The organism is Sphaerisporangium sp. NPDC049457 (assembly GCF_055586705.1).
Map to the genome: position 1 here is coordinate 1 of NZ_JBVJHR010000022.1, position 110528 is coordinate 110528.

Consider the following 110528-nt stretch of genomic DNA (forward strand, 5'->3'; position numbering starts at 1 on the left):
CGCCCAGTCCTCCACCTTGATCACCCTCCAGAGTTACTGAAGGGGGTCCATTTTCGGCTGTCGCCAGGGGGTCCACATTCGCGCGCCGTCGACAAGACCCTGGCCGTCTTCGTCCAGTCGATCACCGCAGGGCTGTTGTTGTCCTCGCACGGTATGGCATCGCACAGTGCCGGGGCCTACACGGTGTTCGTCGTGGCGCTGGTGCAACTGGTCGCCGCGGTCCTGGTGTGGCGGCCCGGCGGCGGCTCGCCCAGGCCCATCCTGTACGCGGCCGGGCTCCTGGTGCTCGTATCGGCGCAGGTGGCGCTGGGCATAGCGCACGTGAAGACCCTGCATGTCCCACTGGGCGTCCTGCTTTTCGGTCTCAGCGTCCTTCAACTGATCCATATCTGGGCCGGCCGCCGCGGCAGGGCGGCCGGCACGTCGCCGCACACTCTCGGGGTTGTGTCGTCGAACCGCTGAAACACCAGGTCGCCGGCCTCGCATCGCCAGAATCGAGAGTCGAGAAGGGAAGATTTCGCGCATGTCCACACCCACGACGACCGAGCAGGACGAACCTCGCTCCCGGTTGCCCGATCCTGTCCAGTTCTTCCCCGAGCTCGGACCGATCTCCGCAGGCATGACCAAGGCCACCAGGAACGGTTCGATCCCGCAGACCACCGTCGGCCTGGTGCAGCTTCGCGCCGGACAGATCGTCGGAAGTACCTACCACACCGTCCGGCAGACCGGCCTGCTGCGCAAGGCCGGGGCGTCGGAGGAGCTCATCGCCGCCGTGGTCTCATGGCGGGATGCCCCGTACTTCACCGACGCCGAACGGGTCGCGCTGGAGCTCGTGGAGGCCGTGCTCACCCCGAACCCGTCCGGCGAGCGTGTCCCCGACGAGCTGTACGCCAGGGCATCCGCCCACTATGACGACAAGGCGCTGTGGACGCTGACCATGGCCATCGGCCAGATCTGCTTCTTCATCGCCGTCGCTCTCATCGGCAGGCCGATCCCCGGGAAGCCGATCGGGAAGAATTACAGCAGGTAACGCCCGGCAGACCGCAGGAGGTCCAGCAGTGCACCACGGTCAATGACGGGCCCGCATGGTTCCGCGGTGATCGGCGCCGCCGGCGGATGGGGAGGGAGAGCGCGGCGCGTACTCTTCTGCCATGGCGCTGCGGTTCGAGACACGCGCGTCCGACTCGCCGTGGGTGGACATCGTGTGGACCTGCACGAGTGAGCAGGTCACCGAGATGACCTCCGTCGCGGGGGTGCGCTGGGGTCTGGTGTTCTGGCAGCGCGAGGGCAGAGCGCACGCGAGTATCTCGGGCCCGGAGACCAGGACCGGCACCGCACCGGTGCCGGAGGGCGCGACCTTCGTCGGCATCGAGTTCGCCGTGGGCACGTCACTCCGGGCCGTGCCCACGCCGGCCCTGGTCGACAAGGGCGTCGAACTCCTCGACGTCACACGCAGGACCTTCCGGCTGGACGGCGTGCGTTGGGAGACCCCGGGCCCCGACGACGCTGAGGCTCTGGTCGACCGTCTCGTCCGCTCCGGGGTCGTCACCCGTGACCCTCTGGTCACAGGTCTTCGCCCGGACGACCAGCCCGTGGTGGCGAGACGCACCCTCGAACGCCGGTTCCGCGCGGCGACCGGGCTCACCCAGGGCGCCGTACGGCAGATCGAACGCGCACGCAAGGCGGCGCTGCTCCTGGCCGCCGGCACCCCGGTCGTCGATGTCGTCTCCAGGCTCGAGTACTTCGACGAGCCGCACCTGGCTCGTGCGCTGCGCCGGTACGTCGGGCGCACGGCGCGACAACTCCGCGAGGGCACCGGCGGTGCGCTCGCCCTCGCTCTGGATCAGCTGACGGTGCCGTAGATCAGCTTCACGATGCCGTTCGAATAGGCCGCGGAGTCCCGGAGGACCAGTTTCTGCTTGGCCTTGTCCGCCCTGCTGAACAGGCCTTTCCCGGCTCCGAGCAGCACTGGGAAGACGAGAAGGTTGTACTGGTCGATCAAATCCGCATCCGACAGGCGCTGGGCGAGTTCCGCACTTCCATGGATGAAGATCGCACCACCCTCGCCTTTCTTGAGTTCGAGGATGTCGTCGGTCGAGCGCAGGATCGTCGTCGGCCCCCATCCCTCGACGAGGGCGTCGTCGGACAGCGTGGACGAGACCACGTATTTGGGCATCTCCCTGTAGGAGGCGTGGTCCTCCGAGTCACGCCAGACCGGCGCGAACAACTCGTAGCTCCGGCGGCCGAACATCAGCGCCGTCGTATCCTCAAGCTCCTCGGCCTTGAGCGAGAAGGCCTCAGGCACGAATTCGATGTCGTTGACCGCCCATCCACCACTGCGGTGATTCTCGCCCGGCCCGCCGCCCGGAGAGTCCAGAACGCCGTCGAGCGAAATGAACCCGGTATAAACCAGATCGCGCATGTGCTGTTCTCCCATGGTCAGGCGACAAGGTCGCCAGGTACATCGATAAGCGGGCCGCCGCACCGTGCAGCGCACTTGTGGCGGAGCGCCCACGCCCATGCATGCTAGGAAGCGGCCACTGCGGCCGTCTTGTACAGAAACGACTACAGTACGGCCTACCGCCGCTGTTCCGGCGGAACTTGCGGAATCTCGGAAACCGTCGGTGCCTGCTCAGACCGCGCGAGACGCATGCCCGTCCGTTGGTCCGCCGACCGGAGGCACTCTCATCGATGATGAGAACGCGATCAGTCCGCTGAGCTGTGTTCGCGCGGGCCTGCCGAGGTCGATAGGCCTTTCCGTCTATACGCGGTCCGCGGTTTCGTCGCCATGGGTGAGGACGCGGAGGTAAGGCTCAAGCCCGGCCTTCGCCTCGTCTGTCCCGTCTGAGACGGTCCACAGCTGGAACCATTCGTTGTTCTCGGGGGACAGCGCCCGCCGTATGGTCTGCTCGGCGAGCAGCCTGAGCTCTTCCGTGACCGCGAGATGGATCGCGTCAAGGTCTTCATCGGCCTCGAACGGCTCCCCGCGCTGAGCGGCGAGATGATAAGCGACCAAGGCGGCGCCGGCCAATGCCTGTTCGGTCTCCCAGTTGTCTATCGAGCCGTCGACGGATATCACCCGCCGGAACTTCGACCGCAGCAGCTTCGGGAGATTTTCCGGCCGGGCTTGTGCCAGCTCATCCAGTAGATCGCCCGCCGCATCGTTGTCCAGCGGCCCAGCACCCCATGCCCCCATGTCACCTCCGGTTCTCATCGGCCCGGCCGGCGACCATCGCGGATCTCCGGGGCGCCGGACGCTGCTTTCGCCGCCTGACGGGGATTGTCCTGAGGCCGGCTGGTTCACGTGCCGGCCGCCCGTCCTTGTCCGCGACCATATTCCCGCCGGCTCTTCTCGGATGCCGATATGACAAGAGCGGGCGCTCCCGGAGGAGCGCCCGCTCTGTTGTCCCATTCCGGTCCTCGTCACCGAGACCGTGAGCCGCTGTGGATATGTGCGTTCCCGTCAGGCGGTGGCCTGGGGTGGTTTAGAAGAAGTCGCGGGAGTGGCCCCAGTCGTAGTGGCCGCGGGTGCCTTCGCCGACGCGGATGCGGAAGTCGTCGAAGGTGTCCTTGCGGAATTTGCCGGAGAAGTGGGAGGCGCCGTAGCGGTTGCCGCGGTAGATCTTGTGGTGCCAGCCGTTGTCGTCGTGCCACTGGAAGTCGATGTAGGAGTACTGGTTGTCGCGGTCGCGGTCGTACAGGTCGCCCTTGATGTAGTAGTAGCCGTTGTGGGAGTACCAGTAGCCGGTGAGGTAGGAGCGGTCGTGGCGGGACTCGCCGCGGCTGTAGCCGGACCAGATGGTGCCGAAGCCGTGCCGGTCGTAGGAGGCGGTCCCGGCGGTCCCGGCGGTGCTGGTCAGGCCGGCGGTGCCGGCGGCGCTTGCCGTCGTGGCGGCGGCGCCGGCGGTGCCGGTGGTGGTGGCGGCTTGGGCGGGGGTGGCGGCGATGGCGGCGGCCAGGGCGCCGGTGAGGGCGGCGGTGGTGAGGATGGTGCGGATGGTGCTCATGGTGGTCGCTCCTGTGTGAGGGTTCCGGCTCGGGCCGGGATGTTCTGTCGCCGGGCGGGTGGTTCGGTGTGCTGTTCGCCTGGCGACGGGGTTCACGTTAGGAGCGGGGCAAGGGGGTGTTCCGCGTAGGAATGCACACTCACCTCCGAGCGTGCACAACGCCACACAACGCCACACAACACGGCCGACCCGCGTCGGTGGCGTTGGTCACCCACACGTGAGGGCGGCCTCGCGAGGTGGTGTCTCGCGAGGCCGCCGTCGTCCGTCGGGGCCGGTCGCCGATTCGGCTAACCGTCAGAGCCGCCGTCGCAATACTGCTGGTCCCAGCGTGCGGTCCTGTAGCTGTAGCAGTAGTAACAGCCGTCGTCTCTCCACTGGCACATGCTGTCGTCCGCCGGCTGTGCCGGGGAGGCATGCCGGGCCGAGGCGCAGACGCTCGGCGCGGCGGCCTGCGCGCTGCCGGTGACGGTTCCCGTGACGAGGAGCGTGGACGCCGCCAGCGTGACGGCGAAGAGCGAACGCTTGAGCATCAGAGATCACTCCCTGAGGTGATGACCGAACCCCGATCTGCGGGGATGGCGAGCTCGGTTCCGGGTCCCGGGATACGCCGATGCGGCGCTGAACATCACTCAGACTAATCGCTGTATCCGGCCGAGGTCTCCCAGCCGGCGGCAAACATTATTTTTGGCGCTTCGCTACATTAACGTTATTATCCGCAATCGTCGAGAAAGCACGGCATTGCAGCCCAGGGTGGCCCTTATGCGCCTTGGAGCCGTGCGTTCGTATCGCCTGCCAAAGCGTGGACGGCATTCCCCGAGGGGTGCAACGCGGCGCCGCATCGGTGAAAAATCAGCGGCAAGGAGGTCGGTGACATCGCCGGCGGCTCGCCGCGGGCGTGTTTCGGCTGGATGGGGCCGAGGTGCCTGGTTGTGAGGACCTGGATGAGGCCTTTGGTCCTTGTGGGAGGACGGCCGGGTCCCGGAGGCTGATTTCATTGGGGTCAAGCCGTCGTGTGTGTGGGGGGTCTGGATGCGGAGCATCTACGTCGCGGGTGTGGGGCCGCGCGACGGACGTCAGGTGGTCGAGCTGGGGCTGATGGAGCTGCTTGCCCGGCGGGCCGACCGGGTCGGGGTGTTCCGTCCGGTCATGCGCGGCGAAGGCGCCGATCCGACGGTGGAGCTGCTGCGGGCCCGTTACCAGCCGAAGGTCGCCGAGTGCGGCATCACCAGCGCCGAGGCCGCGGAGATCTACAGCAGTGAGCAGGGCTACGAGAAGCTCGTGGCGCGGCTGGTCGACCGGTTCCACGCCGTGGAACGCGAATGCGATGCCCTGCTGGTGCTGGGGAGCACGTTCGACACCGGTGACCTGCCGAGCGAGCTGGCCTTCAACGCGCGGCTGGCGGCCGAGTTCGGCGCGCCGGTGCTCGTGGTCGTCGGTATCCCGGACGGCGAGCCGGCCGAGATCGACATCGAGATGCGCAGCGGCTACCAGGCCTTCTCCGAGCTCGGCTGCACCGTCGTCGCGGTGGTCGCCAACAGGGTGCCCGCCGACGCGCACGCCGACCCGGGGCTGCCCGTCCCGTGCTACCTCATCCCGGAGAACCCGCTGCTGTCCGCGCCGACGGTGGGGCAGGTCGCGCGAGCGGTGGAGGCGGTCCCCCTGCAGGTGAGCGAGGACGCCGCGCTCCGCGACGTCCTGGGGTTCGTCTTCGGCGGTGCCGGCCTGCCGATCCTGCTCGACCATCTGACGGACGGCAGCCTCGTGATCACTCCCGGCGATCGTTCGGATCTGCTCGTCGGCACGCTCGCCGCGGAGGCCGCCGGCACGGTGCGCCCCGCGGGCGTGATGCTCACGCTCGGAGAGGCCCCGCCCGCGAACGTGCTGCGACTGGCCGCCAAGCTCGCCCCCGGAACGCCGGTCCTGCTCGCCCAGCAGGACAGCTTCACGGTCGCCACCACGCTGAACGAGCTGGAGGGCCGCCTCACGCCGGACAATCCACGCAAGATCGAGCTGGCCCTCGGGCATTTCGAGTCCCACGTCAACGCCGCCGACCTGGCCGACCGGGTGGACCTGGCCCGTTCAGAACGGGTCACCCCCATGATGTTCGAGCACCTCCTGGTGGAGCAGGCTCGGGCGGACCGACGGCACATCGTGCTCCCCGAAGGCGAGGAGGACCGGATCCTCCAGGCCGCGGAGATCCTGGTGAACCGCGGCATCGTCGACCTGACGCTGCTCGGCAGGAGCGACGTGGTCGAGCGCAGGGCGCGGGAACTCGGGCTCGGCCTTCCCGGGGTGGAGATCATCGACCCGAACGCCTCTCCGCACCGGGAGGCGTTCGCCGAGCAGTACGCCAGGCTGCGCGCGCACAAGGGCATCACCCTCGACCGGGCCAGGGACGTGATGAGCGACCCCGGGTACTTCGGCACCATGATGGTGTACACCGGCATGGTCGACGGCATGGTCTCCGGGGCCACCCACACGACGGCGGCCACGCTGCTGCCGCCTTTCCAGATCATCAAGACGGTGCCCGGCATCTCCATCGTGTCGTCGGTGTTCTTCATGTGCCTGGCCGACCGCGTGCTGGTGTACGGCGACTGCGCCGTGAACCCCGACCCGGACGCCGAGCAGCTCGCGGACATCGCGATCTCCTCGGCCCGCACCGCCGAGCTGTTCGGCGTCGAACCGCGGGTCGCCATGCTGTCCTACTCCACCGGCACCTCGGGGACCGGCGCGGACGTGGACAAGGTCCGCGCGGCCACCGCGCTGGTCCGCGAGCGGGCTCCCGGGCTGCTCGTCGAGGGCCCCATCCAGTACGACGCCGCCGTCGACCCGCAGGTCGCGGCGCTCAAACTCCCCGGCTCGCAGGTCGCTGGCCGGGCCACCGTGTTGATCTTCCCGGACCTGAACACGGGGAACAACACCTACAAGGCGGTGCAGCGATCGGCCGACGCGGTCGCCGTGGGGCCCGTACTGCAAGGGCTGAGGAAGCCGGTCAACGACCTGTCCCGCGGGGCGACGGTCCCCGACATCGTCAGCACGGTGGCGATCACCGCGATCCAGGCGCAACGACAGTGACCGTCGCGACGCGCCGCTGACCGGCCCGCCGGCGCGCACCCGTTCGCGGGCAGATGGCAGGAGCCGGACATCTCCTGGGCCTCATCAGCGAAGGAGAACCCAGGTCAGGGTGTGTCCCCGACCTGGGTTTCGCGTTTTGGCCGGCTGGTCTCCGACTCCCGTGCGGCTGTTATCCCCGGACGTCACCGGGTGCGGCGCGCCGCGCACTGTGCGATCCGGCCGTCCGCATCGTGCTCTGGGTCATGGGCAGGCAGGGCGGCGATCGGAACACCACGCCGTCCAGGAAGTTGCCGGCCGTCGGAGTGCCTCCCGCGGCCGACACCGAGGCGAAGGCGAATCGGGTGGTCGTCTGTCCCGGAGGGACGATGTAGACCCCGGTGTAGTACCGCCAGGCGGTGTTGTCGTCGGAGAGGTCCGGCGAGGACGCCCCGGACGGGACCTGGGCGACGGTCGCGCCCGGGGCGCCGATGAGCACTCGCATCACGTCGGTACCGAGGCGGCCCCGGTGGTACAGCCCCCAGGTCATCGGCGTTCCGGGAACGGTGCGCACGTCCTGGTAGAGCGTGGAGACCTGGTTGGCGTTGAGTTCGGCGAACTGCGCCCCGTCGGCCGCGGGGATGCCGGTCGCGCTGCCTCGCCAGAATTCCAGCTTGTTGTCGGTGGCGGTGGTGTGCCAGCCGACGCCCGGGTTGGTGGAGGCGTCGGGGATGTTCCAGTCGGCAGTGGCCACGGCCGGCGCCTCGAAGCTGCCGTTGACCAGGTCGACCGGCTCGTAGGCGCAGGTCACGGTGACGGTCACCCTGGCGGTGCTCGTCCCGCAGGCGGTGGTGATGGTGTAGGTGAAGGAGTCCGTGCCGCTGCGGCCCGGGGCGGGTGTGTAGACCACCCTGCCGCCGGAGATCGTCGCCGTGCCGTTGGCGGGCGTGGTGACGCTGCTGATCGCCGGTGCGGTGGCGGTGTCGTTGGCCAGGACGGGCACGCTGACGGCCGTGTCCTGCCTGGTGGCGGCGGTGTCGTCGGTGGCCTTGGTGGGCGAGATGGACTGCCCGCCGACGATTTGGATCGGAGGGGCGGGGGCGTTGCCTCCGAGCTGGCCGGGAGCGGCGATGACGCTGCTGATGCCGGTCGGCCGGATGGTCATGGTGCGCCCGATGGTGCCCTGCCTGACCCGGAAGGTGATGACCTTCCGCGGCGGGTCGGTCTTGGTGCCCGGCGAGGTGATCGTCAGGGTGTTGCCGTTGATGGCGCCGGTCCCCGACTGGCCGACGACATCGGCGCTGGCCAGCAGCGACGACAGGTCCCACATGGTGCTGTAGGTCCTCACGAGCAGCGGCCACTGAGCGGTGCGGTGCGTCAGGGTGACGGTGAAGGTGCCCCCCGGCGCGATCTGCCCGCCCCACAGGGATGGGGAGGTGTCGACCGAGACCGACCCGCCGCCCAGTCTCATGCCGAACGCGTTCTTCCAGTAGTAGGAGACGGGGTAGGTCGCCTGCCCCTGCCGGACACACGGCGTCACCGCGGCTCCGGCAGCTGGCTGCCGCACGGTGGCGGCGCGCGCGCCGCCACCGAGTGCCGCCTGCGTCCCCGACGTGGCGAGTAGCGCCAAGAGTGCGCAGGTCAGCGCGGTGCGTGCGGCTCTGGGATGGTGTGACGTCAACACTGAACTCCACTCCGTCGTGCGGGATGTCCCCGTAGATCGACTTCATGGCGGACGTTACTCTACGTGATCGGAGTGTCGTGTCAGGAGTTCGGGCTGTGTGATCTTCGTGTCGTACTCCGGCGAGCGGAGGCCGCGGGCGCGGAGATGGGGACGGGCCGGCGGCGTCCAGGCCGCGCGCTCACGAACCGCGGGGCGTGGCGGGCCGGCCGTGACCCGCCGACGCCGACGAGTCCGGCCGGCCGTCCGGACTCAGCGCTCCTAGGCGAACGGCCAGCCGTAGCGGTGGTGCAGCACCGCGGCGACGCGGGCGAATCTCGCCTCGTCCAGGATGGCGCCCTCCCGGCGGATGTCGTCCTCTTCCAGCTCGAATACCCGGTCGAGCCGCAGATAGGACACCCGGCGCTCGCGATCCCAGGGGCCGGGCCCGACCTCCAGCCAGTCGTCCTGGTAGTCCTCGTCCGGGGTGCGGCTCGACAGCAGCATGCCCAGCAGTCCGCGTCCGTGACGGCCGACGAGCAGCAGAGGCCTGTCCTTGCCCTGTGCAGGGTTCTCCTCGTACGGCACCCAGGCCCACACGACCTCCCCCGGGTCGGCGAGCCCGTCCAAACTCGGGGAGTACGCCAGAGCCGTCGCCTTCTCCACGTCGTACACCTGCCGTACCGCACCGCGAAGGGGGCGCGGATCATTCTCGAGATCACGCATTACGGCAGACTAACGCCACGCCGCCGATCCGCGACCTTCGCATTCGGCCGGTCCGAGACTCCATCCCGGCGGAGGCGCCGTCCGTGTGGCCGTCAGATGGGGGCGAGCCCCCGCTCACGGAGACCTCCGCCGAGCGTTGAGGGGGACCCGCCTCCAGCGGCCGCGCCACCCGGACGGACGGCGCCTCGATCATGCCGGTGACCTGTTACGCCGGTGACTTCATCCGGCGTCGTGGCCGCCGCCGGGGCCGTTCTGGCCCGCGAGCTTGTCCAGGCTCATCATGCGGGTGTTCTGGAAGGACGCGAAGCGCCATCCGTCGGCTCGCCGCACCGTCGTGAGCGTGACGATCGAGTCGCGGTCGGGGCTCTGCTCGCCGTCGACGGACGAACCTCCGGTGTTGATGACGACGGCGACGTCAGGCCGGAGGAAGCGGACCGCCGGGACCGACGCCCCGGTCGTGCTGTCGGTGAGGCGCGACCCCTTCAGAGGGCCTTCGAACAGCGCGCGATGTGTTTCCTCGATCGCCCGCCGTCCTGTCAGGTGCATCCCGAAGAACGTGATGTAGTCGGCGTCCTCGGTGAACTGCTCGGCGTACGCGGCGGCGTCGCCGGCGTTCCATGCCTCCGTCATGCGGCGCAGCAGGTCGATGACCTCCTGCTCGCGGGCCGCCTCGGACGTCTCGCCGGTCTGTGCACTCATGATCTCTCCTTGGATCGGGCCCGTACGGGCTTCGGCCCGGTCCGCGAGGCGACCTATCCTTGGAGGTGCTCAGTCCTGGACGGACGCTTCGCGGTTCCGGTTCGGGGCAGGTCCCGCGGCCGGGTGTTGGCGCACCCGGCCGCGGGTTTTCACGCCTGTGGCGGCTCCTGCGCCAGCAGGTCGGCCAACAGGTCGGTCTTGACGGAGTTCGACCAGGTCAGCTCGCCGGACCGGAGGCGCGTGATCACCTCGCGCACCCAGTCGAGCTCGGCGGAGCGAAGAGCCCGGTCGTACTCGATCTCCAGCATGAGGATCGGCGGAAGGCCGGTCGCCGTGAGCCCGCTGATGTGGGCGTCGTGCGCGGTGACCGCGCCTTCCAGGGTGGCGGCTCTGGTGCGCAACGACCGCTCGGCCTCCTCCGGTGACAGGCAGCCGATGAGCGAGATCGCCGCCATGAGGGCGCGGGTGTCGGGGATGGGCGTCTCCAGCAGGTGCCGCAGACGGCTGCCGAGCTCCGCCGCCCCCTCGCCGGTGATCTTGTAGACGGTGCGCTCGGGCCGCCGTCCCTCCCGTGTCGTCTCGGCCGGACTGATCAGTTCGTCCCTCGCCAGGCGGTCGACCGCGTGGTAGAGGCTGCGTGGCAGGCCGGTGATGTAGTCCTTGTGGGTGTCGACGATGAACCGGTGCAACTCGTAGGGGTGGCTCGGGCGTACGGACAGCAGCGCGAGCACGGTGAGCTCCACCAGATCGTGGTCCATCCGCCGCCGCGCCATCGCACCGCCCTGATTGCTGCAACTTCCTCTATTGCATTTTGCACTATAGCGGCGACGGGCGCGCGCCGGCGTGCTCGGCGGAGAGGGGACTGGGCGCTCGCGACCGGATGGGTCGAGCTCGCGGCCCGGTCCGCCTCCATGGACACCGGCCGGCCGCCGGAACCGGGCCGGGGACGGACCTATCCGATCGTCTTCTCGATGGCCTCGACGATGGACGGGTCCTCAGGATCGGTTCTCGGCCGGAACCGGGCGACGACGTTGCCCGTGCGGTCGAGGAGGAACTTCTCGAAGTTCCACTGGATGTCGCCCGCGTCGCCGGCGGCGTCCGGGGTCTCCACCAGGGACGCGTAGAGGGGGTGGCGGTCGTCGCCGTTGACGTCGGCCTTCTCCAACAGGGGGAAGTCGACGCCGTAGGTGGTGACGCAGAACTCCTGGATCTGCTCCGCCGTTCCCGGCTCCTGTCCCGCGAACTGGTTGCAGGGCACCCCGACGACCGTGAAACCGCGGTCGCCGAACCGCTGCCCGAGCCGGACGAGCCCGGCGTACTGCGGCGTGAGCCCGCACCTCGACGCGACGTTGACCACCAGAGTCACCGTGTCGCCGGCGAGGTCCGCCAATGTGGTCGGCGCGCCGGCCAGCGTGCGCACCGGAATTTCCCGAGGATTCATGGAGCCACTTTAATCAGCCCGGCTCCGCCGTCCGCCGTGCGCCCCGACGGGCATGCGGTGTCATTCGCCGTCGCGGATGTTGACCGGTCGGTAGGCGCGGAACTGGGTGGGCGTGGTGAGTCCGTGCTTGACGATTCGGTGGTCGGTGCCGTAGCCGGCGCGTTGCTGGTAGGCCCAGTAGGAGGTGTGCGCGGCGTCGGCCCACTTGTCGAAGATGACCACCGCGCGGGCGGTGTTGCCGCCCACCGGATCGATCACCAGGTCCCCCTGGAGCAACTCGCTCATCTTGATCGGACGGGTGTAGGCGTCCGAGGCGAGATTGATCGTGTTCGGGCCCGGTCGCGGGAGCCCGAGTGCCATCGAGGCGTAGCCCGAGCCGTCGGTGCGGTAGCCGCCGTAGGTCTTGAACTGGCTGTAGGGGACGCGCTGCGCGGTGGCCGGTCGCCAGCCGACGGCACGGGCGATCACCGCGGCCCGGCCGACGACCGGCGCGGCCGACGGCGTGCCACGGCCCGCCGGACTCGCGGTGACCGGAGGACGCGCGTCACCGCCCGCGCGTCCTCCGGCGGCGGACGCTGTGAGCACCGCGCCGGCGACCGCGCCGATGACCAGGCCCACCGCCGCCCCGACCAGGAACCGCCGCCGCAGCCGATCCGCCGGACCGCGCGACGCTGGCGGCGTCGTCCCGGGCGGATGATCAGGCGCGCCGGCGCCGGCGGACGTTTCCGCCAGGGGTCCTTCCCGGAACGGGCCGTCGCCGCCCGCGGCCCCCGCCGATCGCCGGGCCTGTTCCGCCGCCAGCCACAACTCGCGGAACCGGTTCTCGTCCGCGCGGCACAGCCGCGCCAGCCCTTCCACGGCGTCCAGGGGGATCCACGTGTCCCCGGCGAGCCATCGCCCCCAGGACGACCGGCTCGCGTGGGTCGCCTGCTCCAGCGCTCGCAGGTCGAACCCGGCCCGTTCCTTCAGGGCCCGCAACTCCCGCAGGAGGACGCGGGTCGGCTCGGGCAGGTCGTCGGACAGCGGTCGCAGCCGTCGGCTCCGGCTCGCGTCTTCGATTCCATTCGCCACGGTGGTTCGTCCCAACTTTGTCTCAGCGGTCTGAGTCATCGCAGGTCATGTCGGCACCTTGGCCGCTATTGTCCCAACTTCACCAATTTCACGATGAGTTTCAGGATTTTCCTGTCAGCGTGTGTGCCCGGCCGGCCGACCGAACGACCAACGGCAGGGACAAGGAGAGCACATGCCCTCGAACCGAAGCTTCTGGATCACGGCGGGAAACCTGGCGGTCATCACCGTGGTCGCCTGCGGAGGCGCCCTGGCGCCCGCGGCGTCCGCGCAGGTCGAGCAGTCCGCGCAGTCCGCGTGGGTTCCGCGAACGGCTTACCGCACCCCCGGTGACCCGGTCACGGCGACCGCCACCGGCACGTCCGGGACGGCGCAGGCCGCGGCGGCCGCCGCCGCGGCGCCCGTCACCCGCTCACAGATGATCGCCCGGGCCAAGACGTGGCACCCGGGGACCTCCAAGCGCGTGCCCTACAGCCAGAACAAGACGCACGGCGGCTACCGGACCGACTGCTCGGGCTACGTCTCCATGGCGCTCGGCCTGGCCAAACCCGGGCCGATCACCGTCGGGCTGGCCAAGAGCGCCTACACCCGGCGCATCCAGCTCTCTGAGCTGCGCAGAGGCGACCTGATCATCGACGCGATCGGCTCGAACACCACCCGGCACGTCGTCATCTTCGACCGGTGGGCCAACTCGGGGCACAGCTCGTACTGGGCCTACGAGCAGCGCGGCGGCTACGGGACCGACTACCGGACGCGCAGTTACGGTCTGTCGTCGGGAAGCCAGTACAAGCCCTACCGGGCGCTGAACATCCGCGAGGACGCGCCGGCGCCGCCCCCCACGGTGACCCGCGCCCAGGTGATCGCCCGGGCCAAGACCTGGAACCCGGGGACCGCGAAGCGGGTGCCCTACAGCCAGACCGCCAAGCACGGCGGCTACCGCGCCGACGGCTCCGGCTACGTCTCCATGACGCTGGGGCTGGCCAAGCCAGGACCGGTCACGACCGCCCTGGTCACGAGCGCCTACACCCGTCCGATCAAGATGAGCGAGTTGCTCCAGGGGGACCTGGTGATCGATCCGGTGGGCGGCAACACCGCCCGCGCGGTGGTCATCTTCGACAAGTGGGCCGACGCCGCGCACACCTCCTACTGGGCCTACCAGCAACGCGCCGGCTACGGCACCGACCACCGCGTCGTCAAGCACGGACTGACCCCGGGCACCCAGTTCCACGCCTACCGGCCGACGAGGATCCGCTAGTGCGCATCCCACGACCGCGCACCGGTCCCGCCCGAGCGGCCGGGACCGCGGCGACGTCCCTCCTCGCGGCGGCGCTGGCGGTGACCGTCACCGGCGCGCCCGCGCGGGCCGCCGTCTCGACCGCCCCCTGCGGAACGTCGGCGGTGACGGCGGGCGACGCCGATCTGGCCGCCCTGCTCAACACCCGGCTGGCGACGAAGATGCGCGGCTACATGGACGGCTACCGCGTGACCTGCGCCCGGGCGGTGGTCGCGGCGGTCCGCGCCCGGGGACTGCCCCGGGAGGCCGCCGCGATCGCCCTCACCACGGCCATCGTGGAGACGGGCGTGCGGAACATCGACCGGGAGGTCGACCACGACAGCCTGGGTGTGTTCCAGCAGCGGGCCACGTGGGGCAGCGCCGCCCAGCGGCTGGACGTGGCATGGGCGACCGGGGCGTTCCTCGACAAGATGCTGCGCAAGTACCCCGACGGGTCCTGGCGGTCGGCGAAGGTCGGAGACGTCTGCCAGCGCGTGCAGGTGTCGAAGTATCCCGAGCGGTACCAGCCGCAGGCGGCGGACGGGCAGGCGATCGCCGCGGCTCTGTGGCCGGTGCCCGGCGTGACCCGCGCCCAGGTCATCGCCCGGGCGAAGACCTGGATGCCGGGCACCGCGCGGCGGGTTCCGTACAGCCAGAACAAGACGCACGGCGGCTACCGGGCCGACGGCTCGGGCTACGCCTCGATGGCGCTGCTGCTCGGCGCTCCGGGGCCGGACTCGCGGGGACTGGTCTCGTCCCGTTACAGCAAGCCCATCCCGGTCGCCGCGCTGCAGCCCGGTGACCTGGTCATCAGGGCCACCGGACCGGCACCAGGACGGCAGGTGATCGTGTTCGACCGGTGGGCCGACGCCGCGCACCGCTCCTACTGGGCCTACCAGCAGCGCCGGGGCTACGGCACCGACCACCGGCGGGTGACCGACGGCCTGTCGCCGAAGACCGGTTTCCTGGCCTACCGTCCGCTCGCCATCCGCTGACCCCGGCGGCGGCCGAGCGGCGGCCGGGCCGTGCACGGTAAAGCCCGGCCGACCCAGGAAACCCGGGTGGCCGCAGCGGGACGGCGACCCCGAGAGCCCGGTCAGGCGCGTGACCGGGCTCTTCGGTCAGCCGCGCTCGTGGAGGAGCAGCAGGGAGTAGGCGGCGATGGAGGACGAGTCGGTGATCGAGCCGGTGAGGATCATCCGCTCGAGCTCCGGCCGGGTGACCCAGCGCTGGCGCATGTCCTGTTCGCTGTGCTCGCGGTCGGCGTGGCCGTGGGTGAGCCCGGTGGCCAGGTAGACGTGCAGGCCCTGGTCGGTGATGCCGTGAGCGTTGTCCAGACGGCCGAGGTGCCGCCACCGGGCGGCCGACAGGCCGGTCTCCTCCGCCAGTTCCCGCCTGGCCTCCTCCTCGCGGGTGTCGGCCTCCGCACTGCCCTGCGGGAAGCTCCACGAGCGGCGGCCGATCGGGTAGCGGTACTCCTCCACCAGGTGGAAGCCGTCGCCCTCCTGCGGGACGATCAGCACGAAGTCGGGCTTGACGACGTACCCGTACAGGCCAGGCGAGCCGTCAGGGTGCTCGATCGCGTCCTCACGTACCGTCATCCAGGCGTTGCTGTAGACGACGTCGGAGGAAACCTGTCGCACGACGGGCTGCGTCTCGGTCATGACGTCGCATCCTACTGGCGCCGCCCGCTCGCGCTCGGCGGGCTTCGACGCGCGGCGGGCTTGGGTAGCGTCGGAGCATGCGGCTTCATGTGGGATGCGCGATGTGGACGCACGCGCCATGGCAGGGGCGGCTCCTGCCGCATCCGCTTCCGCCCGGTGAGCGCCTGCGGGCCTACGCGACCTGGTGCGACGCGGTGGAGGGCAACACGACGTTCTACGCGACGCCGGCCAGGAGCACCGTGGAGTCGTGGGCCGGCCAGACCGGCCCCGACTTCCGTTTCGTGGTCAAGCTGCCCAAGACGATCACGCACGAGCGCCGTCTCGGCGACGTGGCGGAGGAACTCCGGGCCTTCCTCCACGCGATCGAGCCGCTCGGTCCGCGGGCCCACGCCCTGTGGATCCAGTTGCCGGCGTCGTTCGCCCCGGCCGACGTCGGCGTCTTGGCCGGCTTCCTGCGCCGGTTGCCGGGTTCGTACAGATACGCCGTCGAGGTGCGCCACCGCGCGTTCTTCGAGGACGCGCGCTCGGCGGGGCTGCTCGAACGGGCCCTCGCCGGCGCCGCCGAGTGGATCCCGTTCGACACCACCGTCCTGTTCCAGAGCCCGCCCACCAGCGACGCCGAGCGGGACGCGTGGACCAAGAAGCCGCGGGTGCCGCGCCGGTCGTCCGCGCTCACCGACCGCCCGATCGTCCGCTACCTCGGCCGGGACGACCCGGCGCGTACGGTCGAGGGCTGGCGGCCGTGGGTCGCCACGGTCGCCGAATGGCTGCGGGAGGGCCGGTCCCCGACCGTGTTCATTCATACGCCCGACAACGCCGACGCGCTCACGCTCGCCCGCCGTTTCCACGACGACGTGCGGGCACGGGTGCCCGGGGTCGAGCCGCTGCCCGACCCCATGCCGGCCGAGCCGCTGACCCTCTTCTGACCGCCCCCGCCGCCTCTTACCGGCCGGCGGTCAGCGGCGCGGCGGCTCCCTGGCGCCGCAGCGGGCCCCACAGGGGGTGGAGCGCCACCAGGTAGCCGGCGGCACTGAGCGGGATGAGGTCCAGCGTCACGACCGGCAGCAGGCTGCTCACCAGCACCAGGCCGACGCTCCACCAGGGAAGCCGGCCCGCGCGGGCCAGCAGCGCGGTGAGCACGATCATGCCCAGATACAGCAGCTGGGGTCCCACCTGGTAGAAGGCGAGGTCGACGCCCGGGAGGGAGCGGAAATCGTGGCTGAGCCCGCTCATTCCCGCCTTGTCCGCCGCGAGCAGCCCCACCACGATGTCGGCCGTGAACTGCACGATCGACGCGGCGGCGCCGACGAGGGTGACCGCGACGACCGCGTCCCTGACTCGGCCGGGCGCGAGGAGGCGGCGCAGACCGAGCACCAGGAACACGAACAGCGCCAAGCCGGCGAGGTTGGTCAGGTGGGCGGCCTGCCAGTCAGGGCCGGGCCCGTACACGCCGTCCATCCGGCCGATCAGCCTGATGATTCCGTAGGCCATCATGAACAGCGGCGCGGCCAGCGCCGGGAACATCCCGTTTCTCATGTGTCGATGGTGATCGCCGGAGGACCGTGCGGGCATCAGGGATCATCCCCTGCTCCACCCGTATGCCCGACCCTTGCGCGACCCCGAGGCCGGACCGGGCGAACCGGTCGAGGCAGGTGAGGGACGCTCCCGCGGTCGCGGCCGTCCGAGGCGGGGGCCCGGGCATGGCGAAGGGGCGGCACGCGCGTGCCGCCCCTCTCGAAGCTCCTGTCCGTCAGCCCGCGTAGAAGGCCGCCAGTTCGGCGCTGAGCACATCGGTGTCGAGCTGGCCGTGCGCCATGCCCTCCAGCGTCTTGAGCCGGGAGTCGGGCAGAACGGCGTCGACCGCGCGCGCCGCGTCCTGCATGCGCGGAGCGCTCTCGGCGCCGGCCAGCACCAGGGTGGGCACGGCGACGGAGGCGAACCGCTCGGCGGGGACCGGGCCGGGGCCGACGATGGCGGCCTCGTAGGCCAGGGTGTGGGCCACGGCCTCCATGCCGGCCCAGAACGGCTGGTCACGCAGCTGGCCGATCATCTCGGCGGGGACGTCGGCGCCCTTGACCATGAACAGCTCGACCGCGTCGCCGCGGCGGCCCTCGCGGACCAGGGCGGTGATCTGCTGCTCGCTGGGCAGCGCGGGACGGCTGCCGTCGGTGACGTAGGGCGGTTCGAAGACCACGAGCCTGGTGATCGCGGACCCCGCGTACGCGGCCTCCAGGGCCAGGGCGCCGCCGGAGGAGCCGCCGAACACCAGGGCCGACCCGCCGGCCTCCTCGATGAGGGCGTCGAGGTCCTCGATCTCGCGCTGCACGGCGTAGGGCTCGGTGTCACCACTGTCGCCGCGGCCGCGCCGGTCGTAGTTGTACACGGTGAACCGGGAGGACAGCGCCTCGGCGACCGCCACGAAGAGCGGGTTGGTCCGCTCGGCGAAGCCGCCGCCGACCAGGATGACCGCAGGCCCGGAGCCCGAGCGGTCGTAGGCGATGGTGGTGCCGTCGGCCGACGTGACCTTGTGCATGCTGATCACTCTTTCCATGGACGTCATCCGGTCGGATGGGTGGGTGCGGTTCCGTGGGAGGAGGTGTGGCCGCTCAGCCGTGACCTCCTGCCGCACGACCAACGGTGTCACCGAACAATTAAATTGTCAAGGGCGGAGTTGTTGTCGGTGGGCGATGGTCGCGGACCAGCCCGCCGCCCCACCTGCGCCCCGGCCGTGCTCAATAGCCCGCGGCGCCGTCGATGCGTTCGCGCAGGAGATCGGCGTGGCCGTTGTGCCGTGCGTACTCGGCGATCATGCTGACGAGGATGCGGCGCAGCGAGACCGGCTCGCCGGTCGCCAGACGCGTGCCGGTCGCCTCCAGGGGAGCGCCCTCCACGATGCGGCGGGAGTGGTCGCACTCGGCCCGCCAGACCGCGAACGCCTCGGTGACGTCGCCGTCGAGAGAGTCGAAATCTTGATCTGGGTCGTCGTCGGAGTAGTAGAGGAGCGGGACGTCCTCGCCGGCGAACTGCACGCGGAACCACCATCGCTCGACGGCGGCCAGATGGCGGACCAGGCCGTGCAGGCTCAGGCTGGACGGCGCGACGGACCGGTCGGACAGCCGTTCGAGCGGGAGCCCGGAGCATTTCAGCTCGAAGGTGCGGCGGTGCCAGTCGAGGTAGGAGGTGAGGATCTCGCGCTCGTCGCCCACCAACGGCGGGTCGGCGCGGGAGCCGTCGGCCCAGGGCTGCGAAAGGTTCTCGGCGGGGATCTGCGTCATGCCGCGCAGCATGTCAGGCGGCACCGACAAGGGGGTGCCGCCGTCGCACGCCCTGCCGTCGCACGGCTCGGCAGCGCACGATCCCGCGGCGCGGCCCGCGGTGCGCGGCCCGCCGTCGCGCGGCCGGCCGTCGGTCACCTGGCAGGACGGGCGGCGTCGCTCACGACTCGTCCGCCGGTCGGCCCTCCTCCGGCCTGACGCTCGGGTGGACGGCGATGATGAGGCGATGATCGCGCCCGCCCTCGGCGCCCTCGTCGTGGTACTTGCCGGCCAGTCGGGTGACGGTCTCGGCCAGCTCGCGGGCGAAGGCGGCCCGGTCGGCGGCCGAGGCGAAGCGGATCTCGCCGTCGATGGCGAAGGTGGCGACCTTCTGGCGCGTCTCGCCCGCACCCGTGATCAGCCGGCCGACGTCGCGCACCAGGCGCGCGGCGACCGAAAGCAGCCAGCGCGCCGACAGCTGGTCGGGCGCGCGGGAGGGGTCGGGGGCGACCGCGGCCAGCGCCATCGGCGAGATGACGTACGAGGCCGCGGTGGCGCGCATGACGCGCTCGGTCACGTTGCCCTTGCGCCGCTCTTCGACCAGCTCGACCAGGCCGTGCCGCTCCAGCGTCTTGAGGTGGTAGTTCACCTTCTGACGCGGCAGGCCGACCTTGGCCGCCAGCGTGGTGGCCGAGCCGGGCTCGGACAGCTCGGACAGAAGCCGGGCCCGCACCGGGTCCAGCGAGACCTCGGCCGCCGCGAAGTCCTCGATCACCGCTACGTCCAACATGCTCCAACGGTCTCACCGACAGTATTAATTGTCAAGACGTTCGAAGTTGTCGGGCCGATACCGGGGAAACGGCCCGGTCGTCCTCCGCGGACCGTGGTCTGACGGCAGGACCACGATCCGCGAGACGACGGGGACGCTCGGTGCGTCAGGGAACGTGGGGCACCAGCGAGGTCGGTACCGACGAGGTGGTGGAGGGCGTGGAGGTGGCCGTGGCGCTCACCGGCGTGCCGACCTGGCTCGGGAAGATCAGGCGGATGTTGATCGCCTGTGCCTGGCGGTTGACGTTGGCGCTGCGGCTGTGGCTGCGGTTCAGGTGGCGGGCCCAGTTGCGCGCCCAGCTGCGGGCGAACGTCCTGTTCCAGTTGCGCGCCCAGTTGCGGTTCCAGTTGCGGTTGCGGTGACGGGACCAGTCGCGGTGGTCGCCCCCGCCCCCCTTGGTGATGGTGGTGGCGGCGTTCGCGCTGCTGGTCGTCGCCGCGGCCCCCAGGCCCAGCATGCCCCCGGTGAGCGCCGCGCAGACCGTCAGCGTGCTCACGAACTTCTTGACGTTGGGCATTACACATCCCCCTTGGATGACTTCGGGTGCTTGAAAGCTGCATTCATCCGTATTGCCAGTGAATGCTGTGGTGACTCAGCCAGTCTGACTACTTGTCTTGTTTTCCGGGTTCGGTGGCAGACAAACGAATAACTGCTGCTTTTGCTATGTGCTTAAGCTCTTGTTGTGGTCTTCGATTCGATATTTCCCGACTTCGCCGGACACGCTCGTCTTGATCTTGTTATAGCGCGGCGGACCTGGGCGGCCGACCCTCGTGTCAGTCGAGGCGCCATTTCGGGGAACCCTCGGCCTTAATCCTCATTAAGAGGATTTCCCGGCTTGTGTCCGTTGCGTACGGATGAAGAGGGTTTTCTGCAGCGAAGGCGCGACGCGCAACCCGGCGCAGAAATATCTGGATATCGTGACAAGGACGGCCGTGTCCGTCACGGCGGACCGCTGCGTCCGACCCCGGTGCAGCGCCGCGCGCCCGTACCACATATGGTCCGGTGCATGACTGCTCATTATGACGTCGTGGTTGTCGGAGCCGGCCCCGGTGGGTATGTCGCGGCCATCCGGGCCGCCCAGCTCGGCCTGAGTGTGGCCGTCGTCGAAGAACGCTACTGGGGCGGTGTCTGCCTCAACGTCGGGTGCATCCCGTCCAAGGCGCTGCTGCGCAACGCCGAGCTCGCCCACCTGTTCACCCAGGAGGCCAAGACCTTCGGCATTCACGTGGAAGGCAAGGTCACTCTCGACTACGGCGAGGCGTTCAAGCGCAGCCGCAAGGTCGCCGACGGACGCGTCAAGGGCGTCCACTTCCTGATGAAGAAGAACGGCATCACCGAGTACGACGGCCGGGGCACCTTCACCGACCCGCACACCTTGCAGGTCGCCCGTTCCGGCGGCGGCGCCGAGACGGTGACGTTCGACCACTGCATCATCGCGACCGGCGCGACGACGCGGCTGCTCCCCGGCACGTCCGTCAGCGACCGCGTCGTGACCTACGAGGAGCAGATCCTCAGCGACGCCCTTCCCGAGAGCATCATCATCGCGGGCGCCGGCGCCATCGGCGTCGAGTTCGCGTACGTCCTGCACAACTACGGGGTCAAGGTGACGATCGTCGAGTTCCTCGACCGCATCGTGCCCCTGGAGGACGTGGAGGTCTCCACCGAGCTGGCGCGCCGCTACAAGCGGCTCGGCATCGAGGTGCTCACCTCGACCCGGGTGGAGACCATAGACGAGTCCGGCGAGAAGGTGCGGGTCACGGTCTCCACCGGCGACGAGCGGCGGACCCTGGAGGCCGACAAGGTGCTGCAGGCCATCGGCTTCCAGCCGCGCGTCGAGGGCTACGGGCTGGAGAACACCGGGGTGCGCCTGACCGAGCGCGGCGCCATCGACGTCGACGGCCACTGCCGCACGAGCGTGCCGCACATCTTCGCCATCGGCGACGTCACCGCCAAGCTCATGCTGGCGCACGCCGCCGAGGCCATGGGCATCGTCGCCGCCGAGTCGATCGCCGAGGCCGAGACGATGGAGCTCGACTACGTCATGATCCCGCGCGCCACCTACTGCCAGCCGCAGATCGCGAGCTTCGGGTACACCGAGGCGCAGGCGCGCGAGAAGGGCTTCGAGGTCAAGGTGGCGAAGTTCCCCTTCACCGCCAACGCCAAGGCCCACGGCCTCGGTGACCCGGGCGGCTTCGTCAAGATCCTCAGCGACGCGCGCTACGGGGAGCTGCTCGGCGCCCATCTGGTGGGGCCCGAGGTCACCGAGCTACTGCCCGAGCTGACGCTCGCCCAGCAGTGGGACCTGACCGTCCACGAGATGGCGCGGAACGTGCACGCGCACCCGACGCTCGGCGAGGCGGTGAAGGAGGCCCTCCACGGACTGGCCGGCCACATGATCAACATGTGATCCCCGGGCGCGCCGTCGTGTCAACCCGGCCCGTTCCATCACTTGGCGTGTAACTTCAACTACCGAGAGTAGTGGAGTTGCGTGAAGAGGGGATCGGACACGATGCGAGGGAAGTTCACCAGGGCGGCTCGGACGCTCGCGGTCGTCTCCGGCTGCGCGGCGGTGCTCGCCGCCACGGCGGGCGCCTCGGCCGCCCAGAGCACGGCCGCGGCGATCGGCCCGGTGCGCAGCCACGCCAACTGGCGCTGCCTGGACGCCGACCTGAACACCATCGGGCCGAACGGCACCAAGGTCCAGCTGTGGAAGTGCAACGGCTGGAACAACCAGAAGTGGACCTACGACGTGCGGACGCACACGATCCGCAGCCAGTACAACGGGCGCTGTCTGGACGCCGATCTCAACACCATCGGCGGCAACGGCACCAAGGTGCAGCTCTGGGACTGCAACGGCTGGAGCAACCAGAAGTGGATCTACGACGCGATCAGCCACACGATCTACAGCATGTACAACGGGCGGTGCCTGGACGCCGACCTCGGCGGCATCGGCAGCAACGGCACGCGCGTCCAGCTGTGGGACTGCAACGGCTGGGCGAACCAGAAGTGGACCGTCTGAGGAGAGCCGGAAGATGCGACCTCACCTCTTCAGAGCACTCCGGGTGTTCATCGTCCTGACCTGCTGCGCCGCGGCCGCCACCGTCGCCGCCGGCGTCACCGGCGCGTCGGCGACCGTCGCGGGCACCTCCACCGGCGGTCCCATCCGCAGCAAGGCCGACGGCCGCTGCCTGGACGCCGACCTCGGCCGCATCGGCAGCAACGGCACGCGCATCCAGCTGTGGAACTGCAACGGCTGGGCCAACCAGGCGTGGACCTACGACCCGGCGACCCACACCATCAGGAGCCTGGTCAACGGGCGGTGCCTGGACGCCGACCACGGCAACCTCGCCCGCAACGGCACTCGCGTGCAGCTGTGGGACTGCAACGGCAACGCCAACCAGCAGTGGCTCTACGACCGGCGCAGCCACGCCATCTACAGCCTCGCCAGCGGGCGGTGCCTGGACGCCGACCTCAAGGGCATCGGCGGCAACGGCGCCCGCGTCCACCTTTGGGACTGCAACAAGTGGAGCAACCAGAAGTGGAGGCTGTGAGCGCGCGGGCCCCGCACCAGCATGTTCACCGGTCCGGCGGGTAGAGGCAGGCGCAACGACCGGACCGAGGAGAAGGCATGAAGAGAATCCTGAAACTCGTGGTGACCCGCTGGCTGGCCCGCACTCCGTTCGGGCTCGTCGTCCTCGGCGTCGGATGGTGGCTGATGCGCAAGCGCCGCGGCGCGAACTCCGGCGAGCCCGGCAAGTCCGGCAAGACGGGCGAGCGGCGCGACGTGCTGCGCGAGCCCGGCCGCTCCTCCCGCAATCCGTACGCCTGGCAGGGGCCTTCGGCGCGCGGCCGCCGATAGGGCGGCAGGCGCCGGCCGGACCCCGCGGTCTCACACTCGCTCCTGGCGAGGGAAGACCACTTCTCTCACCAGGAGCAGGACCGCCGCCGCCAGCGGGATGCCGAGCAGCGCGCCAACGATGCCGAGCAGCGCGCCGCCCAGCAGCGCACCGATGATCGTGGCGATCGGCGGCACCGCCACCGACGACTTGAACACCGGCGGCGATATCACGTAGTTCTCGATCTGCTGGTACACGACGAAGAAGATGACGCAGGCGATGCCGACCTGCACCGAGGTCAGGAAGCCGACGCCGGAGGCCACCACCGCCCCCACCACCGCGCCGACCATGGGGATCAGGTCGGTGACGGCCACGAAGATCGCCAGGGCCAGGGCGTACGGCACCTTGAGCACCGACAGGAAGACGAAGGTCACCCCGCCGGCGATCAGCGAGATGATCAGGTTGCCGGCGACGTAGCCGCCGATCTGCCTGATGATCTCGTCGCCGAGCAGCCGCACCCGCGTCCGGCGGGAACGCGGGACCATCCGGTAGCCCGTCTCCTTGATCGACTGCAGCGAGCCGAGGAAGTACAGCGTCAGCACCAGAATTGTGAGCCCGCTGAACAGCGCGCTGATCACGACGCTCGCCACCCCGAGCAGGCCGCCGAACATCTGGCTCGCCAGGCCGCCGCTGGTGACGTACTGCTGCAACTTGTCCAGCACCTGGTAGCGATCGTCGATCGAGCGGATCACCGGGTGGTTCTGCAACTGCTGGACGTACTCCGGCAGGTGCTGGATGAAGCCGGTGGTCTGGTCGGTGAGCGGAGGCACCACCGCCAGCCCGAAGCCCACGAAGAACGCGATGACGCCGCCGAACACGATCGTGATGGCCAGGCGGCGGGACAGGTGCCGGCGCTGGAGGGCCTCCACGGCCGGGTTCAGGCCGATCGCCAGGAACAGCGAGACGACGATCAGGACCAGGGCCGAGCCGGCCGAGGCGATGGCCTGGACGAGCAGCCAGGCGGTGAGCACGCCGAGGGCGGCGGTCAGGCCGAACAGGAACGGATTGCTCCGCAGCGGCCGCCCAGGACGCCCGAAGGGCTGCTCGTAGACCTTGGGGTCGACCCTGGCGGCCCCCGCCGCCCCGCCGTCCGCCGGCGGGACGGCGGCGCCGTCGGACGGACGGGACACCTCGGAGGACCCGGACGCCGCGGACGGAACGGACCCATCGCCGGACGTCTCCGCCGCGGCGGGGGGCTCAACGTCGGCGGACGGACCGGGGTCGCCCGACGCGCCCGGGGTGCCCGACGGACGGGCGTCGCCGGAGGCGTCGGCGTTCTCGGCCGGGAACGAGGGGAAGACGCTGGATATGTCTGCGCGCTCGGAACTGCCAGTCTCGGACACGCGTCCTTGCTGCCCTCCGGACGGCGATTCAGTCCCGTTCCTTGCCTGATAGATGCCGGAATTTGGCGATCTGTACGTCACGGAGGCGGGGCCGTCACCGCGCCACTCGTGCAGCGTCTCCGAACACGGGAAACGCCCTCCGGATCACCCGGAGGGCGCCTCGCCGCTCGGCTCAGTACATCTTGCGCGAGGCCTCGTCGGCCCTCATGCCGCCTTCCTCCACGCCACCTGTCTCCTCCACCCGGTCTCCGGACCACCTGCTGGCATCGGCCCCGGTGTCCTTCATGGTGTCGGCCCACTGGCGGGCATTGTTGCGGTAGAGCACGACGCCCACCGCGCAGGCCGCCACGCCGGCCGCCAGCGCCAGCATCGACCAGCGGTTGCGCCGTCTGATCGACGGTGCGGGATCGACCCGCTCGGCCGCACGGGCGAGGAACGCGCTGACCTTCGGCGCGAGCTGCTCCTCGACGGAGTGAGCCGCACGGTCGAGTTTGGGCGCGGCCCAGACGCGGGCGTCTTCGATGCGGTGCGCGGCCACCTCGCGGGCGGTGTGCGCCACGGGACGGACCTGGTCCGCCGTCCGCATGGCCTGGGTCTTGATGCGACCCATCCGCGTGGCTGCCATCGGAATGACCATGCTCACACGGCGTTTTCTCAGTGTCAGGGACACGACAACCTCCCCTGTCTTGGGGCCCCGCAGGCTCACCTTCCCGATCGAAAGCGGCTCAATCCTGACGTGGCGTGGGAGGATGCGGGGTAGGCCATTGCGCCATAGTCAACGAAACATCGCTTTCCACCTGACAACTGACATATCGAAGGGGGCAGTCCTCGTGGCTGAGAATCTCATCGCAAAGCTGCGCACCACTCTGGGTGACGTCAAGCTCCGTCTCTTCCCCGACCACGCGCCCAAGACCGTGCGCAACTTCGTGGAACTCGCCGAAGGCTCCCGTGAGTGGACCCACCCCGAGACCGGGCAGAAGACCAACGCCCGGCTGTACGACGGCACGATCTTCCACCGGGTGATCCAGGGCTTCATGATCCAGGGCGGCGACCCGCTGGGCCAGGGCATCGGTGGCCCCGGCTACGACTTCGACGACGAGATCCACCCCGACCTGCGCTTCGACCGGCCTTACCTGCTCGCCATGGCCAACGCGGGCAAGCGCTTCGGCCGGGGCACGAACGGCTCGCAGTTCTTCATCACCGTCGTCCCCACCCCGCACCTCAACGGCAACCACACCATCTTCGGCGAGGTGATCGAGGGGCAGGACGTCGTGGACGCCATCGTCAAGACGCCGACCCGGCAGGACCGCCCGCTCACCGACGTCGTCCTCCAGGAGGTCGTGATCGAGCGCGTGCAGTCCTGAGCGGCTGTCCCCGGCGCGCCCCGTGCCGGGCTCTCGCGGGGTCCCGTGCACTCCTGAGCGGCTCTCCTCGGCGGCCCTGGCGGGCCCCGCAGGAGGGGCCGCCAGGGGGCACACCCCGTCGCCCGCCGCGAGAATGCGGCGATGCATGGCGCCGGGCGCACGGCGGCGTGCATAGGGTGGCAGTCTGTGGATAGGCGCGCACAGGTGAAGGGGCCGCGAACAGGCGATGACCACTCAGCCAGATCACCCGAGTCCCCAAGACCGGCCGGAGGACAGCCTTCAGCACGGTCACTCTGACGCGGTCCCCACCTGTTACCGGCATCCCGACCGTGAGACCTACGTGCGGTGCCAGCGGTGCGACCGGTCCATCTGCCCCGACTGCATGCGCGTGGCCTCGGTCGGCCACCAGTGCGTCGAGTGCGTCCGCGAGGGCAGCAGGTCCGTCCGCCGGGCCGAGGCGCCCTTCGGCGGCAGGCCCGTGACCACGCCCGTCGTGACGTGGACCCTGCTGGCGATCAACGTGCTGGCCTACCTCGGCGAGGTGCTCGACGCCGGCCTGATCATCAACCGGTTCGCGATGTCGTCCTACCACGTCGCCGCAGGCGAGTGGTGGCGGCTGGTCACCGGGGCCTTCCTGCACTCGCCGCCGCCGTCCTACTGGCACATCCTGTTCAACATGTGGGCCCTGTTCGTCATCGGCCCCCAGCTTGAGCGGATGCTCGGCTCGTTGCGCTTCGCGAGCGTCTACCTGCTCGCCGCGCTCGGCGGCTCGGTCGCCGTCTATTTGTTCGGCTCGGTCGCCGTCGGCGCGTCCGGCGCGATCTACGGCCTGTTCGGCGCGATGTTCGTCGTGGCCAGGCGCCTGGGCTACGACGCCAGCGGAGTGATCTGGCTGATCGGCATCAACGTGGTGCTGACCTTCGTGATCCCGGGGATCAGCTGGCAGGGCCACCTCGGCGGCCTCATCACCGGTACGCTCGTGACCGCGCTGTTCGCCTACGCCCCGGCCGGCAACCGCAAGGCCGTGCAACTCGGCACGGTGCTGGTCGTGCTGGCGGCCTGTGTCGCGCTGGTGACGCTCATGTCACCCTTGGGCGCCTGAGCGTCCCCCCTTGGCCACCTGAGCGGGGCGCTTTCCTGGGGAAACCCGGGGTTGCTTCCCCAGGTTGTGGATAAAACCTGTGGAAAACGTCACTCGCCGTACGTGCCGGTGTGGCCGGCGCCGCCGGCGAGTTGACAGGAGGCATCTACCGCCAGCGGGTGGACAGCGCCACGCCGAAGATGATCAAGACGAAGCCGACCAGCAGGTTCCAGTTGCCCAGGGGCTGGATGACCGGCGCGTTCGGCGTGATGTAGAAGACCGCGATCCAGAGGATGCCGATGACCCAGGCGGCGACCATCGTCGGCGCCAGCCAGCGGGGGCTCACCTTGACCTGCTGCGACTTCTGCGGCGGGGTGTAGACCGCCTTCTTGCGAGTGTGGGACTTGGGCACGGCAGCTCTCCTGGTGGGGCCCGCGCGGTGTCGCGGGCACTGGCAGCCAGCGTAATCGCTGGCCTACGAAGACCGCAGTAAGCCTAGTCGGCATGAGCGTCGAACGGCGATTCCCATGCAAAATGTGGGTCAAGCGCCGATCGTCGCCGCGACACCGCCGGAAGCCCTGCCTACGCTGGCTGCGCAGGCGTGGTCCGCACGCCTCCTCCGCTACTCCGGATATGTCGTGATTATGCCTTCTGGCGGTGGATATGAGGACCCTGCTGCGCACCTGCGGCGAGCTCAGCGTCACCACGGGCCTGGTCATGTTGCTCTTCTGCGCCTACCTGCTGTGGGGCACCGGCTCCTACACCGAGTGGTACCAGCACATCCTCAAACGGCAGCTCCGGCAGACCACCAAGCTCGCGAAGCTCGACAAGATCCGCCTCGGCGACGCCGTCGCGCTGATCCGGATCCCCCGCCTCGGACGCGACTACGAGTACGCCGTCCTGGAGGGCGTCGGCCCAGAGGACCTGCGCCGCGGGCCCGGACACTATCCGGGCACGGCCCGCCCCGGCAAGATCGGGAACTTCGTGCTGTCCGGGCACCGGACGACCTACGCCGCCCCGTTCAACCGCATCGACGAACTGCGCCGGGGCGACTCCATCGTCGTCGAGGCCCCCGAGGCCCGCTACACCTACCGCGTGTCGGGCAAGCAGGTCGTCACCCCGGAGCGGGTGGACGTCATCGCGCCCGTGCCCAACCGCCCGGGCGCGCGTCCCACCGAGGCGTTCATCACCCTCACGACCTGCCACCCGGAGTACTCCGCCCGGCAGCGGCTGGTCGTCTACGGCGTCCTGGCCGGCAGGCGCGAGCGCCGCACCTGACGGCGGCGCCCCCGGCCCGACACTCCCAGCGGCTTTCGAGGAAGCGAGGCGGCCGATGTACGGATGGCTGTGGCGGACGATCCCGGGCGGCACCTGGGTCAAGGCGGTGACGATGCTGGTCCTGGCCGGTGCCGCGGGGGTCGTACTCTGGTATTTCGTGTTCCCTGCACTGGAGCCGCACGTGCCCCTCGACCGGGCCACCGTAGGCCGATGACCCGCGTGCTCGTGGTGGACAACCACGACAGCTTCGTCCACACGATCGTGCAGTACCTGCGCGGGCTGGGCGCCGAATGCGACGTCCGGCCCCGCGACCACGTGCGCGTCCAGGACGCCGAGGGCTTCGACGGCGTGGTCGTCAGCCCCGGCCCTGGAACGCCGGAGGCCGCCGGGGTGAGCGTCCCCCTGGTGACCTTCTGCGCCGAGCGCGACCTTCCCCTGCTCGGCGTCTGCCTCGGCCACCAGGCCATCGCCGTCGCCTACGGCGGCGTCGTCGCCCGCGCGCCCGAGTTGATGCACGGCCGCACCAGCGAGATCCACCACGACGGCAAGGGGGTGTTCGCCGGGATCCCCTCGCCGGTCACCATGACCCGCTACCACTCGCTGTCCATCGTCCCGGACACCCTGCCGGACGCGCTGTCGATCAGCGCCGTCACCGACACCGGCGTGATCATGGGGGTGCGGCACACCACCGCCCGCGTCGAGGGCGTGCAGTTCCACCCCGAATCGGTGCTCTCGGAGCACGGTCACGAACTTCTCCGAAATTGGCTCACCCAAATCGTGTAACGCCGGGCGGGTCTGGGACGACTATCGGATGAGGGTCTCCGCCGTCGCCCCCGAGCGGCGGAGACCCTCTTGTCATGTCCGGGCGCGCGGAACCCCCCTCGGACGCGGAAAAGCCCCTCCCCGGCGGGAAAGGGCTTTCGCGTACTCGGCGGACCGGCGTCAGTTGCCGAAGTCGTCCGGCGGCGGGTCGCTGAACGGGTCGTCGGCCGTCGGCTCGTCCGTCGGCTGCTGGTTGGGGTCGGTCGGCTGCTGGTTGGGATCGGTGGGCTCGTCGGTCGGGAAGGTCTCCTCCGGCGGCCCGGAGGACACCACCAGCGTGATCGTCATGCCCGGCGTGAGCTTGGACCCCGGACGCGGGCTCTGGCTGATGACGTTGCCCTGGGGGACGTCGGCGCTGGTCTGCTCGACGGTCCTGACCTTGAAGCCGGCGCCGCGCAGGGTCGCCGTGGCCTCCTTGGCGGTCTGGCCGGTGACGTCGGGCACCTCGGTCTGCGCCTTGGGGACGTAGATCTTGACGATGCTCTCTTCGTCGACCTTCTCGCCCGCGGCCGGCTTGGTCTGGAAGACCTTGTCCTGCTCCTTGCTGGAGACGACGCTCACGACCTGCACGCTGAGCTTGCTGCCCTCGAGCGTCTGAGTGGCCTCCTCCACGGTGGCGCCGACCACGTCGGGGACCGCGACCTGCCTGAGGCCCTTGGAGACCTTGAGCTGGACGGTGGAGCCCTTGGCGACCTGCTCGCCCGCGGCGGGCTCGGTGCCGATGACGTTGCCCTCGTCGACGTCTGAGTTGAACTCGGGGACGACCTCGACCTTCAGCCCCTGGCTCTCCAGTTTGGCCTTCGCGGCGTCCGCCGTCTGGTTCTTGACCAGCGGGATCGAGACCTGGCTCGCGACCTGCTGGCCGCCGCCGTCCGAGCTCAGGAAGGCGTAGCCGATGCCGATGAAGGCGCCGATCACCAGCAGGGGGATGAGGATCCACGCGGCCGTCTTGAGCGCGGTGTTCCCCGAGGAGGCGCGGCGGCGCTCGTAGCGCCCGCCGGTCTGCGTCGGGGCGTACTCGTAGGCGGGCACCGAGTTGGTGCGCTGGGTGGCGGGACCGCCCGGCGCGTTCAGCGTGCGGGTCTGCTGGCCGGTGTATTGGTTGTTGCTCATCGCCATCGTGTGCGAGGCGTCGAGCGGCATGCCGGACATGGCGCGCTGGATGTCGGCCCGCATCTCGGCGGCGCTCTGGTAGCGGTGCGCGGGGTCCTTGGCCATGGCCTTCAGCACGATGGCGTCGGCCCACTGGGGAATGTCGGGGTCGATCTGCGACGGCGGGATCGGGTCTTCCCGCACGTGCTGGTAGGCGATGGCCACCGGCGAGTCGCCGGTGAACGGCGGCTGGCCCGTGAGCAGCTCGTAGAACACGCAGCCCGTGGAGTAGATGTCGCTGCGGGCGTCCACGCGCTCACCGCGCGCCTGCTCGGGCGAGAGGTACTGGGCCGTGCCGATGACCTGCGCGGTCTGCGTCATGGTCGCGGCGGAGTCGGCCATCGCGCGGGCGATGCCGAAGTCCATCACCTTGACGTCGCCGGCGAGCGTGATCATGACGTTGGCCGGCTTGATGTCACGGTGGACGATGCCGCCCCGGTGGCTGTAGTCGAGGGCGCGCAGGATGCCGTCGACCAGCTCGGCCGCTCGCTCAGGCAGCAGGCGCCGGTCGGCCCGCAGCAGATCGCGAAGGGTGCGCCCGTCGACGAACTCCATGACGATGTAGGGGACGGGCGTGGACTCCGTCATGTCCTCGCCGGTGTCGTACACCGCGACGACCGAAGGATGGTTCAGCGACGCCGCGGACTGAGCCTCGCGGCGGAAACGGGCCTGGAAGGTGTGATCTCTCGCCAGATCTGAACGGAGCGTCTTGATGGCGACAACTCGGTCCAGCCGGATGTCCCGGGCACGATACACCTCGGCCATGCCGCCGCGCCCGACGACTCCGTCGAGCTCATAGCGACCACCGAGTAGCCGAGGCTGAGTCATTTCCTGCACTGTCCCTTGCCGTTCATCTTGGGTACCGGCCCGCGGTGCGGCTGCCGGTGTCCATCATCGACCCCTCGCCGCATTACGTCTCCCCGTTCGGGGGGATTGTGGCGCTTGCGGATGAGGTGGCACTTGGCGTCTCACTCGGCGTGGGGGTCGGTGTGGGCGTCGGAGTAGGGGTCGGAGTAGCGGACGGGGTCGGCGTCGGCGTGGGTCGCCGGGTCGGCGTCGCCGACTTGATTACCGTAGCCGACCGTGACGCCGACGGCTTGACAGACTTCACCGGTCGTGGTCGAACGGATGCCGCCGAAGTGCGCGCCGGGGTGGCCGAGGACGGCACGGCGCCGCCGGTCACCGGATTGGACGGGGTGGCCGGCCCGTCCCCCAGGCGCAGGTCGGGAATTGCGCCGGCGGCCAGCGCGCCGAACCCGACCGCCGCCGCGCAACCGGCGGCCGCGACCAGCCCGATGGCGCCGCGCCGGCGCCGGCGTCCGCCCGGCGCGGGGCGCCGGGGATGCCCCGGGCCCGCCGGAGGCCGGCCGATGCGGGTCGACGCGGCGGGCGGGGCGTCCTGGGCGGCGCTTTCGTACACGCCGCCGGAGCCCCGCATGGTCGCGCCGGTCACCGGGACGGCCGCCGGGCCTCTGGCGGACCGGACGCCCGACTCCTCGATGGCCCTGCGGACGGCGAACCCGGAGGGGTCGGTGAGCATGCTGAGATGCGACTCGCCGGCGGTGGCCAGGGAGTCGCGCAGCACCATCGCGCGGTCGGCCAGCTCGCGGGCGGTGCCGGGCCGGTGCTCGGGAGCCTTGGCCAGCATGGCGGCCACCAGGTCGCGCACGGGCCTCGGCACCGTGTCGGGCAACGGCGGCACCTGCTCGTTCAGGTGGCGCAGGGCGATCGCGACCTGGGTGCCGCCACTGAACGGCGGCCGCCCGGTCAGGCACTCGTAGGCCACGACGCCGAGGGAGTACAGATCGGTCGAAGGGGTGAGCGTGCTGCCGGACGCCTGCTCGGGGCTCACGTACTGCGCGGTGCCGAGCACGGTGCCCGTCATGGTCATGGGCGAGCCCTCCAGGGCTCGCGCGATGCCGAAATCGGTGACCTTGATGAGCCCGGCCTCGGTGACCAGCAGGTTGCCCGGCTTGATGTCGCGGTGGATGATGCCCGCCCGGTGGGCCGTGTACAGGGCGCGCGCGGTCTGGCCGACGACGTCGAGGGTCACCTCGGGGCTGAGGGTGCCGTTGCGGCCGAGGATCGCCGACAACGGCTCCCCGGTCACCAGCTCCATCACCAGATAGGCCAGGTCGTCGTGCTCGCCGTAGTCGAAGACCTGGGCGATGCCGGGGTCGGCCAGCGCGGCGGTGATGCGCGCCTCGTTGCGGAAGCGCTCGCGGAACTCCGGATCGGCGGCCACGTGCTGGCGCAGCAGCTTCACCGCGACGTCGCGGCCGAGCAGCCGGTCGGTGGCGCGCCAGACCTCGCCCATGCCGCCGGCGGCGATGCGCGCGGTCAGCCGGTAGCGGTCGTTCAGCACCCGGTCGGCGAAGGTCACTGGCCGAGCACCGCCTGCATCACGTCGTGCGCGATGGGCGCGGCCACCTGGCCGCCGGTGGCGTCGTTGCCCGCGCTGCCGGACTCGACGAACACCGCCACGGCGACCTTGGGGTCCTCGGCGGGGGCGAAGGAGATGAACCAGGCGTGCGACGCGGCGCCCTTGCTGGTCTCGGCCGTGCCCGTCTTGCCCGCCACGGTGATGCCGGGAAGCTGGGCGGCGGTGCCGGTGCCGTTCTGCACCACGCTGATCATCATCTGGCGCAGCTTGTCGGCGACGTCGGGGCTGATGGCCTCGTCGAGCTCCTGCGGGCGCGTCCTGTCGATCTCGTCGCCGTCCGGACTGACGATCTTGTTGACGAGGTAGGGCTTCATGACCTTGCCCTGGTTCGCCACCCCGGCGGCGACCATCGCCATCTGCAGCGGCGTCATCTGGTTGCTGCGCTGCCCGATCGCCGTCTGCACCAGCGCGGCCTTGCCCTCGTCGGCGCCGATGTCGCTCTTGACGACGTTCAGCGGGATGTTCATCTCCTGGCCGATGCCGAACTTCGCGGCCTGCTCCTGGAGCTTGTCGTAGCCCATCTCCAGGGCCATGGTGCCGAAGGCCGTGTTGCAGGAGATGGTCAGCGCGTCCAGGAGCGAGGCGCGGCCGCCGCAGGACTCGCCGTGGTAGTTGCGCAGGCCGATGGTGGTGCCCGGCAGTGGCAGGACGTCGGGGGCGTCCACGGTGGTGTTGACGTCGCGCGACTCGTCCTCGCTGAGGTAGGCCGCCGAGGTGATCACCTTGAACGTCGAGCCCGGGGCGTAGGTCTTGCTCGTCGCCCGGTTGATCAGCGGCTCGTTGTCGTTGGAGTTGAGCTTGTTGTACGCCGCGGCGGCCTTGGCCTTGTCGGGCACGGCGATCGGGTTGGGGTCGAAGCTGGGCACCGACACCATGGTGAGCACCGCGCCGGTCTTCGGGTCGAGCGCCACCACAGCGCCGCGCTTGCCGCTCTTCTGCATGTCCTCGTAGGCGACCCGCTGGGCCTTGGGCACCAGGGTCAGGTCGACGGCCGCGCCCTGGGCCGGCTTGCTGGTGACGAGGTCGACCGCGCGGCGGACGAACAGGTCGGGGTGGGTGCCGTTGAGGTACTCGTTCTCGGCGTTCTCGATGCCGCGCTCGCTCTCGGGCGCGAAGAAGCCGATGACCGGCGCGTAGACCGGGCCGTCGACATACTTGCGCTGGAAGCGGAAGGTCTTGCCGTTGCCGGTGTCGACCGACTTGGCGAGCGTCTCGCCGCCCGCGGTGATCATGCCGCGCTCGCTCTCGTAGCGGGCGTAGAAGCTGCGGGTGTTGCGGTTGTCGTGGCGGAGCTGGTCGGCCTTGACGGCCTGCACGTAGTTGATGTTGATCATCAGCAGGCCGAACATGAGCAGACAGGCGACCGACGCCCGCTTGAGCGTGCCGTTCATCGCTGGAACACCTGCGTCAGCCCCTCGTCCTGGATCGCCTGCGGCGGCGGCCTGCGCGCCGCGTCCGACATGCGTACCAGCAGCGCGATAAGGATCCAGTTAGACAGCAGGGCCGAGCCGCCCTGCGACATGAACGGCGTGACCAGGCCGGTCAGCGGGATCAGGTTGGTCACGCCCCCGACGATGATGAAGACCTGCCAGGCGAGGATGAACGACAGGCCGCCCGCCAGCAGCTTGGTGAACGGGTCGCGCGCGGCGATGGCCGTGCGCAGGCCGCGCTCGACGATCAGCGCGTACACCATGAGCAGCGCCATCAGGCCGGTGAGCCCGAGCTCCTCGCCAGTGGCGGTGAAGATGAAGTCGGAGAACGACAGCGGGATCAGATAGGGATGACCCTGGCCCAGCCCGGTGCCGAGGATGCCGCCGGACCCGAGGGCGAACAGGCCCTGCATCAGCTGCTCGCTGCCGCCGTCGCGGGCGAAGAGTTCCGGGTCGCCCGGGTTGAGCCAGACCTCGAAGCGGTCGCCGACGTGGCCGAACAACTGGCCGGCGACGTACGCGCCGCCGACGAACAGCAGCACGCCGATGAGGACCCACGACGTGCGCTGCGTGGCGATGTAGAGCATCGCGATGAACGCGCCGAACAGCAGCAGCGAGGTGCCGAGGTCCTTCTCAAGGACCAGGACGCCGACGCTGACGAGCCAGGTGATGAGCACGGGCCCGAGGTCGCGGGCGCGGGGCAGGTCGATGAAGAGCAGGCGTCGCCCGGCGAGCGCGAGGACGTCGCGCTTGGCGACCAGATAGCCCGCGAAGAACACGACCAGCGCCAGCTTGGCGAACTCGCCCGGCTGGATGGAGAAGCCCCCGATCGCGATCCAGATGCGGGCGCCGTTGATCTGCTTGCCCAGGAAGGGCACCATCGGCAGGATCAGCAGCCCGAGACCCACGAAGCCGGCGGTGTACGTCATCCGCTGCAGCGCGCGGTGGTCGCGCAGCACGATCAGCGTGACGGAGAACATGACGATGCCGAGGGCGGTCCAGAACAGCTGGGTGTTCGGCGAGGCGAGCTTCGTCGCCAGCTCGAGGCGGTAGATCATCACCAGGCCGATGCCGTTGACCAGCGTGACCAGGGGAAGAATGAGGGGATCGGCCCAGGGGGCGAACTTGGCCAGCACGAAGTAGGCGGCCAGCATCAGGCCGCCGAGGCCGAGGCCGTAGCCCAGCATGCCGGCGGGAACCTTGCCACCCTCTCCAAGGCCGACGTTGGCATAGGCGACCATGACGATCGCGACCGCGAAGGCGAGCATGACAAGCTGCGCCCCGCGCCGTTTGGCGGTCATGGGGACGGCCGCGACGTCTACGGCACTCACTTACGAGGACTCCGTGGGGCTCGGGGAAGCAGTCGGCTGCGTGGTCTTCTGGTCGCCGCCGGACTTGGCCTTGAGGTCGTTGATCTTCGTCTGTCCCGCCTGCAGGTCGGCCACGGGGATGCCCCGCCGTACCTGCTCGCGCTCGGGCTCGGGGATCGAGGACACCGACAGGCCGGTGCTCTGCGCGACGGAGTTGAGTTGGATCGGTCCGATGGTGCTGTCGACCCCGCGGAACAAGACTAGCTCGTCGCCTTTGGCGCCGACGTAGTACTGACTCTGCGTCCACCGGTATCCGAAATAGCCGCCGCCCGCGACCACCGCGACGAGCCCGACCACGACCACGACGACCGGCCACACGCGCCGTCGCCTGATACGCCGCGGGGCGGCCATGGCGTTAGCCGCCGGGCCGCCCGCGGGTTCGTCGGAAAGGTCGTCGTCCACGATCACAGGCTGAGGAGCGGTGATCGTGGACGCGCGCCCCGCCGGCGTGTCGGGAGGCTGGGAACGCAGCCGGTTGGACCCGGCGGCGCCCACGACCGCGGCGTCACCCGCCACGACCTGGCCTTCCTCGATCTCGACGACGTCGGCGACGATGCACGTGATGTTGTCGGGGCCACCGCCCCGGTTGGCGAGGTCGATGAGCTGCCGTACGACGGACTCGGGCTCGTCGACCGTGGTCAGGGTGTGATGCAGGGTCTCGGCGCTGACGACGCTGGACAGGCCGTCGGAGCACAGCAGATAACGGTCGTTGACCTGCGCTTCGCGAAGCGACAGATCAGGATCCACCTCGCCGCTGCCGTCGAGGGCGCGCAGCAAGATCGAACGCTGGGGATGACTGGCGGCTTCCTCCTGTGTGATCCTCCCGTCGTCGACGAGCGACTGCACCAGGGTGTGATCATGCGTGATCTGGTACAGCTCGCCGTTGCGGAGAAGATAGGCACGGGAGTCGCCGACATGGACGAGGGCGACGCGGGTGCCCGACCACAGCATGGCCGTGAGGGTGGTGCCCATGCCCTTGAGGCTGGGATCACGGCCGACCATCTCGTGCAGTTTGCGATTGGCGTCGCGCACCGCGGCCTCGATGGCGCTGAGCAGGTCACCCCCGGAGGCGTCCCGGTCGAGGGACGACATGGCGGTGATGGCGACCGAACTGGCCACCTCACCGTGAGCGTGCCCGCCCATACCGTCTGCGACGGCGAGCAGGCGCGGGCTCGCGTACGCCGAGTCCTCGTTTCCTTCGCGGAGGAGGCCGACGTCCGAGCGGGCCGCGTAGCGGAGTGCGATTGTCATTTGCGCAATTCGATGACGGTTTTACCGATGCGGATCGGCTGGCCGAGGTGCACCGGAGTCGGGCGGGTCACTTTGGAGCGGTCGAGATACGTGCCGTTGGTCGAGCCGAGGTCTTCCACGATCCACTGACCGTCCTGGGGGAACAGCCGGGCGTGCCGGCTGGAAGCGTAATCGTCGCTGAGCACCAGCGTGGCGTCATTCGCCCGACCGATAGTGATTGGCGTCTCCGTGAGGTTGATGATGGTTCCTTGCAGGGGACCACCCGTAACGACCAGTTGTTTCGGCTCCCCCTTCTTAGGCTTCGCTGGTTGGCGTGCGGGTTTGCCGGGTTTGCGCGCGACCGCCGGGGCGGTCGAGCGTGATCCGAACAAGTCTGTCCGGATCACTCCCACCGCGGCAATCACAAAGAACCACAGCACCGCGAGGAACGCGAGCCGGATCAGCAGCAGAGTGAGCTCGGACATGGACCGTCTGTCTACCCTTAATCGCGCCGGAACACCAGAGTCGTGCGCCCCAGGGTCACACGGGTGCCGTCCTGGAGCTCGATCCGGCGTACCGGCTGGCCGTTGACGAATGTGCCGTTGGTCGAACCAAGATCGACGAGGGCGACCGTGGGCCCCTCGACCCTGAGCTCGGCGTGGTGCCTGGAGACGCCCGGATCCACCAGCCGCAGATCGCAGTCGGTGCCCCGTCCGAGGAGCGTCACCGGCGTCGTCAGCTCGAACGAACGCTGGCCCTGCGGGTCGTCCTGGGTGGACACCAGCAGGCGCGGACGCCCGGCGAACGCGCTCGGCTTGCTCGCGGGAAGATCGCTGACCGGCTGACGGATCTCGTCCTGCTCGACCGTCGCCCCCCGGATCACCCCCGAGCGGATGCGGAACAGGCCCACCGCCAGATCGTCGGCGGTCTCGAAGCGCACCCGGACAGGTCCCACAAAGGAGTACCCCTGCTCCTTGGCGTACTCCCTGGCGAGGTTGGCGAGCTCGTGACCGATGCTGTCGGCGTACACCTCCAGCCGCTCGCTGTCGGTCGTGGACAGCTCCACCACGAAGTCGTTCGGCACAAGCGTGCGGCCCTGCGCCACGATCGCGGCCCGTTCGTCCATCTCCCGCTGAACCGCGCTGGCGACCTCGACCGGCTGAAGGTCAGATTTGAACGCCCGCGCAAAGGCCCCCTCAACCAAGCCCTCGAGCCTTCGCTCGAAGCGCTGAAGGACTCCCACCGGGTACCTCCCTTCCTCCATCGTCTAGGAGGATCGTATCCGGGTTCGGTGGCATGCACGGATCCGTGCTAGCCTTTGACCGCACTCAACAAGGGCGAGTGGCGGAATGGCAGACGCGCACGGTTCAGGTCCGTGTGTCCGAAAGGATGTGAGGGTTCAAATCCCTCCTCGCCCACTCGGGCCCCGCATGGTCGAAGCTCAGGCTTCTTCCCCGGGGCCTCTGTGTTCGCCCAGGGGGACACCCCCTGGAACCCCCGGACCCCGCATGGTCGAAGCTCAGGCTTCTTCCCCGGGGCCTCTGTGTTCGCCCAGGGGAACACCCCCTGGAACCCCCGGACCCCGCATGGTCGAAGCTCAGGCTTCTTCCCCGGGGTCCTCGTTTTTTTACCCGGGAGACGCCCGCCGAACCACCACCGGGTCCCGTATGGGCGACGGGCGGGGCTCGGCCCCGGGTTCCCAGGTCTCGCGGCGATCAATGTCATGCGTCGGCCTCCGGGGTTCGGCGTGTCCAAGGAGTCGACCCCTGGAACCCCCGAAGGTTCGAGGTCTCGCGACTCCTGCAGGGCGCTACCCCACAGGAGGCACAAGACACCCCTGTGATGGAAGGGCTTCGATCAAGGTAGTCCGCGGCGCCCGGCGAGAGAAGCCCCCGCCGGGCGCCCGCGGGGCCCAATTCTCGACGTCCAGCGTGGTCGACCCACTCCGGATGTCTAGCCGTCCTGGCTTTCAGGTCGCTTTCGGCGTGCTTGCACGCGCGTTCAGCAGCTCGCCGACGAGGTCGCTGAGGCTCACCATGCCGACGACGCGCCCGTCCCCGCCCGTGACCAGCCCCAGATGGGCGTGAGCCTGCTGGAGGCGCTCCACGGCCTCGGGGATGGTGGTGGACGCCTGGAGGCGCGGCGCGGGGCTCATGAGTTCCTCCGGGGGCGTGCCGGGGTGCAACACGGTGTCGCGGACGTGCAGCACGCCGAGCACGTTCGCGGGGGAGCCGCCGTTGACCAGCAGCCGCAGGTGTCCGGTCTCCGCCGCGACGCGCCGCACGGTCGCCTCCGGCGCGCCGGACGGCACGGCCGTGGCCCGCCCGATGGGCACCATCAGCCGTTCCACGGTCTGGGACTGGACGCGCAGCGCGCTGGTGAGCAGGTCGTGCTCGTCGCGGTCGAGCAGCCCCATGCGGGCCGACTCTCCGACCAGCATGGCGAGCTGCGGCGGCGTCCGCGTGGTCGCGAGCTCGTCGCGCGGCCGGACGCCGAAGGCGCGCAGCAGGCCGTTGGACAGCCCGTTCAGCGCCGCGAGCACCGGCCGGGCGATCCACGTGAAGCCGCGGAACGGCAGGGCCAGGCTCATCGCCGCCCGCTCCGGGTGGGTCAGCGCCCACGACTTGGGCGCCATCTCGCCCGCCACCATGTGCAGGAACGTGATGATCGCCAGGGCGATGACGTAGGCGACGCCCATCCGCGCGGACTCGGGGAGCCCGACGAGCCCGAAGACCGGTTCGAGCAGGTGCTCGATCGCAGGCTCTGTGACCATGGCGATGCCCAGCGAGCACAGCGTGATGCCGAGCTGCGCGCCGGCCAGCATGAGCGAGAGCTCCCGCCCGTTGCGCAGCGCGGCGCGGCCGGCCGCCCTGGTCACGCGGCCGCCGCCGGCGGCGGCCTCCTCCAGGCGGTGCCGTCCGGCCGAGACGACGGCGAACTCCGCCGCGACGAACAGGCCGTTCCCGACGAGCAGCACGGCGCCGAGCAGCAGTGCGGTGACGGTGTTCACCGGGCCTCACCGCTCATGACCGCCGCGTCGGCGACGCGGGGAGCGAGCCGCACCCGGTCGGGAATCCTGCGCTGGACGTCCAGCACGGTGACCACGACCTCGCGGCCGGCCGGCTCGGCGTCCTCCAGCAGGTCCGGCTCGGCGACCAGGGGCATGCTCACCTCGTCGCCGGGCTCGGCGAGGCGGCCGAGACGTGCCATGATCAGACCCGCCACGGTCTCGTAGTCGTCGCTCTCGGGCAGGCGCAGCCCGGTCGCGCGCTCCACCTCGTCCAGCCGCAGGGTGCCGCGCACGTCCCAGGTGCCGTCCTCCAGGGCGACCGCCTCGGCCGGGTCGGGGTCGTTCTCGTCCACCAGCTCGCCGACGAGCTCCTCGGCCAGGTCCTCCATCGCGACGACGCCGGCCAGGCCGCCGTACTCGTCGATGACGCACGCCAGCTCGCGGCCGGACGCGCGCATCCGTTCCCGCAGCGCGGGGAGCGGGAGCGTGGTCGGCACGAGCAGCGGCGCGATGCTCATGCGCTCGATGGGCACCTCGTCCGAGTGTGCCCGCAGCAGCTCGCGGATCCCGATGACGCCGACGACGTCGCCGCCGTCGCCGAGCACCGGGTAGCGGGAGTGGCCCGAGGCCCTCATGGCCGACAGAAGGTCGGACGCCGGCCGTCCGGCGCGCAGCGAGACCACGCGCGGCCGGGGCACCATGACGTCCTCGGCGGTGCGGTCGCCGAACTCCAGGGCGCGTTCGAGCAGGTCGGACAGGCGCCCGGACAGCTCGCCGGCGGCCTCCGACTCGGCGATGATGCGCGAGAGCTCCTCGGGCGTGGCGCCGTGCTCGACCTCCTCCACGGGCTCGACGCCGAACAGGCGGAGCAGCCGTGCGGCGGAGGTGTCGAACAAGCGGATGACCGGTCCGGCGACGGCCATGTAGGCGAGGGTGGGCCGGGCCAGCCACTTGGCGGCGGGCTCGGGCCGGGCGATGCCGAAGTTCTTCGGCACCAGCTCACCGAGGACCATCTGGACGATCGTGGCCATGACCAGTCCGAGGGCCACGGCGATGCCGGGGATCGCGGCGTCCGGGACGCCGGCGGCCGCGAGGCCGGGGCCGATCAGGGGGGTGAGCGCGGGTTCGGTGATGAAGCCCACGAGCAGCGTCGTCACGGTGATGCCGAGCTGCGCGCCCGACAACATGAACGAGAGCCTGCCGGTGACCTGCAGAGCCCGCTCGGCGGCGGCGTCGCCCGAGGCGGCCTGCTGCCGGAGCGTCGCCCGGTCGGAGGTGACGAACGCGAACTCCTGGGCGACGAAGAAACCCGTCGCCAGGGTGAGAACAAGGATGGCGGCCAGACCGAGAACGATGGTCACGGCTGGGCCGTCCCGGGTTTGACGAGGCCCGTGCCGTGGCACGGGCAGGTACTCCACGGGTCCGGAGCGGACACGACTGTCCTTTCGCTAGAGGTCGTCAATAACGGTAACGATGCGGGGCCGGGCAATGTTTCCCGCGACCCAACATTGGTGACTTACTGTGACTCTGCGTACTTTTACCGGAGAAAACCTTGGTGAGAGAGCTTCCGCCGCGTCCCCGACGGCGTAACTTCGAGGCAGGGAATGACGCTCGGCACAGGACGGGGACGGAAAGTGGGAGATTGGCCGGGAAACGGCGGGTCGGGGGGATCCGACGAGACCCGTGAGGGTCCGACGCGGGCCATCCGGCGTCCCCCGGGGGCAGGTGCCGAGGGCGCGTACGGCGCGCCGGCCGCGGGCGGCTACGCCGCGGGACAGCCCGCGCACCGCCTTCCCCAGAACGCGCGGCCTGACGAGGGTGAGCGCGGACGCGGCGGCGGGCGGCGCGGAGAACCCGACGACGACGCCACGGTTCTGCAGGCCTACGGCGCGGCCGGCGAGGCCCCGCCGACCGTGCCTCCCGGGCCTTCCGCCGACGGCGGCCGTGGCAGGGGCCGCGTGTACGGCAAGCCGCGGTCGGGGCAGTCGCCGGTGCAACCGTTGCGGGGGGCGCAGCAGGAGACGCAGCCGCCCGGCGGAGGACCGCCCGACGGCGAGCGGCGAGGGCCGCGCCGGCCACGGCGCACCGGCCGGCTCATCGTCCGCATCCTGGCGGGCCTGCTCGTCCTGCTGATCGTGCTGGGCGTCGGCGGTTTCTTCTGGATCAACTCCCGGCTCAACGTCATCGAGTCGCTCACCGACTACGACGGGCGCCCGGCGGCCACCCCTGGGGAGGACTGGCTGCTGGTCGGCTCCGACAGCCGGGCCGGGTTGTCGGCCTCCCAGCGCAGGAAGCTCGCCACCGGACGGGCCGCCGGCAAGCGCACCGACACGATGATGCTCCTGCACGTGCCGGCCGGCAGCGGCAGGCCGACCCTGGTCAGCCTCCCCCGCGACTCGTTCGTGCCGATCGACGGGCACGGCAGCGACAAGCTGAACGCGGCCTACGCCTTCGGCGGGCCCAAGCTGCTGACCAAGACCGTCGAGAAGGTCACCGGCATTCGCGTCGACCACTACATGGAGATCGGGTTCGGCGGCTTCGTCGGCATCGTCGACGCGGTCGGCGGGGTGAACATCTGCGTCAAGCAGAACATCAAGGACCCCAAGGCCGGCATCAACCTGAAGAAGGGCTGCCAGGACATGGACGGCGGCACCGCGCTGGGGTTCGTCCGCACCCGCGCGACCGGCGCGATCCCCGACTTCGAGCGCACGCAGCGCCAGCGGCAGTTCTTCTCGGCCGTGGTCAAGAAGGCGGCGAGCCCTGGCGTCCTGGTCAACCCCTTCCGCTCGGTGCCGCTGGCGGTCGCCGCCACCGACTCGGTCGCCGTCGACGGCGGCACGGGGGCCTTCGACCTGCTGTCGCTCGGGCTGGCGATGAGCGGCGACCCGATCGCCACCGCCGTCCCCATCGGATCGCTGCCGACGATCAACGGCGCGGCGGTCGTGAAGTGGGACACCCAGCGCGCGCTGCGGCTGTTCAACGCCCTGGCCGAGGACAAGCCGGTGCCCAAGGACGTGCTCACCAGCAAGTGATGACGCAAGGACGTCCCTTCCCGGGCCGGTGACGGCGAAGGGCGAGCCCTGCCGGGCGACGGCGAAGGACGAGTTCCGCCGGGTGACGGCGCGAGGGCGCGCCGGTCCGAGATCGGGCCGGCGCGCGGCGGGCCATGGCCGCGCGGCAGGGTTGGGCGGGCGCCGAGCGGTTAGTGTGAGGGCATGCCCGAGCTTCCCGAGGTGGAGTCGCTCGCCGAGTTCCTGCGCGAACGCGCCGTCGGCCAGGTGGTCGCCGGGGTGGACGTGGTGGCCTTCCAGGCGCTGAAGACCGTGACGCCGCCGGTCACCTCGCTCGGCGGCCTCACGGTGACGGGCGTGGCCCGCCACGGCAAGTTCCTCGACCTCGACTGCGACGGGCTCCACTTCGTCACCCACCTGGCCCGTGGAGGCTGGCTGCGCTGGCGTGACGACCTGTCCGGCGCCAAGCCGGTCCGCCCCGGCAAGGGCCCGCTGGCCGTCCGGGTGCGGTTCGCCCCTGGCGACGACGACCGCGCGCCCGGTTTCGAGCTCACCGAGGCGGGCACCCAGAAGCGCCTGGCCGTCTACGTGGTCGCCGACCCCGCCGAGGTGCCCGGCATCGCGGGCCTCGGCCCCGATCCGCTGTCGCCCGATTTCACCCCCGAGGTGCTCATGGTCATCGTCGGCGGCAGCCGCACGCAGATCAAAGGGTTGCTACGCGACCAGAAGGTCATCGCGGGCATCGGCAACGCCTACTCCGACGAGGTGCTGCACGCCGCGAAGATGTCGCCCTTCAAGATCGCCGGTTCGCTGAGCGACACGGCGGTCGCCGACCTGTACGAGGCGATCGTCACCACGCTGCGCGAGGCCGTCGAGCGCTCCCGCGGGCTGGCCGCCAAAGACCTGAAGAGCGAGAAGAAGTCGGGCCTGCGCGTGCACGGGCGCACCGGGCTGCCGTGCGAGGTCTGCGGCGACACGATCAGGGAGGTGTCGTTCGCCGACTCCTCGCTCCAGTACTGCCCGACGTGCCAGACCGGCGGCAAACCGCTGGCAGACCGCAGGCTGTCCCGGCTGCTCAAGTAGCGGCCGCCCGGCGGCCGAGCAGGAGCCCCAGGTGGCCCGCCATGCGCTGTGGAACGCGGTGGTTTGCGGGCCTTCGCCGGGCAGGGAAGGGGGCACTTCTCAGCGTCATCGCCCGACAACCATCCGTTAGCGGGCGGAAGGCTCGCGAAGCGGGGACAATGGTCGGCATGACCGTCCCAGAGATCGAGGCCGGGGCCGTGCCCGACGACGTCTACCTGCTCGACGTGCGCGAGCCCGACGAGTGGCAGGCGGGCCATGCCCCGACGGCCGTCCACATACCGCTGGGCACGCTCCAGCAGCGGGTCGACGAGATCCCCGCGGAGGTTCCCGTGTACGTCGTCTGCCGCGTCGGCGGCAGGTCCGCCCAGGCCGCCGCCTGGCTGAACCACGTCGGCCGCCAGGCCGTCAACGTCGGCGGCGGCATGCGCTCGTGGGCAGCGGCCGGCCGTCCCATGGTCGCCGAGAACGGGGGCCAGCCCTATGTCGCTTGACGGCGGGGTGTAATAATTCCGTCAAAATCCATACCGCGGGAGCTCGGGCGTCACCGGGCTGAGAGGGCGGTTCCCAGCTAGGACTGGGCGCGCCGCCGACCGCCGGAACCTGTCCGGGTAATGCCGGCGTAGGGAGCGTGCGATGACGTCCGCCGTCGATGAAGTCCCCCTGACCCTCGACGAGGCCCCTCCGAAGACCCTCGGAGCGCTCGACCAGGGCGCGTTCTGGGCCAACCTCGGGGTGAGCCTTCTCGGCTTCTCCGGAGCCCTCTACCTTCTCGACCCGCTGGGCGGCGCGCCGCTGAGCCTGGGCGCGGCCGTGCTGGCCGCCGTGGTCGGCAGCCTCATCGGCACCGCCATGGTCGGCCTCGCGGCCGTGCCCGGGGCCCGCACCGGTGCGCCGGCGATGGTGCTGCTGCGCGGGCTGTTCGGGGCCCGGCTGTCCTACCTGCCCACCGTGCTGAACATCATCCAGATGCTCGGCTGGGGGGCGTTCGAGCTGTGGGTGATAGCCCAGGGCGCGGAGGCCGTCTTCGGCAAAGCGGTGCCGTACGCGGTGTGGGTGCTGGTGGCCGGCGCGCTGACGATCGCCCTGACCATCCGCCCGCTCGGCTCGATCAGGCTGCTGCGGCGCTTCGTGACGGCCGGCGTGGTCGTCGCGATGGTCTGGCTCACCGTCGCGCTGGTGCGCGAGGCCCCACAGCTCGGCGGCGGCAGCTGGAACGCCTTCGCCCCCGCGGTCGACTACGTGATCGCATTGTCGGTCTCCTGGGTGCCGGTGGCGGCCGACTACGCGCGGCACTCCCGCTCGGCCCGGGCGGCGTTCACCGGCGTGGTCACCGGCTACACCATCGCCCAGGTCGCCTGCCTGGCGCTCGGCATCGTCGCGCTGGCCATGGTCGGCAACGACCCCGACAAGGTGGCGAGCGCCTTCGTCGCGGTGCCGCTCGGCGGCCTGTTCTTCGGCATCCTCGTGCTGCGCGAGGCCGACCAGTCGTTCGCCAACGTGTACTCCACGGCCATGTCCCTGCAGAACCTCATGCCACGAGTGGACCGCCGCGTCTTCTCTGTGGGCATCGGCGTGCTGACGACCGTCGTCGCGCTGCTCGTCGACGTGCAGTCCTACGGGGCGTTCCTCGGGGTGATCGGGGCGGTGTTCGTCCCGATGTTCGCGGTGCTCGTCGTGGACTACTTCGTGCTGGGCGGGTCGGCCCGGTGGGACACCTCCGAGGGCGCGCCGTCGCGCTGGGGGATGCTCGTGCCGTGGGTGCTCGGCTTCTGCGCGTACTGGATGGTGACGGCGGCGCCCACGATCGAGTGGTGGGACGAGCGCTGGAAGTGGGTGCGCGAGCTGGTCGGGTTCGAGCGGCAGCCGTGGATGAACGCGGCGCTGGCGGCGTTCGTCGTCTCGGCACTGGTGACCCTGCTGGTGGGCCTGCCGCGGCGCCGCGCACGCGACCGCGCCGAGCTCACCGACGCTCCGGTGGCCTAGCACCCTGGCGGGCGTCAGCGGCCCGGCTCCGCGGCCCGGCCGTCGCGTCCGGCGCCTTCGAGGCGGAGCAGATGCGCCTTGGCGGCGGGGCCGCCGGCGTACCCCCCGGGACGTCCGGGCGCCTCGACCGCGCGGTGGCAGGGGATGATGACGCACACCGGGTTGGCGGTCAGAGCGTTGCCGATCGCGCGCAGCGCCCGCGGCCGGCCGATGCGGCCGGCGATCTCCTGGTGCGTCGTGACGCTGCCGTAGGGCACGGCCATCGTCATCTGCAGCACCGTGCGGGCGAAGGGCGTGGCCAGCCGAAGGTCGACCGGCACGGTGAAGGCCCGGAGCCTGCCGGAGAAGTAGGCGTCCAGTTCGCGGCGCACCGGATCGAGGCGCCGCGGGTCGGGGCCGATGAACGACCCGATCTCGCGCGAGACGCGGGCGAACACCACGTGCTCGTTCTCGTAGCTGCACGCGACCAGGCCGCGCGCGGTGACGGCGAGCGCGAGCAGGCCGACCGGGCTCTCTGTGGTGCCGAAGGCCACGTCGGGTGGGGTCTCGCCCACATAGCCGGGAGCGGTCACCCGCACCAGGGCCTCGAGATCCCCTGTCGTCATGGCCGTACCCCTCTCGCCTACCGGCAGCGTATCGGAGGAAGCCCTGCTAACGGCCTCGCCGGCGGCAGTGGCGGGCATGTCATCGGCGGATGGGCCGAATGCGACGATTCGCACATCGAAAGTGCCCAGGCGCGAGAGCAAAAACAGGCACGATGGGGGTCATGAGTGACGACTGGGGAGAGAGCCCCGATGACGGCTTCGCCCGCGCTGTCATCGCGAGCTCGCCCAATGCGGTCGTAGCGCTCGATCGTGATCTTACCGTACTGGTGTGGAACCCCGCGGCCGAGCGCCTGTTCGGCTGGTCCGCGGCCGACATGACCGGGCGCAGAGCGCCGCTCGTCCCCGAGGAGCTGGTGGCCGAGCACAACGCGGTGCTGGAGCGGGTGCGCACCGGCGGCCCGGTCTCCCTGCGGACCAAGCGGCTGCGCAGCGACGGCCGGCCGCTGGACGTGGGCGTGGACATCAGCGCGTTGCGGTCGGAGGCCGGCGCGCTGCTCGGGTACGTGAGCGTCTACCACCCGGCGGAGAACGACGAGGTCGCCCGCGAGCGGGGCGCCCGCCGGGCGCGGCTCGTGCGGCGGCTCACCGACGTGGTCGGCGACATCAACGCCGAGCTGCACCTGGAGCCGGTGCTGGACCGCATCGCCGCGAGCCTGACCGAGCTGACCGGCGCCGACGCGGGCGGCTTCGTGCTGATCGAGGACGACCGGCTGCGGCTGGTGAGCGCGCACCGCCTGCCCGAGCGACTCAAGGGGGCGACGGCCGACCTGCGCACGAGCCTGGTCGGCAAGCTGTTGCGCACCGGCAAGACCGTGCTGCTGGAGACCGGCGACCAGGCCGTGCTGGACGAGCTGGTCTGGTCGGAGCTGCCCGGCCTGCACACCATCGCGCTCGGCGTCGCGGCGGTGGGCGGCCGGCCCTACGGGGCGCTGTACGCGCTGTTCGCCGAGCACAAGGCGGGGCACATCGAGCTGGAGCTGCTGGAGCTGCTGGCCGGGCACGCCGGCATCGCGCTCGCGAACGCGATGGCCTACCAGGACGCGGTGCGGCAGCGGGCCCACGAGCGCGCCGTCGTCGACGCGAGCGCCGACGGCATCGCGGTGCTCGACGGGGACGGGCATGTCACCCAGTGGAATCCGGCCGCCGAGGAGCTGACCGGGCTGCCGGCGTCCGGCGTGATCGGCGGCCGGCCGCCGTTCCCGCTGCCCTCCCCGGGCGAGAAGCTCACCACGCAGCTTCCCTCCGGCCGCTGGCTGGACGTGGTGAGCGCGGAGATCAGCGGGACCGCCGAGGTCGTGGTGGACTTCCGCGACGTCACGCGGGCCAAGGAACTGGAGGAGGCCAAGGACCTCTTCCTGGCCACCACCAGCCACGAGCTGCGCACGCCGATCACGGTCGTGCAGGGCTTCGCCAGCACTCTGGACGCGCGGTGGGACAAGCTGTCGGACGTCGAGCGGCGCTCGGCCGTCCGCACCATCGCCGAACGGGCCAGAGACCTCGGCCGGCTCATGGACCACCTGCTGCTCGGCGCGCGGGCGGGCGGGGAGAAGTTCGAGATCCGCCTGGAGAGCTTCGACCTCGGCGAGCGGGTGCGCGCCGCGACCCTCGGCATGCCGGTGCTGTCGGACCGCCACCACGTCGAGGTGGACATCCCCGCCGACCTGCCGCCCGTCGACGGGGACGCCCTCGCCACCGACATCCTGCTCGGCCAGCTGCTGGAGAACGCCTTCAAGTACTCCCCGGAGGGCGGCCTGATCCGGGTGCGCGCGCGGCGGGAGGACGGCCGGGTCGTCCTGACGGTCGACGACGAGGGCGTGGGCATCGCGCCGGAGGACCGCGAGCGGGTCTTCGACCGGTTCGTCCAGGCCGACAGCGGCGACCGCCGCCGTTTCGGCGGCGTGGGGCTGGGGTTGTACATCGCGCGCAGCCTCGCCCGCGCTCAGGGCGGTGAGGTGACCGCGCATCCGCGCCCCGCCGGCGGCACCCGAATGCGATTCGTTCTGCGAGTGGCCGGAGCCTATATCGGATCCGACACACCGAAGCGGTAACGAGCTGGTCACGGATGGCCGCGCCTATTGTCGAATCTGCACAAGCAATGATCGCCGTGCGGTTTCCAGAACCATCGAACGGGGCATTTCGGTCGTACTGGGATGTGTTTTCCTCAGGGGGAAATGCAGGAGAACGGGGAAGTGAGGGCGTCGTGCTGTTGCCGTATGCGCCGACCAGCGTCGCCGTCGCACGCCAGCGTCTCAGCGCCGATCTCGAGACATGCGGGGTGTTCGCCGCGGCCATAGAGGACGCCGTCCTTGTGGTGAGCGAACTGCTGAGCAACGCGTTGCGTCACGCCCATCCGCTGCCATCAGGCCAGATCCAGGCCACCTGGGAGTGGGCGAACGACCATCTCGAGGTCACGGTGAGTGACGGGGGAGCGGCCACGGAGCCCCGCGCGGGCCGGCCGGCTCTGTCCTCGCTCGGCGGGCGGGGGCTCGGCATAGTCGAGTTCCTGGCCGAGCGCTGGGGAGTGCGCCACGACGGTGACGTGACCACGGTGTGGGCGGTAATCCACGCCCCGGTCGCTGTCCTTAATTCGCAAGTTAGAACGCCCGAAATAGGGGCCCTACGCGAGTGCGGCTAGACGCTCCCTGCTTACAGGGCATGACATGCAGCGTGGACCTCCCCGGCCGCTGCCGAGTTCGCTGCCCGCAATTGGGATGACCTTGATGCCCGCGGCCTCCAGGCGGGCGTTGGTCTCCACGTTGCGCTCGTAGGCCACCGTGACGCGCGGGGCCAGCGCGAGGGTGTTGTTCCCGTCGTCCCACTGCTCGCGCTCGGCGGTGACCGGGTCGAGCCCGGTGTCGATCACCTTCACCCGTTCGACCCCCATGGCGTCCGCGGCGGCCTCCAGGAACGGCCGGGGTTCGAAGACGCGCAACTCGCCCCCCTCGGCCGCGGTGACGGTGTACGCCTGCAGCGAGTAGGCCACCGGCGGGTACATGACCACGGTGTCCAGGTCCACCATCGTGCAGATGGTGTCCAGGTGCATGGTGGCGCGCTGCTGGGCGATCGGCACCGCCAGGACGGTGTGCGCCAGCCCCGCGGCGAACAGACGCCGGCACAGCCGCTCCACCCCCGCGGGAGTCGTCCGCTCGCCGGTGCCCACGGCGATGACCCCCGGCGCCATCAGCAGCACGTCCCCGCCCTCGACGTGCTCCAGCCACGGCTCGTACAGGTGGCCGGCGCCGGAGAACCTCGGGTGGTAGGTGTAGATCAGCCGGGTGAGCAGGCTCTCACGGGTGCGGGCGGGCATGGCGAGGCTCGTCACGGCCACCCGGTCGCCGATCCACACGCTGGAGTCCCTGGTGAACAGCAGGTTGGGCAGCGGGTCGATGACGAAGTCGTGCCGGTCCATCAGCTCGTACACAAGGCCCCGCCCGGTCTTCAGCTCCTCGCGCGCCAGGCCGGCGATCAGCGTCTGGGTGAGATCCTCCGGATGCAGCTCGGCGAGGTGGCGGCGGGTCACCTCGGCGAGCCGGTCGCCGAGCTGACGCTCCTGCAGCACGGCGCCGATGATCTCCTGGCGCCCGTCGTCGTACTCCAGCGTGTCCTGCAGCAATTCGGTCAGGTAGAGCACCTCGACCCCGTGGTCGCGCAGCGCCTGCGCGAAGGCGTCGTGCTCCTCCTGCGCCCTGCCGACCCATGGGATGCCGTCGAAGAGCAGCTTGTCGCTGTTGCGGGGGGTCAGCCGCTTGAGCTCGGCGCCGGGGCGGTGGAGCAGCACCGTCTCCAGTCGTCCGACCTCGCTGTCGGCACCGTTCATGGTCAGGACCTCCCGATCGGCGCTGTGTCCTCGTTTCCCGGCATTCCACGTTATCGGCGTACAAACCCCCGCGAAGGCGCGAGGGTCCCCGAGTCAGGCGGGCCTGGGGTACAGGACCGTCCGCTCGGCGGCCGACCACGCGGTGCTGACCAGCAGATACAGCCCCGCCGCGAGCGGAAGGAAGGCGGCCAGCGGAACGGCGCCGAAAGGCAGCAGGCGCAGGGCCCGCGGCCGCACGGTGTCGTCCATCCGACGCCAGGTCACCCAGGCGACCACCGCCAGCAGCGCGAACAACGAGACGAAGACCAGGACCGGCAGGCTGAACGGGCCGCTCGCCGCCAGCACGGTGGAGAAGTGCTCGCCGAGCGGCACGCCGAGGGCGCTCTGCGCGAGCAGGAGGTTGGGGTGGCCCGCGATCGTCGCCGAGACGAACACGCGGTAGGTCACCATGAGGAACGGCGCCTGCGCCAGGCCGGGCAGCAGGCCGGCGAACGCCGAGGTGCCTTCGGCGGCGTACAGCTTCGAGGTCTCGCGGAATAGCCGCTCGGGGTCGCGGGCGAAGCGCTTGCGCAGCTTGTCCACCTGCGGCGCCAGGCGCAGGCGTGCTTTGTGCGCCTTTGCCTGCCTGACGCTGAACGGCAGGAGCAGCAGGCGCACCGCGAGGGTGAACAGGACGATCGCCGCGGCCGGGCCGGTGAGCGAGCCGATGGCGCCGATGAGCCGGTAGACGAAGTCGATGACGGTGTCGAACATGGAAAGAGCCCCAATCGTCAGATACGGACATGACGAAACGGCCGTCGGGCGTGCGGCGACGCCGGCGAGGGCCGGCGGGCGGGACGCTCAGACGGGCGCGGGGCCCGATGAAGGGGCTCTGGGCCGGGGGCGGCCGGGCGTGGCGGGGTGGCACAGCCGGACGAACACCGCACGCCGGGCCTGCGGGCGGGCCGCCCCGGCCACCGCCACGGCGGGTCGCAGGGCCGGGCGTGCCAGCGCCCAGGCGAACAGGATCAGAGTGACGCCCACCAGGCCGGCCGTCGCGAGCGTCCCCGGGCCGGTCTGACCGGCCAGGAGCTGTGCGAGGAGCGCGAGGGTGGCGTGGAGGGCGTGGAGGGCGGTCACGTCATGTCACTTGGAGAGCTTGCCCAGCACGGTGACGGCCGCCATGGCGACGGCGCCGACCACGGCGATGATCAGGAAGATCTTCAAGATGCCGGTGATGAGCGGGATGAGGAGCCCGAACACTACGTAGAGCGCGAGGAGGACTCCGAGAATGGTGAGCACGATGCGGGCCATATGCAGAAGGTACGTCGCACCGGGCCCGGCCGCGCGTCATGGGCGATCTTTCCCCAGATCGTGACCTTCCGCACGTTCCGCCGCCCGCCGCACCTCTTACGAAGTGATGACGAGACTCGTGATGGCGGCCCTGTCGGCCCTACCGTGGAGTGTCATCGTCCGTGGGGAGCGGACGATTCCGTTGTCATCCGTTACGGCGGCTTGAAGAGATTTGGGACAAGTTCGTGCGGCTATTCCGGGTGACTTTATGGCAGTAAAATGTGACAAATTGGGCAGCTTGGGGGGCCGATGACGAGTACCGCTTCCCCGCCCCGCATCCTCGTCGTGGACGACGACCCCACCGTGGCCGAGGTCGTCGTGAAATACCTCGAACGTGACGGGCACATCGTCGAGAGCGTCGGGGACGGGGCCGAGGCGCTGCGCAGGGCGCTCGCCGACCCGCCCGACCTGCTCGTCCTCGACCTCATGCTGCCCGGCATGGACGGCCTGCAGGTCTGCAAGAAGCTGCGCGAACGCTGGCCGGTACCGGTGATCATGCTGACCGCGCTCGGCGAGGAGATCGACCGCGTCGTGGGCCTGGAGACCGGGGCCGACGACTACGTCACCAAGCCCTTCAGCCCCCGCGAACTGGCCCTTCGCGTGCAGTCGGTGCTGCGGCGCGCCCGCGGCGCCCTGGTCACCTCCGGCACGGGGGTGCTGCGCGACGGCGACCTGCTCGTCGACGTGGGCGCCCATGAGGTGCGTCTCGCCGGCCGCGACATCACCCTCACCGCCCGCGAGTTCGACCTGCTCGCCTACCTGATGCGCAACCCGCGCCAGGCGTTCAGCCGCGCCGCCCTGCTCGACCAGGTGTGGGGCTGGTCGTTCGGCGACACCTCCACGGTGACCGTCCACGTCCGCCGGCTCCGCGAGAAGATCGAGCCGGACCCGGCCGCGCCACGCCGCATCGTCACCGTGTGGGGCGTCGGATACCGGTACGAACCCGTCGACGGCGACCCCGCGGAGGAGGGCCGGTGATCCTGCAGATCGTCGCCGTCACCGGTGGCCTCGGACTGCTGATCGGCGGCCTGGGACTGGCGCTCCTGCGACTGCTGCGCGGCCGGTCGATCGGCGTCATGCTCGCCGTGGTGGCGGTCGTGACCGTCGCCGCCACCCTCGCCGGAGTGGTCGCGATCACCATCGAGATGGTCATCGACGGGCATCCGAAGGACATCGTGCTGAGCGTCGTCGCCGTCGCCGGGCTGGTCGGGGTCGGCGTCGCGCTGGTGGTGGCCCGGCAGGTCGTCGCGGCCAGCAGGAGGCTGGTGGCCGCCGTGGAGGCCGTGAGCCCTTCCCGCGACTTCGTCCCGCCGGCCGGACCCCTGCCCGCCGAGCTCACCACCATCTCCGAGGCCCTGGCCCAGGCCTACGAGCGGCTGCGCGAAGGACGCGAACGGGAAAGGGCCCTGGAAGGGGCGCGGCGCGAGCTGGTCGCCTGGGTCAGCCACGACCTGCGCACCCCGCTCGCCGGCATGCGCGCCATGGTGGAGGCGCTCCAGGACGGCGTCGTGGACGACGCCGAGACCGTGCGCCGCTACCACGCCCAGATCGGGCACGAGGTCGACCGGCTGTCGCACATGGTGGACGACCTGTTCGAGCTCTCGCGGATCCACGCGGGCGCGCTGCGGCTCTCGCCCGGACGCGTCGGCCTCGGCGACCTGGTGGCCGACGCGCTCGCGGGCGTGGAGGCCCTGGCCAAGGCCAAGGGAGTGCGGCTGACCGGCGAGACCGAGCCGGTGCTGCCGATCTACGCCGACGCGGCCGAACTTGGACGCGCGCTGCGCAACCTGGTCGTCAACGCCATCAGGCACACCCCGGCGGACGGCGCGGTGGTGGTGCGGGCGGAGGCCGACGAGCGCACCGTGCGGCTGTCGGTGGCCGACTGCTGCGGAGGGATCCCCGAGGAGGACCTGTCACGGGTCTTCGACGTGGCCTTCCGCGGCGAGGCGGCGCGCACCCCAGGCCCGGACGGAGGCGCCGGCCTCGGGCTCGCCATCACCCGTGGCATCGTGGAGGCGCACAAGGGCGCCATCGCCGTCGTCAACGAGGGCCCGGGCTGCCGCTTCGAGATCAGCCTGCCCATCTCGGACTCCGCGCCCTGACCCACGCCGGGGTCACAGGCGCGCGGCCACGGCCCGGCCGGGTGCGGGGCCGTCCAGAGGGGCGACGGGCACATCGCCGAAACCGCCGGCGGGCGCGTCGCCCGGCGCGTCCACCTCGTCCTCGGGGATGGCGAGCGGCAGGGACTCCAGCGCCTCGGACATGGCGCGGAACGTCGGGCAGGGCCAGCGCCACATGCAGCTCCTGCAGCGCAGGATCGGATGCGCGGCGTCGCTGGTGATGCCGCCCGCGTCGCGGGGCTGGTGCAGGTCGAGCAGGCGCAGGCCGAGCTCGGCGAAGCAGAGCAGCTCCTCGCGCGCCGCCATGAGCAGATCGAGGTCTTCGACCGTGAGCCGCGTCTTGATCGGGACGTAGCCGTCCCGGTTGACCAAGGACTGGAGCGGAAGCGCGGCGGCCCCCCAGGCGCGCGCCCGCTCTGTGCGGGCGAGGATGCCTTCCAGCCGCTCGCGCATGCATTGTCGCTGGGAATCTTCAGGTATCTCACTGTTCATCGGCGCTGTCGGGCCCGTCACACTCCACGCCCGTCCCTCCCTCTCGAAGTGACGGCCGGACGCGGAGGTTCCGGGCCTCCCCCCCTTCCGGCCGAGCCGGTGTCGCATAGCGTCAAGCTTCGCGCACGGAGCGTTTCCATGGGGCCGAAACGGGGAACAAAGGGCGGACGACTCTTCGGTTATAGCGGTAGAGCGTGACCCGGGGCCGGTACGGCGCTAGTGTGCCCGCTGTGGAGCTCAAGGTCTCGACTCGATCACATGCCGGACACGCCATCTTGACGGTCGTCGGCGAAATCGACCTATATACCGCGCCTCGTCTCCAGGCGGAGTTCAGCCGCCTGCTGGAGACCGGGCCCGAGCGGGTCGTCATAGACATGTCCGGCGTGGAGTTCTGCGACTCCACCGGCATGAACGTCCTGCTGTCCGCGCTCAAGAGGATGCGAGAACGCGGCGGCGTGCTGGAGGTGGCCTCGCCGCGTCCCGCCGTCCGCAAGATCCTCCAGGTGACGGGCCTGGATTCGGTGTTCACGGTCCACGACACGATCCCGGCCGAACTGCTCACCGCCGAGCACCCCGGCTGACCCCGGCTGACCGCGCCGCCGCCTCGTCCGCCATCTCGCCGCCTCGCCCGCCGTCCGGGCGTCCAGGCCGGACGTCCGCGCCGGGCGGCGGTTCGGGTGGCGGGTCCGGGCGTGCGATCGGTGCTAGCGTCGGTCGATCGTCACAAGGCAGCCGACCGGACGAGGAGCGATGAGCGACCCATCCGCACAGCCAGACACAGCGGTGATCATCCCGGCCAAGGACGAGGCCGACCGCATCGGCGCCACCGTGACCGCCGCCCTGGCCATCCCGGGCGTCGACCTCGTCGTGGTCGTGGACGACGGCTCGGTGGACGCGACCGGACGGGTGGCCAAGGCGGCGGGCGCGCGCGTCGTCCGCCACAGCCGCAACCGCGGCAAGGCGACGGCGATGGAGAGCGGCGCGGAGGCCGTGCGCCTGCTCGACGAGCAGAGGGCCCGCCACCTGCTCTTCCTGGACGCCGATCTCGCCGAGACCGCCGGCCGCGCCGCGCCGCTGATCGAGCCGGTGCGGGCCGGCTCCGCCGACATGACCATCGCCAGGTTCGTCACCCGGGTCAAGCTCGGCGGCCACGGTTTCGTCGTCCGGCTGGCCCGCGAGGGTATCAAGCGCGCCTCGGGCTGGGAGGCCAGCCAGCCGCTCAACGGGCAGCGGTGCCTCACCAGGGCGGCCTTCGAAGCCGCCCGCCCTCTTGCCCACGGGTTCGGGGTCGAGACGGGGCTGACGATCGACCTGGTGCGCAAGGGCTTCCGGGTCGTCGAGGTCGAGGTCGAGATGTCCCACCGGGCGACCGGCACCGACTGGCGCGCGCAGCTCCACCGCGCCCGCCAGTTCCGTGACGTCGCCCTGGCCATCGCCGCGCGCGAGCGCGTCGTCGCCGACATCAGGAGCACGGTACGCGGCTCCCGCTAGCGCGATGACCACAGGCGGGCGTGGCGCGGGCGGCACCGGGGATGTGCTGGAATCGTCCGGTGAATCGGGGCGGGCCGGCGGGCCATGAACGGTGGGCGCGGGTCGCGCTCGTGGGCGCGGCGCTCAGCGTCCTGGTCACGATCGCCATCGGCGCGCTCGGGCCCTCGGCCGTGGTGCCGCCGCTTCCCGGGCCGGGGTGGCAGCCGCCCTACTCCCTCGGCATCCGGCCGGACGGACACCTCGTCATCGCCATGGAGGCCGCGGCCATCGCGCTGGGCGCCGCGGGCCTGGGCGCCGGGCTGTTCGCCATGCGGCGCGGCTGGGCTCCCGACCCCCGGTGGCTGCTGCTCGCCGGGTGCGCGGCCGCGGCGGTGCTGGCGTTCCTGCCACCCTCCGGCTCGGCCGACCACCTGAACTACGCGGCCTACGGCCGGATGGTCGTCCTCGGGTATGACCCGTACGCGGCGGGAGCCAGCGCCCTGCCCGGCGACCCGGTGGCGGACGCGGTCGAGCTTCCCTGGGAGGAGGAGCCCAGCGTCTACGGTCCGGTGGCCACGGCCGTGCAGGCGCTGGCCGCCCTGGCCGGCGGCGGGTCGGTGCGGCTGACCGTGTTCGCGCTCGCCGCCGTCAACGCCGCGGCCTTCGCCGCGACGGCGTGGTTGCTGCACCGGACGGCGCGCGGCGACCGCGCGCGGCAGGCGCGCGCGGCGCTGCTGTGGGCCGCCAACCCCCTGGTGATCTACCAGCTGGTCGCCGGGATGCACGTCGACACCCTCGCCATCGCGCTGGTCGTGGCGGCGCTGGCCGCCGGCGCGAGCGGGCGCCGGTGGGCGTCCGGGCCGTTGCTCGGGCTGGGCATCGCCGTGAAGGCCAACGCCGGCCTGGTCGCCCTCGGCCCGGCGTGGGCGCTTCGGCTGCGGCCGAGATCGCTCGCGGTCGTGGCGGGCACGGCGACGGCGACCGTCCTGGCGGCGTACGCCCTGGCCGGGCCGCACGCGCTCGACCCTGTGCTGCATGCCACCAAGTCGATCTCGTGGGCCACGCCGTGGCATCTGGTCCAGAGCGGGTTGCAGACGCTGTTCGGGCCCGGGGCGTACCGCGTCTGGATCCAGGTGGGGTCGATGGCGGTCCTCGTGCTGCTCGCCGCGTCGCTGCTGCGCGCCTTGAGCGGGGCGTACGGCCTGACCGGCGTCCCGGCCGCGCGGACGCCGGGCCCGCCGGCCGGGGGGCCGGCCCGCTGGTGGCGATCCCTCCGGGCGGCCTTCCACCCGGACGCCGGGGCGCGCCCGGGGGTGGGGGAACGGCCGGGAGCCGGGGAACGGCCGGGCGGTGCCTGGGGCGAGGCGGCCGGGGTCGCCGTCGTGGTCGTGGCCGCCTGGCTGTTCGCGACCCCGTACGCGCTGCCCTGGTACGACGGTCTCGTGTTCGCGCTGCTGGCCGCCGTACCGGCGAGCGCCCTGGACGCTTTCATGGTCGCGCGGCTGGCCGTGCTCTCGGCGGCCTACCTGCCGGCCCGCCAGGAGGACCAGCCGCTGGATCTGTTCCACCCGCTGGTCATGGTGCTGCGCTCGCAGGTGGTGCCGTCGATCCTGCTGGCGCTGACGGCGGCCCTGGTGTGGTGGGCCCTGACCTCTGGAGCGCGCGGATCGACGCGGCGAGGGTCAGCGGCACCGCCACCGTGAGCGCCATGGCCGGGATCGCGATGCCCGAGTCGTTCACCAGGAACCCGGCCAGCGCCGTGGTCAGCACACCGAACAGCCCGGCCCGCAGCGCCGGCGCCTGCGCGTAGGCCAGCCCGAGCGCCGAGGCGCCCCACCGCGACGGCCTGGACAACACCAGGAAGAGGAACGCCAGGGCGGCCAGCGACAGCGCGGTCAGCTGCCAGTTCCCGAGCGTGCCGAGCATCGCGCCGATCTTGCGGCCGACCACCGGCAGCGCCTCGCCGTCCGCCACCTGCTGGACGAAGGCCCCAAGGTGGGTGCGCTGGTCGCTCGGCCGCAGCCAGTCGGCCACGGCGATCAGGGCGACGAGGACGACTCCGGCGACGATGACGGCCGCCAGCTTGACCACCGTGATCCGCCTGCCGGACAGCATCAGCATGAACACGGCGAAGCCCAGCACGAACGCCGGCACGCCGCCGAAGTCGGCGCCCCACCCCGGCCATCCGTCCGCGAAGATCGCCAGCAGTCCGTACGCGAGGCAGACGGTCAGGGCGAGCACGCGCCGGCCCCGTTCGACCAGCGCCTGGGCCATCCCGGTGAGCGCGAGGATCGTGCCGGTGGCGTACACGGCGAAGGCGATGTTGCTGAACCCGTAGAACCGGCCACCGGTCACCGGCTCGTACCCGGTGACCGCGTTGACCTGGAGCCGCGAGCCGGTCGCCACGTCGGCCAGCAGGGCGAGCGAGGTCGCCGCGGCCACCACCGTGAGCGGGCCGAGCGGGTGCGCCCGCCAGGGACCGGCGAACGCCAGTCCCGCGAGCAGGCCGGTGAAGCCCATGATCGTCAAGATCAGCGCGGCCATCGGATGGCTCAGGCTCCACCACGGCACGAGCTGCGCCAGGAACGTCGACACGGCGACGGCGCCGCTCAGCACGGCCAGGACCTGCGTGGCGACCGGCACCCGCGACGTCCAGCCCCCCGCCCCGCGCCCCACACCTGAACCGGAACCGTCAGGACGGCGGCGGCGCATGGCCAGGGTGGCCAGCCCGTAGAAGAGCAGTTGGACGGACACGAACACGGCGAAGAACGGCGCGCGGACCTCGACCAGCACCCTGCTGGCGAGATCGGCGTCCGCCAGCTCGGTGACGGTGTCGGTGACGCCGGCCGGTGCGGGGCCGCCTGACGCCCAGGGACGCCCCACGGCTCCTTCGGGCACGGGAGCCCGGAGCAGGCGCAGCACGGTCGTGGTGACGTCGGTGACCGCCACCAGGGCGTCCTGGCGGGTCGAGGCGGCGGTGAGGTGGCCGTGGCGGTACCGCCCTCCCTCCCAGGACGGCCCCTGGGCGAGGGCGACATGAAGGTGGGCGGCGGCGGAGGCGTCGGACAGGCCCGCGACCAGCACGGTCGCGGCGGGATGCAGCAGGGGGAGGAGCCGGCCGATCTTGAGGTCGGCGGCGGCCACCGCCCGGGCGCGGGCTTCGGTGCTCAGGTCGGGAGCGGGGGCCTTCGTGGTCGGGGACGGCTGGGTGATCCAGGCCCGCGCCAGGTCGTCCACCTCGGCGATGACCAGGTTGTACTGGTTCAGATACCCGGGAAGCTGCGCGCCGTCGTCATATCGCTGGACATTTCCAGACTTGTCGGCTGCGGCGAGCGCCGCTCCCGCGCCGACGGCGGCCACGGTGCCCCCGGCGTCGCGTACGGCCTGGCCCAGCGTCCCGATCGTCGCGCGGTAGGACGTGGCGGCGTTGAACGACGCCAGCTCCGGCCAGCCGGGCACGGTCGCCGAACCGTCCGGACCCGCTCGCGGTCCCGGCGGCAGGGCGCACTCGCTCGCCGCCGACCCGGCCCGCTTGCCCGCCGACACCGTGAGCCATCCCGCGACCGGGCATGTGCTCGCGCGGTCGGGCCGGGGATAGGCACGGGTCGACATCGAGGCCGAGGCGCCGTCCCCGGTCAGCGCCCACAGGTTGGGCGTGCCGCCCCGGCTGAGGTCGGCCCACTGCAGGCCCGGCACTCCCAGCAGCACGACGTGCCCCGCCGCCGGGCCTTCGGCGGTACGCGCACGGGCCGTCCCGGTGGACAGGGCGGTGAGCATGGCGGTGAGCATGGCGGTGAGCATGGCGGCGCAGAGCAACGCCAGACCACACCGCAGCCACCGGGTGCGCCGTTCCCCGCCGGGCGCGCGGGCTCCCCGGACGGCCTCTCGCATGTCCAACGGGAACCTCGCCTCCCCCTATAACGACCACCCCCGCCCTGCAAACCATAGCCAGAACCCACCCCCATCCCCGCTTCCCCTCACCCGGCCCAGTGGGCAGGAGCCCACCTCCGGCCGACCGGATGACCGGTGGGCCTGGGGCCGTGGTGACGGAGGCCGCTGTCCCCGTCAGCCGTGAACCGGTACCCGAGCACCACGCCGGCGGCCGTGGTGCGGCGATGCGGGCGACTGGTGGGTGGGTGTGGTGGTGGCCGTGGTTCTTCCTGCAGGGGATCGGGGTTCGGGCGCCGCGACGGTGGGTCGGGGTGCGGCGGTGCCGGCGCCCTCGTGCGGCGGGGCGGTGGGATCGGGGGACGGCGGGGGGGCGGGGAAAGGGGGTAGCCTGCCACGTCGTGAGGAATGGTGGCGGGCGTGGGGTGGCCGGGCGGTGGTGGGCGTGGCCGGTCGCCTTGCTGATCATCGGGGTGGCCGCGTTCCCGCTCGTGCGTTATTGGCTGACCAATCCCGCGGACCAGCGCCTGGTCGATCTGGACGTCTACCGCACCGGTGGCGAGACCCTGCTGCGCGGGCTGCCCGTCTACGACGCGATCACCCCGGCGCCGCAGTTGCTGCCGTTCACCTACCCGCCGATCGCGGCGCTGCTGGCCGTGCCGCTGGCCGTGCTGTCATGGCCGGCCGCCCAGTGGGTGTGGACGGCCGGTGTGCTGGCCTGCCTCGGTGTGACCACCTGGTTCGGCTTCCGCGACCTGCTCGCGCGCCTGCGGCCCGCCTGGGCGGCGCCCGTGCTCTTCGGCGTGCTGACGGCGGCGTTGCTGTACCTGATGCCGCTGCGGGACCAGATCAGGTTCGGCCAGGTGGACATCCTGCTGGTCATGCTGTGCCTGGTGGACTGCGTCGCGCGCCGTCCCTGGTGGCCGCGCGGCATGCTGATCGGGCTCGCCACGGCGGTCAAGCTCACTCCCGGCGTCTTCCTGATATATCTGCTGATCACCGGGTTCGGGCGTGACGCCGTCCCTGAGCAGCGCCGGGCGTTCTACATGGCCGCGTTCACCGCCGGGCTGCTGACGGTGCTGCCGTTCCTGGTGATCCCGGACGACGCCGCGTCCTTCTGGTTCTCGGCCCTGCTCGACTCCGACCGCGTCGGGGCCAACAACGCGACCACCAACCAGTCCATCCGCGGGATGCTGCTGCGTCTCTACCTGCCGGGGTGGCTCACCTCGCTGATCTGGCTCGCGCTGGTGGCCGCGGTGGCCTGGTACGGCTTCCGCCACGCTCGTGAGGCCCTGCTCCGCGGCGACCGGATGACGGCGGTGGCGCTGACGGGGCTGATGGCCGTGCTCATCTCGCCGGTCGCCTGGATCCACCATCTCGCCTGGCTGGTCGTCGTGCTCGCCGCGCTCGCCGGCCGCCATCTCGGCGGCCACGGTCTCGCCGACCACGATCTCGGAGGTCGGGGTCTCGGCGGGCACGGTCCGGGCGGTCGCGGTTTCGGCGGTCGGGGTCTCGGCGGTGGTGTTCTGGTGGCCGTGTGGCTGTATTACGTGCTGCCGATCCCCTGGTGGGGGGTCTCGCTGCGCGCCGCCGAGATTCCGGTGCTCAGCCCGGTCGCCGGGCGCGTCGTCCAGGACGCCTTCGGCCTCGGCGCCCTCGGGCTGGTGTGGCTGCTCGCCCGGCGCCCCGGCCCGGGCGCCTCCGAGCGGCCGGAAACCGGGTCCGCGGCCAGGAGGCGTCCGGGTTTCCGTGCGGCCCGGTGACTGATCCATTACCCTCGGCGATGTGCTGGGGACTGTTGTGGCGCTGATCGGCGGCATCGCCGGCATGACCGGCGTGGCGATCGGCCTGCTGGCCCTGCGCAGCGCGCGGTACGCGGTCGAAGACTGCCTCGGCGTGCTGAGGCGGCAGTCCGCGGTCGACGGCGTGGTCGACCTCAAGGCGATCCGCGACGTGGCGGTGTTCCGCTACGACGCGCTGGCCGAGATGACCGGCAGGCTGTCGTTCTCGGTGGCCATGATCAACGGCCTGGGCGACGGCATCGTCCTGACGTCGATCAACGGCCGCACCGAGACCCGCACCTACGTCCGTCCGGTGCGCGGCGGCCGCGGCGTCCAGCCGCTGTCCCCCGAGGAGGAGCAGGCCGTCCGCGCCGCCCGCCTCGGCATCGGCCCCGACATCGTTCCCAGCACCGTCCCCCGGCCCCGCCGGCGATAGCCGCGCGCATACCGATCCAGATGAGACTTGGGAGGAACCGGTAAATATGCCGGGTGGCCGGTGACCTGGGGAAGGTAGCCTGCTGATATGCCGAAACTCGCCTACCTCGGGCCGCAGGGCACGTTCTGTGAAGCCGCCCTGCGGATCCTCGTGCCCGATGCCGAGCGCCTGCCCTGTGCCAACGTGACGGCGGCGCTCGACGCGGCGCGATCCGGCGAGGCCGACGCGGCCGTCGTTCCCCTGGAGAACTCCGTCGAGGGCGCGATCACGGTCACGCTGGACGAGCTGGCCTGGGGCGACCCGCTGCTGATCACGGCCGAGCTGCTGCTGCCGGTCGAGTTCTCGCTGCTGGTGCGGCCCGGCACCGAGATGTCGCACATCAAGCGGGTGTACACCCATCCGGCGGCGATCACCCAGTGCCGCAACTTCCTGGCCCGCGAGCTGCCCGACGCCGTGGTGGTCGCCGCGCCGTCGACGGCCGCCGCCGCCCAGGAGGTCTCCATGGAGGACTCCCCGTACGACGCGGCCATCGGCCCGGCGATCGCCGGCGAGCACTACGGCCTGGAGGAGCTTGCGGCGCGCATGGGCGACCGTGACGACACCGTCACCCGGTTCGTCCAGGTGTCGCGGCCGGGGCCGCCGCCCGAGCCCACCGGGGCCGATCGCACGTCCCTGGTCGCCTTCCTGCGGGACGACCACCCGGGCGCGCTGCTCGAGATGCTGAGCGAGTTCGCCGTGCGCGGGGTCAACCTGACCCGCATCGAGTCGCGGCCGACCGGCGACGGCATCGGGCGCTATTTCTTCCACTTCGACGCCGAGGGCCACGTCGGCGAGGCCCGCGTCGGCGAGGCGCTGTCCGGTCTGCACCGCCTCTGCGCCGATGTCCGCTTCCTGGGCAGCTACCCGCGGGCCGACCGGCTGTCGCCGCAGCTCAAGCAGGGCACCTCCGAGTCCGACTTCACCGAGGCCGCCGAGTGGATCGGCAAGATCCGCACCGGCCGGGTGTGACGAGGGGCCGGGCGGGGCGCCGGGCCGGGTGCGGCCGATCACATCGGAGGCGATAGACGCGCGAGCGCCGCTCGGACATCGGTAGCCTTTGTTACGTGATTGACCTGCGTACCCTTCGTGAGGACCCCGACCGGCTACGGGCGTCGCAGCGTGCCCGCGGTGAGGACGACTCCGTCGTCGACACGCTGCTCGACCTGGACGAGCGCCGCCGCGGCGCGCTGACCGCCTACGAGTCTCTGCGCGCCGAGCAGAAGACCGTCGGCAAGTCGGTCTCCTCGTCGTCCGGCGACGAGAGGGCGGCGCTCCTGGCGCGCGCCAAAGATCTCTCCGCCGGCGTGAAGGGGGCGGAGGCCGAGGCGGAGAAGCTCGCCAAGGAACTCGACGAGCTGATGATGGCCGTGCCCAACATCATCGAAGAGGCCCCTCCTGGCGGCGAGGACGACTACGTGGTGCTGGAGGAGGTCGGGGAGAAGCCCCGGTTCGACTTCACGCCGCGCGACCACCTCGAACTCGGCGAGATGCTGGGCGCGATCGACACCGAGCGCGGCGCCAAGGTCTCCGGGGCCAGGTTCTTCTTCCTGACCGGGGTCGGCGCGCGGCTCCAGCTCGGCCTGCTCAACATGGCCATGCAGCAGGCCATCGAGGTGGGCTTCACCCCCATGATCACTCCGGTGCTGCTCAAGCCCGAGGCGATGGCCGGCACGGGCTTCCTGGGCTCGCACGCCGCCGAGGTGTACCGCCTGGAGGCCGACGACCTCTACCTGGTCGGCACCTCCGAGGCGCCCATGGCCGCCTACCACTGGAACGAGATCCTCGACGGAAAGTCGCTGCCGCGCCGCTATGCCGGCTGGTCGTCCTGCTTCCGCCGCGAGGCCGGCTCGTACGGCAAGGACACGCGCGGCATCATCCGGGTCCACCAGTTCGACAAGGTCGAGATGTTCTCCTACTGCCGTCCCGAGGACGCCAAGGAGGAGCACGCCCGGCTGCTCGCCTGGGAGAAGGAGATGCTCGCCAAGGCCGAGCTGCCGTACCGGGTGATCGACACGGCGGCGGGAGATCTCGGGGCCAGCGCCGCCAGGAAGTTCGACTGCGAGGCCTGGCTGCCGACGCAGAACCGCTACCTGGAGCTCACCTCGACGTCCAACTGCACCGAGTTCCAGGCCAGGCGGCTCGCCGTGCGCTACAGGGACACCGACGAGAAGCCCCGGCACGTCGCCACCCTCAACGGCACCCTGGCGACCACGCGGTGGATCGTGGCCATCCTCGAGAACCACCAGCAGGCCGACGGCTCGGTGGTCGTGCCCAAGGCGATGCGGCCGTATGTCGGACTGGACGTCCTGGAACCGGTCAAGTAGCACCCGTGGCCGGCGAAGTCGTCACCACTCGGCCCGAGGACGGAGCCTGTCGCGCGGTCATCGAAGCCGGTTGAGTAGTCGTTTCCCGCCAAGTAAGCCGCTTATCCCCTAATGAGGATAGGCGGCTTACTCTCATCCTGTCTGAGACATATGTCCGCTTTGTCAGGACATTAGGCCGTACAACACGAAGGCGGGGCTCGCCCGACGCGAACCCCGCCTTCTGTGTGTCAGTGGTCAGACGGCGCGGACCTGCGACGCCTGGGGGCCCTTCTGCCCCTGCGTGACCTCGAACTCGACGCGCTGGCCGTCTTCGAGGCTGCGGTAGCCGTTGCCGACGATCTCGGAGAAGTGCACGAAGACATCCGGAGCGTCACCGTCCGGGGCGATGAATCCGTAGCCCTTCTCGGCGTTGAACCACTTGACGGTTCCCTGAGCCATTAAAGCTCTCCCTGCAATTGATCTTGGGGTTCACACCTCGCGAACCCCGGGTTGTGTCGCACAGCTTCCCGGGGCCGCTCAGACAGTCAAGCTGGTTCTGCACATCGGGTTCAGCTAATACAACGCCACCACATCTAACACCATCAGAGGGCCTTTGTTCCCCCTCCCGGCGAGAATCTTTTACTCCCAGGGCTGACACCGGGCTCCGTCCGGCACAGGGCAAACTAGAGCTTGTTATGGTCAGCCCCAGACTCGTCGCCACCGACCTGGACGGCACCGCCCTGCGTTCGGACGGCACCGTCTCACCGCGCACCGCGGCCGCCTTCGCGCTCGTCGAGCAGGCGGGCGCGAGCCTCGTCTTCGTCACCGGCAGGCCGCCCCGGTGGATGCGCAACGTCGCCGGCGCGGTGCGCAACCGCGGGCTCGCCATCTGTGCCAACGGGGCGCTCGTGTACGACCTGCACACCGAGCGCATCGTCGAGTCCCACCTCATCGAGCCCGGCGTGCTGTCAGAGGCGATCGGCCGGCTGAGAGATCGCATTCCGGGCCTGAGCTTCTCCGTGGAGTACGAAAACGGCTTCGCCCATGAGAGCGGCTTCCGGCTCGGCGGCTGGGACAGCAGGGAAGTGTCAGGGCTCCGCGTGGGCGTCTCCAAGCTGGCCTCCCGCTCGTGCGCCAAGCTCCTGGCGTTCCACCGCTCCATGGAGCCCGACATCCTCCACGGGCTCGTCGACGAGGTCGTGGGCGACCTGCTCACGGCGACCCACTCAAGCGGCCGGGCGCTGATCGAGATGAGCGCCCAAGGGGTGACCAAGGCGAGCGCGCTCGCCACCCTGGCCGAGCACCACCTCGTCGGCGCGGCGGAGGTCGTCGCATTCGGGGACATGCCGAACGACCTGCCGATGCTGGGCTGGGCCGGCACTTCCTACGCCGTGGCCAACGCCCACCCGAACGTGCTGGCCGCCGTCACCCATGTGACGGCGGCCAACGACGACGACGGCGTCGCGATCGTCCTGGAGAAGCTGTTCGGCGGCTGAGCGCACCGCCGCCGGCCCCGAGCTCTTACAGGTGAGGGCCGTCCCCTTACAGGTAGGGGCCGGAACTTACAGGTAGGGGCCGGAACCGCGGTGCGGCTGGTGGTCCTCCTGGGGCACGGCGCCGGAGATGCCGCCGGGCAGCGCGCGGCGCATCTGCTCCAACTGGGCGCGCGCGGCCATCTGCTGGGCGAACAAGGTGGTCTGGATCCCGTGGAAGAGACCCTCCAGCCAGCCGACGAGCTGGGCGTGCGCCACCCGCAGCTCGGCGTCGCTCGGCGCGCTGTCGTCGCCGGTGAACGGCAGGGTGAGCCGTTCGAGCTCGTCCACCAGCTCGGGCGCCAGGCCGTCCTCCAGCTCCTTGATGGAGCTCTGGTGGATGTCCCTCAGGCGCTTGCGGCTGGCCTCGTCAAGGGGCGCGGCACGGACCTCTTCCAGCAGCTGGCGGATCATGCTGCCGATGCGCATCACCTTGGCGGGCTGCTCCACCAACTCGGCGACCGAGCGCTCTTCCTGCTGCTCGCCGCCGTCACCCTCGACCGAGAGGCCGTTGGGCCCCACGACCACGATGTGCGGGGTGCTCTCCTCAGCATTCATGTCATTCAACCTAGCTCACCTGACCAACAGGACTTTGCCGATGTGTTCGCCTGATTCGAGCATGCGGTGAGCGGCCGCCGCATCGGCCATCGGGACGACCGCGTGGACGACCGGCCGCACGGAGCCGGCGCCGACGAGAGGCCAGACGTTCTCGCCGACGCCCCGGACGATGACGCCCTTCTCGGCGACCGGACGGCTGCGCAGGGTGGTGGCGTGAATGGAGGCGCGCTTCGCCAGCAGGGCGGCCAGGTCGAGCTCGCCCTTGGTGCCGCCCTGGAGACCGATCACCACCAGCCGGCCGCCGGTGGCGAGCGCGGAGATGTTCCTGCCGAGGTACTTCGCGCCGATGATGTCGAGGATGACGTCGGCCGTGACCTTCTCGGCGAAGTCCTCCTCCCGGTAGTTGAGGGCCTCGTCCGCCCCGAGCTCCAGGCACCGCGCGGCCTTGTCGGCCGAGCCGACCGTGACGACGACGCGGGAGCCGAACGCCTTGGCGAGCTGGACGGCGAAGCTGCCGATGCCGCTGGCGCCGCCGTGGACGAGCAGCGTCTCTCCGCGCCTCAGCCTGGCCACCATGAAGACGTTGGACCACACGGTGCAGGCCACCTCGGGGAGCGCCGCGGCCTCCACCAGCGAGACGCCCGCCGGCACCGGCAGCACCTGCTCCCACGGGACGGCGACCTTCTCGGCGTACCCGCCCCCGGCCAGCAGGGCGCAGACCTCGTCGCCGGGCTTGAACCCCTCGACGTCCTCGCCGACCTCGGCGACGACCCCGGAGCACTCCATGCCCGGCAGTGGCGACGCTCCGGGCGGCGGCGGGTAGAACCCCTGCCGCTGCAGGAGGTCGGCGCGGTTCAAGCCTGCGGCGGCCACCTCGATCAGCACTTCACCTCGTGTTGGACGAGGATCTGGAACCTCCTGCCACTCCAGCACCTCAGGTCCACCCGGCCGGGAAATAGCGATCGCGTGCATGTGACCAAACTATCCGGGTAGCCAAGTCGGCGGTTGACCACGTTGGACGTGGTAGCGGGCGGTAATCTTCTTTCTATTTGCTGCCCCTTTAGCCCAGTCCCGAGGGGGAACACGGTGGCAAGACACGATCGTGAGGATCCTCATTCCCTTGAAGAGCAGCTGGCGTGGCTCGACGCGATCAAGGAGAACGAGGAGGCGCCCGTCCCGGTGACCGTCACCGCGGACGACACCGTCGTCTCGCCGTACCTGACGGACTCGCCCTACCCCAAGGACCCATGGGCCACGGTGCCGCCGGAGCCTCCGGCGCCCGCGTCGCCGCTGTTCCGCGCCGCGGGCGACCCCGCCAACGGCGCCGGCCGGCACGACCAGGGGCTGTCCGCGCGCGCAGAGAGCGAAACGCGCGAGGTGCGCCCGCCCTCGGCCGAGGGCCTCGGCGGCGGAGTCTGGACCGGTCCGGTCGACCCGCCGCCGTCCAGGGCGCCCGAGAAGCCGGCGTTCGCCGCGCCGATCACCGCGCCGTCCGAGCCGCTGTCGCGCGCCGACACCAAGGCCGAGCCCCACCCGGACCTCTCAGCCCCGACCGGCGCCGGCGCCTTCGGCGAGCGTCCGGAGCCGTCCTCCGGCACGGGAACGTTCGAGCGTCCCGCGGGCGCCGGGGGCGGCGCGTTCGGCGAGCGCCCGTCGTCCGGTACGGGGGCCTTCGGCGAGCGTCCCTCGCCGTCCTCGGGCTCGGGCACGGGGGCGTTCGGCGAGCAATCGTCGTCGTCGGGCGCCGGGGCGTTCGGCGAGCGCCCGGCGTCGCCGGGCACCGGCGCGTTCGCGGCGTTCGGCGAGCGTTCGTCGTCCTCTGGTGCGGGCCTGGGCGAGCGTACGGGGCCGGCCGGCGCCGAGGGGGCCACGGCCTCCGGGGTGTCCGCGGGCTCCGGAAACTCCGAGCCCGCCGCCGAGGCCGTCGGCGACGACACCGACAGCTTCAGCTTCGCCCCGCTCACCGACAAACCGATGGCAGCCCCGTCCACCGGCTGGCTCTCCCAGGACCCGCTCGGCGTCGGCAAGGCCGAGCCGGCCAAGCCGCACAAGCCGCACCAGGAGCCCGAACCCGAGCCGGCGGGCGAGCAGCAGCCGGTACGCGGCTGGCTGGAGGCGGCGGTCCCCGCGGCCGAGCCCGCCGAGGCCGATCCCGAGCAGGAGCGCTTCAACGCGTTCGCCACGGGTGCCGACGCCGACGACGTGGTGGTGGTCCCCCGGGCCGAGCGGGCCCTGTACGAGACGCAGCCCGAGAACTCGGCCCCGTCCGCCTCGTCCGCGAACCGGCAGGCGGCGCCGCCCGTCTCCGAGCCGCCGGCCGCCACCGCCGCTCAGGCGTCCCGCGCCTTCCCCGGCGGCTCTCCGAGCCAGGCCACCTCGGGCGTCGCCGCCGATGTCCCTCCCGCGCCGGCCCCGGCGGTGTCCGGCGAGTCCCTGGTGCCCGAGAAGGCCCCGGAGGAGCGCGAGCCGTACCGGCCGCGCCGCCGGCAGACCGCCCCCACACCCGCGCAGACCCTCCAGCCCGCCTTCGGCGCTCCGGCACGGCAGCAGGCGGGCGGCAAGGCGGCGGCCGGGAAGGCCGTCACCGGCGCCCGGCAGACGGCCGACAGCCTCGACCCGGTGTCCTTGCTGCGCGGGCGCAAGAACGCTCCGGCGCGCGGCTGGCGGAAGATCGTCTACAAGGCGTCCGCCGGGCTGATCAAGCCGGGCGAGTCGCCAGAGGTGCGCCGCCGTCGCGAGCTGGTGTCGCGGGCGCGCACCCCCGTCGCCGGCGGCCACCACAGGGTCGCGGTGCTGAGCCTCAAGGGCGGCGTCGGCAAGACGACCACCACCGTGGGCCTGGGCGCCACGCTGGCCTCGGTGCGCGGAGACCGGGTGATCGCCGTCGACGCCAACCCCGACCGCGGCACGCTGTCGGACAAGGTCGAGCTGGAGACCTCGGCGACCGTGCGCGACCTGCTCAACGAGCGGCAGCAGATCAAGCGCTATGTCGACATCCGCGCCTTCACCTCGCAGGCGCCCTCGCGGCTGGAGATCCTCGCCTCCGATCGCGACCCGTCGGTGTCGGAGGCCTTCAGCGCCGCCGACTACCAGGCGGTCTCGCAGGTGCTCGAGAACTTCTACTCCATCTGCCTGACCGACTGCGGCACCGGCCTGCTCCACTCGGCGATGTCCGGCGTCCTCGGCCTGGCCGACCAGCTCGTGCTGGTGAGCTCGCCGTCGGTGGACGGCGCGAGAGCGGCGTCGGCCACCCTCGACTGGCTGGAGGCGCACCACTACGCCGACCTGGTCAAGGCGGCGACGGTGGTGCTGTGCAGCGTGCGGCCGAGGTCGAAGTCCACCGTCGACCTCGACCGGCTGGAGGCGCACTTCGCGGCGCGCTGCCGGGCCGTCATCAGGGTGCCGTACGACCCGCACCTCGAGGAGGGCGCCGAGATCGACCTCGACCGGCTGCAGCCCGCCACCCGCGACGCCTACCTGCTGCTGGCCGCCTCGGTGGGCGACGGCTTCGGCGGCGCGCACGGCGGCCACATCTGAGGCGTCGCCCCCGCCCGCGGGCGGGGGCCGGGCCGGCGCCGGCGCGCGGAAACGGGCGCCGGCGGCATGCCCATGGCGGAGGGTGTGGGATTCGAACCCACGAGGCCGTCGCCGACCTGGCCGCTTTCAAGGCGGCTGCACTCGTCCACTATGCGAACCCTCCAAGTGCGACACCAACGATAGCGGTGCCCGGCGGGCGCTCGCGCGGGAGTGACGCCGGACGGACCGGCGAGACGGGTTCGCGGCCGCAGGGATCCGCCTGCAGGGCGGTCCGCGGCGCCCTACTCGTACGGCTCGGCGGGCGGGGCGACCCGCGCCAGGCGGGTGGCCTTCAGCTCGGGGGCCACCGTGCCCTTGGGGAGGCGGTCGTAGGGGGTGGCCACCCAGCTGCCGGTGACCTCCACCCAGGTGTCGGGACGCGGCGCGGGCGCCCCGAGCACGGCGACCTTCAGCGGGAAGGCGTCGGCGGCACAGCACCGCAGCCGCATGCGCGTGAGGTACCACTGCCCCTTCTTCTTCGACGGAGCCGCGAACCCGGTCAGCTTCACCTGCCGGCCGGCGAGCGAGCGGGTCCCGTCCCCCCAGGCGCGGCCGATGAACTCGCCGAGCGGCATGGCGGTGGCCCTGTCTCCGGGGAGCGGGCCGTACGCGGCGGCCGTCACCGGGCGCGGCTGGGGCGTCTCGTCCCAGGAGGCGGCGAACGAGCCGAGGGCGGGCGGGCTGATCAGGAAGATGGCCATGGCGGGAAGGCAGAGCAGCCAGGCCACCCGCGGTCCGTGCGAACGCCGGTCCTCGCGGCCGTGCCCTTCCTGCTCGTGCCCGTCCTGTTCGTGTTCGTGCTCGTCCGGCACGTACGGCCTGCGCCACTCCCGGATCAGGCCGAGGACGCCCATGGCGAACAGGACCAGCCCGGCCACGATGAGCGGCGCGCGGAACCCGGGCCTGACGTAGTTGAGGTAGCCGGCCGAGAAGGCCGACACGCGCAGCAGCGCCCCGCCGACCAGGGCGAGCACCAGGTTCTGGGCCATGCGGTTCACAACAGCACCCACCCCGCCAGCACGCTGACCACGATGGCGAGCGTGAACGTCACGGGGACGAACCGGGCGGCGAACGCCCGCCCGAACGTCTCCGCCTGCAGTGCGATCAGCTTCAGGTCGATTATCGGCCCCACCACCAGGAAGGCGAGCCTGGCGGTCGGGGAGAACGTCGTGAGCGAGGCGGCGACGAAGGCGTCCGCCGTTGAGCAGATCGAGAGCACGACGGCCAGCAGTGCCAGGACCAGCACCGAGAGCCAGGGATTGCCGCCCAGCGAGACGAGCCACGAGCGGGGGACCGCCACGTTCAGGGTCGCCGCGACGAGCCCGCCGACGACCAGGAAGCCGCCGGCGTGCAGGAAGTCATGGCGGATCGCCGACAGGAACGCCGTCCGCCGGGAGACGCCGTCATGGACGCGCGGGGGAGGCACGCGCAGCAGGCCCGGCCTGCCGAGCAGCTGCCACAGCCAACCGGCGAGCACGGCGACGACGAGTGAGGCGGCGAAGCGGGCCAGGACCATGGCCGGCCGGCCCGGGAACGCCACGGCCGTGGCCACGAGCACGACCGGGTTGATCGCCGGGGAGGTCAGCAGGAAGGCGAGCGCCGCCGACGGGGTGACGCCCCGGGCCATCAGGCCGGCGGCCGCCGGCACGGAGGCGCACTCGCTCCGGGGCAGCACCAGCCCGGCCGCGCCCGCGACCGGCACGGCGGCGTACGGGCGGCGCGGCAGCACGCGTTCGAAGAAGGACGGCGGCACGAACACCGTGACGGCGGCGGAGAGCGTCACTCCGAGCAGGAGGAACGGCATGGCCTGCACGCAGATCGCCACGAAGATCGTCGACCAGGTGCCGACGGCCGGCGCGGTGAGGTGCGGGGACAACAGCAGGTTGCCGATCAGCAGGAAGCCTGCCAGAGCCACGAACACCCACGGCAGCACGTGGGCCTCGGGCGCCCGCCGTCCCCACGTGGGAGGAGGGACCGGACCTTCGGGCTCGGCGGTCCAGTCGAGTGTGGTTCGGTCGCTCATTGAGATCTGAGGGTATTTCTGGATATCGGGGGATATGCGCAAGAAGTTGCGCGGGATGTCGCTTCGACGCCCCGACGCTACACCCGCCGCAGTGGGCCGAGCAGCCCGCTACAGCTGCCGGATCCGACCGAGTAGCCGGCTACACCTGCCGGAGCTGACCGAGCAGCCAACCCGGACCGGCGACCTCGGCGTCCAGCTCGGCGACCCGCCGGCGCAGCTCGCGATCGGCGGTGACGACCAGCACCCGTTCCCACGGCCTGACCTCCCGGATCTCGCGGACCGTGCCGACGATCGCGTCGTCCCCGCTGCCCGGCGCGTCCACCACGGTCACCACACCGGCCGAGGGCACGCCCTTCGCCGCCCCCTCCACGATCATGATCACTCTGGGGAACCACGTCGCCGGAGCGGGGAACCCCTCCGGAGGCCGCAACCCGTGCGCCGCGAGCCGTTCGACGTCCTCCAGCAGGCGCCGCGCGGCGCCCGCCCGGTCGCGCCACCAGCCGTGCTCGGCGCGCGCGCCGACGATGTTGGCGGCGTCCAGCACCACCGCGGAAGGCGGCAGGCTGGACCTGATCGCCGGCCAGGTCTCGGCGAAGCCGGGATGCAGCGTCCCGCCGGGGAGCTCGTCGGCGGGCAACCACCGCATGTCGGTGCTCTCGTCGTTGGCGGGGGCGGCGGCCAGCAGCGCGTCCGCCTCGGCGATCACCGTCTGGAACGACCAGCCGCCGTGGTCGTCGAGGTGGACGCCCAGCACGCGCAGGCTGTCGCCGGTGAGCGCGGCCTCCTCCAGAGCCTCGCGAAGGGCGCCGGTCACGGCGTCCTCGTGGCTGTCGAGCGCTCCACCCGGCAGGCCCCACGTGCCGCCGTGGTGGCTCCACCACGAGCGCTTCTGCATCAGGACGTGCGGCGTGCCGCCGGCGTCGTAGTGGACCGCCAGCAGGCCCGAAGCCCCGTGCAGGCCCCAGTGCCGGTGGCCGCGCCCGCACAGCGCCCACCCGTCGCCGTCCTTCGCCGCCATGTCTTCATCCTGCCTCAAGCGCTATGCCCGAATCGCACCATTCGTCGCCCTGTGGACCGCTAGCATCCAACGGCGATGGACGGTTCACTCTCTCCGGTCCGGCTGCCCTACGACACCTTCCGTCTCGCGGGGCGTCTGATCCTGCCTCTGGCCTTCTACTACACCCTCGGCACCCTCGTCCACAAAGGCGTGCTGCTCGCCGCCGTCCGCGTCGCCGAGCCCACCGGATGGCGGGCCTACCTGGCGTTCGGCGTGCTGAGCTTCGGCGTGCTGGTCACCCTGACGGCGTACATCGCGATGCTCAACGTCGCCGGACGGGCGCTCGGCTCGCGCCCCGTGCAGGCCCGCACGCTCGACGAGCGCGAGCGCGACCTGGTCGACGCGATCGCCCACACCCTGCTGCCCTTCCTGATCTTCTACAGCGCGTGGGGCCTGTTCCAGGACGACATCAGCGCCTTCCAAAGGCTGCTGAACGAGCTGCATCCGGGGATCGACCTCAGCTACATCGGCCTGCTGAGCGACCTGCTCAACGTCAACGTCGTCATCATCGCCGTCACCGCCGTGATCTTCGCGGTCAAGGTGGCCTTCGAGCGGCTGTACAGCGCCACGGGGAAGCGCGTTTTCGGCGTGGCCAACAGCACGTTCGAGTGCATGTGGATGTACTTCGGCCTCATCTCGCTGGGCAACTGGATAGGCGACGGCACCGATTGGCTGACCGGCCGGGTGGTCTGGGAGGACTTCCTGGGCCTGTTCGAGCGGGTTCCGATGCTCCAGACCCTGCGGCAGCTCGGTTCGGACCTGGCACCCTACCTCCCCGAGTTCAAGGACGGCCTGGTGCAGCCGCTGGTCTGGCTGGCCATGGCGGCCGTCGTCTACAGCTCCTCGATGACCGAGGACGCCAAGGTCATCGAGGGCACCCGGGCCGAGCCGCACGTCTCGCGGCTCTGGCAGCGGCTGCCGGCCCCCGTGAAGGTCACGGCCGAGTTCTTCTCCCGCGGCATCCGCGACAAGTACGTCCCGCTGGTGAACGGCTTCCGATTCGTGCTGAGCGGCGGGGGACTGTTCTACCTGACGTTCTGCCTTGTGTACGTGGCGCTCGAGGGGCTCGCCTCGGTCGGCTTCATCGGCCTCGTCAGGCTCGTTGGAGCGCACGAGATCCTCTGGTGGCAGATGTGGGAGGGCGCCGTCGCCTTCCCGGTCGAGCTGCTCCACGAGGTGCTGCGCATCTGCCTGCTCGCCGTCGCCTTCGACCTGGCGCTTCGGCGGGCGTCCGCCCGCTCGGCCGCGCCGGCGGCGCCCCGTACGCCTCCGGGGGCGAGCGCGGTCGCGGCCGCACCTCCGGGAGGGTCTTCGACGCCTCAGCCCGCACCTGCGGCACCCCGGCTCGGGCCCGCGGCACCCCAGCCCGCGCCTGCGGCGCCTTCGCCCGCGCCGCTCCCGCCTACGGGGCCAGGCGCACCGTTCCCGGGTTGGGCGCCACCCTCACCTCGACCCTCAGGCTTTTGAACGCGTCGGCGGGCACGACGTACACCGTCTGGACGGCGAGCTCCTTGCCGACGGGCAGCGGGACGGGCTTGAAGGCGGCGTCCAGGTTGAAGCACGAGGACGACAGGCCCGACTTGGGCGCGAGATCGCTGCGGAACGACGGCCCCCACGTGCGCCCCGCCGCGTCGGCGAGCTTGATCCGGCAGACGCTCCCCGTGCCGCCGAACCACTTGCTCGCCTGCTCGGTCAGCGGCTTGAGGGTGATCACCGCGATCGCGACCTTCGTGCGGGGCGGCAGCGGACGGTAGACGTCGTCCGGCGGCCGGCCCTCGGTGATGCTCCTCAGGCGCCACTCGATGCCGTTCAACCGGGCGGGCCGTCCGTGAGCGGCCACGGCCTCGGACCCGCCCTTGCCCGTGCCGGCCTCGTACTTCTCCCGCCACGGCAGCACCTCGGCGGCGAGCGCCGCGGGGATGAGGGCCAGCAGGCCGAGGCCGTATCCCAGATGCTGTTTCCAGTTCACTGCCGGCTCCACTTCACAGCTCGCGCACCGGCCCGACCGTCAGCGACGCCGGCGCCTGCTCGATGAGCCTGCTCGTGTAAGGGGCCGAGAGCCGCAGATCGACGGAGGCCGCGGGGCCGAGATGGTCGAGACTCTTGACGCTGTGGACGGTGACGTCGAGAGCCGCGCCCGCCAGCCTGCCGGGGGGCACCTCGAAGAGGATGGGCCCGTACGCCGGGATGCCGGGCTGGAGGGCGGCCTTGTCGAGCGTGCCGATGACCGAGCTGGCCAGGTACTCGGCGCCGTCGGCCGTGCGCAGCCTGGCTCCCTGCACCTGTGTCTCCTCGGTGGTGGCGGCGACGGTGGCCCAGACGACCACCCAGATGCCCGCGGTCGACTTCGGCTCGCCGACGAACCCGTAGGAGTCCTCCAGGCGTACGGACCTGCCGAGTTGCAGGCGGTCCACGCGGAGCTGGAAGGCGGTGGTGTCCACCTGCTCGCCCACCTCGCCCGACGTCGCGATCGGCGCGTACCTCTCCTCCACGCCGGGCGTGGCGCGGAGCACTCCCACGATGCCGGCGAGCAGCAGCGCCCCGGTCAGCACGGCGACGATCATCCGCGTCACCGGCCCACCTCGAGGTCGTAGATGGCCAGCATCTCTCCCGGCAGCCAGTCGGACAGCTCGGAGGAGAACCATGGTGTGAACTCTCTGTCCCGCAACGCGGCGGCGAGGCTCGTGGGGTCGGCCGCCCCGGCCGGGACGTTGTAGACGACCATCACGCGCTCGGCCAGGCCGGGCTGGAGCTGCGCGCGGTCGGTGCGGCCGTCGCGGATGACGAAGCCGGCCGTCTTGTCCCTGATGCGGTCGATCGTGACGCTGCCGGGTGAGATCTTGAGGAACAGGTCGGCGGACAGGTCGTCGACGGTCGCGGTCTGATCGCTGACGTTCTCGACCTGAAGCTCGATCGCCAGGAAGCGTCCCGGCTTGGCGTCACCGAGCCCGGGGGCCGGATCTTTGGTGACATAAGCCACCTTGTACGGCTTCACCGCGAAACGGTGGCCCACGGTGGTCTCGCCGAGGCGGCGATGAGGGATTTCCGGCTTGGCCTCCTGGAGGCCGCCGGCGGGCCAGGCCAGTCCGAGCACGGTGGCCAGCGCGAAGACAACGGCGGTGATGGCGATCCACGGCCGCAGCGGTCCCCGGCGTGACTCGGTCCGTCCGGGGGTGGGCTCCGGAGTGGTCACGGCCAGCGATCATATCCGGCAAATGCCCATCAGGGCCGTGATTGTCGCGATTCCACCACAGAACCGGCGCCAGAACCCGGCCTCGCGGGAAGGCGCGAGCCCGGCACGCGTAACGGGCCGCGGCCTCCCAGGATCAGCCGCCGCCCTTGGAGAAGTGCTGGTAGTCCTTCGCGCCGTTGAAGTAGCCGCCCCACTCCCAGCCGTACTTCTCGAACAGGCGCACCACCCGGTCGTCGGGGTTGATCACGCCCGGCCTGCGCAGAGGTCGTTCGGCGAAGCGTTCGGCGTTGCCGTGCGCGACCGAGCCGTCGGGCTCCACCCACGGGTTCTCCCGGGGGTTGAGGTCGATGGCGTTGCCGTACGAATGCTTGGACCAGCTGCTGGCCCCGGTCGTCTTGCGGCAGTTGAACGCCGAGGTGTTGTCGGCGTCGATGGAGTCGAAGTCGCTGCCCTTGTAGACGTCGATCGGCTCCATGCGCGTGATCGGGTAACGCCACCGGTAGAGCTGCTCGAACACCGCCACCACGTCGTCGGTGACCGCGCGGTTCACGATCAGCTCGCCGGTGTGGGCCTTCTTGTCGAAACCCCAGTACGTCATCGTGACCTTGCGCAGCCCGCTCGGGGACACCGGGCAGCCGGAGCGCCACGAATGGTCGAGCTGCCCCGCCGTGACGGCCGAGACCTTCGCCCTGAACGCCGGCGGCCCCGAGGGGGACGGCGAAGGGGACGGTGCGGGCGACGGCGGCGCCTGGCTCTCGGACGCGTCCGGGGTCGGCTGAGCGGAGGGCGGCGGTGAAGCCGCGCCGGAGGACGCGGCGGAGGCGGGCGCGGGCTCGGCGACGACACCGGAGCCGGCCCCGCCGCACGCGGTCAAGGTGGCGGACGCGCAGGCCAGCGCCACAAGGCCCAGGTGACGGTGCTTCGCTGTGTGAGGCATACGCCAGAGTAAGGCCATCCCGGTCGCGGTCGTGACGCAATTGTGATGTCGGCCGTTCGCATGGCCAGGCCGGGCCGTGTTCGAGGTGTGCCGGACGTTTTACTCGCAATACCTCGCGCATGTGTTCGAGGAGGCGCTACAGTCTTCCGCATCGGATCGAACACGGGTTCGGGCCGGCAGGCTCAGCGGAAGGGTGGTGTGCCGTGGCGTTGCTCTCGCCACCCGTCCGGCAGGCGTCCGGGCGGCCCTCCGTCCCCCGCCGCCCCGCGACACGCCGTAGCGCTTTCTACGGAAATCTAGGACGGCCTCTATATCCGGTCATAAAGTCCGAGAGCGTGGACCCCGTGCGCAATCCTTATGCCCCCGGTGCGGGGCAGCGCCCTCCAGAGCTCGCCGGGCGTGATCGTGAGCTGCAACAGTTCGAGGTCGTGCTCGAGCGGGTGGCCCGTGGCCGTCCCGAGCGCAGCATGGTCCTCACCGGGCTGCGCGGTGTCGGTAAGACCGTGCTGCTCAACACCTTCAAGTCCATGGCCATGCAGCGGCTCTGGGGCACCGGCAAGATCGAGGCCCGCCCCGAGCAGTCCATCCGCCGGCCGGTCGCCGCCGCCCTGCACATGGCGATCCGCGAGCTGGCCCCCCGCCACCGCGCCCCCGAGCGCATCGAAGAGTTCCTCGGCGTGCTCAAGGCGTTCGCCATGCGCGACCCCGGCGCGGCCAAGGGCACCTCGCTCTGGTCGCCCGCCATCGACATCCCCGCCGGTCGCGGCCGGGCCGATTCGGGCGATCTTGAGATCGACCTGACCGAGCTGTTCGTCGACGCCGCCTCCGTGGCGACCGACCTCGGCGTCGGGATGGCCCTGTTCATCGACGAGATGCAGGACGTCCAGGCGCCCGACATCTCGGCCCTGTGCGCCGCCTGCCACGAGCTGTCGCAGAGCGGCGGCCCGCTCATCGTCGTCGGCGCCGGCCTGCCCCACCTGCCGGGCGTGCTCAGCGCCAGCAAGAGCTACTCCGAGCGCCTGTTCCGCTACGCGCGCATCGACAGGCTCGACCGTGACGCCGCCGACCTCGCGCTCATCGCCCCCGCCGCCCGCGAGGAGGTCGAGTTCACCCCCGAGGCGCTCGACGCGCTGTACGAGGCGGCCGACGGCTACCCCTACTTCGTCCAGGCCTACGGCAAGGTCGCGTGGGATCTCGCTCCGCGCAGCCCGATCACGGCCGACGACATCAGGGTCGCCGCCCCCGAGGCCGAGGAGGAGCTCGCGGTCGGCTTCTTCGGCAGCCGCTACGAGCGCGCCACTCCCGCCGAACGCGACTACATGCACGCGATGGCCTCGGTCGGCGACGAGCCCGTGCCGACGGCCGACGTCGCCGAGCTGCTCGGCCGCAAGCCGTCGAGCCTGTCGCCGGCCCGTGACAGCCTCATCAAGAAAGGACTCATCTTCAGCGCCGAGCGCGGTCTCATCGCCTTCACCGTGCCGCACTTCGGCAAGTTCCTCCGGGCGCAGCCGCTGTAGGCCGCATCCGGACCCCAGGCCGGGGCGCAGTGACTCTGCGCTCCCATTGATCTCTCTACGGCTTTCTAGAGGGGAAGCTAGAGAGCCGTAGAGAGTCGAATTCACGGTGCACGGCAGCGTGGTGGCCGGTCGGCGAGGCCGGTCGCCACGCGCCTCGCGACGGGCATCGACAAGATCCCGACGCTGTTTTACCGTGACCATGGACAGTGATGACCATCGGAAGTCGGCAACGCGACCGCACGGGGTGATGGCATGACCAAGCGCACGAACGTCCACGCGGCGGCCGGCGTCGTCCTCCTCCTCGCCGCTCTGGTGGGGCCGTTCGGCGCCTCAGCGGCCCGCGCCGCCACGACGTTCAAGGTCCTGCAGGTCAACCTGTGCAACAGCGGGCACGCGGGCTGTTACGAGGGCGGCGCCGTCCCCGAGGCCCAGTCGCTGATCGGGCGGGTCAAGCCCGACGTCCTCACCGCGAACGAGATCTGCGAGAGCGACGTCGGCCCGCTGCGGTCGGCCATGGGCAACGGCGACTACGAGTTCCGCCCGGTGCAGGACGAGCGCACCGCCGCCGCCATCCAGTGCACCGCAGGGCGCGGCGCGTACGGCGTGGCCGTCTTCGCCGTCCCCCGCTACGCGAAGACCGCGAGCGGCGGCGGCTGGTACTCCTATCAGGACTCCGGCAGCGAGCGGCGGGCCTGGGGGTGCGGCCGGTTCGGCGGGTTCTGGGCGTGCACCACCCATCTGTCGGCCTCGTCGGAGCCCGTCGCGCTGCAGCAGTGCAAGCAGTTGATGAACGAGTACATCCCGGGGCTGCACGCCCAGTACGGCGGCCTGCCCACCGTCGTGGGCGGCGACCTGAACCTCGAGTACGACAGGTCCGACCCGGAGAACGCCCAGAACTGCGTGCCCGCCGGCTATTTCCGCAAGGGCGACGGCGACGTGCAGCATGTCATCGCCTCCAGCGCGTTCGCCTTCGTGCGCACCGACAAGTACGGCATGTCGCGCACCGACCACAGCGCCTTCATGGTCACCCTCACGGCCCCGTGGTGACGGACGGCGCTTCGCTTCGGTTTTCTACGGCTGTCTAGCGTCCAGCCGATACGCCGATAGATTTCCGGAGAAGGTCCGCGTGCTCAGATCCCTCCGCGCCGACCACCGCGACCCGCACCGTTGGCCGGCGTCCGCTGAGGTAGACCGCGAAGACCACCTCGGCCTGGGCCCCGACCGCGGTCCGCCCGGGGTACACGAAGAACCGCCAGCACAGCTCGCGCCAGGAGTCCGACGGTTCGTCCGCCGTCAGCAGCGGCGCGTGCGAGCGCCACTCGGCGCTCGCCCGCAGACGCGTGAAGGCCCGTCCGGCCGGCATGGCCCGCTGCTCGCAGGGCGCGCGATATCTGACCCGGGCGATGGCCTCGCCCCACTCGGGAGACAGCGCCGCCATCAGGGCCAAGCCGGCCCCGAGCGCCGCCGCCAGTTCCCAGGAGGCCCCGGAGAACAGATCGGCCCCCGACACAGGGACCAGCGTCACCAGTACCGCCATCCCGGTCAGCAGGGCGGCGCGGCCGATGGAGCGCAGCCCCACCGGGGCGCTGCTCGCCTCGCCGAAGCAGCCGCAGCCCACGTCCGGACGCCGTCTGCGCAGCTCCCACAGGACATAGGTGGCCACGGAGAAGAAAGCGGTCGTCCCCCAGCGGGGCAGGGGATGGCGGGTGGACAGCAGGCACACGGCCAGGACGACCTCCATACCCGCGCAGAAGAGCATGAACGGCTTGCGCATGCGCTCGGGCACCAGCACGCCCGGACCGAGGCGGGAGAGCCCGCCCGGGTCGGTGTCGCTGCCGGCGGTCGCGAACTTCGCCCCGCCGCCGAGCAGCAGGAACAGCACGAGCAACGCCAGCGCGGCGGTGGCGAGCGTCGAAGTCTCCACGGTCATCCCAATCCGACCCGGGCGTTGAAGCAACCATTGGTGAGCTCGCCGCCGAGCTCGACGTACGACAGCGGCGACAGTTCGGCGATGCGGCCCCGCGGCGAGGTGCCGCACTCCACGCACCGGTCGCAGAACCGTCCGGCCATGCACCCGCAGGAGACGATGGGCAGCACCGACGCGCGGCTCTCGCACACGTTCCCGACGTACAGCATCGAGCCGAGCGCGAGATAGGGCAGACCGGTGCACGACACACCCGCGTCCTCGCACTCGGAATCGGCACGTTCCAGCATCGGGTAGGCGACGCCCGCCTCGCCGTCGTCGAAGGCGTCCGACCAGGCGGCGGTTCCGGAGACCTTCGACTGGACCGCCCGGTAGGCGGGCGGCGGCGCGGGCACGGCCGTGGCGCGGTAGGTGGGCTGCGAGGTCGCCGGCAGCCGCGCGTGCGTCACCCCCTCTCGCCGCGTGCCGATCGCGTCGAAGAGATAGCCCGGTTCGAGCTGCGGGTGCCGTACCCGGATGCGCCCGGACGCGCCGTAGGGGATGACGACCGCGCGCCGGCCCCGGTGCGGGCCGCAGTCGAGCTCGACCGTCAGGTCCCGGCCGTCCTTGCCCATGGCGAGGACGACCCCGGTGACGCGGGTGATGTCGCCCCACAGGCGTTCGGCCACCCGGCCCGACTGGCGGGCGCGGATCATGACGCGGGTGCCGCGAGGCAGGTCGACGGGGTTGACGGGGCTGCCGTGCCAGGCGCTCGCCCACGGCGCGATGACCAGACGCTCCTCGTCGCCGTCCGGGTTCTCCAGGATCACCAGATGCGGGCTGATGTCGATGATGTGGCCGACGATGCCGGTCAGCGGCGCCGGCTCCTCGGCCTCGTCCTTCGCCGGGACGGCGCTCCGGCCGAGTGCGGCGGACGCCAGCGCATGGCGACGCTCAACTCCCATCGGCCCCTCCCCGGTTGCCGCCGCGAGTCAAATCGATCGTCCACTAGCGTCACATGAATCGTCGCCGCCGCGGATGATCTCAGGGCGAGAATTTCCCCCCGGGGCCGTCTGCGTAGCAAATTACCCACTCCAGGATGAACTAGTCGACGCCTCAGCATGCCATGGGCATATAACGATCTTTGCCGTCGCCGGGGCGAAACCTGGATCATGGATCAGCCATATCAGGGCGTGCGGCTGCGATTCTGACGACGAGATCGTTCCTTCATGGCCTTCGTCACGGCACCGGTGATCGCATGAGCGGTAAAGACGAGGAGTTCCGCGAGTACGTCGTTGCCCGCGGTCCGGCACTGCTGCGCATGGCCTACCAGCTGACCGGTCAGCCCGCCGACGCCGAGGACCTGCTCCAGGCCGCCCTGGCCAAGACCTATCTCGCCTGGGACCGCATCAACGACCGGGCGTCGCTGGACGGGTACGTGCGCCGGGCGATGGTGAACATCAACATCTCCTGGTGGCGGCGCAGGAAGCTGGAGGAGTACCCCTCCGAGGAGCTTCCCGAGACCCCGGTCCGGGACGGGCCGACTCCGGGGGAGATCCACGAACTGCTGGAAGAGGCGATCAACCGGCTCCCGGTCCGTCAGCGCACGGCGATCGTGCTGCGCTACTACGAGGACATGACCGAGCCGGAGATCGCCAAAGCCCTCGGCATCAGCATCGGCACGGTGAAGAGCACGGTGTCGCGGGCGATGGCGAAGCTCAGAGGCGACCTGGTCGTCGTCGAGCCCCGGCAGCCCGAGGCGCAGCCCCAGTTATGACCACGCGGCGCCCCCGAACGCCCGACCATGCGGCTCTCGCGAACGCCCGACCACGCGGCAGCCCGTGAACGCGCGACCTCGCGGCGGCCCGTGAACGCGCGACCTCGCGGCGGCCCGTGCGCCGTTCGAACGAGCGCTTGTCTGAATGGCGAGAGCGGGCCAGACTCGGACAAAGGTCAGATACCGGTGCCGGGCCGTGCTCGGCCGGCGGAGGTGCCACAGATGCGCAGCACCATGCCCGACCATCCGCTAACGATCACCTCGATCATGCGTCACGGCGCCGGCCTGTTCGGCGACCAGGAGGTCGTCACCTACACCGGCGACGGCTACCGGCGCCTGCCGTACAGGGAACTCGCGCGGGAGGCCGCGCGGCTGGCCGGCGCGCTGCGGAGCCTCGGCGTGGACGGCGACCAGCGGGTCGCGACCTTCGGCTGGAACAACGCCGAGCACCTCACCGCGTATCTCGCCGTTCCCGCCATGGGCGCGGTCCTGCACACGCTGAACATCCGCCTGTTCCCCGAGCAGATCGCCTACATAGCCGGGCACGCCGAGGACGACGTCGTCATCGTGGACGCCTCGCTCGTCCCGCTCCTCGCGCCGATCCTGCCCGAGATGAAGACGGTGCGGCACGTGATCGTCTGCGGGGCCGCGGACACCGGGCCGCTCGCCACCGCCGGCAAGGACGTGCACGACTACCGCACGCTCCTCGAGCAGGCCCCGGACACGTTCGACTGGCCCGAGCTGGACGAGCGCGCCGCCGCGTCCATGTGCTACACCAGCGGCACGACGGGCAACCCCAAAGGCGTCGTGTACAGCCACCGGTCCACCTACCTGCACTCCATGAGCGTGTGCACGGCCAACGCCATGGGATTGTCCAGCCGCGACCGGGTACTGCCGATCGTCCCCATGTTCCACGCCAACGCCTGGGGCCTGCCGTACGCCGCGCTGATGGCCGGAGCCTCGCTCGTCATGCCCGACAGGTTCCTGCAGGGGGAGCACCTGGCGAGGATCATCGCCGAGGAGCGGCCGACGGTCTCCGGGGCGGTCCCGACGATCTGGGGCGACCTGTTACGCCACGCCCGCCGGCACGGTACCGACCTGTCGTCGCTGCGGCTGGTGCCCTGCGGCGGCTCGGCCGTGCCGGAGGCGCTGATGCGGGCGCTCTGGGACGAGTTCGGAGTCCAGGTCGTGCAGGCGTGGGGGATGACCGAGACCTCGCCGCTGGCGACGGTCGCCCACGGCGACTCCTGGGACCTGCGGGCCACTCAGGGGAGGCTCCTGGCCGGGGTCGAGGGCCGGATCGTCGGCGCGGGGGACGTCGTGCTCGACTCCGACGGCGTCTCGGTGGGCGAGCTGGAGGTGCGCGGGCCGTGGGTCACCGGGGCCTACCACCTGGAGGAGGATCCTTCGCGGTTCCACGACGGCTGGCTGCGCACGGGGGACGTCGGCCGGCTGGACGCTCGCGGCTACGTGACGCTCACCGACCGGGCCAAGGACGTGATCAAGTCCGGCGGGGAGTGGATCTCGTCGGTCGAGCTGGAGAACGCGTTGATGGGGCATCCCGCCGTAGTGGAGGCGGCGGTGATCGGGGTGCCCGACGATCGCTGGGGCGAACGTCCGCTGGCGTGCGTGGTGCTCGACGGAACGACCGGAGTGGCCGAACTCCGGGAGTTCCTGTCGGGAAGGGTGGCGCGCTGGCAGGTGCCGGAGCGCTGGGCTTTCATCGAGGCCGTCCCCAAGACGAGCGTCGGCAAGTTCGCGAAGCGAAGCCTGCGCGAGATGCACGCCCGGGGCGAACTCACGGTCGTCGAGGGTTGAGGTCGAGTTCCTCGGCGCCCGCGCCCTCCGCGCCCGCGGTGGCACAAGGGCGCACCACGTCGCGGATGACGCGGAGGGTGTCCAGAAACTCCTCCAGCCGCTGAGGGGACAGCAGGCCGGTGAACCACTTCTCGATGTCCTCGATGTGCCGGGGGAGAACCGATTCGAGCCGGGCGGCGCCGGCGTCGGTCAGCGTCGCGTACGAGGCCCGGCGGTCACTGGCGCAGGCCACCCGCTCGACCAGGCCGTCACGCTCAAGCCGGTCCACGACCCGGGTCACCCCGCTGGTGGACAACGACGTCTGCGCCGCGAGGTCGCTCATGCGGAGCCTGCGCCCGGGGGACCGGTACAGGCGTATGAGCGTCTCGAAGTCGATATCGGACAGTCCGGAGTCGGTGAAGGCGGCGTTCATCTTGGCGGTGAGGCCTGTGTAGACCTCGGTGATCAGGCCCATGGCCGTCAACCTGGGATCATCAGCTCGTGTCACGTGTACAGTCTAAACGACGATAGTTGACGAGCGGAATATTCCTCAGGTAGACATCTGTTGTAGCAAACATCCGCCCCGGCAATCCTCTAGTCCATGGGAGACAGATCAATGAGCACCCGCACCTGGGAAGGCCTCACCATCCCGACGCCCGGCACCTTCGACCTGGACGTCGCGCACACCCGCGTCGGTTTCGTCGCCAAGCACATGATGGTCAGCAAGGTCCGCGGCCGCTTCGGCGAGTTCACCGGGAGCGTCACGATCGCCGAGAACCCGCTGGAGTCGTCGGCCGAGCTCACCATCAAGACGGCCAGCATCGACACCGGCAGCGGTGACCGCGACAACCACCTGCGCAGCGACGACTTCCTCGCGGTGGACAAGTTCCCCGAGCTGACCTTCCGCAGCACCCGCGTCGCCGGCCACTCCGGTGACGAGCTGATCGTCGTCGGCGACCTCACCATCCGTGACGTCACCAAGGAAGTCACCCTCAAGGTCGAGTACGGCGGCGCCGGCACCAACCCCTGGGGCCAGGAGCTGTTCGGCTTCGAGATCGAGACCGAGATCGAGCGCGAGGAGTTCGGCCTGACCTGGAACGTCGCGCTGGAGACCGGCGGCGTCCTGGTCGGCAAGAAGATCAAGATCGAGATCGAGGGCGAGGCGCAGCGCCGCGCCTGACCGCCGGCGATCCCCACACTGTGTCCACAACCTGTGGACAGAGTGTGTGGAAACACACCTCCCATGGACCCCCAGGGCCGGTCCACCCTCCGGCCCTGGCTCATGGCCCCCTCACGGGACCCTGGTGGTCGGCACTCACAGGGCCTGGTCAGTGGCACTCTCACGGAGCCCTAGTCGTTGGCGCTCTCACGGGGCCTGGTTCATGACACCCTGACGGGTCTTGGTTCATGACACCCTCACGGCAGGACGAACCAGCCTTTCCCGCGACATGTTCGCCCGCCATGTCGAATCCACTTTGCCGCTCAGCATCAAGGCCGGTACTCTGTGCTGAGCCAGTCGGCCCCCACAGGGCCGATCCGGCCACCAGGAGGCTTCGCCTAGTCAGGTCTATGGCGCCGCACTGCTAATGCGGTTTGGGTCTACAGCCCATCCGGGGTTCAAATCCCCGAGCCTCCGCACTTCAGAGGCCCTCTTCCACGAAGCGGAAGAGGGCCCTTTTGTTGCCCGGGAACGCCCACAGTTCTAGTTGCAGTTGCCCGCCCCGGCCTACGCATCGCCCCAGAGCGCGGACCCGATCCGCTCGCTCGCGTCCCGCATCAGCGCCCCGGCGACATGCGTGTACCGCTCGGTCGTGGTCACCCGCGCATGCCCGAGGATCTCCTGGACGACCCGGATGTGCGCACCCTGCCCGATGAGGAGCGTCGCCGCCGTGTGACGAGCGTCGTGCACCCTGACGTCCCGTACTCCGGCCTGCTTGAGAATCACCTTCCACAGCGCGGTACTCGACGCTGCGATCCAAGGAGCGCGAACCGGCGTCCTCGTCGCGACCCGGGACGGACGCGGGCTCTACCACTCCCTGGGCTGGACGCTGCATGCGCCCGTCACAGCAGCCGTCTTCCGCCCCGAAGAGGCCGCCTACTCAGCGGGCTGTTCCGGTCCGGTATAGGCAGGTGATCACAGGCGGGGCGGATCAGCGACCGATCGCTTCCGGGGTCGAGCACCGTCGATACCCTGATCTTGTGATCGAGGACTTCGCCATCTACGAGCCGTCAGCGGACGACGCGGACGTGTTGGGCGAGATTCACATGGAGTCCTGGGCAGCGGCCTACGCGCCATTCTTCGCCCCGCGCTTCTTCGCTGAAGCTCTGCGACAGCGACGTACCCAGTGGCACGACCGGATCGCCAAGGCCGAGGACACGATCATGCTCGCCTGCCTGGAAGGTAGACCACTGGCTCTCTCCTTCTTCGGTTCCTCGCCTACTCGGCCGGGTGTGGCACAGATCTTCAGCTTCTTCGGACATCCGGACGGCTGGGGTAGCGGCATCGCAGGCGCCTTGATGACCGCAACACTGGAAAGGCTCAGCCGGGACGGCTTCCGTGAGGTACACCTTTGGACGCTGCGTGACACGCCTCAGTCGCGCCGGTTCTATGCCAAGAACAGCTTCACCGAGTCCGGCGCAGTGCGCGGATTCGACTTCGGTGACGGCAACCTGATCGCTCAGGTCGAGTGCGAGCTCGTACTGGCGAACGTCGTCGTCGCCCAGTAACAAGGTCAGGTGGAAGGGCGAGGTGTCGGTGGCCTAGGGACCGGCCTCTGCCGCTGGCAACGCCGTACCTCCTCGCGATGATCAGCGCTCGCTGCGTACTCCAGCCCCAGCCCACCGGGCATGCCGAATCTGCGGAAGGCTGAAACCGTGGTCAGCACTGTCAGGCATGTCCTCGCCGTCTTCGCGGCACTGTTGACGTTGGTGGTCACCGGAGCATCCAGCCCCATCGGGCAGACATTTGACCGCCGGTATGCCGACAGCGGGCCTTAAGGGCAGGCATCGCAAGTTCCTCTGCAACGAGAACCACGGCGTCCTCTTCACGACCGCGTACTTTGAGCGGACGCACGCGTCCGATCATGTCCATGGCTCGCGCCGGGTCCGTGTACTTCAGTATGCGACGAGCGTCAGCCCCACCGCGCCGCAGAAGGCGGCGGTGCCGATACTGTCGGTCACATGGCGGAATCGCTGCTGGAGCTGCTTCTCATGGCTCTCCTGCTGATCCCTTTCTTGGCGCCGGCGGCGGTGGCCACAGTTTTCGGATTAGTGATCCACAGCGTCGTCGTGCGACAACGAGGACGTCGGGAACGAGCGCGAGTGGTGTGGGCGAAGGTCGCCGTCATCGGGGCCTGCGCCGCATTGACGGTCTACGGAGTCGGGCTGTGGTCAGGCGGCCTGCTGTACTTCGCCGACCCGGACGACGTATGCGTGATGGCCGGGCTTGGTCACTACTCCCACGCGCCATCTGGCCTCTTGCCTCTGCACAACCCCATCTGCCTGTCTGAGGGCCGACGCGTCGACCTGGTGCCCGGTTTCGTCAATCCCGTCTTCTTGCTCTCCATCGGCGTGTTCATCACCGCCACGGTCGGAGCGATCTACTCGCGACGATCGCGAACCTAAGCCGGCCGGCCCGCCCGAGGGCAAGTGACGGTATCTGTTTAGCGCCCCGTACACCACTTCGCCGCAGCCCGGCCAGGGCGGCGTCGCGCCCGCCGGCCAGACGGCGCCGCGGACCGGTTACGGCACGTCGTCCGATTCCGTGCGGTACACAGAGACGACGGGGCCGACGGGGAGCACGGAGACGCGGCCGGCCGGTCCGGGCCGAGGATACCGCGAAGGGCGCCACGGAGCGGTGACCCACCCCGGCCGGTGGTCCCGGGCGACGGTTCCCCGGACCACCGACGGGCGCCACGCCGCGATCGCGGCGAAGACGTCCACGCCCCCAGCCGTGCCCGGGCCGGTCGAGGCTCGCGTGGCCGGTCGCGGTGGTCGGCGACCATGGTGGGGCGGTGGTGGACGGAGGGTGCTTCAGCTGGTGGTCTCAGGTGTCCAGTTGCGGATGGCCGGGGCGTATCCGTCCGGCTTGTCGCCGACCTTGAGGCCAGGGTTCACCAGCCAGCTCTGGTAGGCGGGCGTGAACATCTGGTAGACCAACGGTGCCGGTACGGAACTCGCCTCGTCGAGCTGGGCGCGAAGCTCAAGCGGCAGCTCGAAGTCGAGCGCGGCCATGTTGGCGTCGAGCTGGGCCGCGCTGCTCGCTCCGATGATCGCTGAGGCGACACCGGGCTGGGTGGCGACCCAGTTGACCGCGACCTGCGCCATCGTCACCCCGAGTTTCCCGGCGACACTCTCGAGGACGGCCAGGAGCCGCCAGTCCCGGTCCGTCCACGAGCGTCCGGCCGAGCCTTCGCCGCCGAGCCGGCCCTCCCCGGTCAGGCCCTGGTCGGCATGCCGGTACTTGCCGGTGAGGAAGCCGCCGCCGAGCGGGCTCCAGGCGGTGATGCCGAGTCCCAGGCTGCTCCCCATCGGGACGTGTTCGAGTTCGATGGCCCGGTCGATGAGGGAGTAGGGGAGCTGCAGGCTGACCATCGGCACCAGGGAGTGGGCCTCGGCGTAGGTCTGGGCCCGCGCCGCGTACCAGCTGGGCACGTCGGACAGACCCGCGTAGCGGATCTTCCCGGCCCTGGTGAGGTCGTCGAAGGTCCGCACGACCTCCTCGACCGGAGTGATCCGGTCCCAGGTGTGCAGCAGGAACAGGTCGATGTAGTCGGTACGCAGGCGGCGCAGCGACGCCTCGACCGCGCGGATCATGTGCTTGCGGCCGTTGCCCCCGGCGTTCGGATCCGCGGGGTCGACACTGTTGGTGAACTTGGTGGTGAGCACCACCCTGTCGCGCACCTTGGCCTCGGCGATGAGACCGCCGAGGATGGTCTCGCTCTCGCCGGCGGTGTAGAAGTCGGCGGTGTCGACGAAGTTGCCGCCCGCGTCGAGGTAGCGCCGGAAAATGGCGCGGGCTTCCTCCTCACTCTTGCCGTACGCGGCGTGGAACCCGCCGGTGCCGAAGTTCATCGTGCCCAGTGCCAGCCGGCTGACGCGCAGCCCGGAACGGCCGAGCAGATAGTAGTGATCCATTGACATGACGGTGTTGCTCCGTTCGGACGCGGACTCGCGGAAACCGGCCTTGCGCCGGCTCCTCCGAGCGGCCGGGGCTTCGCGGATCTCCCCCGGCGAAAATAGGTTTCACCTGGTTTGTGAACCGTGCGGTCCAGCCTGCGTCGGCAAAAATGGACTGTCAAGTCCAAAGCTGGCGACCCCCCATGGGTCCGTTCGCGTCCATGCCGCCGAGCCGTCGCGGCCGTGAGGACGCTGCCGTCGTGAGGCCGTCGCGGTCGTGGGGCCGTTCGTCAGAGTGAGGGGAGCCTGCTGGTGCGGAGGTGGGCGATGCCCATGTCCAGAGCGGCCTCCAGGTGGGCGGTCTGGCCGGTGGACATCTGGATCAGGACGCCGCCCTGGATGCCGGCGAGCAGGGCGGCCGCCGCGTGGTCCGGGTCCAGGCCGGGGTCGACCTCGCCGACGTCCTGCATGTGCCGCACGCCGGCGGCGATCTCGCCCTGCCAGCGGCGCATCAGTTCGGTGACCACGGCCCGCGCGCCGGGTGTGTTCCCGTGCATCTGGGACATGACGGAATTGAGCGGGCACAGGCCGCCCTGATCGCGGTAACGCTCGACGACCTTGTCGCGCCACGCCTGCCATGCGGGCCAAGAGGTGAGGTCTCCTAGCTGGGGTCGCTGGTCCTCCAGTACGCGGTCGGCTTCGAGCCGGGCCACGGCGAGCAGCAGTTCCTCCCGTCCGTCCGGGAAGTAGTGGAAGAGCTGGCTCTTGCTCGTCGCCGTCCTGGCCAGCACGTCGTCGAGAGTCATGGCCGCCACCCCGTGCTCGCGGATGTACGCGGCCGCGCCCTCGAGTATGCGATCCCGCGTCGCGGCTCCCTTGCGGGTCAGCGAGCGCATGACACCCCCCGGATTGGATGTTCCAGTCCAATCTAACGTGGTCGGCAGACCAGGACAGCCTGGGTCACGGCCCCCGGCGATCGGGACGAGGCGGCGGCTGCACTCGGACATTTCGGTAGGGTCGCTTAGGGACTCGTGTACGTCTGTGGGGAGACGGCCGAGGACACCGGGGGGAGTGCCGCACCATGCCGCTTTTCGGGCGGGAAACCGAGCTGGAAGCCCTGGCCCGGCTCATCGGCCGGCCGGAGGAGCGCAGTGGCGTTCTCCTTTGCGGGGAGGCCGGCATCGGGAAGTCCGCGCTCGTCGGCGAGGCCGTGTCCGCGGCGTCGGCCGCGGGCCTGCACGTCCTGACGACGACAGGTGTGGAGGCCGAGCAGAACCTCCCCTACGCCGGGCTCCACCAGCTGCTTTACCCGGTCCGGGCGGGCGTGGACGCGCTGCCGGCCCCGCAGCGGGACGCCCTGCGCGGCGCGCTGGGCCTCGCCGACGCGACCGAGCCGAGCGCCTACATCGTCGGCCTTGCCACGCTGACCCTGCTGTCGGAGGAGGCCGCCGTCCGGCCGCTGCTGGTCGTGGCCGAGGACGTGCACTGGCTCGACCGTGCCAGCGTCGACGTCCTCGCCTTCGTGGCGCGCCGCATCGAGTCCGAGCCCATCGTCCTGATCGCGACCCTCCGGGAGGGCGAGTGCTCGCCCATGCGGAACGCCGGGCTGTCCGCCATGCCGGTCGACCGGCTCTCCGACGAGGTCGCCGCCGAGTTCCTGGACTCGGTGGCCCCGTCGCTCAACCCGGCGGTCCGGGCGCGGCTGCTGGAGGAGACCGCAGGAAATCCACTGGCGCTGACCGAGCTGCCGGCGGCCATGGGGGACCTCGACGGGCTCGACCAGCAGGTGCTGCCGCTGAGCGATCGCCTCGAACGCGCGTTCACCGCCCGGGTCGCCGCCCTGCCGGCGGCGACCCGCACCGCCCTGCTGGTCGCCGCCCTCAACCAGAGCGACTCGATCTCAGAGACGCTCGCCGCCACCGGAGCGATCCTCGGATCGACGGCCGAGCTGGAGATCCTGGCGCCGGCCGTCGAGGTCCGGTTGGTCGAGGCCGCCGCCGGCGCGGTGCGGTTCCGTCACCCCTTGATGCGGTCGGCCATCCCGGCGGCCGCCACCGTCCATGAGCGCCGGCAGGCCCACTTGGCCCTCGCCGAGACGTCGCCCGCGCAGCCGGACCGGCGGGCCTGGCACCGGGCCGCCGCGACGGCCGGAGCCGACGAGGAGGTGGCGGCCGAACTCGACCGCGCGGCCGACTCGGCCCGCCGCCGGGGCGGGGTCGCCGCCGCGATCGCGGCGCTGGAGCAGGCGGCCCGGCTCAGCGAACGGCAGGACCGGCTGGCGGTCAGGCTGCTGAGCGCCGCCGAGCTCGCGGTCGAGTCCGGCCGCCGCGACACGGCCGAGCGTCTGGTGCGCGAAGCCCAGGCCCTCGACCTCTCGCCGCGTCAGCGCGCCTCCGCGAGCTGGTTGCTCAGCGGCTTCGAGGACGGGGTGCGCGAAGACGTCTCCCGCGTCGCCGAGCTGGCGGAGCTGGCCGAGTCGGTCGCCGGCGACGGGCACGTCGAACAGGCCACGCGCATCCTGTGGGGCGCCGCCATGCGCTGCTTTTGGTCGGAACCCGGCCCCGGTACGCGCCGCGCGCTGCTGGACGTGGCCGACCGGATGCCCGCCGGCGACGACGACCCGCGCATGGTCGCGGTCGCCGCGTACGTGGCTCCGTTCGAACGGGGCGCCACCGTGCTCGACGGTCTGCGCCGGCTGGCCGGCGTCACCGGCGCGGACGCGGAGGTCGACCGCTACCTGGGCAGCGCGGCCCTGCAGGTGGGGGCGTTCGACATGGCCGCGCGCTTCTCCGCCGCCGCCGCGCCCGGCCTGCGCGCTCAGGGCCGGCTCGGACTGCTGCCCCGCGCGCTGGCGGTCCAGGCGTGGAGCCGGGCCCGCATCGGCGACCTGGCCACGGCCGTGCCGGTCGCCGCCGAGGCCGCCAAGTTCGCCCAGGAGACCGGCCAGCCGTTCATGTACGGGCTGGCCAAGGCCGTCCAGGCCGAGATCGCCGCGCTGAGAGGCGACCACGAGGAGGCCAGAACGCTCGCCGACGAGGCCGAACGGGTCGGCCTCGCCGCGGGCGCCCGGCCGGTCCTGGCCACCGTCCAGCTCGCGCGCGGGCTCACGGCCTTGAGCGAAGGACGCTTCGACGACGCCTTCGCCGACCTGCGCCGGATGCTCGACCCGTCCGACCCCGCCTACCAGCTGGCTCTTCGCGCTTACTGCGTCGCGGAGCTCACCGAAGCCGCCGTGCGCGCCGGGCAGACCGCTGCCATGCGCGACATCCTGCGCGAACTGGAACCGCTGGCCGCGTCCACGCCGTCGCCGGCGTTGCACATCGGCCTGCGCTACGCGCGCGCCGTGCTCGCCCCGAACGAGGACGCGGAGAGGCTGTTCACGGCCGCGCTACGGGCGGACCTCACCGGGTGGCCCGCCGAACGCGGACGCGTCCATCTGGCGTTCGGCGAATGGCTGCGGCGGCAGCGCCGGGTGGTGGAGTGCCGGACGCACCTGCGCACCGCCAGGGAGACCTTCGACGCGCTCGGCATGGCCGCGTGGGGCGAGCGCGCACGGCGCGAGTTGCGCGGCGCGGGGGAGACGAGCCCGAACCGGGATCCGGACGCGCGCGAGAAGCTGACCCCGCACGAGCTGAGCATCGCCCAGCTGGCCGCCGACGGGCTGACCAACCGCGAGATCGGGCAACGGCTGTACCTTTCCCACCGGACCGTCGGCACCCACCTGCACCGGATCTTCCCCAAACTGGGGGTCAGCTCGCGGGTCGATCTCGCGCGGATGCTCAGGACCGCCGAGCAGGTCTCCGCCCGGTGAGGGACGGCCGCCGGTGACGGGGGCGGCGGGGGTGCGACGGCCAGAGCCCGCCACGGTCACGGGGCGGGCTCGGTCCGGGCCGTACCTGCACGTCAGGCCGTACTTGCGCATCACAGGCCGTACCTGCACGTCAGGCCGTACCTGCACGTCACGCCATGCGCCTGGGCGTCGGGCCGTGCCACGACGTCAGGTCATGGACGTGGGGTCATGGACGTCAGGCCACGGTGGTGTCGATGGTGACCTCGATGTTGCCGCGGGTCGCCTTCGAGTACGGGCACAGCTGGTGCGCGTCGGCGGCCAGCTCGTCGGCGGTGGCCTGGTCGATGCCGGACGCCTCCAGGTGCAGGACGGCGCTGAGCTTGAAGTCGCTGGCCTCCAGGTCGTGGTGCAAGGTCACCTCCGCGATGACGGCGAGGTCGTCGACCCGCACCTTCTTGATGCTCGCGGCCCGGCGCACGGCGCCGACGAAGCAGGACGCCCATCCAGCGGCGAACAGCTGCTCGGGGTTGGTGGCGCCGCCCGCGCCGCCGAGCTCCTTCGGCAGGGCCAGGCCGACGTCCAGCAGGCCGTCATCGGAGGTCGCCCGCCCCCCGTTACGGCCTTCCGCGGTGGAGGTGACGACGGCGGTGTACGTGATCTCAGACATGACTTCTCTGCTCCTTCTCGGGTTTCGAGGGCGAGACCACGTTAGGAAGCCGGGGAAGGCCTTGGCGGCCGTCGGATGACGTCATGTGTGTACGTCATCCGACGCGTCCATGGCCCGACGTACACGCATGACGTCAGGTGACGCTCGCGAGGAGCATCGGGGCGAACCTAGCGTTCTGGGTCACGACCGGCCGGTCGGCCGGAGGCGCGTCGAACGTCTGACGAAAGGGTGACTCATGGACAGGCGTACGTTCTCCAGATTGCTCATCGCGGGGACGGCCGCGGCGGCGCTGCCGGGCCTTCCCGCGCCGCCCGCCTCGGCCGCCTCGGCTACCTGGGCCGCCGCGCCGCGCGCGCCGAGGCGCGCTGAGGCCGGTGTGCTGAAGCACGTCCGGGCGGGTGTGCTGGACGTCGGATACGCCGAGTCGGGCCCGGCCGGAGGCCCCGTGGTCATCCTGCTCCACGGATTCCCCTACGACATCCAGAGCTACGCCGGCGTGGCGCCCCTGCTGGCGGCGCGCGGGTACCGGGTGATCGTCCCCTACCTGCGCGGACACGGTGCGACGCGCTTCCTGTCGAGCAGGACGTTCCGCAACGCCCAGCAGGCGGCGATCGCCGTCGACATCATCGCGCTGATGGACGCGCTCAAGATCGACAAGGCGGTGCTCGGGGGCTTCGACTGGGGGTCGCGGACCGCCGACATCATCGCCGCGCTCTGGCCCGGGCGCTGCAAGGCCCTCGTCTCGGTGAGCGGCTATCTGATCACCAACCGCGCGGCGAACCGGGAGCCGCTGCCGCCGCAGGCCGAATACGCCTGGTGGTACCAGTACTACTTCGCCACCGAAAGAGGGCGGCTCGGGCTCGAAAGGCATCGCGACGAGTTCGCCAGGCTCGTCTGGAAGAGCGCCTCGCCGACGTGGCGCTTCGACGACGCCACGTTCCAGCGCACCGCGGCGTCGTTCGCCAACCCCGACTGGGTGCCCATCGTGATCCACAACTACCGCTGGCGGCTGAGCCTGGCCAAGGGCGAGCCCCGTTACGACGGCATCGAGAAGCGGCTGGCCGCGGCCCCCAAGATCTCCGTGCCCACGATCACCCTCGACGCCGAGCTCGACCCGTTCACTCCCGCCGGGGGCGGTTCCTCCTACCGCGACCACTTCACCGGCGCGTACGAGCACAGGACCCTCAAGGGAGTCGGCCACAACCTCCCGCAGGAGGCCCCCGAGGCGTTCGCCAAGGCCGTCGTCGACGTGGACCGCTTCTGACGTCCGTCACCCGAGCGACCCCGGTGGCCACGACGGGCGGACCCGTCCTGAAAGTCCGCTGAGCGCAAGATCGTGCCAAGTCTTGGCCGGGCGGCACGTGTCATGACCCGTGTCGCGGTCTCGTAGGGCGAGTCTGCCGTCCGGTGCCAGTGCCGGTCCCCAGCACTGGCGGAGGAGCAGGTTTCCCGCCCGACGAGAGGAACATGTTCATGAAGCGCATCCCGCGGATGTGTCACACGGTCGCCGCCCTGGCGGCGGCCCTGCCGCTGACGCTGTTCACCGCGTCCCCGGCGGGCGCCGAGCCGGCCGCTCAGGCGCCGGCGGCGCCGCCGAGCGCGCCCGGCCCTGACCCGGCCACCTGTCCCGAACGGGTGGCGCTGGTCAACGGAGGCTTCGAGCAGCCGGTCGTCACCGGTGGACCGTGGGCCCCGATCCCCGACGCTTCCCAGGGCGGCCCCAAGTCGGTGCCGGGCTGGCGGACCACCGCCACCGACCACATGATCGAGCTGTGGAGCACCCGGATGGGAGTCCCGCCCGTCGAGGGCGGTCAGTTCGCCGAGCTGAACGCGAACCAGGTCTCCACCCTCTACCAGGACCGCCCGACCACCCCGGGGCAGAAGCTGTACTGGCGGCTGTCCCACCGCGGCCGCCTCGGCGCCGACACGATGGCGCTGGACATTGGCGCGCCGTCCGGTCCGGCGCAGCAGGGGACCATGACCGACGGCAGCGGGAAGTGGGGCGCCTACACCGGCGCCTACACCGTGCCCGCCGGGCAGACGGTCACCAGGTTCTCCTTCCGCTCCGTCTCGGCCGCCGGAGGGAACCCCACCTACGGGAACTTCCTCGACGACATCTTCTTCGGCACCGCGCCGTGCGTGGTCGTGAACAAGACCGCGGCCCCCAAGGGCCCGGTGAACGTCGGGGACGTGATCACCTACCGGCTGACCGCGGTGAACGGGGGCGGTGGCACGGCGGAGAACGTCCGGCTGACCGACACCGTCCCGGCGGGGACGTCCTACGTGCCCGGCACGCTCAAGGTCGTGAACGGTCCCGACGCCGGCGCGAGGACCGACGGGGCCGGCGACGACCAGGCGGAGTTCGACCAGGCCACCGGCAAGGTCACCTTCATGCTGGGGAACGGCGCGACGGCCACGGCGGGGGGTTCGCTGCCCAACGGCGACGTCCTGCCCGACGGCGTCACCGTGGAGTTCCAGGTCAAGGTGGGGCGTGCCGCCGTCGGCGGCCAGGTCACCAACCGGGGCACGGTGGACTACGAGAACCGGCTGGGCCAGACCCCCGAGTCGTCGACCTCCACCAGCGGCGACGCCGTGACCGAGGTCAACCCGGCCGTGGACCTGAGCGTGGTGAAGTCCGCCGAGCGGACCCGGGTCACCGTCGGCGGGACCGTCACCTACCACGTGGCCGTCCACAACGCGGGGCCGAACGACGCGACCGGCGTCGTCGTCAAGGACGCGTTGCCGGCCGGACTCGTCCTGCAGTCGGCGACGTCCTCGGCGGGCTCCTACGCCGGCGACACCTGGACGGTGGGCGGGCTCGCCGCGGGCGCCACGGCCACGCTGACCATCCGCGCCAAGGCCACCGAGGTCGCCGAGACCACCAACACCGCGACGGCGAGCGGCAAGGAACTGGACCTCGACCCGTCCAACGACAGCGACGGCGTCCGGGTCTGCGTCGACCCCGCGCCCGCCTGCCCGTACTGCTCGCCGGGGAAGGAACAGAAGAAGGCTCACCTGCTTCAGTCCTTCGGCCGCTGAGCTGATCCACCCCGCGGCGTCCCCCCGCGCCGCGGCATCCGGCCGCGCGGCAGGCGGCCGTCGGACCGGCCGAAAGTACGACCGCGAGAGAGACGAACCACGCTTTCGGCTCATGCTGGGTCAAGGGGCCGGCCTGAAGGCTTGACCCCATGCGAACTGAAGATCATCAAACCCGGGCGGCCGCGCCGAGCCGCCCGCGGATGGCCGCCCTGGACGTGTTACGCGGGTTCGCGTTGTGCGGGATCCTGCTGGCGAACATCCAGCCGATCGCCAACGCCGGAGCGGTCGTGCGGGGTTCGTCGGCGGCCCTGGAGAACCCGTGGATGGGGCTGTTCGTCGAGCAGCGCTTCTTCCCGATCTTCTCCCTGCTGTTCGGCGTCGGGTTCTCCCTGCTGCTGGAGTCGGCCACGGGCCGCGCCGCACGCCCGCGGCTGATCCTGCTGCGCCGGCTCTGCGTACTGCTGGCGTTCGGCCTGGCGCACATGCTGCTGTGGCGGGGCGACATCCTGACCATCTACGCCGTCGTCGGACTGGTGGTGCTGCTGCCCTCGACCTGGCTGCCGCGCCGGGCCGTGGCCGGCCTCGCCGCCGTGTTCGCCGCGGCGGCGGTGATCATGTACGGCGGCGGCACCATGCTCGTCCCCGGGCTGTTCCTGCTGGGCTCCGCGCTCACCCGGTACGGGGTGATCGACCGCATGGAGCGGTCGGCACGAGGTCCGGCCGTGCTGGGCCTGGTCTTCGCGGCGGGCGCCGCGCCCGCCCTGTGGTGGCAGGCCCGGTCGGGGACGGGCGGCCTCGGGGGCCTGGGGCTCGCCCTCTCGCTGGCCGTGCCGGGGTTGCTGGTCGCGGGGGTCTACGTGTGCGGCTTGCTCGTCCTGCTCAGGACGCCGCTCCGTCCGGTGCTGCGGGCGGTCTTCGAGCCGCTGGGCCGGATGGCGCTGACGAACTACCTGACCGCGACGGTCCTGGTCCTGGTCGCCGGCCGCCTCCTCGGCCTGCCGCTCACCTCGTCCTGGACGGCCGTCTTCCTGCTCGCGGGCGTCATCCTCGCCGTCCAGTGGGTGTTCTCGGCGCTCTGGCTGCGCCGGTACCGGCAAGGACCGCTGGAATGGCTGTGGCGCTGGGCCACCTGGGCCCACCGCCCGCCCTTGCGCCGCGCCGCCGCGTGACTCCCGAGGGCGTCGTACGGCGATCCCGGCGCAGGGCGTCGTGCGGCGACCCCGGCGGGGGTTGTCCTGCGGTGAACGCGGCGCGGGCGTGTGTGGTCAGAGCCAGCCGCGGGCGGCGGCTTCGACGCCGGCCTGGAAGCGGGTCTCCGCGCCGAGCGTCGCCATGATCGTCGCGATCCTGCGGGTGGCGGTCCGCGCGCTGACCCCGAGTTGCCGGGCGATGGCCTGGTCCTTCAGGCCCGCCTTGAGCATCTGCAGCAGGAGCAGGTCCTCCTCGCTGGGCTCGCCGGCGTCCCGCGCGGCCTCGGGGGCCGCGCGTCCGGCGGTGATCGGCACGGCCCGTTCCCAGTACGCCTCGAAGAGCTCGATGAGGGCGTCCAGCAGACCCGACGGGTGTACGACGGCCAGGCTGTCGTAGATGCCGCCGACCAGCGGGACGAGCGCGATCCGCCGGTCCATGATGCGCAGTTTGAACGGCAGGCTCGGCAGCAGCCGCGCCTGCTCGCCGATGGCGGCCAGCCTGAGCACGGTGTCGAACCGGCCCGGCCGGTCCATGGACTCCGGGCAGTACACCGAGCGGACGTCGACCCCGCGCGAGATCATCGCCCGGGTGCTCGCCATCTCCGTCTCGTTGGTCTCCGGCTCGCCGTTCGCCCATTCTAGGTAGGGCGGTTTGTCCAGCACCCACATGTGGGTGCCGATGGACCGGGTCAGCTCGTCCACCCGCTGGTTGACGGTCGCGCGGCCCGACAGCACCTCGACCAGCCTGCCGGGATCGGTGCGAAGCCGGCCCGCCTGGTACACGTGGGCGAGGTCCTCCACCACGTCCTGCACCCGGCTGAAGGCCGACTCGATCTCCAGCCGGCGCCGGTTCACCAGCACTGGCAGCGCGGTGCGCGGTCCGACCGGCTGGTAGCGACCGGCCGCGACCCGGCGGGCCAGTCCGAGGGTGGTGAGCCGCGTCATGGCGTGCCGCACGCGGGATGCTCCGGCGCCGAGCGAGACGGCGATCTCGGCCACTCCTTGGTCGCCGTGGTCGAGGAGCGCGCGGTAGACGCGTTCCTCGAACTCCTTGATCCCCAATGCGTCCAACACGGGCGTGCTCCCATGTGGTCGTTCTATACACATCTGGCGTGTTTCGCCACATTGGCGAAACTGGTCACAAGGGTATCTGGACAACCATTCGTCGCGCGACGTTCACTACCTCTGCCGCCATCGGCGTCGCTCCCACTCCTCACGTCACATCCCTGCGACGGCGCGCGGTGACCCCCACACGGCCCTCTCGCCCCCCGGAGAAACCAAGGTGACCTTGACGTCACGCAGAACCCCCGCCGCCTACGGTGCGCTGGCCCTCACGGCCCTCGCGCTCGCGGTGGCGACGGTGCCCACGCCGGCGACGGCGTCCGCCAACCCCCCATCACCGACCCCCGTACCCTCGGCCGTCGCCTCGCAGGTGGCCGGCGGCCGCTACCTCGTGACCCTGGCGGACAAGCCCCTCGCCACCTACGAGGGCGGCGTCGACGGCATCGCCCGCACCAAGCCCACGAAGGGCAAGAAGGTCGACGTCGACTCGGCGGACGCCAAGCGCTACCGCGCCCACCTCGCCGGCCGGCACGACGCGGTCGCCGCCACCGTGGGCGCCAAGGTCCTGCGGCACTTCGCCGTCGCCGCCAACACCTTCGTGGCGGACCTGACCGGCGCGCAGGCGCTCAAGCTGATGACCACGCCCGGCGTCGTGTCCGTCGTCCCCAACAGGCTCCACAAGCCGGCCGACGACCGCGACTCCACCGACTTCCTCAAGCTGTCCGGCCCGGGCGGCCTGTGGTCGGCCCTGGGCGGCACCGCCAAGGCGGGCAAGGGCATCGTCATCGGCGTCATCGACACCGGCGTCTGGCCCGAGAGCGCCTCGTTCGCCGCGCCGGCCCTGGACGCCACCCCGCCCGGCGCGGACGACCCCCACCGGCCGTATCTGCAGGGCACCACCACCGTGATGCACAAAGCGGACGGCGGCACGTTCACCGGCGCCTGCCAGATCGGCGAGGGGTTCACCGCCGACCTGTGCAACCGCAAGCTCATCAGCGCACGCTCCTTCAGCGACGGCTGGGCGAGCGTCGTCCCGCCGGAGCTGCGCGCCGACTACCTCTCGCCACGTGACGGCCAGGGCCACGGCACCCACACCGCGTCCACGGCCGCGGGGAACGCCGACGTCGAGGCCAAGGCGGGCGGCATCGACTTCGGCAAGGTCTCCGGGGTGGCCCCGGGCGCCGCGATCGCGGTCTATAAGGCCCTGTACCAGGGCAAGACGGCGCAGACGACCGGCGGCATGGAGCAGGACCTCGTCGCGGCCGTCGACCAGGCCGTGGCCGACGGCGTGGATGTGATCAACTACTCGGTGGGCGGCATGTTCGAGTCCGACGCCACCGACCCGATCCAGCTCGCCTTCCTCAACGCGGCCGCGGCCGGCATCTTCGTCTCCGCGGCGGGCGGCAACAGCGGGCCCGACGCGAGCTCGCTGGACAACACCGCGCCGTGGCAGACCACGGTGGCCGCGAGCAGCGTCGCCCCGTACAGCGCCGGCGTCGTGCTCGGCGACGGCAAGAGCTACACCGGCGTCAGCACCACGGTCACCGCGACGGTGGGCCCGAAACCGCTGGTGCAGGCCGTCGCGGTGAAGAACGCCTCCGCCACGACCAGCGACGCGACGCTGTGCTACCCCGGCAGCCTGGACCCGGCGAAGGCCGCGGGGAAGATCATCGTGTGCGACCGGGGCGTCAACCCGCGGGTCGAGAAGTCCGCCGAGGTCGTGCGGGCCGGCGGCGCCGGCATGGTGCTGGTCAACACCTACGACCAGGACACGGACGGCGACCTGCACACGGCGCCGACCGTGCACCTGAACACCCCTGACGCGACGACGGTGCGGACGTACGCGGGCACCGAGGGAGCGCAGGCCACCCTCGTCCCCGGCGGCGCGCCCATCCCGTACCCGCAGATCGCCGGCTTCTCCTCGCGCGGACCGTCGCTGATGAACGACGGCGACCTGATCAAGCCGGACATCGCCGCGCCCGGCATGTCCATCCTCGCCGCCGTGGCGCCGCCGACCAACAGCGGGCACGACTTCGACTTCTACTCGGGCACCTCGATGGCCGCGCCGCACATCGCCGGCCTGGCCGCGCTTTACCTCGGCAAGTACCCGACGATGTCGCCGATGGCCGTCAAGTCGGCCATGATGACCACCGCCGGCGAGATCAAGACCGCCGCCGGCGGGACGAGCACCGACGTCTTCGCGCAGGGCTCCGGCGAGGTGAACCCGTCCAAGATGTTCGACCCCGGCCTGGTGTACGACTCGGGCGAGCAGGACTGGCTCGGCTACCTCGAAGGCCGCGGCGTCGACACCGGCACCGGAGCGGCCGCCGTCCAGACCAGCCAGCTCAACTACCCGTCCATCGCGATCGGCCGGCTCCTCGGCGAGAAGACCGTCACCCGCAAGGTCACCGCGGTGACCCCGGGCGTGTACCACGGCAAGGTCGACGTCCCCGGGATCACCACCAAGATCAGCCCGCACACGCTGAAGTTCGACAAGGCCGGGCAGACCAAGGAGTTCACGGTCACCTTCGCCCTGAAGTCCGGCGCGTCCGGGCAGACCGAGATCGGCTCGCTCACCTGGACCGGCGCCGGCACGACCGTGCGCAGCCCGATCGCGGTCACCCCGTACGCCGCGGTGGCCCCCGCCACGGTCAACGGCAGCGGCGACTCCGGGACGGCCACCTTCGCGGTCACCCCGGGCGTGCGGAAGTTCCCGATCAAGGGACACGGGTTCGCCGCCGCGGCGCCGATCGCCGGCTCGGTGGCGTCCACGGTGAACGACGCGGAGCAGGACTACAAGATCACGGTGGCGCCGGACACCAAGGCCATGCAGCTCACCGTGCGGCCCGACGACCCCGACGCCTCACTCATCACGGCGCTGTTCTACCAGCCGGACGGCGGCACCGAACTCGGCCTCCGCTCCGAGTTGATCGGCGTCTCGGCGTACGCGAACGACGCCACGCTGAGCGTGCCGCAGCCGAAGGCGGGCACCTACGTGCTGGCGGTGGTCACGTTCGGCGAACTGCCGGGGACCACGACGACGACGTTCGGCCTCCAGGCCAACTTCGTCACCGCCAAGGGCGGCGTGGGCGAGCTGACGGTGTCCCCGGCCCACTCCTCGGTGACGCCGGGCACGCCGCTGGACGTCACGGTCTCGTGGTCCGGCCTGACCGGCGGCGCCCGCCACACCGGGTACGTCGAGTACCCGAACGGCGCGGGCACCGTGGTGACCGTCAACTGACAGCGGCCGCGGGGTCGCGTCTCTGAGCCCGCACCCGCCGGCGGAAGGCCTCTCCCCTGGTCGATGGTTCCAGGGGAGAGGCCTTCCGCACGTGCGAGCCGGGCCGGACGCCCGCCGGACGCCCGCCGGACGGTCGGCGGACGGTCGGCGGACGGTCGGCGGACGGTCGGCGGACGGTCGGCGGCGCGGTGGATCATGAGGGGTCCACTCGGGTATGGAAGTCGCGTACGGCTACGTGAGAGCATCGATGACGGTTCAGTAGTCCCTCACGGGGCCGTGACGGTCCAGGTGCGCCCTGGAGAACAGGCAGAGCCCATGGATGCGCTCCCCCTCGCGTCGCCCCCGCTACCCCGGCGGGACGAGGCCGAACGATGTGCGACCACAGAGTCCGGCCGGCGTTGCGTCCTGCCCGTCGACCACCCCGGCGACCACGTGTACCCGCCGCGGTCGAGACTCTGACCCGGCGGCGGCCTCGCGGCCCGTCGCCGGCCAGGCGGGCCGGCGCGCGCGGGTGACGGACGAACTGAACGCGATGGCGATGAACCATGCCGCCGGCGGTGTCGGTCCCCGTCCGGGCGCGCCGGGCGTGCTTGGATACGCGGGTGGGCACGGGTGAGATCGGTGCCGGCGGGCCGGGCGTCGAACGGGCTCGCGGCAGGATGGCGGGCGCCCGGGTGGCGCGGCTGGCGACCGTCGGCGACGACGGCCGTCCGCACCTCGTGCCGGTGACGTTCGCCCTCGACGGCGAGCGCGTCGTCACCGCCGTCGACCACAAGCCGAAGTCGGGAACGCGGCTGCGCCGTCTGCGGAACATCCAGGTCAACCCGAACGTGTGCGTCCTGGTGGACCACTACGACGAGGACTGGACGACTTTGTGGTGGGTCCGGGCGGACGGCTTCGCGACCGTCGTGGAGCGGGGGGACGAGCGCGTTCCCGGACTCGTCGCTCCACTTGTCCAGAAATATCCCCAATATCGTGATCGGCCGCCCGAGGGGCCGGTCATCTTGATCGAGGTGACGCGTTACTCCTTCTGGTCCTCCCTGGCCGTACCCGAAGCAACCGAATAAGATTCTGATATGCGGATCTTCGCCGGACTCGACGAACTGAAGGCCGCCACCGGTGAGCACCTGGGATACACCGAGTGGCGAGAGGTCACCCAGGAGCAGGTCAACCTGTTCGCGGACGCGACCGACGACCACCAATGGATCCACGTCGACGCGGAACGGGCCGAGAAAGGGCCGTTCGGCGGCACGATCGCCCACGGATACCTCAGTCTGGCCCTGCTCCCATCCTTCATGACGCGACTGTTCCGGGTCGAAGGGCTGAAGATGGGCATCAACTACGGGCTGAACAAGGTCCGCTTCCCCGCGCCGGTGCCCGTGGGCGCGCGCATCCGGGCCGGGGCCGAACTGCTGGACGTCAAGGGCACCCCGTCCGGTACCCTCTCCAGCCTCCGCGTCACGATCGAGGTGGAAGGCGAACGGCGACCCGCCTGCGTCGCCGAATCCCTCTCCCTCTACATCCCCGAGTAACCCGCCCCTTCGCCCCGCTCACCGCGCCGCTCCGCCCGGTAGGGGCCCGCTCGCGCTGGGCGTCGCCACCCGCCCACACTCGCGTCACCGTGTAACCCAAGACCCCCGCCCCGACCAGTAGCCGGCACGCCCCACACAGCGAAGTCCAACGACAAGACGCAAACGCCACCGCTACAACGAAAGAAGTCCGAGGCGCCAAGGAGATACAAGACGTCAACCTTCAACACCGGAATGGGAGTTCGGCGTGTACTCGCCAGCCGTCCTGGTACGGCCCGGCCGTCACCCAGCCGCCGATCTTCTCCGCGCGTCGCCGCATGGTCTCCAACCCTAGGTGGGCTCCCCGAGAGGCCGGCGGTTTGCCGTTCATCGGACTGTCCACGGTCACGGTCAGCAGCCCAGGGTCGTAGGCCAAGACCACGGTGGCATGCGCCGTTCCGTGTTTTAGGGCGTTCGTCATCGCTTCCTGGATGATCCGCATACCGGCGAGATCGACGGGATCGGGCAGCATCTGCGGTGATCCGGCTACGTGAAGACGTATGGTCAGACCGCACTTACGGCATGACTGCACCAGGTCGGCCAGACTGGGGCGCGGATAGTCGTACTGCGTGCGGAGCAACGTACGGGTCAACTCGGCGACGTGCTGTGAGTGCGCCCGCGCGACCACCGCCTTGTGGCGCCGCCGCCTGAGCAGCGCCGCGACGATGACCACGGCGCCGAGGCAGGTCAGCACGATGGCAACGGCGACCTGCGCCGAGTAACCTGTGCCGAACAACCCTGGCTGCTGGTTCATGCCTTCAATCCGCGGGTCCTGACCCTTGCGAGCCACCTCGTGTGATCGAGATGGTTCATTGCCGCCCCCGGATCGCGCCACGCCCACGAACGCGAAACTTTGCAGATGTATCGTCCGATTTAAAGACCTTTCGCACTCCCTTCCCCACACCACCCCCCCTCGCCGCCCCGCCCCACCATCCCGACCTGACTCACCCACCACCCCTTGACCTGCCCGCGCCACGCCGCGTTGCCAGCAAGGACCCTGTTCCTCCCGCTCGGCCGCCTCGCTCCACGACCACCAGGTCGCACACGCACACGATCGCCGATGTCCCGGTCCCTGACGGCGGTGCCTATGCTGATGGACGTGGACGCGAATTTCCGGGAGGGCACCTTCCAACTGCAAAGCGAGTTCATCCCGCTATGCGATCTGCTGAAGGTCTGCGACATCGCCGAGACCGGCGGGGTGGCCGGTCTGCTCATCGTCGACGGCGAGGTCATGGTGGACGGCCAGGTAGAGCTCCGCAAACGAGCCAAGATCCGCCCAGGCCAGGTGGTCAGCGGCGACAACTTCGAAATCCACGTCGAGTCCGCCCCCTAGCCCTCTCCACCTGATCGCCCGTACTGCGCCGCGCTGCGGCGGTCACCCCGGTCGGCAAACATCCCCGAGCGCCGACCCCACCACCGCCGGTCGAACGTCCCCGAGCGCCGGCCCGGCCACCGCCCGGTCGAGCGTCCCCGTAGGCCCCGCCACCGAAGTACCTGCCTGATCGCCACCAGCAACTGGCGATCACCCGAGCTACGCGACGGCACCCCCGCCCGGCGCCCGCCCCGCTCCCTCCGCCGACCCGCCCCTCCGACCACCTCCGCCACGACCCACCCCGAACTCCTCCCGATATCGGTTCGGCACACCCCTGAAGACCCGCTATGCTTATCGAGGCAAGCAGGCGGCCGTAGCTCAATGGATAGAGCATCTGACTACGGAATATATCGCCATAAGCGACGTCCGACCTTCCGTTTGACCAGGAATGCATTTAGCGACGTACGCCAGGAATCAGACGCTTAAACGAGGCCTCCCATGTGGGGGCCTTTTCTCATTCCGGGGCGTTCTCGGGCCGGCCGACGTAGGTGCCCATGGACGGCACCGTCCAGACGAGGCCGCGCCTGCGCAGCTCGGCGACGGTCTTACGCGCCGTGCCGCGGGCAATGCCGTACTCCTCCACAATCGCCCGCTCAGAGAGGAGGTAGCCGGCCGGGTACTCGCCGGCCTCGATGCCCTTGGCGATCAGGTCGGCGACCTGTACATACGGCGGCACGCCTGGACGCTCGCCCCACTCCACCATGGCGCGATGGTAGGCGTCCGTGCGCGTCCATGCCGGTCCATGGACGTCCATGGACCGGAGTGGACCGGGGTGGACCGGGGTGGTTAGGGGTGGACCGGCGTGGGGATGAAGCTCGCCACGGCGCGGTGGTGCGGCATCACACGCACCACCGCGTCACTTCGCCTCCAGCAGGGCGAACCACTGCCGGACGGTCTTGACGCACCACTCCTGGGCCTCGGAGACGTCGTTCTTCCGCGCGATCGGAAAGCGATGGTCGACCACGAGTAGGACGCCCGCTTCCCAGCCTGGACCGACAGGGGCCACCCAGCACACCTTGGCGCCGCCAACCCAGCCGACCTGCCCCCACCGGTACTTGCGGGACGGCTTCCACGTGATGGCCGGGCCCGGCGGTCCCTCGCCTGCGTCCGCCGGGTCCGGAGTCGAGGGGGGCGGGCGGTCACCCCTGGCCATCGGCGGCCGCTCTGAGGATGTGCGGCGCCATCTTCGACAGCGCCTCCTGGGCGGCGATGCGCATGCACACGCCCGGCAGGTCGTCGCCGTCGACGGTGCGCCACGTTCCGGCGTCCTCGGCCTGCTGGTCGAACGGCTGCTCGCGGGTCGCCCAGTAGCGGCCGCGGTCGGACCGGAAGATCCTCCAGCCGGTCGCCGTCTCGTCCAGGGTGGGGGGCCTAAACTCGCTCACGGGTCGCACCTCCGCTGTGCGATCAAGGGCCCGTCGCGGTGGTAGCACACCCGGCGGGCCCGCCACGTCACGCCACCTACACTCCACACTGAGTGACAGTCTTGTGACTCTCCATGAGGGGCAGGGTACATCGCCTGTACCTACCTGTCACCACCTGTACCTACCCGGTGAGCATCGTCCCAGGTCACCTAGGGTCGAGCTGTGAGCATCGACCTGCTCGGGCCCGAACCGATCTACCGGCAGATCGCGGCCGTCATCACCGAGCGGATCACGACCGGCGTCTACTCCCCGCTGCGCGCCATCCCGTCCGAGGCGGCCCTCGGCGAGGAGTTCGACGTCTCCCGGAACACGATCAGGGCGGCGATCCGCCTGCTCGGCCAGCAGGGATGGGTGACCACCGTGATGGGCCGCGGCACGTTCGTCGTCGCGAAGGAGTCCTGGCCGGCCGAGGACTGAGCCGGGCATGACGAAAACGCCCCCCGCCGGCCTCCGAAGAGGACGGACGGGGGGCGTCTCGGTCTCGTACGCGTGGATCCTGGTGCTGGCCTTCAGGCTAGACCCGGCGCGCCTCGAACGAGCTCACGTTGCGGGCGCTGGTGTACACCGGCTTCTTACTGGTGAGGCCGAGCGACAGCAGGAACGAGCCGATGGCCGGCTGGTACTTCTCGACCACGCGGGCGAGGGTGTAGTAGACGCCGGTCACGACGACGGTGACGATCTCGGTGACCGCGCCCTCGGGCAGGCTGAAACCGATCTTCGCGGCCTGGGCGAGAAGCACGCCGGCGATGACCGGGACGACGGTGCGGAGGATGGACGCGAGCATGAGGACTCCTCAGGGTGGGGGATGACGCATGACGCATGTGACGCCGAGCTCGGTATGAGCGCTTCGCGTGCGCGCGCGTAAGGCGATAAACAGGGGAAATCTGTCATCCGTCACCAGGGAAGCGATGACGGATGAGTTCTTGCAGGTCAAACCGGGAATTTGGGCGATGACGGATCCGTCACGGGGCGACGAGCGTCGGCCACGTCTTCGGGCCGACGACGCCGTCGACGTCGAGCTTCTTCGCCGCCTGGTGGGCCTTCACCAGCTCGACGAGCTGCGTGTCGAACCGCGTGGATTCGAGCCATCCCTTCAGGTTCTCCGGCGCGCCGTACGCCGACGCCGGGACGCGGCCGCGGGCGAACAGGTTGGCCCGGACCGTCTTCACGTTGAAGTTGTCGTCGCCGAGGCCGAGCGTGGGCAGGTCCTTCACCATTTCCTCCGTCCAGCTGGCCGGCGCGGACGCCGGGGTCGTCTCCTCGCCGCGCACCATGGCCATGAAGTCGTCCCACGGGAAGGCGCTCCCGGGGTCGGTGTGGTCGGTCTGGCCGAAGGCGCGGGACACATCCACGTGGCCGCAGATGCCCCGCTTCCCAGCGCGCACCTCGGCGACCGTCAGGCGGCGCAACGGCACGTCCCAGCGGGCCGCCACGCGCCGCACGAGCCCCGCGGCGAGACGCAGCATCTCCTGGTGGTCGTCGTCCTCCCAGCGCGACGACGCGCCCTTCTGCGGGTCGCACAGCTCGACGCCGATGCTGCCGGTGTTCGGCGGCGCGTGGTAGGCGACCACGTTCTCGCGGAGGCAGGCGACCACCTCGCCGGGGTCGACGACGTAGTGGGCGCTGCCGCCGGCGCCCGCGGTCTGGAAGTACCGTCCGACGGCCTGGGCGCCGCCGCGTACGCACGGGGACACGGTGCCGTGGATGACGATCCGGCCTACCCCGCTTTGGCCGCCGCCGTGCTTGCGGGCCTCGATGTACTTCACGGCCCCTCCTTCCGGTCGCGCCGTTCAGCGATGACGGCGCGGATGATGATGAGCAGCCGCCACGCCAGGACCCACGGCAGCAGCGCGAACGCGACCAGGCGGACGATGACGAACCATTGCGAGTCGCCGGTGATGAGCCGCAGCGCCCACAGGTCCAGGGGAACGGCGACGACGGCCATGTAAGAGAACAGGTGCCGGCCGAACGGGTGCTGCCACCAGCGGTGGAAGATGCCGTAGACGACCGGGGACGCGGTGGCGAGGAACGCCGTGATGACGATGAGGACGCTACCCGCGAGCTGGGTGGTCACCGTGGTCTCCCCTCACAGCCCGCTCGAACAACTCCCGGAAATGGTTGGCGTCGCGATGCTGCCTGTGCGCCTCGCTGAGGCGGTGGATTTCCGGCCAGCGGCCACGTTCCTCGGCCAGTCCCTGTTCGCTGGCCTGGCGGGCCCTGCGGGCCTCGGCGAGCTCCTGTGACGAGTGGGGGTCGGGCTTTGGTTTACGGCGCCACCGGATCACCGCGCGACCCCTCTCCCCGCTCCCCGGTGCCTGCGGCGCGCAGGGCCCGGATCGCCTGGTCGGTGGTGCGCGCGTACTCCATCAACTCGCCGAGCTGCTCGCTCTGCACGGTGCGGGCCGCCATCTCGGTCTGCCATGCCGTCTTGTACTCGACGGCGAGCGCATCCTTGTCCTTGAGGCGTTCCTCAAGGATGGCCAGCCACTTATCGACGGTCCACCGGGGGACCATGAAGCCTCGGAAGACGAGCATGACCGCGAGGCCGACGATGGCTCCGGCGCCGGCGCCGGGAAGCCATGGGATCGTGCTCGGGTCCACACGTCTCCTTCGGGGTAGTGGTGGTGGCGCCCGCCCGCGTCCGGTATCCCCATGCCGACGTTGCACCAGCGAATGGACACAGGCGGGCACGAACGGGGGTCAGGACATCAGGCCGGCGTTGATGAGCGCTGTGCGGATGGCGTTGAGAACGTTCTTGACGTCGACCAGGCCCTCGTAGATCTGCTGGGCCCACGATGAGCTGTAGGAGCCTGGAGCGTTGCCGGAGGTGATGGCCCCGGCGGCGTCTACGTGCGCGGCGACCGGGACTTCCGGGAGCGTCGAATACGAGCCGACCGGGGTGTGCACGCGGATGACGGAGCCGTCGAACTGGAGGACGGCACCGCCCGACGGCGTGCCCGGACTGCCGGTCAGCGGGATGAAGAACGCCGTCGAGGCTTGGGTGACCGGCACACCCGTGACCCTCTTCACCTCGGCGGCCAGGGCGTCGATCTGCCGCTGCATGTTGCGCAGGATCTCGGTCTGATCGGCCGGGAACTGGTTGAGTGTCACGTCAGCGCCTCCTGGTCGGTGGTGAGGGTGAGCCGGTCCTTGCCGCCCGACCCGCGTTCCGCGGGTGCCAGCTCCCAGCCGATGATCCGCTGCCGGAGGTTGAACGACGCGCCGCCCTCGTCGGTGGGCGGGAACCACGGGTTGTCGAGGATGAACCTGGCCCAGTCGCCGCACGAGTTCGGGGTGAACGTCGACTCGGCTCCGAGTAGGACGGTCACGCTGAACGTCGACGGGGCGCCGCCGGCGCGGGCCGCGGCGTAGTCCGCGTAGTCCTGCACGACCTGGGCGTCCGTCGAGGCCCCCGGGTGGTTGATGCGCAGATCGTAAATCGGGTAGCCGGCGGCGACGTGCTCGGTGGTGATGAGGGTCGACCGGACGGGTTCGCTACTGGAGGTCACGTCGTCCGCGGGTGGGGTTCCGCCGACGACGCCGATCCGGGTGCCGCCGCGCAGCGCCGATGTTTCAATGCTCCAGGCGACGATGTCGCCGCCGTCGTCGCCCTCAGTGAACACGTGCTCGGCGTCGGTGTTGGAGATTCTCGGCGCGCCGAGTCTCACCAGGCGCTGGATTGCCCCGTCGGCGACAGTCGGGTTGACGACGTACTCCAGGCCACCGCCGGCCTTGG

At 70.9% G+C, this 110528-nt stretch carries 113 protein-coding genes, 3 tRNA genes and 1 pseudogene (1 of these 117 running past the window's edge); 52 read left to right on the forward strand and 65 right to left on the reverse strand.

Annotated elements, in window-relative coordinates; translation table 11 throughout:
* The 3 genes from ACZ6QO_RS29865 to ACZ6QO_RS29875 all read left to right on the forward strand — a co-directional run.
* Positions 1–462: hypothetical protein (locus ACZ6QO_RS29865; RefSeq protein WP_465855442.1), on the forward strand; the 462-nt coding region annotated here is incomplete at its 5' end.
* 61 nt (positions 463–523) lie between these two features.
* A complete protein-coding gene (locus ACZ6QO_RS29870; RefSeq protein ID WP_465855444.1) occupies positions 524–1030 on the forward strand; it encodes a carboxymuconolactone decarboxylase family protein in 507 nt (168 codons plus the stop codon).
* Between the two features lie 121 nt (positions 1031–1151).
* Entirely contained in the window at positions 1152–1862 is a 711-nt protein-coding gene (locus tag ACZ6QO_RS29875; protein ID WP_465855445.1) for a helix-turn-helix domain-containing protein, read from the forward strand.
* Here the strand turns inward: ACZ6QO_RS29875 and ACZ6QO_RS29880 are convergent.
* From ACZ6QO_RS29880 to ACZ6QO_RS29895, 4 genes are all read right to left on the reverse strand, one after another.
* Positions 1844–2422, reverse strand: coding sequence for a dihydrofolate reductase family protein (locus ACZ6QO_RS29880; RefSeq protein WP_465855447.1), 579 nt, complete (start codon positions 2420–2422; stop codon positions 1844–1846). The two genes, ACZ6QO_RS29875 and ACZ6QO_RS29880, sit on opposite strands and share 19 nt — an antisense overlap.
* Positions 2423–2761: 339 nt before the next feature.
* Entirely contained in the window at positions 2762–3196 is a 435-nt protein-coding gene (locus ACZ6QO_RS29885; RefSeq protein WP_465855449.1) for a DUF4259 domain-containing protein, read from the reverse strand.
* A 289-nt stretch (positions 3197–3485) separates the two neighbouring features.
* A complete protein-coding gene (locus ACZ6QO_RS29890) occupies positions 3486–4007 on the reverse strand; it encodes a hypothetical protein (RefSeq protein WP_465855451.1) in 522 nt (173 codons plus the stop codon).
* 287 nt (positions 4008–4294) lie between these two features.
* Positions 4295–4537, reverse strand: a complete 243-nt coding sequence (locus tag ACZ6QO_RS29895) for a hypothetical protein (RefSeq protein WP_465855453.1) — start codon at positions 4535–4537, stop codon at positions 4295–4297.
* A gap of 499 nt (positions 4538–5036) precedes the next feature.
* On the opposite strand from ACZ6QO_RS29895, the gene pta reads away from it, so the two are divergent.
* The gene (pta, locus tag ACZ6QO_RS29900) at positions 5037–7082 is read left to right on the forward strand and encodes a phosphate acetyltransferase (protein WP_465855455.1); all 2046 of its coding nucleotides are present in this window, start codon (positions 5037–5039) and stop codon (positions 7080–7082) included.
* A 169-nt stretch (positions 7083–7251) separates the two neighbouring features.
* Here pta and ACZ6QO_RS29905 read toward each other — a convergent pair whose 3' ends face one another.
* The 6 genes from ACZ6QO_RS29905 to ACZ6QO_RS29930 all read right to left on the reverse strand — a co-directional run bounded on the left by ACZ6QO_RS29905 (position 7252) and on the right by ACZ6QO_RS29930 (position 12655).
* Positions 7252–8598, reverse strand: coding sequence for an Ig-like domain-containing protein (locus ACZ6QO_RS29905; protein WP_465855456.1), 1347 nt, complete (start codon positions 8596–8598; stop codon positions 7252–7254).
* A gap of 402 nt (positions 8599–9000) precedes the next feature.
* Positions 9001–9444 carry a type II toxin-antitoxin system PemK/MazF family toxin gene (locus tag ACZ6QO_RS29910; protein WP_465855458.1) on the reverse strand — a complete coding sequence of 148 codons (444 nt, stop codon included), beginning with the start codon at positions 9442–9444 and terminating at the stop codon, positions 9001–9003.
* Between the two features lie 219 nt (positions 9445–9663).
* Positions 9664–10143 (reverse strand): SgcJ/EcaC family oxidoreductase, encoded by a 480-nt coding sequence (locus ACZ6QO_RS29915; RefSeq protein WP_465855460.1) that lies wholly within the window; start codon positions 10141–10143, stop codon positions 9664–9666.
* A 149-nt stretch (positions 10144–10292) separates the two neighbouring features.
* Positions 10293–10901: a PadR family transcriptional regulator gene (locus tag ACZ6QO_RS29920; protein ID WP_465855462.1), complete on the reverse strand. Its 609-nt coding sequence runs from the start codon at positions 10899–10901 to the stop codon at positions 10293–10295.
* A gap of 194 nt (positions 10902–11095) precedes the next feature.
* On the reverse strand, positions 11096–11584 hold the full coding sequence (locus ACZ6QO_RS29925; protein WP_465855464.1) for a glutathione peroxidase: 489 nt from the start codon (positions 11582–11584) through the stop codon (positions 11096–11098).
* Positions 11585–11644: 60 nt separating this feature from the next.
* Positions 11645–12655, reverse strand: coding sequence for a helix-turn-helix domain-containing protein (locus ACZ6QO_RS29930; protein WP_465855466.1), 1011 nt, complete (start codon positions 12653–12655; stop codon positions 11645–11647).
* A gap of 172 nt (positions 12656–12827) precedes the next feature.
* On the opposite strand from ACZ6QO_RS29930, the gene ACZ6QO_RS29935 reads away from it, so the two are divergent.
* Positions 12828–13907: an NlpC/P60 family protein gene (locus ACZ6QO_RS29935; protein ID WP_465855468.1), complete on the forward strand. Its 1080-nt coding sequence runs from the start codon at positions 12828–12830 to the stop codon at positions 13905–13907.
* Positions 13907–14920, forward strand: coding sequence for a hypothetical protein (locus tag ACZ6QO_RS29940; RefSeq protein WP_465855470.1), 1014 nt, complete (start codon positions 13907–13909; stop codon positions 14918–14920). The genes ACZ6QO_RS29935 and ACZ6QO_RS29940 overlap by 1 nt, the downstream gene beginning before the upstream one ends.
* 126 nt (positions 14921–15046) lie before the next feature.
* Here the strand turns inward: ACZ6QO_RS29940 and ACZ6QO_RS29945 are convergent, their stop codons facing one another.
* Positions 15047–15589, reverse strand: coding sequence for an NUDIX domain-containing protein (locus ACZ6QO_RS29945; protein ID WP_465855472.1), 543 nt, complete (start codon positions 15587–15589; stop codon positions 15047–15049).
* 77 nt (positions 15590–15666) lie between these two features.
* Here ACZ6QO_RS29945 and ACZ6QO_RS29950 point away from each other — a divergent pair, with 77 nt between their 5' ends.
* Positions 15667–16515 (forward strand): DUF72 domain-containing protein, encoded by an 849-nt coding sequence (locus tag ACZ6QO_RS29950; protein WP_465855474.1) that lies wholly within the window; start codon positions 15667–15669, stop codon positions 16513–16515.
* A gap of 16 nt (positions 16516–16531) precedes the next feature.
* On the opposite strand, the gene ACZ6QO_RS29955 is transcribed toward ACZ6QO_RS29950, so the two are convergent.
* The 5 genes from ACZ6QO_RS29955 to ACZ6QO_RS29975 form a co-directional block, all read right to left on the reverse strand.
* Positions 16532–17125 (reverse strand): hypothetical protein, encoded by a 594-nt coding sequence (locus tag ACZ6QO_RS29955; protein ID WP_465855476.1) that lies wholly within the window; start codon positions 17123–17125, stop codon positions 16532–16534.
* Between the two features lie 214 nt (positions 17126–17339).
* Positions 17340–18122 (reverse strand): alpha/beta fold hydrolase, encoded by a 783-nt coding sequence (locus tag ACZ6QO_RS29960; protein ID WP_465855478.1) that lies wholly within the window; start codon positions 18120–18122, stop codon positions 17340–17342.
* Positions 18123–18321: 199 nt separating this feature from the next.
* On the reverse strand, positions 18322–18864 hold the full coding sequence (locus tag ACZ6QO_RS29965; protein WP_465855480.1) for a DinB family protein: 543 nt from the start codon (positions 18862–18864) through the stop codon (positions 18322–18324).
* A gap of 160 nt (positions 18865–19024) precedes the next feature.
* Positions 19025–19633 carry an ArsR/SmtB family transcription factor gene (locus ACZ6QO_RS29970; RefSeq protein ID WP_465855482.1) on the reverse strand — a complete coding sequence of 203 codons (609 nt, stop codon included), beginning with the start codon at positions 19631–19633 and terminating at the stop codon, positions 19025–19027.
* 145 nt (positions 19634–19778) lie between these two features.
* On the reverse strand, positions 19779–20189 hold the full coding sequence (locus ACZ6QO_RS29975; RefSeq protein ID WP_465855484.1) for a hypothetical protein: 411 nt from the start codon (positions 20187–20189) through the stop codon (positions 19779–19781).
* Between the two features lie 489 nt (positions 20190–20678).
* Between ACZ6QO_RS29975 and lpdA the strand changes: the two genes are divergently transcribed.
* From lpdA to ACZ6QO_RS29995, 4 genes are all read left to right on the forward strand, one after another.
* A complete protein-coding gene (lpdA, locus tag ACZ6QO_RS29980; RefSeq protein ID WP_465855486.1) occupies positions 20679–22079 on the forward strand; it encodes a dihydrolipoyl dehydrogenase in 1401 nt (466 codons plus the stop codon).
* Positions 22080–22181: 102 nt separating this feature from the next.
* Positions 22182–22691 carry a ricin-type beta-trefoil lectin domain protein gene (locus ACZ6QO_RS29985; protein WP_465855488.1) on the forward strand — a complete coding sequence of 170 codons (510 nt, stop codon included), beginning with the start codon at positions 22182–22184 and terminating at the stop codon, positions 22689–22691.
* Positions 22692–22704: 13 nt separating this feature from the next.
* Positions 22705–23223 carry an RICIN domain-containing protein gene (locus ACZ6QO_RS29990; RefSeq protein WP_465855490.1) on the forward strand — a complete coding sequence of 173 codons (519 nt, stop codon included), beginning with the start codon at positions 22705–22707 and terminating at the stop codon, positions 23221–23223.
* A gap of 77 nt (positions 23224–23300) precedes the next feature.
* The gene (locus ACZ6QO_RS29995) at positions 23301–23531 is read left to right on the forward strand and encodes a DUF6203 family protein (RefSeq protein WP_465855491.1); all 231 of its coding nucleotides are present in this window, start codon (positions 23301–23303) and stop codon (positions 23529–23531) included.
* Between the two features lie 30 nt (positions 23532–23561).
* Here ACZ6QO_RS29995 and ACZ6QO_RS30000 read toward each other — a convergent pair whose 3' ends face one another.
* Both ACZ6QO_RS30000 and ACZ6QO_RS30005 read right to left on the reverse strand, forming a co-directional pair.
* Positions 23562–24911, reverse strand: a complete 1350-nt coding sequence (locus tag ACZ6QO_RS30000; protein ID WP_465855492.1) for an AI-2E family transporter — start codon at positions 24909–24911, stop codon at positions 23562–23564.
* 172 nt (positions 24912–25083) lie between these two features.
* Entirely contained in the window at positions 25084–25536 is a 453-nt protein-coding gene (locus ACZ6QO_RS30005; protein ID WP_465855494.1) for a hypothetical protein, read from the reverse strand.
* Between the two features lie 205 nt (positions 25537–25741).
* Between ACZ6QO_RS30005 and ACZ6QO_RS30010 the strand changes: the two genes are divergently transcribed.
* Complete coding sequence (locus ACZ6QO_RS30010; RefSeq protein WP_465855496.1) at positions 25742–26275, forward strand: peptidylprolyl isomerase; 534 nt, start codon at positions 25742–25744, stop codon at positions 26273–26275.
* Between the two features lie 226 nt (positions 26276–26501).
* Positions 26502–27377 (forward strand): rhomboid family intramembrane serine protease, encoded by an 876-nt coding sequence (locus tag ACZ6QO_RS30015; protein WP_465855498.1) that lies wholly within the window; start codon positions 26502–26504, stop codon positions 27375–27377.
* A 145-nt stretch (positions 27378–27522) separates the two neighbouring features.
* On the opposite strand, the gene ACZ6QO_RS30020 is transcribed toward ACZ6QO_RS30015, so the two are convergent.
* Positions 27523–27768, reverse strand: coding sequence for a cell division protein CrgA (locus tag ACZ6QO_RS30020; protein WP_465855499.1), 246 nt, complete (start codon positions 27766–27768; stop codon positions 27523–27525).
* Positions 27769–28019: 251 nt separating this feature from the next.
* Here ACZ6QO_RS30020 and ACZ6QO_RS30025 point away from each other — a divergent pair, with 251 nt between their 5' ends.
* From ACZ6QO_RS30025 to ACZ6QO_RS30035, 3 genes are read left to right on the forward strand one after another with little or no spacing between them, the layout of a single operon-like run.
* The gene (locus ACZ6QO_RS30025) at positions 28020–28634 is read left to right on the forward strand and encodes a class E sortase (RefSeq protein ID WP_465855773.1); all 615 of its coding nucleotides are present in this window, start codon (positions 28020–28022) and stop codon (positions 28632–28634) included.
* A gap of 55 nt (positions 28635–28689) precedes the next feature.
* Positions 28690–28848 carry a hypothetical protein gene (locus ACZ6QO_RS30030; RefSeq protein WP_465855501.1) on the forward strand — a complete coding sequence of 53 codons (159 nt, stop codon included), beginning with the start codon at positions 28690–28692 and terminating at the stop codon, positions 28846–28848.
* A complete protein-coding gene (locus tag ACZ6QO_RS30035) occupies positions 28845–29417 on the forward strand; it encodes an anthranilate synthase component II (RefSeq protein ID WP_465855503.1) in 573 nt (190 codons plus the stop codon). The genes ACZ6QO_RS30030 and ACZ6QO_RS30035 overlap by 4 nt, the downstream gene beginning before the upstream one ends.
* Before the next feature lie 159 nt (positions 29418–29576).
* Here ACZ6QO_RS30035 and pknB read toward each other — a convergent pair whose 3' ends face one another.
* The 7 genes from pknB to ACZ6QO_RS30070 all read right to left on the reverse strand — a co-directional run bounded on the left by pknB (position 29577) and on the right by ACZ6QO_RS30070 (position 38324).
* Positions 29577–31436: a Stk1 family PASTA domain-containing Ser/Thr kinase gene (gene pknB, locus ACZ6QO_RS30040; RefSeq protein ID WP_465855505.1), complete on the reverse strand. Its 1860-nt coding sequence runs from the start codon at positions 31434–31436 to the stop codon at positions 29577–29579.
* 82 nt (positions 31437–31518) lie between these two features.
* Positions 31519–32991 (reverse strand): serine/threonine-protein kinase, encoded by a 1473-nt coding sequence (locus ACZ6QO_RS30045; protein WP_465855507.1) that lies wholly within the window; start codon positions 32989–32991, stop codon positions 31519–31521.
* Positions 32988–34442, reverse strand: coding sequence for a peptidoglycan D,D-transpeptidase FtsI family protein (locus ACZ6QO_RS30050; protein ID WP_465855509.1), 1455 nt, complete (start codon positions 34440–34442; stop codon positions 32988–32990). The genes ACZ6QO_RS30045 and ACZ6QO_RS30050 overlap by 4 nt, the downstream gene beginning before the upstream one ends.
* Positions 34439–35782 (reverse strand): FtsW/RodA/SpoVE family cell cycle protein, encoded by a 1344-nt coding sequence (locus ACZ6QO_RS30055; RefSeq protein ID WP_465855775.1) that lies wholly within the window; start codon positions 35780–35782, stop codon positions 34439–34441. Before ACZ6QO_RS30055 ends, ACZ6QO_RS30050 begins: the two co-directional genes overlap by 4 nt.
* A gap of 30 nt (positions 35783–35812) precedes the next feature.
* Positions 35813–37102 (reverse strand): Stp1/IreP family PP2C-type Ser/Thr phosphatase, encoded by a 1290-nt coding sequence (locus ACZ6QO_RS30060; protein ID WP_465855511.1) that lies wholly within the window; start codon positions 37100–37102, stop codon positions 35813–35815.
* The gene (locus ACZ6QO_RS30065; protein ID WP_380839182.1) at positions 37099–37566 is read right to left on the reverse strand and encodes an FHA domain-containing protein FhaB/FipA; all 468 of its coding nucleotides are present in this window, start codon (positions 37564–37566) and stop codon (positions 37099–37101) included. The genes ACZ6QO_RS30060 and ACZ6QO_RS30065 overlap by 4 nt, the downstream gene beginning before the upstream one ends.
* 17 nt (positions 37567–37583) lie before the next feature.
* Positions 37584–38324: an FhaA domain-containing protein gene (locus ACZ6QO_RS30070; protein WP_380839184.1), complete on the reverse strand. Its 741-nt coding sequence runs from the start codon at positions 38322–38324 to the stop codon at positions 37584–37586.
* A gap of 92 nt (positions 38325–38416) precedes the next feature.
* Here ACZ6QO_RS30070 and ACZ6QO_RS30075 point away from each other — a divergent pair.
* Positions 38417–38499, forward strand: a tRNA-Leu gene (locus ACZ6QO_RS30075).
* Positions 38500–39050: 551 nt separating this feature from the next.
* Here ACZ6QO_RS30075 and ACZ6QO_RS30080 read toward each other — a convergent pair.
* Together ACZ6QO_RS30080 and ACZ6QO_RS30085 are read right to left on the reverse strand one after the other, a co-directional pair.
* Entirely contained in the window at positions 39051–40091 is a 1041-nt protein-coding gene (locus tag ACZ6QO_RS30080) for a hemolysin family protein (RefSeq protein ID WP_465855513.1), read from the reverse strand.
* Positions 40088–41452, reverse strand: coding sequence for a hemolysin family protein (locus tag ACZ6QO_RS30085; RefSeq protein ID WP_465855515.1), 1365 nt, complete (start codon positions 41450–41452; stop codon positions 40088–40090). The genes ACZ6QO_RS30080 and ACZ6QO_RS30085 overlap by 4 nt, the downstream gene beginning before the upstream one ends.
* A 273-nt stretch (positions 41453–41725) precedes the next feature.
* Between ACZ6QO_RS30085 and ACZ6QO_RS30090 the strand changes: the two genes are divergently transcribed.
* The 4 genes from ACZ6QO_RS30090 to ACZ6QO_RS30105 all read left to right on the forward strand — a co-directional run bounded on the left by ACZ6QO_RS30090 (position 41726) and on the right by ACZ6QO_RS30105 (position 46168).
* Entirely contained in the window at positions 41726–43123 is a 1398-nt protein-coding gene (locus ACZ6QO_RS30090; protein ID WP_465855516.1) for an LCP family protein, read from the forward strand.
* 183 nt (positions 43124–43306) lie between these two features.
* On the forward strand, positions 43307–44185 hold the full coding sequence (locus tag ACZ6QO_RS30095; protein ID WP_465855517.1) for an Fpg/Nei family DNA glycosylase: 879 nt from the start codon (positions 43307–43309) through the stop codon (positions 44183–44185).
* Positions 44186–44343: 158 nt separating this feature from the next.
* On the forward strand, positions 44344–44676 hold the full coding sequence (locus ACZ6QO_RS30100; protein WP_465855519.1) for a rhodanese-like domain-containing protein: 333 nt from the start codon (positions 44344–44346) through the stop codon (positions 44674–44676).
* A gap of 142 nt (positions 44677–44818) precedes the next feature.
* Complete coding sequence (locus ACZ6QO_RS30105) at positions 44819–46168, forward strand: purine-cytosine permease family protein (RefSeq protein ID WP_465855521.1); 1350 nt, start codon at positions 44819–44821, stop codon at positions 46166–46168.
* 14 nt (positions 46169–46182) lie between these two features.
* Here ACZ6QO_RS30105 and ACZ6QO_RS30110 read toward each other — a convergent pair whose 3' ends face one another.
* Positions 46183–46773, reverse strand: coding sequence for a methylated-DNA--[protein]-cysteine S-methyltransferase (locus ACZ6QO_RS30110; RefSeq protein WP_465855523.1), 591 nt, complete (start codon positions 46771–46773; stop codon positions 46183–46185).
* Positions 46774–46934: 161 nt separating this feature from the next.
* Here ACZ6QO_RS30110 and ACZ6QO_RS30115 point away from each other — a divergent pair, with 161 nt between their 5' ends.
* Positions 46935–48821 carry a sensor histidine kinase gene (locus ACZ6QO_RS30115; protein WP_465855524.1) on the forward strand — a complete coding sequence of 629 codons (1887 nt, stop codon included), beginning with the start codon at positions 46935–46937 and terminating at the stop codon, positions 48819–48821.
* A gap of 152 nt (positions 48822–48973) precedes the next feature.
* Positions 48974–49408 carry an ATP-binding protein gene (locus tag ACZ6QO_RS30120; RefSeq protein ID WP_465855526.1) on the forward strand — a complete coding sequence of 145 codons (435 nt, stop codon included), beginning with the start codon at positions 48974–48976 and terminating at the stop codon, positions 49406–49408.
* Here ACZ6QO_RS30120 and ACZ6QO_RS30125 read toward each other — a convergent pair.
* From ACZ6QO_RS30125 to ACZ6QO_RS30140, 4 genes are all read right to left on the reverse strand, one after another.
* Positions 49391–50590, reverse strand: a complete 1200-nt coding sequence (locus ACZ6QO_RS30125; protein WP_465855528.1) for an arginine deiminase — start codon at positions 50588–50590, stop codon at positions 49391–49393. The genes ACZ6QO_RS30120 and ACZ6QO_RS30125 overlap by 18 nt on opposite strands.
* A 93-nt stretch (positions 50591–50683) precedes the next feature.
* Positions 50684–51343: a YidC/Oxa1 family membrane protein insertase gene (locus tag ACZ6QO_RS30130; protein WP_465855530.1), complete on the reverse strand. Its 660-nt coding sequence runs from the start codon at positions 51341–51343 to the stop codon at positions 50684–50686.
* Between the two features lie 87 nt (positions 51344–51430).
* Positions 51431–51709, reverse strand: a complete 279-nt coding sequence (locus ACZ6QO_RS30135) for a DUF6412 domain-containing protein (RefSeq protein ID WP_465855532.1) — start codon at positions 51707–51709, stop codon at positions 51431–51433.
* 6 nt (positions 51710–51715) lie between these two features.
* Positions 51716–51883, reverse strand: a complete 168-nt coding sequence (locus ACZ6QO_RS30140) for a hypothetical protein (protein WP_465855534.1) — start codon at positions 51881–51883, stop codon at positions 51716–51718.
* A gap of 288 nt (positions 51884–52171) precedes the next feature.
* Here ACZ6QO_RS30140 and ACZ6QO_RS30145 point away from each other — a divergent pair, with 288 nt between their 5' ends.
* Both ACZ6QO_RS30145 and ACZ6QO_RS30150 read left to right on the forward strand, forming a co-directional pair.
* Positions 52172–52900 carry a response regulator transcription factor gene (locus ACZ6QO_RS30145; RefSeq protein WP_465855535.1) on the forward strand — a complete coding sequence of 243 codons (729 nt, stop codon included), beginning with the start codon at positions 52172–52174 and terminating at the stop codon, positions 52898–52900.
* Positions 52897–54024: a sensor histidine kinase gene (locus tag ACZ6QO_RS30150; RefSeq protein ID WP_465855537.1), complete on the forward strand. Its 1128-nt coding sequence runs from the start codon at positions 52897–52899 to the stop codon at positions 54022–54024. Before ACZ6QO_RS30145 ends, ACZ6QO_RS30150 begins: the two co-directional genes overlap by 4 nt.
* Positions 54025–54036: 12 nt before the next feature.
* On the opposite strand, the gene ACZ6QO_RS30155 is transcribed toward ACZ6QO_RS30150, so the two are convergent.
* Complete coding sequence (locus ACZ6QO_RS30155; RefSeq protein ID WP_465855538.1) at positions 54037–54495, reverse strand: hypothetical protein; 459 nt, start codon at positions 54493–54495, stop codon at positions 54037–54039.
* 269 nt (positions 54496–54764) lie between these two features.
* Here ACZ6QO_RS30155 and ACZ6QO_RS30160 point away from each other — a divergent pair, with 269 nt between their 5' ends.
* From ACZ6QO_RS30160 to mptB, 3 genes and pseudogenes are all read left to right on the forward strand, one after another.
* Positions 54765–55115, forward strand: coding sequence for an STAS domain-containing protein (locus ACZ6QO_RS30160; RefSeq protein WP_465855540.1), 351 nt, complete (start codon positions 54765–54767; stop codon positions 55113–55115).
* A 169-nt stretch (positions 55116–55284) separates the two neighbouring features.
* Positions 55285–56025: a glycosyltransferase family 2 protein gene (locus ACZ6QO_RS30165; RefSeq protein ID WP_465855542.1), complete on the forward strand. Its 741-nt coding sequence runs from the start codon at positions 55285–55287 to the stop codon at positions 56023–56025.
* 41 nt (positions 56026–56066) lie between these two features.
* Positions 56067–57182 (forward strand): annotated as a pseudogene (gene mptB / locus ACZ6QO_RS30170) (polyprenol phosphomannose-dependent alpha 1,6 mannosyltransferase MptB); the annotation flags it as partial.
* Between the two features lie 397 nt (positions 57183–57579).
* On the opposite strand, the gene ACZ6QO_RS30175 reads toward mptB, so the two are convergent.
* Positions 57580–59895: a hypothetical protein gene (locus ACZ6QO_RS30175; protein WP_465855544.1), complete on the reverse strand. Its 2316-nt coding sequence runs from the start codon at positions 59893–59895 to the stop codon at positions 57580–57582.
* A gap of 398 nt (positions 59896–60293) precedes the next feature.
* Here ACZ6QO_RS30175 and ACZ6QO_RS30180 point away from each other — a divergent pair, with 398 nt between their 5' ends.
* The 4 genes from ACZ6QO_RS30180 (at position 60294) to serS (ending at position 64472) form a co-directional block, all read left to right on the forward strand.
* Positions 60294–61655 (forward strand): glycosyltransferase 87 family protein, encoded by a 1362-nt coding sequence (locus tag ACZ6QO_RS30180; RefSeq protein ID WP_465855546.1) that lies wholly within the window; start codon positions 60294–60296, stop codon positions 61653–61655.
* A 22-nt stretch (positions 61656–61677) separates the two neighbouring features.
* Entirely contained in the window at positions 61678–62109 is a 432-nt protein-coding gene (locus tag ACZ6QO_RS30185) for a DUF4446 family protein (RefSeq protein ID WP_465855548.1), read from the forward strand.
* A gap of 87 nt (positions 62110–62196) precedes the next feature.
* On the forward strand, positions 62197–63117 hold the full coding sequence (pheA, locus tag ACZ6QO_RS30190) for a prephenate dehydratase (protein WP_465855550.1): 921 nt from the start codon (positions 62197–62199) through the stop codon (positions 63115–63117).
* 95 nt (positions 63118–63212) lie between these two features.
* Complete coding sequence (serS, locus tag ACZ6QO_RS30195) at positions 63213–64472, forward strand: serine--tRNA ligase (RefSeq protein ID WP_465855552.1); 1260 nt, start codon at positions 63213–63215, stop codon at positions 64470–64472.
* Between the two features lie 234 nt (positions 64473–64706).
* On the opposite strand, the gene ACZ6QO_RS30200 is transcribed toward serS, so the two are convergent.
* Entirely contained in the window at positions 64707–64910 is a 204-nt protein-coding gene (locus ACZ6QO_RS30200; RefSeq protein WP_189164413.1) for a cold-shock protein, read from the reverse strand.
* A 236-nt stretch (positions 64911–65146) separates the two neighbouring features.
* Between ACZ6QO_RS30200 and ACZ6QO_RS30205 the strand changes: the two genes are divergently transcribed.
* Entirely contained in the window at positions 65147–65947 is an 801-nt protein-coding gene (locus tag ACZ6QO_RS30205) for an HAD family hydrolase (RefSeq protein WP_465855554.1), read from the forward strand.
* 66 nt (positions 65948–66013) lie between these two features.
* Here the strand turns inward: ACZ6QO_RS30205 and ACZ6QO_RS30210 are convergent, their stop codons facing one another.
* Both ACZ6QO_RS30210 and ACZ6QO_RS30215 read right to left on the reverse strand, forming a co-directional pair.
* A complete protein-coding gene (locus ACZ6QO_RS30210) occupies positions 66014–66541 on the reverse strand; it encodes a bacterial proteasome activator family protein (protein ID WP_465855556.1) in 528 nt (175 codons plus the stop codon).
* A gap of 15 nt (positions 66542–66556) precedes the next feature.
* Entirely contained in the window at positions 66557–67513 is a 957-nt protein-coding gene (locus ACZ6QO_RS30215) for an NAD(P)H-quinone oxidoreductase (protein WP_465855558.1), read from the reverse strand.
* 114 nt (positions 67514–67627) lie between these two features.
* Here ACZ6QO_RS30215 and ACZ6QO_RS30220 point away from each other — a divergent pair, with 114 nt between their 5' ends.
* Positions 67628–70078, forward strand: a complete 2451-nt coding sequence (locus ACZ6QO_RS30220; protein WP_465855560.1) for a MinD/ParA family ATP-binding protein — start codon at positions 67628–67630, stop codon at positions 70076–70078.
* 73 nt (positions 70079–70151) lie between these two features.
* Here the strand turns inward: ACZ6QO_RS30220 and ACZ6QO_RS30225 are convergent.
* From ACZ6QO_RS30225 to ACZ6QO_RS30240, 4 genes are all read right to left on the reverse strand, one after another.
* Positions 70152–70241: transfer RNA gene (locus ACZ6QO_RS30225), tRNA-Ser, on the reverse strand.
* Between the two features lie 118 nt (positions 70242–70359).
* Positions 70360–71106 (reverse strand): TIGR03943 family putative permease subunit, encoded by a 747-nt coding sequence (locus tag ACZ6QO_RS30230; RefSeq protein WP_465855562.1) that lies wholly within the window; start codon positions 71104–71106, stop codon positions 70360–70362.
* Positions 71107–71111: 5 nt separating this feature from the next.
* A complete protein-coding gene (locus ACZ6QO_RS30235; protein WP_465855563.1) occupies positions 71112–72140 on the reverse strand; it encodes a permease in 1029 nt (342 codons plus the stop codon).
* Between the two features lie 139 nt (positions 72141–72279).
* A complete protein-coding gene (locus tag ACZ6QO_RS30240) occupies positions 72280–73158 on the reverse strand; it encodes an NUDIX hydrolase (protein ID WP_465855565.1) in 879 nt (292 codons plus the stop codon).
* A 75-nt stretch (positions 73159–73233) separates the two neighbouring features.
* Here ACZ6QO_RS30240 and ACZ6QO_RS30245 point away from each other — a divergent pair, with 75 nt between their 5' ends.
* Positions 73234–74664, forward strand: a complete 1431-nt coding sequence (locus ACZ6QO_RS30245; RefSeq protein WP_465855567.1) for a hypothetical protein — start codon at positions 73234–73236, stop codon at positions 74662–74664.
* Here ACZ6QO_RS30245 and ACZ6QO_RS30250 read toward each other — a convergent pair.
* The 4 genes from ACZ6QO_RS30250 to ACZ6QO_RS30265 all read right to left on the reverse strand — a co-directional run bounded on the left by ACZ6QO_RS30250 (position 74600) and on the right by ACZ6QO_RS30265 (position 77327).
* Positions 74600–75166 carry a hypothetical protein gene (locus ACZ6QO_RS30250; RefSeq protein ID WP_465855569.1) on the reverse strand — a complete coding sequence of 189 codons (567 nt, stop codon included), beginning with the start codon at positions 75164–75166 and terminating at the stop codon, positions 74600–74602. The genes ACZ6QO_RS30245 and ACZ6QO_RS30250 overlap by 65 nt on opposite strands.
* Positions 75167–75179: 13 nt before the next feature.
* Positions 75180–75770, reverse strand: coding sequence for a hypothetical protein (locus ACZ6QO_RS30255; protein ID WP_465855571.1), 591 nt, complete (start codon positions 75768–75770; stop codon positions 75180–75182).
* Complete coding sequence (locus ACZ6QO_RS30260; protein ID WP_465855573.1) at positions 75767–76390, reverse strand: DUF4352 domain-containing protein; 624 nt, start codon at positions 76388–76390, stop codon at positions 75767–75769. The genes ACZ6QO_RS30255 and ACZ6QO_RS30260 overlap by 4 nt, the downstream gene beginning before the upstream one ends.
* Positions 76391–76523: 133 nt before the next feature.
* Positions 76524–77327 carry a M15 family metallopeptidase gene (locus ACZ6QO_RS30265; protein ID WP_465855574.1) on the reverse strand — a complete coding sequence of 268 codons (804 nt, stop codon included), beginning with the start codon at positions 77325–77327 and terminating at the stop codon, positions 76524–76526.
* 335 nt (positions 77328–77662) lie between these two features.
* Between ACZ6QO_RS30265 and ACZ6QO_RS30270 the strand changes: the two genes are divergently transcribed.
* Positions 77663–78844, forward strand: a complete 1182-nt coding sequence (locus ACZ6QO_RS30270; protein ID WP_465855576.1) for an AAA family ATPase — start codon at positions 77663–77665, stop codon at positions 78842–78844.
* A gap of 252 nt (positions 78845–79096) precedes the next feature.
* The gene (locus ACZ6QO_RS30275) at positions 79097–79891 is read left to right on the forward strand and encodes an endonuclease/exonuclease/phosphatase family protein (protein ID WP_465855578.1); all 795 of its coding nucleotides are present in this window, start codon (positions 79097–79099) and stop codon (positions 79889–79891) included.
* A gap of 34 nt (positions 79892–79925) precedes the next feature.
* Here the strand turns inward: ACZ6QO_RS30275 and ACZ6QO_RS30280 are convergent, their stop codons facing one another.
* Together ACZ6QO_RS30280 and ACZ6QO_RS30285 are read right to left on the reverse strand one after the other, a co-directional pair.
* Positions 79926–80774 (reverse strand): MauE/DoxX family redox-associated membrane protein, encoded by an 849-nt coding sequence (locus ACZ6QO_RS30280; protein ID WP_465855580.1) that lies wholly within the window; start codon positions 80772–80774, stop codon positions 79926–79928.
* On the reverse strand, positions 80771–81712 hold the full coding sequence (locus tag ACZ6QO_RS30285) for a hypothetical protein (RefSeq protein WP_465855582.1): 942 nt from the start codon (positions 81710–81712) through the stop codon (positions 80771–80773). Before ACZ6QO_RS30285 ends, ACZ6QO_RS30280 begins: the two co-directional genes overlap by 4 nt.
* A gap of 293 nt (positions 81713–82005) precedes the next feature.
* Here ACZ6QO_RS30285 and ACZ6QO_RS30290 point away from each other — a divergent pair, with 293 nt between their 5' ends.
* Together ACZ6QO_RS30290 and ACZ6QO_RS30295 are read left to right on the forward strand one after the other, a co-directional pair.
* The gene (locus ACZ6QO_RS30290) at positions 82006–82524 is read left to right on the forward strand and encodes a SigE family RNA polymerase sigma factor (protein ID WP_465855584.1); all 519 of its coding nucleotides are present in this window, start codon (positions 82006–82008) and stop codon (positions 82522–82524) included.
* Positions 82525–82746: 222 nt separating this feature from the next.
* Positions 82747–84342 (forward strand): long-chain fatty acid--CoA ligase, encoded by a 1596-nt coding sequence (locus ACZ6QO_RS30295; RefSeq protein WP_465855585.1) that lies wholly within the window; start codon positions 82747–82749, stop codon positions 84340–84342.
* On the opposite strand, the gene ACZ6QO_RS30300 is transcribed toward ACZ6QO_RS30295, so the two are convergent.
* The gene (locus tag ACZ6QO_RS30300; protein WP_465855587.1) at positions 84323–84829 is read right to left on the reverse strand and encodes a MarR family winged helix-turn-helix transcriptional regulator; all 507 of its coding nucleotides are present in this window, start codon (positions 84827–84829) and stop codon (positions 84323–84325) included. The genes ACZ6QO_RS30295 and ACZ6QO_RS30300 overlap by 20 nt on opposite strands.
* A gap of 108 nt (positions 84830–84937) precedes the next feature.
* On the opposite strand from ACZ6QO_RS30300, the gene ACZ6QO_RS30305 reads away from it, so the two are divergent.
* Together ACZ6QO_RS30305 and ACZ6QO_RS30310 are read left to right on the forward strand one after the other, a co-directional pair.
* Positions 84938–85501 (forward strand): YceI family protein, encoded by a 564-nt coding sequence (locus tag ACZ6QO_RS30305; RefSeq protein WP_465855589.1) that lies wholly within the window; start codon positions 84938–84940, stop codon positions 85499–85501.
* A 366-nt stretch (positions 85502–85867) separates the two neighbouring features.
* Positions 85868–85957 (forward strand) — tRNA-Ser (locus tag ACZ6QO_RS30310).
* A 90-nt stretch (positions 85958–86047) separates the two neighbouring features.
* Here the strand turns inward: ACZ6QO_RS30310 and ACZ6QO_RS30315 are convergent.
* Positions 86048–86296: a tyrosine-type recombinase/integrase gene (locus ACZ6QO_RS30315; protein ID WP_465855777.1), complete on the reverse strand. Its 249-nt coding sequence runs from the start codon at positions 86294–86296 to the stop codon at positions 86048–86050.
* 224 nt (positions 86297–86520) lie between these two features.
* Between ACZ6QO_RS30315 and ACZ6QO_RS30320 the strand changes: the two genes are divergently transcribed.
* The gene (locus tag ACZ6QO_RS30320; RefSeq protein WP_465855590.1) at positions 86521–87048 is read left to right on the forward strand and encodes a GNAT family N-acetyltransferase; all 528 of its coding nucleotides are present in this window, start codon (positions 86521–86523) and stop codon (positions 87046–87048) included.
* 453 nt (positions 87049–87501) lie between these two features.
* Complete coding sequence (locus ACZ6QO_RS30325) at positions 87502–87945, forward strand: hypothetical protein (RefSeq protein WP_465855592.1); 444 nt, start codon at positions 87502–87504, stop codon at positions 87943–87945.
* 408 nt (positions 87946–88353) lie between these two features.
* Here the strand turns inward: ACZ6QO_RS30325 and ACZ6QO_RS30330 are convergent, their stop codons facing one another.
* The gene (locus ACZ6QO_RS30330) at positions 88354–89457 is read right to left on the reverse strand and encodes an aldo/keto reductase (RefSeq protein ID WP_465855594.1); all 1104 of its coding nucleotides are present in this window, start codon (positions 89455–89457) and stop codon (positions 88354–88356) included.
* Positions 89458–89729: 272 nt separating this feature from the next.
* Positions 89730–90335 carry a TetR/AcrR family transcriptional regulator gene (locus tag ACZ6QO_RS30335; protein ID WP_465855596.1) on the reverse strand — a complete coding sequence of 202 codons (606 nt, stop codon included), beginning with the start codon at positions 90333–90335 and terminating at the stop codon, positions 89730–89732.
* A gap of 185 nt (positions 90336–90520) precedes the next feature.
* On the opposite strand from ACZ6QO_RS30335, the gene ACZ6QO_RS30340 reads away from it, so the two are divergent.
* Positions 90521–93250, forward strand: a complete 2730-nt coding sequence (locus tag ACZ6QO_RS30340; RefSeq protein WP_465855598.1) for an ATP-binding protein — start codon at positions 90521–90523, stop codon at positions 93248–93250.
* A 214-nt stretch (positions 93251–93464) separates the two neighbouring features.
* Here the strand turns inward: ACZ6QO_RS30340 and ACZ6QO_RS30345 are convergent, their stop codons facing one another.
* The gene (locus ACZ6QO_RS30345; RefSeq protein WP_465855599.1) at positions 93465–93896 is read right to left on the reverse strand and encodes an organic hydroperoxide resistance protein; all 432 of its coding nucleotides are present in this window, start codon (positions 93894–93896) and stop codon (positions 93465–93467) included.
* Between the two features lie 235 nt (positions 93897–94131).
* Between ACZ6QO_RS30345 and ACZ6QO_RS30350 the strand changes: the two genes are divergently transcribed.
* The 3 genes from ACZ6QO_RS30350 (at position 94132) to ACZ6QO_RS30360 (ending at position 98104) form a co-directional block, all read left to right on the forward strand.
* Entirely contained in the window at positions 94132–95160 is a 1029-nt protein-coding gene (locus ACZ6QO_RS30350; RefSeq protein WP_465855601.1) for an alpha/beta fold hydrolase, read from the forward strand.
* Positions 95161–95369: 209 nt separating this feature from the next.
* A complete protein-coding gene (locus ACZ6QO_RS30355) occupies positions 95370–96935 on the forward strand; it encodes an isopeptide-forming domain-containing fimbrial protein (RefSeq protein ID WP_465855603.1) in 1566 nt (521 codons plus the stop codon).
* A gap of 149 nt (positions 96936–97084) precedes the next feature.
* Positions 97085–98104 carry a DUF418 domain-containing protein gene (locus ACZ6QO_RS30360; protein ID WP_465855605.1) on the forward strand — a complete coding sequence of 340 codons (1020 nt, stop codon included), beginning with the start codon at positions 97085–97087 and terminating at the stop codon, positions 98102–98104.
* Positions 98105–98200: 96 nt separating this feature from the next.
* Here the strand turns inward: ACZ6QO_RS30360 and ACZ6QO_RS30365 are convergent, their stop codons facing one another.
* On the reverse strand, positions 98201–99199 hold the full coding sequence (locus ACZ6QO_RS30365; RefSeq protein WP_465855607.1) for a helix-turn-helix domain-containing protein: 999 nt from the start codon (positions 99197–99199) through the stop codon (positions 98201–98203).
* 214 nt (positions 99200–99413) lie between these two features.
* On the opposite strand from ACZ6QO_RS30365, the gene ACZ6QO_RS30370 reads away from it, so the two are divergent.
* The 3 genes from ACZ6QO_RS30370 (at position 99414) to ACZ6QO_RS30380 (ending at position 103960) form a co-directional block, all read left to right on the forward strand.
* Entirely contained in the window at positions 99414–102428 is a 3015-nt protein-coding gene (locus tag ACZ6QO_RS30370) for a S8 family serine peptidase (protein WP_465855608.1), read from the forward strand.
* Positions 102429–103030: 602 nt separating this feature from the next.
* On the forward strand, positions 103031–103495 hold the full coding sequence (locus ACZ6QO_RS30375; RefSeq protein WP_465855610.1) for a TIGR03668 family PPOX class F420-dependent oxidoreductase: 465 nt from the start codon (positions 103031–103033) through the stop codon (positions 103493–103495).
* A 9-nt stretch (positions 103496–103504) separates the two neighbouring features.
* Positions 103505–103960 (forward strand): MaoC family dehydratase, encoded by a 456-nt coding sequence (locus ACZ6QO_RS30380; protein WP_465855612.1) that lies wholly within the window; start codon positions 103505–103507, stop codon positions 103958–103960.
* A gap of 220 nt (positions 103961–104180) precedes the next feature.
* Here the strand turns inward: ACZ6QO_RS30380 and ACZ6QO_RS30385 are convergent, their stop codons facing one another.
* On the reverse strand, positions 104181–104750 hold the full coding sequence (locus ACZ6QO_RS30385) for a sensor histidine kinase (protein WP_465855614.1): 570 nt from the start codon (positions 104748–104750) through the stop codon (positions 104181–104183).
* Between the two features lie 345 nt (positions 104751–105095).
* Here ACZ6QO_RS30385 and ACZ6QO_RS30390 point away from each other — a divergent pair, with 345 nt between their 5' ends.
* The gene (locus ACZ6QO_RS30390) at positions 105096–105329 is read left to right on the forward strand and encodes an RNA-binding S4 domain-containing protein (RefSeq protein WP_465855616.1); all 234 of its coding nucleotides are present in this window, start codon (positions 105096–105098) and stop codon (positions 105327–105329) included.
* 493 nt (positions 105330–105822) lie between these two features.
* On the opposite strand, the gene ACZ6QO_RS30395 is transcribed toward ACZ6QO_RS30390, so the two are convergent.
* From ACZ6QO_RS30395 to ACZ6QO_RS30405, 3 genes are all read right to left on the reverse strand, one after another.
* Entirely contained in the window at positions 105823–106122 is a 300-nt protein-coding gene (locus tag ACZ6QO_RS30395) for a GntR family transcriptional regulator (RefSeq protein ID WP_465855618.1), read from the reverse strand.
* A gap of 102 nt (positions 106123–106224) precedes the next feature.
* Positions 106225–106374 (reverse strand): hypothetical protein, encoded by a 150-nt coding sequence (locus tag ACZ6QO_RS30400; RefSeq protein ID WP_465855620.1) that lies wholly within the window; start codon positions 106372–106374, stop codon positions 106225–106227.
* Positions 106375–106507: 133 nt separating this feature from the next.
* Positions 106508–106753: a hypothetical protein gene (locus ACZ6QO_RS30405; RefSeq protein ID WP_465855622.1), complete on the reverse strand. Its 246-nt coding sequence runs from the start codon at positions 106751–106753 to the stop codon at positions 106508–106510.
* 201 nt (positions 106754–106954) lie between these two features.
* On the opposite strand from ACZ6QO_RS30405, the gene ACZ6QO_RS30410 reads away from it, so the two are divergent.
* On the forward strand, positions 106955–107209 hold the full coding sequence (locus tag ACZ6QO_RS30410; RefSeq protein ID WP_465855623.1) for a GntR family transcriptional regulator: 255 nt from the start codon (positions 106955–106957) through the stop codon (positions 107207–107209).
* Positions 107210–107306: 97 nt separating this feature from the next.
* Here the strand turns inward: ACZ6QO_RS30410 and ACZ6QO_RS30415 are convergent, their stop codons facing one another.
* The 7 genes from ACZ6QO_RS30415 to ACZ6QO_RS30445 all read right to left on the reverse strand — a co-directional run.
* Positions 107307–107576: a hypothetical protein gene (locus tag ACZ6QO_RS30415; protein ID WP_465855625.1), complete on the reverse strand. Its 270-nt coding sequence runs from the start codon at positions 107574–107576 to the stop codon at positions 107307–107309.
* Positions 107577–107754: 178 nt separating this feature from the next.
* Positions 107755–108558, reverse strand: a complete 804-nt coding sequence (locus ACZ6QO_RS30420; RefSeq protein WP_465855626.1) for an N-acetylmuramoyl-L-alanine amidase — start codon at positions 108556–108558, stop codon at positions 107755–107757.
* Entirely contained in the window at positions 108555–108866 is a 312-nt protein-coding gene (locus ACZ6QO_RS30425; protein ID WP_465855628.1) for a putative phage holin, read from the reverse strand. Before ACZ6QO_RS30425 ends, ACZ6QO_RS30420 begins: the two co-directional genes overlap by 4 nt.
* Positions 108844–109077 (reverse strand): DUF7620 family protein, encoded by a 234-nt coding sequence (locus ACZ6QO_RS30430; protein WP_465855630.1) that lies wholly within the window; start codon positions 109075–109077, stop codon positions 108844–108846. Before ACZ6QO_RS30430 ends, ACZ6QO_RS30425 begins: the two co-directional genes overlap by 23 nt.
* Positions 109058–109393, reverse strand: coding sequence for a hypothetical protein (locus ACZ6QO_RS30435; protein WP_465855631.1), 336 nt, complete (start codon positions 109391–109393; stop codon positions 109058–109060). Before ACZ6QO_RS30435 ends, ACZ6QO_RS30430 begins: the two co-directional genes overlap by 20 nt.
* Before the next feature lie 99 nt (positions 109394–109492).
* The gene (locus tag ACZ6QO_RS30440) at positions 109493–109903 is read right to left on the reverse strand and encodes a hypothetical protein (protein ID WP_465855633.1); all 411 of its coding nucleotides are present in this window, start codon (positions 109901–109903) and stop codon (positions 109493–109495) included.
* On the reverse strand, positions 109900–110528 hold the 3' portion of the coding sequence (locus ACZ6QO_RS30445) for a hypothetical protein (protein ID WP_465855635.1). It continues 1237 nt past the right edge of the window; 629 of the gene's 1866 nt are visible here — the last part of the coding sequence; the start codon falls outside the window, past its right edge; it ends in the stop codon at positions 109900–109902. Before ACZ6QO_RS30445 ends, ACZ6QO_RS30440 begins: the two co-directional genes overlap by 4 nt.

What these genes read in the sequence shown, in the direction of transcription:
- ACZ6QO_RS30205 (WP_465855554.1), top strand. Translation starts at nt 65,147, where the DNA reads ATGGTCAGCCCCAGACTCGTCGCCACCGACCTGGACGGCACCGCCCTG.
- ACZ6QO_RS30030 (WP_465855501.1), top strand. Translation starts at nt 28,690, where the DNA reads ATGTACGGATGGCTGTGGCGGACGATCCCGGGCGGCACCTGGGTCAAG.
- ACZ6QO_RS29970 (WP_465855482.1), bottom strand. Translation starts at nt 19,633, where the DNA reads ATGTTGGACGTAGCGGTGATCGAGGACTTCGCGGCGGCCGAGGTCTCG.
- ACZ6QO_RS30265 (WP_465855574.1), bottom strand. Translation starts at nt 77,327, where the DNA reads ATGCCTCACACAGCGAAGCACCGTCACCTGGGCCTTGTGGCGCTGGCC.
- pheA (WP_465855550.1), top strand. Translation starts at nt 62,197, where the DNA reads ATGCCGAAACTCGCCTACCTCGGGCCGCAGGGCACGTTCTGTGAAGCC.
- ACZ6QO_RS29955 (WP_465855476.1), bottom strand. Translation starts at nt 17,125, where the DNA reads ATGAGAAACGGGATGTTCCCGGCGCTGGCCGCGCCGCTGTTCATGATG.
- ACZ6QO_RS30145 (WP_465855535.1), top strand. Translation starts at nt 52,172, where the DNA reads ATGACGAGTACCGCTTCCCCGCCCCGCATCCTCGTCGTGGACGACGAC.
- ACZ6QO_RS29945 (WP_465855472.1), bottom strand. Translation starts at nt 15,589, where the DNA reads ATGACCGAGACGCAGCCCGTCGTGCGACAGGTTTCCTCCGACGTCGTC.
- ACZ6QO_RS30395 (WP_465855618.1), bottom strand. Translation starts at nt 106,122, where the DNA reads ATGGACGTCCATGGACCGGCATGGACGCGCACGGACGCCTACCATCGC.
- ACZ6QO_RS30035 (WP_465855503.1), top strand. Translation starts at nt 28,845, where the DNA reads ATGACCCGCGTGCTCGTGGTGGACAACCACGACAGCTTCGTCCACACG.
- ACZ6QO_RS29950 (WP_465855474.1), top strand. Translation starts at nt 15,667, where the DNA reads ATGCGGCTTCATGTGGGATGCGCGATGTGGACGCACGCGCCATGGCAG.
- ACZ6QO_RS30065 (WP_380839182.1), bottom strand. Translation starts at nt 37,566, where the DNA reads ATGTCCGAGCTCACTCTGCTGCTGATCCGGCTCGCGTTCCTCGCGGTG.
- ACZ6QO_RS30360 (WP_465855605.1), top strand. Translation starts at nt 97,085, where the DNA reads ATGCGAACTGAAGATCATCAAACCCGGGCGGCCGCGCCGAGCCGCCCG.
- ACZ6QO_RS30330 (WP_465855594.1), bottom strand. Translation starts at nt 89,457, where the DNA reads ATGGATCACTACTATCTGCTCGGCCGTTCCGGGCTGCGCGTCAGCCGG.
- ACZ6QO_RS30055 (WP_465855775.1), bottom strand. Translation starts at nt 35,782, where the DNA reads ATGACCGCCAAACGGCGCGGGGCGCAGCTTGTCATGCTCGCCTTCGCG.
- ACZ6QO_RS30100 (WP_465855519.1), top strand. Translation starts at nt 44,344, where the DNA reads ATGGTCGGCATGACCGTCCCAGAGATCGAGGCCGGGGCCGTGCCCGAC.
- ACZ6QO_RS30140 (WP_465855534.1), bottom strand. Translation starts at nt 51,883, where the DNA reads ATGGCCCGCATCGTGCTCACCATTCTCGGAGTCCTCCTCGCGCTCTAC.
- lpdA (WP_465855486.1), top strand. Translation starts at nt 20,679, where the DNA reads ATGACTGCTCATTATGACGTCGTGGTTGTCGGAGCCGGCCCCGGTGGG.
- ACZ6QO_RS29990 (WP_465855490.1), top strand. Translation starts at nt 22,705, where the DNA reads ATGCGACCTCACCTCTTCAGAGCACTCCGGGTGTTCATCGTCCTGACC.
- ACZ6QO_RS29975 (WP_465855484.1), bottom strand. Translation starts at nt 20,189, where the DNA reads ATGCCCAACGTCAAGAAGTTCGTGAGCACGCTGACGGTCTGCGCGGCG.
- ACZ6QO_RS30275 (WP_465855578.1), top strand. Translation starts at nt 79,097, where the DNA reads ATGACCAAGCGCACGAACGTCCACGCGGCGGCCGGCGTCGTCCTCCTC.
- ACZ6QO_RS30125 (WP_465855528.1), bottom strand. Translation starts at nt 50,590, where the DNA reads ATGAACGGTGCCGACAGCGAGGTCGGACGACTGGAGACGGTGCTGCTC.
- ACZ6QO_RS30350 (WP_465855601.1), top strand. Translation starts at nt 94,132, where the DNA reads ATGGACAGGCGTACGTTCTCCAGATTGCTCATCGCGGGGACGGCCGCG.
- ACZ6QO_RS30280 (WP_465855580.1), bottom strand. Translation starts at nt 80,774, where the DNA reads ATGACCGTGGAGACTTCGACGCTCGCCACCGCCGCGCTGGCGTTGCTC.
- ACZ6QO_RS30415 (WP_465855625.1), bottom strand. Translation starts at nt 107,576, where the DNA reads ATGCTCGCGTCCATCCTCCGCACCGTCGTCCCGGTCATCGCCGGCGTG.
- ACZ6QO_RS29880 (WP_465855447.1), bottom strand. Translation starts at nt 2,422, where the DNA reads ATGCGCGATCTGGTTTATACCGGGTTCATTTCGCTCGACGGCGTTCTG.
- ACZ6QO_RS30380 (WP_465855612.1), top strand. Translation starts at nt 103,505, where the DNA reads ATGCGGATCTTCGCCGGACTCGACGAACTGAAGGCCGCCACCGGTGAG.
- ACZ6QO_RS30130 (WP_465855530.1), bottom strand. Translation starts at nt 51,343, where the DNA reads ATGTTCGACACCGTCATCGACTTCGTCTACCGGCTCATCGGCGCCATC.
- ACZ6QO_RS29895 (WP_465855453.1), bottom strand. Translation starts at nt 4,537, where the DNA reads ATGCTCAAGCGTTCGCTCTTCGCCGTCACGCTGGCGGCGTCCACGCTC.
- ACZ6QO_RS29890 (WP_465855451.1), bottom strand. Translation starts at nt 4,007, where the DNA reads ATGAGCACCATCCGCACCATCCTCACCACCGCCGCCCTCACCGGCGCC.
- ACZ6QO_RS30305 (WP_465855589.1), top strand. Translation starts at nt 84,938, where the DNA reads ATGAGCACCCGCACCTGGGAAGGCCTCACCATCCCGACGCCCGGCACC.
- ACZ6QO_RS29935 (WP_465855468.1), top strand. Translation starts at nt 12,828, where the DNA reads ATGCCCTCGAACCGAAGCTTCTGGATCACGGCGGGAAACCTGGCGGTC.
- ACZ6QO_RS30245 (WP_465855567.1), top strand. Translation starts at nt 73,234, where the DNA reads ATGGACGGTTCACTCTCTCCGGTCCGGCTGCCCTACGACACCTTCCGT.
- ACZ6QO_RS30335 (WP_465855596.1), bottom strand. Translation starts at nt 90,335, where the DNA reads ATGCGCTCGCTGACCCGCAAGGGAGCCGCGACGCGGGATCGCATACTC.
- ACZ6QO_RS30005 (WP_465855494.1), bottom strand. Translation starts at nt 25,536, where the DNA reads ATGGCAGCCACGCGGATGGGTCGCATCAAGACCCAGGCCATGCGGACG.
- ACZ6QO_RS30050 (WP_465855509.1), bottom strand. Translation starts at nt 34,442, where the DNA reads ATGAACGGCACGCTCAAGCGGGCGTCGGTCGCCTGTCTGCTCATGTTC.
- ACZ6QO_RS30285 (WP_465855582.1), bottom strand. Translation starts at nt 81,712, where the DNA reads ATGGGAGTTGAGCGTCGCCATGCGCTGGCGTCCGCCGCACTCGGCCGG.
- ACZ6QO_RS30235 (WP_465855563.1), bottom strand. Translation starts at nt 72,140, where the DNA reads ATGAGCGACCGAACCACACTCGACTGGACCGCCGAGCCCGAAGGTCCG.
- ACZ6QO_RS30215 (WP_465855558.1), bottom strand. Translation starts at nt 67,513, where the DNA reads ATGCACGCGATCGCTATTTCCCGGCCGGGTGGACCTGAGGTGCTGGAG.
- pta (WP_465855455.1), top strand. Translation starts at nt 5,037, where the DNA reads ATGCGGAGCATCTACGTCGCGGGTGTGGGGCCGCGCGACGGACGTCAG.
- ACZ6QO_RS30155 (WP_465855538.1), bottom strand. Translation starts at nt 54,495, where the DNA reads ATGCGCGAGCGGCTGGAAGGCATCCTCGCCCGCACAGAGCGGGCGCGC.
- ACZ6QO_RS30240 (WP_465855565.1), bottom strand. Translation starts at nt 73,158, where the DNA reads ATGGCGGCGAAGGACGGCGACGGGTGGGCGCTGTGCGGGCGCGGCCAC.
- ACZ6QO_RS30230 (WP_465855562.1), bottom strand. Translation starts at nt 71,106, where the DNA reads ATGGCCCAGAACCTGGTGCTCGCCCTGGTCGGCGGGGCGCTGCTGCGC.
- ACZ6QO_RS30345 (WP_465855599.1), bottom strand. Translation starts at nt 93,896, where the DNA reads ATGTCTGAGATCACGTACACCGCCGTCGTCACCTCCACCGCGGAAGGC.
- ACZ6QO_RS29985 (WP_465855488.1), top strand. Translation starts at nt 22,182, where the DNA reads ATGCGAGGGAAGTTCACCAGGGCGGCTCGGACGCTCGCGGTCGTCTCC.
- ACZ6QO_RS30200 (WP_189164413.1), bottom strand. Translation starts at nt 64,910, where the DNA reads ATGGCTCAGGGAACCGTCAAGTGGTTCAACGCCGAGAAGGGCTACGGA.
- ACZ6QO_RS30290 (WP_465855584.1), top strand. Translation starts at nt 82,006, where the DNA reads ATGAGCGGTAAAGACGAGGAGTTCCGCGAGTACGTCGTTGCCCGCGGT.
- ACZ6QO_RS30175 (WP_465855544.1), bottom strand. Translation starts at nt 59,895, where the DNA reads ATGCGAGAGGCCGTCCGGGGAGCCCGCGCGCCCGGCGGGGAACGGCGC.
- ACZ6QO_RS29960 (WP_465855478.1), bottom strand. Translation starts at nt 18,122, where the DNA reads ATGCACAAGGTCACGTCGGCCGACGGCACCACCATCGCCTACGACCGC.
- ACZ6QO_RS30325 (WP_465855592.1), top strand. Translation starts at nt 87,502, where the DNA reads ATGGCGGAATCGCTGCTGGAGCTGCTTCTCATGGCTCTCCTGCTGATC.
- ACZ6QO_RS29965 (WP_465855480.1), bottom strand. Translation starts at nt 18,864, where the DNA reads ATGACGCAGATCCCCGCCGAGAACCTTTCGCAGCCCTGGGCCGACGGC.
- ACZ6QO_RS29915 (WP_465855460.1), bottom strand. Translation starts at nt 10,143, where the DNA reads ATGAGTGCACAGACCGGCGAGACGTCCGAGGCGGCCCGCGAGCAGGAG.
- ACZ6QO_RS29910 (WP_465855458.1), bottom strand. Translation starts at nt 9,444, where the DNA reads ATGCGTGATCTCGAGAATGATCCGCGCCCCCTTCGCGGTGCGGTACGG.
- ACZ6QO_RS30060 (WP_465855511.1), bottom strand. Translation starts at nt 37,102, where the DNA reads ATGACAATCGCACTCCGCTACGCGGCCCGCTCGGACGTCGGCCTCCTC.
- ACZ6QO_RS29885 (WP_465855449.1), bottom strand. Translation starts at nt 3,196, where the DNA reads ATGGGGGCATGGGGTGCTGGGCCGCTGGACAACGATGCGGCGGGCGAT.
- ACZ6QO_RS29995 (WP_465855491.1), top strand. Translation starts at nt 23,301, where the DNA reads ATGAAGAGAATCCTGAAACTCGTGGTGACCCGCTGGCTGGCCCGCACT.
- pknB (WP_465855505.1), bottom strand. Translation starts at nt 31,436, where the DNA reads ATGACTCAGCCTCGGCTACTCGGTGGTCGCTATGAGCTCGACGGAGTC.
- ACZ6QO_RS30015 (WP_465855498.1), top strand. Translation starts at nt 26,502, where the DNA reads ATGACCACTCAGCCAGATCACCCGAGTCCCCAAGACCGGCCGGAGGAC.
- ACZ6QO_RS30110 (WP_465855523.1), bottom strand. Translation starts at nt 46,773, where the DNA reads ATGACGACAGGGGATCTCGAGGCCCTGGTGCGGGTGACCGCTCCCGGC.
- ACZ6QO_RS30340 (WP_465855598.1), top strand. Translation starts at nt 90,521, where the DNA reads ATGCCGCTTTTCGGGCGGGAAACCGAGCTGGAAGCCCTGGCCCGGCTC.
- ACZ6QO_RS30295 (WP_465855585.1), top strand. Translation starts at nt 82,747, where the DNA reads ATGCGCAGCACCATGCCCGACCATCCGCTAACGATCACCTCGATCATG.
- ACZ6QO_RS30025 (WP_465855773.1), top strand. Translation starts at nt 28,020, where the DNA reads ATGAGGACCCTGCTGCGCACCTGCGGCGAGCTCAGCGTCACCACGGGC.
- ACZ6QO_RS29920 (WP_465855462.1), bottom strand. Translation starts at nt 10,901, where the DNA reads ATGGACCACGATCTGGTGGAGCTCACCGTGCTCGCGCTGCTGTCCGTA.
- ACZ6QO_RS30165 (WP_465855542.1), top strand. Translation starts at nt 55,285, where the DNA reads ATGAGCGACCCATCCGCACAGCCAGACACAGCGGTGATCATCCCGGCC.
- ACZ6QO_RS30115 (WP_465855524.1), top strand. Translation starts at nt 46,935, where the DNA reads ATGAGTGACGACTGGGGAGAGAGCCCCGATGACGGCTTCGCCCGCGCT.
- ACZ6QO_RS29870 (WP_465855444.1), top strand. Translation starts at nt 524, where the DNA reads ATGTCCACACCCACGACGACCGAGCAGGACGAACCTCGCTCCCGGTTG.
- ACZ6QO_RS30095 (WP_465855517.1), top strand. Translation starts at nt 43,307, where the DNA reads ATGCCCGAGCTTCCCGAGGTGGAGTCGCTCGCCGAGTTCCTGCGCGAA.
- ACZ6QO_RS30385 (WP_465855614.1), bottom strand. Translation starts at nt 104,750, where the DNA reads ATGAACCAGCAGCCAGGGTTGTTCGGCACAGGTTACTCGGCGCAGGTC.
- ACZ6QO_RS29925 (WP_465855464.1), bottom strand. Translation starts at nt 11,584, where the DNA reads ATGAATCCTCGGGAAATTCCGGTGCGCACGCTGGCCGGCGCGCCGACC.
- ACZ6QO_RS29875 (WP_465855445.1), top strand. Translation starts at nt 1,152, where the DNA reads ATGGCGCTGCGGTTCGAGACACGCGCGTCCGACTCGCCGTGGGTGGAC.
- ACZ6QO_RS30355 (WP_465855603.1), top strand. Translation starts at nt 95,370, where the DNA reads ATGAAGCGCATCCCGCGGATGTGTCACACGGTCGCCGCCCTGGCGGCG.
- ACZ6QO_RS30105 (WP_465855521.1), top strand. Translation starts at nt 44,819, where the DNA reads ATGACGTCCGCCGTCGATGAAGTCCCCCTGACCCTCGACGAGGCCCCT.
- ACZ6QO_RS30210 (WP_465855556.1), bottom strand. Translation starts at nt 66,541, where the DNA reads ATGAATGCTGAGGAGAGCACCCCGCACATCGTGGTCGTGGGGCCCAAC.